The sequence below is a fragment of the Streptomyces sp. RK62 genome (assembly GCF_018070255.1).
Lineage (GTDB): Bacteria > Actinomycetota > Actinomycetes > Streptomycetales > Streptomycetaceae > Streptomyces > Streptomyces nigra.
Genome location: NZ_JAGPYD010000014.1, coordinates 1 through 115,343, shown reverse-complemented (window position 1 = coordinate 115,343; position 115,343 = coordinate 1). Strand labels below are relative to the sequence as shown.

The 115,343-nt window shown below is 71.5% G+C and carries 89 protein-coding genes, 1 tRNA gene, 1 rRNA gene and 1 riboswitch (1 of these 92 running past the window's edge); of the genes, 29 read left to right on the top strand and 62 right to left on the bottom strand.

Annotated features, from left to right (window positions below; all coding sequences use genetic code 11):
- The 4 genes from KBY32_RS26180 to KBY32_RS26165 form a co-directional block, all read right to left on the bottom strand.
- Positions 1 to 246, bottom strand: the beginning of a protein-coding gene (locus tag KBY32_RS26180; protein WP_115504865.1) for a GntR family transcriptional regulator. It extends 450 nt beyond the left edge of the window; the window shows 246 of its 696 coding nt (coding positions 1–246); it begins with the start codon at positions 244 to 246; its stop codon lies beyond the left edge, outside the window.
- Between the two features lie 193 nt (positions 247 to 439).
- The gene (locus tag KBY32_RS26175) at positions 440 to 1,225 is read right to left on the bottom strand and encodes a M23 family metallopeptidase (RefSeq protein ID WP_115504866.1); all 786 of its coding nucleotides are present in this window, start codon (positions 1,223 to 1,225) and stop codon (positions 440 to 442) included.
- 12 nt (positions 1,226 to 1,237) lie between these two features.
- Positions 1,238 to 1,400, bottom strand: a riboswitch (cyclic di-AMP (ydaO/yuaA leader).
- Positions 1,401 to 1,613: 213 nt separating this feature from the next.
- Positions 1,614 to 3,002 carry a pitrilysin family protein gene (locus KBY32_RS26170; RefSeq protein WP_108709067.1) on the bottom strand — a complete coding sequence of 463 codons (1,389 nt, stop codon included), beginning with the start codon at positions 3,000 to 3,002 and terminating at the stop codon, positions 1,614 to 1,616.
- The gene (locus KBY32_RS26165; RefSeq protein WP_055622098.1) at positions 2,999 to 4,342 is read right to left on the bottom strand and encodes a pitrilysin family protein; all 1,344 of its coding nucleotides are present in this window, start codon (positions 4,340 to 4,342) and stop codon (positions 2,999 to 3,001) included. Before KBY32_RS26165 ends, KBY32_RS26170 begins: the two co-directional genes overlap by 4 nt.
- 506 nt (positions 4,343 to 4,848) lie before the next feature.
- On the opposite strand from KBY32_RS26165, the gene KBY32_RS26160 reads away from it, so the two are divergent.
- A complete protein-coding gene (locus KBY32_RS26160; protein ID WP_210981858.1) occupies positions 4,849 to 7,305 on the top strand; it encodes a DNA topoisomerase (ATP-hydrolyzing) subunit A in 2,457 nt (818 codons plus the stop codon).
- Between the two features lie 19 nt (positions 7,306 to 7,324).
- Here the strand turns inward: KBY32_RS26160 and KBY32_RS26155 are convergent, their stop codons facing one another.
- Positions 7,325 to 8,380: a GTP-binding protein gene (locus tag KBY32_RS26155; RefSeq protein WP_210981857.1), complete on the bottom strand. Its 1,056-nt coding sequence runs from the start codon at positions 8,378 to 8,380 to the stop codon at positions 7,325 to 7,327.
- Positions 8,381 to 8,703: 323 nt separating this feature from the next.
- On the opposite strand from KBY32_RS26155, the gene KBY32_RS26150 reads away from it, so the two are divergent.
- Together KBY32_RS26150 and KBY32_RS26145 are read left to right on the top strand one after the other, a co-directional pair.
- Positions 8,704 to 9,264, top strand: coding sequence for a DUF6082 family protein (locus KBY32_RS26150; protein ID WP_210981856.1), 561 nt, complete (start codon positions 8,704 to 8,706; stop codon positions 9,262 to 9,264).
- 355 nt (positions 9,265 to 9,619) lie between these two features.
- Positions 9,620 to 9,859 carry a hypothetical protein gene (locus KBY32_RS26145; protein ID WP_308293796.1) on the top strand — a complete coding sequence of 80 codons (240 nt, stop codon included), beginning with the start codon at positions 9,620 to 9,622 and terminating at the stop codon, positions 9,857 to 9,859.
- 151 nt (positions 9,860 to 10,010) lie between these two features.
- Here the strand turns inward: KBY32_RS26145 and KBY32_RS26140 are convergent, their stop codons facing one another.
- Positions 10,011 to 11,186 (bottom strand): citrate synthase/methylcitrate synthase, encoded by a 1,176-nt coding sequence (locus KBY32_RS26140; RefSeq protein WP_210981932.1) that lies wholly within the window; start codon positions 11,184 to 11,186, stop codon positions 10,011 to 10,013.
- A gap of 110 nt (positions 11,187 to 11,296) precedes the next feature.
- On the opposite strand from KBY32_RS26140, the gene KBY32_RS26135 reads away from it, so the two are divergent.
- The 4 genes from KBY32_RS26135 to KBY32_RS26120 all read left to right on the top strand — a co-directional run bounded on the left by KBY32_RS26135 (position 11,297) and on the right by KBY32_RS26120 (position 16,053).
- On the top strand, positions 11,297 to 12,559 hold the full coding sequence (locus KBY32_RS26135) for a citrate synthase (RefSeq protein WP_210981855.1): 1,263 nt from the start codon (positions 11,297 to 11,299) through the stop codon (positions 12,557 to 12,559).
- A gap of 76 nt (positions 12,560 to 12,635) precedes the next feature.
- Complete coding sequence (locus KBY32_RS26130; RefSeq protein WP_210981854.1) at positions 12,636 to 13,589, top strand: sucrase ferredoxin; 954 nt, start codon at positions 12,636 to 12,638, stop codon at positions 13,587 to 13,589.
- A gap of 116 nt (positions 13,590 to 13,705) precedes the next feature.
- Positions 13,706 to 15,376: a sensor histidine kinase gene (locus KBY32_RS26125; RefSeq protein WP_210981853.1), complete on the top strand. Its 1,671-nt coding sequence runs from the start codon at positions 13,706 to 13,708 to the stop codon at positions 15,374 to 15,376.
- The gene (locus KBY32_RS26120; RefSeq protein ID WP_210981852.1) at positions 15,373 to 16,053 is read left to right on the top strand and encodes a response regulator; all 681 of its coding nucleotides are present in this window, start codon (positions 15,373 to 15,375) and stop codon (positions 16,051 to 16,053) included. Before KBY32_RS26125 ends, KBY32_RS26120 begins: the two co-directional genes overlap by 4 nt.
- Before the next feature lie 101 nt (positions 16,054 to 16,154).
- Here KBY32_RS26120 and KBY32_RS26115 read toward each other — a convergent pair whose 3' ends face one another.
- The 3 genes from KBY32_RS26115 to KBY32_RS26105 all read right to left on the bottom strand — a co-directional run bounded on the left by KBY32_RS26115 (position 16,155) and on the right by KBY32_RS26105 (position 20,530).
- Positions 16,155 to 17,753 carry a cation acetate symporter gene (locus KBY32_RS26115; RefSeq protein WP_210981851.1) on the bottom strand — a complete coding sequence of 533 codons (1,599 nt, stop codon included), beginning with the start codon at positions 17,751 to 17,753 and terminating at the stop codon, positions 16,155 to 16,157.
- On the bottom strand, positions 17,750 to 18,211 hold the full coding sequence (locus KBY32_RS26110; RefSeq protein ID WP_210981850.1) for a DUF485 domain-containing protein: 462 nt from the start codon (positions 18,209 to 18,211) through the stop codon (positions 17,750 to 17,752). The genes KBY32_RS26115 and KBY32_RS26110 overlap by 4 nt, the downstream gene beginning before the upstream one ends.
- A gap of 195 nt (positions 18,212 to 18,406) precedes the next feature.
- A complete protein-coding gene (locus tag KBY32_RS26105) occupies positions 18,407 to 20,530 on the bottom strand; it encodes a type IIA DNA topoisomerase subunit B (protein WP_210981849.1) in 2,124 nt (707 codons plus the stop codon).
- A 444-nt stretch (positions 20,531 to 20,974) separates the two neighbouring features.
- On the opposite strand from KBY32_RS26105, the gene KBY32_RS26100 reads away from it, so the two are divergent.
- The gene (locus KBY32_RS26100; RefSeq protein WP_055622107.1) at positions 20,975 to 21,205 is read left to right on the top strand and encodes a hypothetical protein; all 231 of its coding nucleotides are present in this window, start codon (positions 20,975 to 20,977) and stop codon (positions 21,203 to 21,205) included.
- Between the two features lie 99 nt (positions 21,206 to 21,304).
- Here the strand turns inward: KBY32_RS26100 and KBY32_RS26095 are convergent, their stop codons facing one another.
- The 7 genes from KBY32_RS26095 to KBY32_RS26065 form a co-directional block, all read right to left on the bottom strand.
- A complete protein-coding gene (locus KBY32_RS26095; RefSeq protein WP_210981848.1) occupies positions 21,305 to 22,162 on the bottom strand; it encodes a serine protease in 858 nt (285 codons plus the stop codon).
- Between the two features lie 130 nt (positions 22,163 to 22,292).
- Complete coding sequence (locus tag KBY32_RS26090) at positions 22,293 to 23,831, bottom strand: RNA polymerase sigma factor (protein WP_055622190.1); 1,539 nt, start codon at positions 23,829 to 23,831, stop codon at positions 22,293 to 22,295.
- 452 nt (positions 23,832 to 24,283) lie between these two features.
- Entirely contained in the window at positions 24,284 to 25,171 is an 888-nt protein-coding gene (locus KBY32_RS26085) for a FadR/GntR family transcriptional regulator (protein WP_079033647.1), read from the bottom strand.
- A 163-nt stretch (positions 25,172 to 25,334) separates the two neighbouring features.
- Positions 25,335 to 27,392 (bottom strand): ATP-binding cassette domain-containing protein, encoded by a 2,058-nt coding sequence (locus KBY32_RS26080; protein WP_210981847.1) that lies wholly within the window; start codon positions 27,390 to 27,392, stop codon positions 25,335 to 25,337.
- Between the two features lie 199 nt (positions 27,393 to 27,591).
- The gene (locus KBY32_RS26075; protein ID WP_055622110.1) at positions 27,592 to 28,350 is read right to left on the bottom strand and encodes an NUDIX domain-containing protein; all 759 of its coding nucleotides are present in this window, start codon (positions 28,348 to 28,350) and stop codon (positions 27,592 to 27,594) included.
- A 118-nt stretch (positions 28,351 to 28,468) separates the two neighbouring features.
- Positions 28,469 to 30,016: a DUF4192 domain-containing protein gene (locus KBY32_RS26070; protein ID WP_210981846.1), complete on the bottom strand. Its 1,548-nt coding sequence runs from the start codon at positions 30,014 to 30,016 to the stop codon at positions 28,469 to 28,471.
- 151 nt (positions 30,017 to 30,167) lie between these two features.
- A complete protein-coding gene (locus KBY32_RS26065; RefSeq protein ID WP_210981845.1) occupies positions 30,168 to 32,321 on the bottom strand; it encodes a RecQ family ATP-dependent DNA helicase in 2,154 nt (717 codons plus the stop codon).
- A gap of 337 nt (positions 32,322 to 32,658) precedes the next feature.
- Here KBY32_RS26065 and KBY32_RS26060 point away from each other — a divergent pair, with 337 nt between their 5' ends.
- Positions 32,659 to 33,294, top strand: a complete 636-nt coding sequence (locus KBY32_RS26060; protein ID WP_210981844.1) for a hypothetical protein — start codon at positions 32,659 to 32,661, stop codon at positions 33,292 to 33,294.
- A 237-nt stretch (positions 33,295 to 33,531) separates the two neighbouring features.
- On the opposite strand, the gene KBY32_RS26055 is transcribed toward KBY32_RS26060, so the two are convergent.
- From KBY32_RS26055 to KBY32_RS26045, 3 genes are all read right to left on the bottom strand, one after another.
- Complete coding sequence (locus KBY32_RS26055) at positions 33,532 to 34,173, bottom strand: hypothetical protein (protein WP_210981843.1); 642 nt, start codon at positions 34,171 to 34,173, stop codon at positions 33,532 to 33,534.
- A gap of 68 nt (positions 34,174 to 34,241) precedes the next feature.
- Positions 34,242 to 34,943, bottom strand: a complete 702-nt coding sequence (locus KBY32_RS26050; RefSeq protein ID WP_055622114.1) for a ribonuclease HII — start codon at positions 34,941 to 34,943, stop codon at positions 34,242 to 34,244.
- A gap of 81 nt (positions 34,944 to 35,024) precedes the next feature.
- Positions 35,025 to 35,648, bottom strand: a complete 624-nt coding sequence (locus KBY32_RS26045) for a TetR/AcrR family transcriptional regulator (RefSeq protein ID WP_210981842.1) — start codon at positions 35,646 to 35,648, stop codon at positions 35,025 to 35,027.
- Between the two features lie 304 nt (positions 35,649 to 35,952).
- On the opposite strand from KBY32_RS26045, the gene KBY32_RS26040 reads away from it, so the two are divergent.
- Positions 35,953 to 37,503 (top strand): DHA2 family efflux MFS transporter permease subunit, encoded by a 1,551-nt coding sequence (locus tag KBY32_RS26040; protein WP_055622192.1) that lies wholly within the window; start codon positions 35,953 to 35,955, stop codon positions 37,501 to 37,503.
- 90 nt (positions 37,504 to 37,593) lie between these two features.
- On the opposite strand, the gene KBY32_RS26035 is transcribed toward KBY32_RS26040, so the two are convergent.
- The 3 genes from KBY32_RS26035 to KBY32_RS26025 all read right to left on the bottom strand — a co-directional run bounded on the left by KBY32_RS26035 (position 37,594) and on the right by KBY32_RS26025 (position 39,893).
- Positions 37,594 to 38,499 (bottom strand): ADP-ribosylglycohydrolase family protein, encoded by a 906-nt coding sequence (locus tag KBY32_RS26035; protein WP_055622116.1) that lies wholly within the window; start codon positions 38,497 to 38,499, stop codon positions 37,594 to 37,596.
- A gap of 12 nt (positions 38,500 to 38,511) precedes the next feature.
- Positions 38,512 to 39,171 carry a histidine phosphatase family protein gene (locus KBY32_RS26030; protein ID WP_210981841.1) on the bottom strand — a complete coding sequence of 220 codons (660 nt, stop codon included), beginning with the start codon at positions 39,169 to 39,171 and terminating at the stop codon, positions 38,512 to 38,514.
- 116 nt (positions 39,172 to 39,287) lie between these two features.
- Positions 39,288 to 39,893, bottom strand: a complete 606-nt coding sequence (locus KBY32_RS26025; protein ID WP_055622118.1) for a YdbC family protein — start codon at positions 39,891 to 39,893, stop codon at positions 39,288 to 39,290.
- A gap of 155 nt (positions 39,894 to 40,048) precedes the next feature.
- Here KBY32_RS26025 and KBY32_RS26020 point away from each other — a divergent pair, with 155 nt between their 5' ends.
- On the top strand, positions 40,049 to 40,579 hold the full coding sequence (locus KBY32_RS26020; RefSeq protein ID WP_210981840.1) for a TerD family protein: 531 nt from the start codon (positions 40,049 to 40,051) through the stop codon (positions 40,577 to 40,579).
- Between the two features lie 75 nt (positions 40,580 to 40,654).
- Here the strand turns inward: KBY32_RS26020 and KBY32_RS26015 are convergent, their stop codons facing one another.
- Positions 40,655 to 43,549: a vitamin B12-dependent ribonucleotide reductase gene (locus KBY32_RS26015; RefSeq protein ID WP_210981839.1), complete on the bottom strand. Its 2,895-nt coding sequence runs from the start codon at positions 43,547 to 43,549 to the stop codon at positions 40,655 to 40,657.
- 164 nt (positions 43,550 to 43,713) lie between these two features.
- Positions 43,714 to 44,280 carry a transcriptional regulator NrdR gene (gene nrdR, locus KBY32_RS26010; RefSeq protein ID WP_210981838.1) on the bottom strand — a complete coding sequence of 189 codons (567 nt, stop codon included), beginning with the start codon at positions 44,278 to 44,280 and terminating at the stop codon, positions 43,714 to 43,716.
- A gap of 689 nt (positions 44,281 to 44,969) precedes the next feature.
- Between nrdR and lexA the strand changes: the two genes are divergently transcribed.
- Positions 44,970 to 45,749, top strand: coding sequence for a transcriptional repressor LexA (gene lexA, locus KBY32_RS26005; protein ID WP_055622122.1), 780 nt, complete (start codon positions 44,970 to 44,972; stop codon positions 45,747 to 45,749).
- A 182-nt stretch (positions 45,750 to 45,931) separates the two neighbouring features.
- Here the strand turns inward: lexA and KBY32_RS26000 are convergent, their stop codons facing one another.
- The 4 genes from KBY32_RS26000 to KBY32_RS25985 form a co-directional block, all read right to left on the bottom strand.
- Positions 45,932 to 47,959 carry an ATP-dependent DNA helicase gene (locus KBY32_RS26000; protein WP_115509242.1) on the bottom strand — a complete coding sequence of 676 codons (2,028 nt, stop codon included), beginning with the start codon at positions 47,957 to 47,959 and terminating at the stop codon, positions 45,932 to 45,934.
- A 185-nt stretch (positions 47,960 to 48,144) separates the two neighbouring features.
- Entirely contained in the window at positions 48,145 to 48,906 is a 762-nt protein-coding gene (locus KBY32_RS25995) for a GNAT family N-acetyltransferase (RefSeq protein ID WP_210981837.1), read from the bottom strand.
- A gap of 26 nt (positions 48,907 to 48,932) precedes the next feature.
- A complete protein-coding gene (locus KBY32_RS25990; protein ID WP_308293795.1) occupies positions 48,933 to 50,801 on the bottom strand; it encodes an IucA/IucC family protein in 1,869 nt (622 codons plus the stop codon).
- Between the two features lie 209 nt (positions 50,802 to 51,010).
- Positions 51,011 to 52,495: a diaminobutyrate--2-oxoglutarate transaminase family protein gene (locus KBY32_RS25985; RefSeq protein ID WP_210981836.1), complete on the bottom strand. Its 1,485-nt coding sequence runs from the start codon at positions 52,493 to 52,495 to the stop codon at positions 51,011 to 51,013.
- Positions 52,496 to 52,967: 472 nt separating this feature from the next.
- Here KBY32_RS25985 and KBY32_RS25980 point away from each other — a divergent pair, with 472 nt between their 5' ends.
- Positions 52,968 to 54,188, top strand: coding sequence for a serine protease (locus KBY32_RS25980; RefSeq protein ID WP_210981835.1), 1,221 nt, complete (start codon positions 52,968 to 52,970; stop codon positions 54,186 to 54,188).
- A gap of 76 nt (positions 54,189 to 54,264) precedes the next feature.
- Here KBY32_RS25980 and hflX read toward each other — a convergent pair whose 3' ends face one another.
- The 6 genes from hflX to miaA all read right to left on the bottom strand — a co-directional run bounded on the left by hflX (position 54,265) and on the right by miaA (position 62,654).
- The gene (gene hflX / locus KBY32_RS25975) at positions 54,265 to 55,758 is read right to left on the bottom strand and encodes a GTPase HflX (protein WP_108709037.1); all 1,494 of its coding nucleotides are present in this window, start codon (positions 55,756 to 55,758) and stop codon (positions 54,265 to 54,267) included.
- 187 nt (positions 55,759 to 55,945) lie between these two features.
- The gene (locus tag KBY32_RS25970) at positions 55,946 to 57,529 is read right to left on the bottom strand and encodes a M1 family metallopeptidase (protein ID WP_210981834.1); all 1,584 of its coding nucleotides are present in this window, start codon (positions 57,527 to 57,529) and stop codon (positions 55,946 to 55,948) included.
- Between the two features lie 155 nt (positions 57,530 to 57,684).
- Positions 57,685 to 59,868 carry a bifunctional (p)ppGpp synthetase/guanosine-3',5'-bis(diphosphate) 3'-pyrophosphohydrolase gene (locus KBY32_RS25965; protein WP_210981833.1) on the bottom strand — a complete coding sequence of 728 codons (2,184 nt, stop codon included), beginning with the start codon at positions 59,866 to 59,868 and terminating at the stop codon, positions 57,685 to 57,687.
- Between the two features lie 297 nt (positions 59,869 to 60,165).
- Complete coding sequence (gene dapF / locus KBY32_RS25960; protein WP_055622130.1) at positions 60,166 to 61,035, bottom strand: diaminopimelate epimerase; 870 nt, start codon at positions 61,033 to 61,035, stop codon at positions 60,166 to 60,168.
- Positions 61,036 to 61,103: 68 nt separating this feature from the next.
- A complete protein-coding gene (locus KBY32_RS25955; protein WP_055622131.1) occupies positions 61,104 to 61,607 on the bottom strand; it encodes a hypothetical protein in 504 nt (167 codons plus the stop codon).
- Between the two features lie 108 nt (positions 61,608 to 61,715).
- Complete coding sequence (gene miaA / locus KBY32_RS25950) at positions 61,716 to 62,654, bottom strand: tRNA (adenosine(37)-N6)-dimethylallyltransferase MiaA (protein WP_115509248.1); 939 nt, start codon at positions 62,652 to 62,654, stop codon at positions 61,716 to 61,718.
- A 181-nt stretch (positions 62,655 to 62,835) separates the two neighbouring features.
- On the opposite strand from miaA, the gene KBY32_RS25945 reads away from it, so the two are divergent.
- Complete coding sequence (locus KBY32_RS25945) at positions 62,836 to 63,129, top strand: hypothetical protein (RefSeq protein WP_210981832.1); 294 nt, start codon at positions 62,836 to 62,838, stop codon at positions 63,127 to 63,129.
- 25 nt (positions 63,130 to 63,154) lie between these two features.
- Positions 63,155 to 63,499 carry an antitoxin gene (locus KBY32_RS25940; RefSeq protein WP_210981831.1) on the top strand — a complete coding sequence of 115 codons (345 nt, stop codon included), beginning with the start codon at positions 63,155 to 63,157 and terminating at the stop codon, positions 63,497 to 63,499.
- An 89-nt stretch (positions 63,500 to 63,588) separates the two neighbouring features.
- Here the strand turns inward: KBY32_RS25940 and KBY32_RS25935 are convergent, their stop codons facing one another.
- From KBY32_RS25935 to KBY32_RS25925, 3 genes are read right to left on the bottom strand one after another with little or no spacing between them, the layout of a single operon-like run.
- Positions 63,589 to 64,305 carry a class III extradiol dioxygenase subunit B-like domain-containing protein gene (locus KBY32_RS25935; RefSeq protein WP_210981830.1) on the bottom strand — a complete coding sequence of 239 codons (717 nt, stop codon included), beginning with the start codon at positions 64,303 to 64,305 and terminating at the stop codon, positions 63,589 to 63,591.
- Between the two features lie 55 nt (positions 64,306 to 64,360).
- Positions 64,361 to 65,875, bottom strand: coding sequence for a tRNA (N6-isopentenyl adenosine(37)-C2)-methylthiotransferase MiaB (gene miaB, locus KBY32_RS25930; protein ID WP_055622136.1), 1,515 nt, complete (start codon positions 65,873 to 65,875; stop codon positions 64,361 to 64,363).
- A gap of 41 nt (positions 65,876 to 65,916) precedes the next feature.
- Complete coding sequence (locus tag KBY32_RS25925; RefSeq protein WP_055622137.1) at positions 65,917 to 66,321, bottom strand: MazG nucleotide pyrophosphohydrolase domain-containing protein; 405 nt, start codon at positions 66,319 to 66,321, stop codon at positions 65,917 to 65,919.
- 120 nt (positions 66,322 to 66,441) lie between these two features.
- On the opposite strand from KBY32_RS25925, the gene KBY32_RS25920 reads away from it, so the two are divergent.
- A complete protein-coding gene (locus tag KBY32_RS25920; RefSeq protein ID WP_115509253.1) occupies positions 66,442 to 67,437 on the top strand; it encodes a TAXI family TRAP transporter solute-binding subunit in 996 nt (331 codons plus the stop codon).
- Positions 67,438 to 67,454: 17 nt separating this feature from the next.
- Here the strand turns inward: KBY32_RS25920 and KBY32_RS25915 are convergent, their stop codons facing one another.
- On the bottom strand, positions 67,455 to 68,846 hold the full coding sequence (locus KBY32_RS25915) for a HAMP domain-containing sensor histidine kinase (RefSeq protein ID WP_210981829.1): 1,392 nt from the start codon (positions 68,844 to 68,846) through the stop codon (positions 67,455 to 67,457).
- Positions 68,847 to 68,849: 3 nt separating this feature from the next.
- Entirely contained in the window at positions 68,850 to 69,536 is a 687-nt protein-coding gene (locus tag KBY32_RS25910) for a response regulator transcription factor (protein ID WP_055622140.1), read from the bottom strand.
- A gap of 283 nt (positions 69,537 to 69,819) precedes the next feature.
- Between KBY32_RS25910 and KBY32_RS25905 the strand changes: the two genes are divergently transcribed.
- The 8 genes from KBY32_RS25905 (at position 69,820) to KBY32_RS25875 (ending at position 76,451) form a co-directional block, all read left to right on the top strand.
- On the top strand, positions 69,820 to 70,596 hold the full coding sequence (locus tag KBY32_RS25905; RefSeq protein WP_055622141.1) for an amino acid ABC transporter ATP-binding protein: 777 nt from the start codon (positions 69,820 to 69,822) through the stop codon (positions 70,594 to 70,596).
- An 88-nt stretch (positions 70,597 to 70,684) separates the two neighbouring features.
- The gene (locus KBY32_RS25900; RefSeq protein WP_210981828.1) at positions 70,685 to 71,527 is read left to right on the top strand and encodes a glutamate ABC transporter substrate-binding protein; all 843 of its coding nucleotides are present in this window, start codon (positions 70,685 to 70,687) and stop codon (positions 71,525 to 71,527) included.
- A gap of 96 nt (positions 71,528 to 71,623) precedes the next feature.
- Positions 71,624 to 72,298 carry an amino acid ABC transporter permease gene (locus KBY32_RS25895; protein WP_108709025.1) on the top strand — a complete coding sequence of 225 codons (675 nt, stop codon included), beginning with the start codon at positions 71,624 to 71,626 and terminating at the stop codon, positions 72,296 to 72,298.
- On the top strand, positions 72,295 to 73,221 hold the full coding sequence (locus tag KBY32_RS25890) for an amino acid ABC transporter permease (RefSeq protein ID WP_115509256.1): 927 nt from the start codon (positions 72,295 to 72,297) through the stop codon (positions 73,219 to 73,221). The genes KBY32_RS25895 and KBY32_RS25890 overlap by 4 nt, the downstream gene beginning before the upstream one ends.
- 247 nt (positions 73,222 to 73,468) lie before the next feature.
- Positions 73,469 to 75,118: an FAD-dependent monooxygenase gene (locus tag KBY32_RS25885; protein ID WP_210981827.1), complete on the top strand. Its 1,650-nt coding sequence runs from the start codon at positions 73,469 to 73,471 to the stop codon at positions 75,116 to 75,118.
- 152 nt (positions 75,119 to 75,270) lie between these two features.
- Positions 75,271 to 75,357: a putative leader peptide gene (locus tag KBY32_RS36005; RefSeq protein WP_313960178.1), complete on the top strand. Its 87-nt coding sequence runs from the start codon at positions 75,271 to 75,273 to the stop codon at positions 75,355 to 75,357.
- 100 nt (positions 75,358 to 75,457) lie between these two features.
- On the top strand, positions 75,458 to 76,003 hold the full coding sequence (locus KBY32_RS25880) for a cysteine dioxygenase family protein (protein WP_210981826.1): 546 nt from the start codon (positions 75,458 to 75,460) through the stop codon (positions 76,001 to 76,003).
- Between the two features lie 28 nt (positions 76,004 to 76,031).
- A complete protein-coding gene (locus KBY32_RS25875; RefSeq protein ID WP_210981825.1) occupies positions 76,032 to 76,451 on the top strand; it encodes a rhodanese-like domain-containing protein in 420 nt (139 codons plus the stop codon).
- 49 nt (positions 76,452 to 76,500) lie between these two features.
- On the opposite strand, the gene recX is transcribed toward KBY32_RS25875, so the two are convergent.
- The 8 genes from recX to KBY32_RS25835 all read right to left on the bottom strand — a co-directional run bounded on the left by recX (position 76,501) and on the right by KBY32_RS25835 (position 86,752).
- A complete protein-coding gene (gene recX / locus KBY32_RS25870) occupies positions 76,501 to 77,304 on the bottom strand; it encodes a recombination regulator RecX (RefSeq protein ID WP_210981824.1) in 804 nt (267 codons plus the stop codon).
- 3 nt (positions 77,305 to 77,307) lie between these two features.
- Positions 77,308 to 78,432 carry a recombinase RecA gene (recA, locus tag KBY32_RS25865; protein ID WP_055622148.1) on the bottom strand — a complete coding sequence of 375 codons (1,125 nt, stop codon included), beginning with the start codon at positions 78,430 to 78,432 and terminating at the stop codon, positions 77,308 to 77,310.
- Between the two features lie 218 nt (positions 78,433 to 78,650).
- A complete protein-coding gene (locus KBY32_RS25860) occupies positions 78,651 to 79,976 on the bottom strand; it encodes an AI-2E family transporter (protein ID WP_210981823.1) in 1,326 nt (441 codons plus the stop codon).
- Positions 79,977 to 80,036: 60 nt separating this feature from the next.
- Complete coding sequence (locus tag KBY32_RS25855; RefSeq protein WP_108709018.1) at positions 80,037 to 80,231, bottom strand: DUF3046 domain-containing protein; 195 nt, start codon at positions 80,229 to 80,231, stop codon at positions 80,037 to 80,039.
- 223 nt (positions 80,232 to 80,454) lie between these two features.
- The gene (locus KBY32_RS25850; protein WP_055622150.1) at positions 80,455 to 81,537 is read right to left on the bottom strand and encodes a lytic polysaccharide monooxygenase; all 1,083 of its coding nucleotides are present in this window, start codon (positions 81,535 to 81,537) and stop codon (positions 80,455 to 80,457) included.
- A gap of 101 nt (positions 81,538 to 81,638) precedes the next feature.
- Positions 81,639 to 83,852 (bottom strand): glycoside hydrolase family 6 protein, encoded by a 2,214-nt coding sequence (locus KBY32_RS25845; protein WP_210981822.1) that lies wholly within the window; start codon positions 83,850 to 83,852, stop codon positions 81,639 to 81,641.
- A 483-nt stretch (positions 83,853 to 84,335) separates the two neighbouring features.
- Complete coding sequence (locus KBY32_RS25840; RefSeq protein ID WP_210981821.1) at positions 84,336 to 85,469, bottom strand: cellulose binding domain-containing protein; 1,134 nt, start codon at positions 85,467 to 85,469, stop codon at positions 84,336 to 84,338.
- 269 nt (positions 85,470 to 85,738) lie between these two features.
- Positions 85,739 to 86,752, bottom strand: a complete 1,014-nt coding sequence (locus KBY32_RS25835) for a LacI family DNA-binding transcriptional regulator (protein ID WP_210981820.1) — start codon at positions 86,750 to 86,752, stop codon at positions 85,739 to 85,741.
- A 206-nt stretch (positions 86,753 to 86,958) separates the two neighbouring features.
- Here KBY32_RS25835 and KBY32_RS25830 point away from each other — a divergent pair, with 206 nt between their 5' ends.
- The gene (locus tag KBY32_RS25830; RefSeq protein ID WP_210981819.1) at positions 86,959 to 87,894 is read left to right on the top strand and encodes a hypothetical protein; all 936 of its coding nucleotides are present in this window, start codon (positions 86,959 to 86,961) and stop codon (positions 87,892 to 87,894) included.
- 28 nt (positions 87,895 to 87,922) lie between these two features.
- Here the strand turns inward: KBY32_RS25830 and KBY32_RS25825 are convergent, their stop codons facing one another.
- From KBY32_RS25825 to KBY32_RS25815, 3 genes are all read right to left on the bottom strand, one after another.
- Positions 87,923 to 88,231, bottom strand: coding sequence for an AzlD domain-containing protein (locus KBY32_RS25825; protein ID WP_055622156.1), 309 nt, complete (start codon positions 88,229 to 88,231; stop codon positions 87,923 to 87,925).
- Positions 88,228 to 88,965, bottom strand: a complete 738-nt coding sequence (locus tag KBY32_RS25820; protein ID WP_210981818.1) for an AzlC family ABC transporter permease — start codon at positions 88,963 to 88,965, stop codon at positions 88,228 to 88,230. Before KBY32_RS25820 ends, KBY32_RS25825 begins: the two co-directional genes overlap by 4 nt.
- 70 nt (positions 88,966 to 89,035) lie before the next feature.
- Entirely contained in the window at positions 89,036 to 89,887 is an 852-nt protein-coding gene (locus KBY32_RS25815) for an AraC family transcriptional regulator (RefSeq protein WP_210981817.1), read from the bottom strand.
- A 162-nt stretch (positions 89,888 to 90,049) separates the two neighbouring features.
- On the opposite strand from KBY32_RS25815, the gene KBY32_RS25810 reads away from it, so the two are divergent.
- The 3 genes from KBY32_RS25810 to KBY32_RS25800 all read left to right on the top strand — a co-directional run bounded on the left by KBY32_RS25810 (position 90,050) and on the right by KBY32_RS25800 (position 96,703).
- Positions 90,050 to 94,927, top strand: coding sequence for an ATP-dependent helicase (locus KBY32_RS25810; RefSeq protein ID WP_210981816.1), 4,878 nt, complete (start codon positions 90,050 to 90,052; stop codon positions 94,925 to 94,927).
- 106 nt (positions 94,928 to 95,033) lie between these two features.
- Positions 95,034 to 95,906 carry an Fpg/Nei family DNA glycosylase gene (locus tag KBY32_RS25805; RefSeq protein WP_210981815.1) on the top strand — a complete coding sequence of 291 codons (873 nt, stop codon included), beginning with the start codon at positions 95,034 to 95,036 and terminating at the stop codon, positions 95,904 to 95,906.
- Positions 95,907 to 95,938: 32 nt separating this feature from the next.
- Positions 95,939 to 96,703, top strand: coding sequence for an SDR family NAD(P)-dependent oxidoreductase (locus KBY32_RS25800; RefSeq protein ID WP_210981814.1), 765 nt, complete (start codon positions 95,939 to 95,941; stop codon positions 96,701 to 96,703).
- Between the two features lie 66 nt (positions 96,704 to 96,769).
- On the opposite strand, the gene KBY32_RS25795 is transcribed toward KBY32_RS25800, so the two are convergent.
- The 9 genes from KBY32_RS25795 to KBY32_RS25755 all read right to left on the bottom strand — a co-directional run bounded on the left by KBY32_RS25795 (position 96,770) and on the right by KBY32_RS25755 (position 111,109).
- Positions 96,770 to 97,039, bottom strand: a complete 270-nt coding sequence (locus KBY32_RS25795; RefSeq protein WP_210981813.1) for a hypothetical protein — start codon at positions 97,037 to 97,039, stop codon at positions 96,770 to 96,772.
- 276 nt (positions 97,040 to 97,315) lie between these two features.
- Positions 97,316 to 97,696, bottom strand: coding sequence for a helix-turn-helix domain-containing protein (locus KBY32_RS25790; protein WP_210981812.1), 381 nt, complete (start codon positions 97,694 to 97,696; stop codon positions 97,316 to 97,318).
- 109 nt (positions 97,697 to 97,805) lie between these two features.
- Positions 97,806 to 98,351, bottom strand: coding sequence for a CinA family protein (locus KBY32_RS25785; protein WP_210981811.1), 546 nt, complete (start codon positions 98,349 to 98,351; stop codon positions 97,806 to 97,808).
- Positions 98,348 to 99,139, bottom strand: coding sequence for a CDP-diacylglycerol--glycerol-3-phosphate 3-phosphatidyltransferase (pgsA, locus tag KBY32_RS25780; protein WP_115509273.1), 792 nt, complete (start codon positions 99,137 to 99,139; stop codon positions 98,348 to 98,350). Before pgsA ends, KBY32_RS25785 begins: the two co-directional genes overlap by 4 nt.
- Positions 99,136 to 100,605 (bottom strand): 30S ribosomal protein S12 methylthiotransferase RimO, encoded by a 1,470-nt coding sequence (gene rimO / locus KBY32_RS25775; protein ID WP_210981810.1) that lies wholly within the window; start codon positions 100,603 to 100,605, stop codon positions 99,136 to 99,138. Before rimO ends, pgsA begins: the two co-directional genes overlap by 4 nt.
- Before the next feature lie 93 nt (positions 100,606 to 100,698).
- Entirely contained in the window at positions 100,699 to 101,535 is an 837-nt protein-coding gene (locus KBY32_RS25770) for a RodZ domain-containing protein (RefSeq protein WP_210981809.1), read from the bottom strand.
- Positions 101,536 to 101,811: 276 nt separating this feature from the next.
- Positions 101,812 to 104,559, bottom strand: coding sequence for a DNA translocase FtsK (locus KBY32_RS25765; protein ID WP_247690014.1), 2,748 nt, complete (start codon positions 104,557 to 104,559; stop codon positions 101,812 to 101,814).
- Positions 104,560 to 104,706: 147 nt separating this feature from the next.
- The gene (locus KBY32_RS25760; RefSeq protein WP_055622167.1) at positions 104,707 to 105,390 is read right to left on the bottom strand and encodes a two-component system response regulator; all 684 of its coding nucleotides are present in this window, start codon (positions 105,388 to 105,390) and stop codon (positions 104,707 to 104,709) included.
- 244 nt (positions 105,391 to 105,634) lie between these two features.
- Positions 105,635 to 111,109, bottom strand: coding sequence for a HAMP domain-containing protein (locus tag KBY32_RS25755; RefSeq protein WP_210981807.1), 5,475 nt, complete (start codon positions 111,107 to 111,109; stop codon positions 105,635 to 105,637).
- A gap of 377 nt (positions 111,110 to 111,486) precedes the next feature.
- On the opposite strand from KBY32_RS25755, the gene KBY32_RS25750 reads away from it, so the two are divergent.
- Positions 111,487 to 114,231, top strand: a complete 2,745-nt coding sequence (locus KBY32_RS25750; protein WP_115509277.1) for a SpoIIE family protein phosphatase — start codon at positions 111,487 to 111,489, stop codon at positions 114,229 to 114,231.
- A 58-nt stretch (positions 114,232 to 114,289) separates the two neighbouring features.
- On the opposite strand, the gene KBY32_RS25745 is transcribed toward KBY32_RS25750, so the two are convergent.
- The 3 genes from KBY32_RS25745 to rrf form a co-directional block, all read right to left on the bottom strand.
- A tRNA-Thr gene (locus KBY32_RS25745) sits at positions 114,290 to 114,365 on the bottom strand.
- A 75-nt stretch (positions 114,366 to 114,440) separates the two neighbouring features.
- The gene (locus KBY32_RS25740) at positions 114,441 to 115,103 is read right to left on the bottom strand and encodes a DegT/DnrJ/EryC1/StrS family aminotransferase (RefSeq protein ID WP_210981930.1); all 663 of its coding nucleotides are present in this window, start codon (positions 115,101 to 115,103) and stop codon (positions 114,441 to 114,443) included.
- Positions 115,104 to 115,216: 113 nt separating this feature from the next.
- A 5S ribosomal RNA gene (gene rrf / locus KBY32_RS25735) occupies positions 115,217 to 115,333 on the bottom strand.
- Between the last annotated feature and the right edge of the window lie 10 nt (positions 115,334 to 115,343).

Sequence of the window (115,343 nt, the reverse complement as noted above, 5' to 3'; positions counted from 1 at the left end):
GGTGCGCATCTCCAGCACGTCCGCGGCCTCCTGCTCGGTCGGCTCCGCCACGCACGCGCCCGCGTGCCGGCGGGTCACCACGAAGCCCTCCGCCTCCAGGGTGCGCAGCGCCTCGCGCACGGGGACGCGGGAGACGCCGTAGCGGCGGGCGAGGACTTCCTCCGTGAGACGGCCGCCGCGCTCCAGGACACCGGCGACGATGTCGTCCCGGATCGCGGTGCACACCGAGTGCGCCGGAATTCGCATGCCGACCTCCGCCTTAATCCCCGTGAAACGTCGACGAATGACGTGTGTTCAGCGACTCTATGGCAAGGAGCGTGAATTTCCGACGGCAGGCCGGAATCCATGGATATTTTTTGGACAGTCATTGTCCAGAAAGACCGAAAGCCCCGGCTCGGGAGCCGGGGCTGCGGTAAGGCGGTCGGAGACGCCGGAGGTCTCAGATGTCGACGCCGTGCGAGCGGAGGTAGGCGACGGGGTCGATGTCGGAGCCGTACTCGGCGGTGGTGCGCGCCTCGAAGTGCAGATGCGCCCCGGTGACGTTGCCGGTGGCGCCGGACAGGCCGATCTGCTGGCCGGGGGTCACCGTCTGGCCGACCGAGACGCCGATCGACGACAGGTGGCCGTACTGGGTGTAGGTGCCGTCGTTCATCTTGATCACGACGTTGTTGCCGTAGGCGCCGCCCCAGCCGGCCTCCACGACGGTGCCGGCGCCGACCGCGTGCACGGAGGTGCCGCTCGCGGCGTGGAAGTCGATACCGGTGTGGCTGCCGGAGGACCAGACGGCCCCGCCGGACTGGTACGAGGTGGACACGTACGACCCGGCGATCGGGGAGACGTAGGACAGCAGGCGCTTGCGCTCGGCCTCCCGGGCGGCTCGCTCCTTGGCCTCGCGCTCCTCCTTGGCCTTCTCGGCGGCCAGGTGGCGCGCGGCCTCCTCGGCGGCCTGCTTACGGGCCGCGGCCTCGGCGGCGGCCCGCTCCTGGGCGGCGGCCTGCGCGTCGATCTGGAGGGCGATCGTGTCCTCGACGGCGACGACCGGCATGAGACCGGTCTGCTCCGCGGCGGGCTCGGCGGCCAGCGCGGGGGCCGCGAGGGTGCCCACGACGCCGGTGGCGGTGAGGGCGGCGACACCGGCCGCGCGGGCCGTGGTGCGCTCGAACCGGCCGGGCTTGCGGTGCTTCCCGGAGGGGCGGTTCTTCCCCGAGGCGCAACTGAACGCCATGTGGTGGCTGATCCTTTCCTTCCCTCTCGCCTACCGGGTTAGCTGACGGGTTCGGAGCAGGAAGGTCTCCTACGGACCCCCTCGCGGCTGCGCGGGCGTCCGATTCACCCCAGGGACTGCGTGGGTCCCCGGCTCCCCTGGCTCGCGCCGTACGGGGACTCGGCGATGACTGTCCGGTGCCGCGGACGCGGCGCACTGCTGGACGAACAGCCCGGAAGACGCTAAGCGGGGCGGCTTTCAATTCCCAAACGGATCGGGGCTTTTGTAGCGCATCCCACAGGGCAGACAGGCAACCTCCGCATCAATTCGGGCATAAGGGAGCCCCGGTGACACAGCCGTCACCGGGGCTCGCCTCGCGCGCCGGTCCGCAGCGGGGCCGGCGAATCCTCTACTCGGCCGTCACGACGGTGACTTCACCGATGCCGAGGGCCTCCACGGGCTCCCGGATCGCCGAGGCGTCCCCGACGAGGACCGTGACGAGGCGGTCGGCCGGGAAGGCGCTCACGACCGCGGCCGTGGCCTCGACGGTGCCGGTGGCGGCGAGCTGCTGGTACAGCTTCGCCTGGTAGTCGTCGGGCAGATGCTGCTCGACCTGGTCGGCCAGGGTGCCCGCCACGGCGGCGGCCGTCTCGTACTTCAGCGGCGCCACCCCGACGAGGTTCTGCACGGCGAAGTCCCGCTCGGCGTCGGTGAGTCCCTCGGCGGCGATCCCGCGCAGGACGGTCCACAGGTCGTCCAGGGCGGGGCCCGTGTTCGGGGTGTCGACGGAGCCGGTGATGGCGAGCATCGAGGCGCCGGTGCCGTCCGGCGCGGAGCGCAGGACCTGCCCGAAGGCGCGCACGCCGTACGTGTAGCCCTTCTCCTCGCGCAGGACCTTGTCCAGCCGGGAGGTGAGGGTGCCGCCGAGGCAGTACGTGCCGAGCACCTGCGCGGGCCACACACGGTCGTGCCGGTCGGGTCCGATCCGGCCGATCAGCAGCTGCGTCTGGACGGCGCCCGGGCGGTCCACGATGACGACCCGCCCGGTGTCGTCCGCGGTGACCGGCGGGACGGGACGCGGCTCGGCCTGCGAACCGGTCCAGGCACCCAGGCTGTCGCCCAGCAGGGCGTCCAGGTCGACGCCGGTCAGGTCGCCGACGACCACGACGGTGGAGGTGGCGGGGCGGACATGCCGCTCGAAGAAGGCGCGTACGGCCGCGGAGTCGATGCCGGCGACGGTCTCCTCGGTGCCCTGGCGCGGGCGCGACATGCGCGAGGACGCCGGGAAGAGCTGCCGGGACAGCTCCTTGGCCGCCCGGCGCGACGGGTTCGCCAGCTCGTGCGGGATCTCGTCGAGGCGGTTGCGCACCAGGCGCTCCACCTCGGCGTCGGCGAACAGCGGCGCCCTGAGCGCGTCGGCGAGCAGGTCCAGCGCCTTCGGGAGCCGGGAGACCGGCACCTCCAGGCTGACGCGCACACCCGGGTGGTCGGCGTAGGCGTCGAGGGTGGCGCCGCAGCGCTCCAGCTCGGCGGCGTACTCCTCGGCGGTGTGCTTGTCGGTGCCCTCGGACAGGGCCCGCGCCATGATCGTGGCGATGCCGTCGAGGCCCTTGGGCTCGGCGTCGAGCGGGGTGTCGAGGAGGACCTCGACCGCGACGACCTGCTGGCCGGGGCGGTGGCAGCGCAGCACCGTCAGGCCGTTGTCCAGCGTGCCGCGCTCGGGGGCCGGGAACGCCCAGGGGCGGGGCGCGCCGGCCTGGGGCTGCGGGTGGAACTCCATGCTGGCGAGCTCGGTCACTGCGCCGACTCCTCGTTCTCGTCGGTGGTCTCGTCGGCCTCGGCGGCGGTCGGCTCGTAGACGAGCACCGCGCGGTTGTCGGGGCGCAGCCGGGCCTGGGCGACCGCCTGCACCTCCTCGGCGGTGACCTCGAGGACGCGTCCGACGGCGGTGAAGGCGAGCTGCGGGTCGCCGAACAGGACGGCGTACCGGCACAGTTCGTCGGCGCGGCCGGCGCAGGTGCCGAGCCGGTCCAGCCACTCGCGCTCCAGCTGGGCCTGCGCGCGCTCCATCTCCTCGGCGGTGGGGCCCTCCGCGGCGAAGCGGGCGAGCTCCTCGTCGACGGCCGCCTCGATCACGGGCACCTCGACGTCGCCGGAGGTCTTCACGTCCAGCCAGCCCAGGGACGGCGCGCCGGCCAGGCGCAGCAGGCCGAAGCCGGCCGCCACGGCCGTACGGTCGCGTCGCACGAGCCGGTTGTAGAGCCGGGAGGACTCGCCGCCGCCGAGGACGGTGAGCGCCAGGTCGGCGGCGTCGCACTCGCGCGTGCCGTCGCTCGGCAGCCGGTAGGCGGCCATCATCGCGCGCGCCGGGACGTTCTCCTCGACGACCTCGCGCAGCTCCTTGCCGATCACGTCGGGCAGTGAGCCGTCGCGCGGGGCGGGCTTGCCGTCGTGGGCCGGGATGGAGCCGAAGTACTTCTCGACCCAGGCGAGCGTCTGCTCGGGGTCGATGTCGCCGACGATCGACAGCACGGCGTTGTTCGGCGCGTAGTAGGTGCGGAAGAACGCGCGCGCGTCCTCCAGGCTCGCCGCGTCCAGGTCGGCCATCGAGCCGATCGGCGTGTGGTGGTAGGGGTGCCCGTCGGGGTACGACATCGCGGTCAGGCGCTCGAACGCGGTGCCGTACGGGACGTTGTCGTAGCGCTGGCGGCGCTCGTTCTTCACGACGTCCCGCTGGTTCTCCAGGCCCTCCTCGTCGAGCGCGACCAGGAGGCTGCCCATGCGGTCGGCCTCCAGCCACAGCGCGAGCTCCAGCTGGTGGGCGGGCATGGTTTCGAAGTAGTTGGTGCGCTCGAAGCTGGTGGTGCCGTTCGGCGAGCCGCCCGCGCCCTGGACGAGCTCGAAGTGACCCGTGCCCTTCACGCTGTTCGAGCCCTGGAACATCAGGTGCTCGAAGAGGTGGGCGAGTCCGGTACGGCCCTTGACCTCGTGGCGGGAGCCGACGTCGTACCAGAGGCAGACCGCGGCGACCGGTGCGAGGTGGTCCTCGGAGAGCACCACGCGCAGGCCGTTGGCCAGGCGGTGCTCTGTCGCGGTGAGGCCGCCGGATTGTGCCTCCGGTGTGGCCGTGTGACCCATGGGCAAGATGTCCTTCCGGTCGCGTGCGCTGCGTTGTGTCGAGCGGATCCTGCTCAGCTCCTGCCACTGTATGCAGCGTGCGAAGGCTCGGCGAAGTTCCCGGTGGGAACGTTGTGCCGGTCAGGTGGGGACCGCGGCCTCCTTCGTTGCCTGGATGGACCCGCCGGACCCCTCGGCCGGGCCTCACCGGGCCGGTACGGCGGAGCCGGGCGGTCCGGGCCCCGGGCCGACGCCCGGCGGCTCGACCTGGCATGCTTCCCGTCGATCACCCCTGAGGGTGAACGGTCGCGCGGCACCGGCTTGCCGCCGGCGCCGTGCGCGGTCCGGCCGGTGTCCCGTGCGCCACCGCGGTCGCGGGAGGAGACCGGCGTCGGCCACACTCGTCCTCGCCGGGCGGGAGCCCAACATCGGGTCCTGGTCGGTGGTTGTCAGTGCCGCGGTCCACAATGGTCCGCGTCAGACCCGTCACACGCTTGCGCCACAGCACACAGAAGGAGCCGGCAGCGATGGCCCGCCGCAGCACGAAGACCCCGCCGCCCGACGACTCGTTCGAGGAGCGGATCCTCGACATCGACGTCGTCGACGAGATGCAGGGCTCCTTCCTCGAGTACGCCTACTCGGTCATCTACTCGCGTGCCCTCCCGGACGCCCGCGACGGCCTGAAGCCGGTGCACCGGCGCATCGTCTACCAGATGAACGAGATGGGCCTGCGCCCCGACCGCGGCTATGTGAAGTGCGCCCGTGTCGTCGGCGAGGTCATGGGCAAGCTGCACCCGCACGGCGACGCGTCGATCTACGACGCCCTGGTGCGCATGGCCCAGCCCTTCTCGATGCGTGTGCCGCTGGTGGACGGCCACGGCAACTTCGGCTCGCTGGGCAACGACGACCCGCCGGCCGCCATGCGGTACACCGAGTGCCGGCAGGCGCAGGCGACGAGCCTGATGACGGAGTCCATCGACGAGGACACGGTCGACTTCGCCCCGAACTACGACGGCCAGGAGCAGGAGCCGGTCGCCCTGCCGGCCGCCTTCCCGAACCTCCTGGTCAACGGCGCGTCCGGCATCGCCGTCGGCATGGCCACGAACATGCCGCCGCACAACCTCTCCGAGGTCATCGCCGCCGCCCGGCATCTGATCCGCCACCCCAACGCGGATCTCGACACCCTGATGAAGCACGTCCCCGGCCCCGACCTGCCCACCGGCGGCCGGATCGTCGGCCTCTCCGGCATCCGGGACGCCTACGAGACGGGCCGCGGCACCTTCAAGATCCGCGCGACGGTCGAGATCGAGACGGTCACCGCCCGCCGCAAGGGCCTGGTCGTGACCGAGCTGCCCTTCACGGTCGGCCCCGAGAAGGTCATCGCCAAGATCAAGGATCTGGTCGGCTCGAAGAAGCTCCAGGGCATCGCCGACGTCAAGGACCTCACCGACCGCGAGCACGGACTGCGCCTGGTCATCGAGATCAAGAACGGCTTCGTGCCCGAGGCCGTCCTGGAGCAGCTGTACAAGCTGACGCCGATGGAGGAGTCCTTCGGCATCAACAATGTGGCGCTGGTCGACGGGCAGCCCCTCACCCTGGGCCTGAAGGAGCTGCTGGAGGTCTACCTCGACCACCGCTTCGAGGTCGTACGGCGCCGCAGCGAGTTCCGGCGCGGCAAGCGGCGGGACCGGCTGCACCTGGTCGAGGGCCTGCTCACGGCGCTCATCGACATCGACGAGGTCATCCGTCTGATCCGCTCCAGCGAGAACAGCGCGCAGGCCAAGGAGCGTCTGATCGGTCGCTTCTCGCTGTCCGACGTGCAGACGCAGTACATCCTCGACACCCCGCTGCGCCGCCTCACCAAGTTCGACCGCATCGAGCTGGAGGCGGAGAATGAGCGGCTGGGCCAGGAGATCGACGAGCTGACCCGGATCCTGGAGTCGGACGCGGAGCTGCGCAAGCTGGTCTCGGCCGAACTGGCGGCGGTGGCGAAGAAGTTCGGCACCGAGCGGCGTACGGTCCTGCTGGAGTCGGCCGGCACCCAGGTGTCCGCCGTGCCGCTGCAGGTCGCGGACGACCCGTGCCGGGTGCTGCTGTCCTCGACGGGTCTGCTGGCCCGTACGGCGAACGGCGACCCGTTCGCGGACGACGGCGACGCCAAGCGGTCCAAGCACGACGTGATCGTCTCGGCGGTGCCGGCCACGGCCCGCGGCGAGGTCGGCGCGGTGACGTCGACGGGCCGGCTGCTGCGGATCAGCGTGGTCGACCTGCCGCAGCTCCCGGAGACCGCGACGCGGCCCAACCTCGCGGGCGGCGCGCCGCTGACGGAGTTCCTCTCCCTGACGGAGGGCGAGCGGGTGGTCTGTCTGACGACGCTCGACGAGTCCTCCCCCGGTCTGGCGCTCGGCACCGAGCAGGGCGTGGTCAAGCGGGTGGTCCCCGACTACCCGTCCAACAAGGAGGAGCTGGAGGTCATCACCTTGAAGGAGGGTGACCGGATCGTCGGCGCGGTCGAGCTGCGCACCGGCGAGGAGGACCTCGTGTTCATCACGGACGACGCCCAGCTGCTGCGCTACCAGGCCTCCCTGGTGCGCCCGCAGGGCCGTCCGGCGGGCGGTGTGACCGGCATCAAGCTGGCGGAGGGCGCGAAGGTCATCTCCTTCACGGCGGTGGACCCGGCGTCCGACGCGGTGGTGTTCACGGTCGCCGGCTCGCGCGGCACCCTGGACGACTCGGTGCAGACGACGGCGAAGATGACGCCGTTCGACCAGTACCCGCGCAAGGGCCGGGCCACGGGTGGCGTGCGCTGCCAGCGGTTCCTGAAGGGCGAGGACTGCCTCTCCCTGGCCTGGGCGGGTCCCGCCCCGGCGCGGGCCGCCCAGAAGAACGGCACACCGGCCGAGCTGCCCGAGATGGACCCGCGCCGCGACGGCTCGGGTGTGTCCCTGCCGAAGACGGTAGCGGTGGTGGCGGGACCGTTCTGATCCCCGAGGCAGGGCCGCGTCAGGCGGCCTCCTCCGGCTCCCGCACATAGCGAAGGACGCCCCACATGCCGTGCTCGTCCGCGGTGTGCGGGGCGTCGCTCGTACAGGCCCGCAGGTCCTTCTCCAGGGCGGCCGCGTCGATGCCGGAGCCGATGAGGACGAGCTGCGTACGGCGGGCCTCGTCGCCGGGCCACGGCTCCGGGTAGAAGCGCAGGAACGGCCCTACGGCGTGCACGGCGTAGCGGTTCACCGTGTCGTACGCCCCGAAGTCCACGTACCCCTTGATCCGGTACAGCCCGTCGGGCCGCCCGTCGAGAAACGCGATGACCCGCCGCGGATCGAGCGGAACGTCGGAGGCGAAGGACAGGCTGTCGTACCGGGTGTGCAGATGCCCCTCATGATCGCCAAGGTCCCGATCCCGATCGTGCAGATCGTCGAAGGACAACTGCCCGACGCGCTCCTCGCTGGGCCGGCAGTCGAAGAGGAACCCGGGGTCGATCCGGCCGTAGGTGGCGGGGACGACGGCGGCGTGGTCCGTCAGCCCGCGGACGGTTCCGAGCACGCGCTCGGCGTCGGCGGCCCGGTCCAGCTTGTTGACGACGACGAGGTCGGCGAGGGCGAGATGCCGGTCGATCTCGGGGTGCCGGGCGCGGGTGGCGTCGAACTCGGCGGCGTCCACCACCTCGACGAGGCCGCCGTACACGATGCCGGGGTGCTCGCTGGCGAGCAGCATCCGGACGAGTTCCTGCGGCTCGGCGAGCCCGCTGGCCTCGATGACGATGACGTCGATCCCGGCGTCCGGCCGGGCGAGCCGCTCCAGATAGGCGTCCAGCTCGCTGGAGTCGACGGCACAGCAGAGACAGCCGTTGCCCAGGGACACGGTGGAGTCGCCGAGCGCGCCCGCGACGGCGAGCGCGTCGATCTCGATGGCGCCGAAGTCGTTGACGATCGCGCCGATACGGGTGCCTCCGCTGCGGTGGAGGAGGTGGTTGAGCAGAGTCGTCTTGCCGGAACCGAGGAATCCGGCAAGGACGACGACCGGAATCTGCTGCGGACCCTTGCTCGGTTGACGCACCGTGCGACCTCTCTCACGCCGACGGGTGCACCGGCTCGTGGCCCGGCGCACGTACGAGGATTGAATGCCGGACCAGGATACGAGTGGGAAGAATCGCCGCGAAGTGAACGATTGTTAGCAGCACTTGCCGGGCAGACGTCTGGCATGGCGCTGGAGTGTGCGACCCTCGCTTCCCTCTGTGCGCCTCCTCTCCGCCTCCCCGCCGATCAGAGCCGCTCGGCACTCTGGGAGACGGCAAGCGCCGCCCACCGCTCGCCGGTCCCCTCCAGTCGACCCACATCCCGACGACCGGCGGACGGCCGCCGCCTGATTCGGGGGTTGACATGGCCACAAAGATGAACGGGGTACGCGGGCTGAGTACTGCCGTGGCCGCAGGCTTGGGCCTGGTGACAGGAGCCCTTGCCGGCCTGACAGTGCAGCGCCGTGCGCTCGACTTGCTGCGCGTCCGGCTTGAGCAACTGGAAGAACAGGTGGCGCACACGGACCATCACAGCAATCTGGCCAGTCAGCAGCATCTCCACTGGGAACTGCTCAGCAAGGCGATCGACAGCCCGGAACTGGCCGAGGTGTTGGACATCTTCGAGGTCCCGGCATCCCAGCAGAAACGGCGCCAGTACCTGTTCGCCAACGCCCTGTACACGAACCTGCTCTTCTACTACCGCATCGGGAATCTGAGCCGGGAGGAGTTCTTCGGACGCGTCCGAGGGCTGTTGCAGAACCCTGTGGTCAAGGAGTACTGGTTCGCCACCCAGGGCCAGCGTGCCACTCTTCCGGAGGACTCCGACGAGGCGGACTTGGGTCGCATGGTCGACGCGCTGCTTCGACAACTTGACGAGGCCGACGTCGAGGAGTGGTGGGTGGTCGGAGAACCACCGGTCGAGTAGGAGACTCTGCTCCCGTTCCACCGGCGGGATCAACCGTCCGTAGTTCGGGCTCCGGTGACCGCGAGTGCCGCGGGGGCGCTCGCGTTCGCGGCTGGCGCGCGTTACACCCCCGCGGCCGTCGCCGCGCAACCGCTCAGCGCAGCGCGCGCCGAGAATCACACCGGCGGGCGATAACAAACAGGTCAACTGCTCCGTTGACTCAGACGCCACTGGGGTTGACTCACGCACGACCGTGTTGAGCGACTCCACAAGAGCAATAGTCATGCCGCCGGATGACGAGTGCACCCCACAGGGCAGCCTCCAGCCTGCAGCCACCGCGCGCCAGTTCTTAGCCGTGAATCAGAGGTAAGCAACAGTGAGTCAGATCATCCGTCGGATCGGCGTACCCCCCAGCCATCGGGGGAGCACAGGAGGAGGCAATTGTCCGGACATTTTTGAGCTGGCCGATGGGAACTTCGCGGTCATCGGCAGAGAAGCCACAGATGCGCTGGACTCCGACCTTCCCGCCGACGCCTCGCGTGCCGACTACGAACGCATCGTCGTCATCACACGCGAGACCCTGATCCGCGCCAAGGCGGACATTCCAGATGCTTGAGTGACGTATTGCACCGGGTCGACTCCATAGCAGCACCCCACCCAGCATTGCGGGAGCGGCCGGTCGACGCCGCCGCAGGAGTCCCGGCTACTCAACCATGACGGGACGCCTCCAGGTCCGGCGCCCTTCGGCGCCGGACTGTGCACACGGCTCAGGGTGCTTCGGGAACCGGGACCGGGGGTACCGCACCCACATACCGGGCCGACGGCCGGATGATTTTCGAGTCCTCCGCCTGTTCGAGGATGTTGGCGCTCCAGCCGACCACGCGGGCCGCCGCGAAGGTCGGGGTGAACATCTCGCGGGGCAGGCCGCACAGTTCCATGACCACGCCCGCGTAGAACTCGACGTTCGTATGCAGTTCACGGCCCGGCTTCAGTTCCGCCAGGATCGCCTCCACGCGCCGTTCGACCTCCACGGCGAAGTCGACGCGCGGCCCGCCGAAGGACTCGGCGATCTCCCGGAGCATCCGGGACCGGGGGTCCTCGGTCCGGTAGACCGGGTGACCGAAGCCCATGATGCGGTCACCGGCGAGGACGCGTTCACGGATCCAGGAATCGATGCGATCCGGGGTGCCGATCGCGTCCAGCGTGTCCAGCGCCCGGCTGGGAGCACCCCCGTGCAGCGGTCCGGACAGCGCGCCCACCGCGCCCACCGCGCCCACCAGGCAGGCCGCCACATCCGCCCCCGTGGAGGCGATGACCCGCGCCGTAAAGGTTGACGCATTGAACCCATGGTCAATGGTAGAGATCAAGTATTGCTCGACTGCCCGCGCCCGCCGCGCCTCCGGCTCCACCCCCGTCACCATGTACAGATAGTTCGCCGCGTAGGAGAGGTCGTCCCGCGGCTCCACGGGGTCGAGCCCCTCCCCCAGCCGGTACAGCGCGGCCAGCAGCGTGGGTACGGCCGCCGCGGCGACCAGCGTGTCCCGGCGGCGCCGCTCCGCGTCGATGTCGTACACCGGCCGGAACCCCTTCGCCGCCCCCAGCAGGGACAACGCGCTGCGCAGACCGGCCGGCGGACCGGAGCGTCCGCTCGCCGCGGCGATCGCCGGCAGGACGGCCCGCACCTCATCGGGCAGCCGCCTCAGCGCGGCGGTCTCGGCGGCGAAGGCGGCGGCCCGTGCGGCGTCCGGCAGTTCCCCATGGACGAGGAGGTGCCAGACGTCCTCGAAGGGCCGGGTCCGCGCCAGTTCGACGGCCGAGTACTGACGGTAGTGATAGAAGCCCTCACGCCCCCGGACGTCCCCGACCTCGGTGTCGGTCACGACGACCCCCGCGAGCCCGCGCGGCACGTCGACGAGTGTGGCTGCTGACCTGTTGACGGACATGGTTTCCTCCCTGGACATGATTCGACTGTCCATGCTTGACTGATTTCCTGTCAACATTGATTCAATCAATACGGCTGTCCATGTACCGACCGGCTGGATACGGTGACCCCATGCGCGATCAAGAACCCGGCCCGGAGGGCAGGCGGCTGACCACCCGCGAGGCCGCCGAGCTGCTCGGCGTGAAGCCCGAGACCGTGTACGCGTACGTCAGCCGCGGTCACCTCAGCAGCCGCCGCGCGCCCGGCGGCCGGGGCAGCACCTTCGACGTCCGGGAGGTCGAGACGCTCGCCCGCCGCAACAGACGGGAGAGCGCGCCCGGTTCGGGTTCCGGCGCCGAGCTGTCGGTACGGACGGCCCTCACCCTCATCGAGGGCGACCGCTACTACTTCCGGGGCGTGGACGCGACCGAGCTGGCCGCACGGCGCTCCTACGAGGAGGTCGCCGAGTGGCTGTGGACGGGCAGGCTGCGCCCCGGCGTCACCTTCACCGCGCCCGCCGCCTCCGTCGCCGCCGCCCGCCGCGCCGCAGGCGCCCTGCCCGAGCACGCCGGTCCCGTCGACCGCCTGCGGGTCGCGGCGGTCGCCGCCGCGGCCGCCGACCCGCTGCGCTTCGACCTGGCCGAGAAGTCCGTGCTCGCCACCGCGCGCACCCTGATCCCGACGCTCGTCGCCGCCCTCGGCCCCGCCGACCCCACCGACCGTGACGAGGGCCCGCTCGCCCGCCGCCTGTGGGGACGGCTCAGCGGACGCCCCGCCGACGACAAGACGCTGCGGGTGCTGGACACGGCGCTCGCCCTGCTCGTCGATCACGACCTGGCCGCCTCCACCCTCGCCGTACGCGTCGCGGCGTCGGCCCGCGCGCACGCCTACGCGGCCGTCTCGGCGGGTCTGGGCGTGCTCGAGGGCCCCCTGCACGGCGCGGCCAGCGGACTGGCGCACAAGCTGATCGTGGAGGTGCTCGACCGGGGTGACGCCAGCCCCGTCATCGCCGAGGAACTTCGGGCGGGCCGCCGCATCCCGGGGCTCGGCCACCGGCTCTACACCGGCGAGGACCCCCGCGCGCGTCTGCTGTTCACCCTGCTGCGGGAGCTGCCGCAGTGCGAGCCCGCCCTCGCCGCCGTCCACGACATCGTCGCGACGGCCGCCCGCCACACCCCGCTGCACGCCAACGTCGACCTGGCGCTCGCCGTGTTCACCGCGTCGTTCACGATGCCCGCGACGGCAGGCGAGACGATCTTCGCGGTGGGCCGTACGGCGGGCTGGATCGCCCACGCCCTGGAGGAGTACGGCGAACGCCCGCTGCGCATGCGGCCGTCGGGGATGTACGTCGGCTCCAAGCCGCCCCAGCCGCTGCCGCGCCCCCTGCCCGAGTAGCCCGCAAAGCCGCACCCGCACCGTGTCGTACGGGGCTGAAGAGTCGCCCGGCGTGGCTCAGGTTAGGCTCACCTCTGTGAGTACGTGCACGACCGTCTCGCAGGACCTCGATGAGCCCATCGCGGGGACCGCGGCGACCGCGACGACCTGGCTGCTGCTGGAGCAGCCCGGGCCGTGGGGTGCCAAGGCACTCACCCAGAGCCATCTCGATCCCGCGCTGGGCCGCGCGCTGGAAGCCGCCGCGCAGGGCACCGGCGTGCGGATCGCGCTGATCCGCCGGCCCGGCCGGCACGCCGACTACAAACGCCCGTCCGAGCGCCGCGTCTACGCCGCCCACACCGTGCCGGGCGGTGTATGGCTGCGTACCGCCACGGTCCGGGACCCGCGTCAGCTGCTCGAGCTGGATCTCGCCGCCCTCGGCCGGGGCGAGCACCACACCTTCGACTCGGTGCTGGGGGGCCACGCCCACACCGGTGATCCGCTCGCGCTGGTGTGCACCAACGGCAAGCGCGACCGCTGCTGCGCCCTGCTCGGCCGGCCGCTCGCCGCCGAGCTGGCAGCCTCCGGCGTGGACGGTGTCTGGGAGGTCACGCATCTGGGCGGCCACCGTTTCTCGCCGACGCTGCTGGTGCTGCCGTACGGCTATGCCTATGGGCGCGCCGAGGCGGATGTCGTGCGGAGGGTGCTGGACGGGGTCCGGGAGGGCCGGATCGTCGGCGAGGGCTGCCGGGGGAACTCCGCTTGGGAGCGGCCCGGCCAGGCCGCCGAGCTCGCGGTGCGCAGGACGACGGGTGAGTCCGCCGCCGAGGCGCTGAGCGTCGTACGGACGGAGGGTGCCGCTCCGCTGTGGGAGGTGACCGTGGCCCATGTGGACGGGCGGCGCTGGCGGGTCGACGTGGCCCAGGGTGCCGCGCAGCCGCCGCGCCCCGAGAAGTGCGGCACCTCGGTGCTGGGCTCGCCCGCGCGCATGGACGTCGTCGCCGTACGGGAGCTCAGGACGACGGCGACGGCCACAGCCCTCGCCGGCTGACCCTGCGGGCGGATGCCCGGCGTGCCGTAGGCGTACGAACCAAGCGCAGGCTCCCGTACGAGATCCCCGCCACATCCCCCTACGGCCCGCCCCGCACCCCCGCGTACGGTCAGGGCATGAGCCCCACCTCCCTCGTCCGCCGGCTGCGCCTGCGCCTGGGTCTGCCCCGGCGCATGTTCGCGCAGGTGCTGCTGATGCAGGTGGCGATCGCGGCGGGCGTGGCGGTGCTGGCGACCGGCTTGTTCCTGGCGCCGCTCAGCGACCAGCTGGACGACCAGGCGATGCGCCGTGCGCTGTCCATCGCCCAGACCACGGCGGCCCAGCCGCAGATCGCCACCGATCTGACGACGACCCCGGCGACGGCCGGTGGTCCGGTGCAGCGGGAGGCGGAGCGGATCCGCGCGGCGACCCGGGCCGAGTACGTCGTCGTGATGGACCGGCGGGGCGTGCGCTGGTCCCACCCGACCGCGGGCGAGATCGGCCGGCTCGTCTCGACCGACCCAGGGCGGGCGCTGGCCGGGCACGAGGTCATGCAGATCGACGACGGCACGCTGGGCCGCACCGCGCGCGGCAAGGTGCCGTTGCGCGACGAGGAGGGCCGGATCGTCGGCGCGGTCTCGGTCGGGATCGCGTACGACAGTGTGCGGGCGAGGCTGCTGCACACGATCCCGGGGCTGTTCGCGTACGCGGGCGGCGCTCTGGCGGTCGGGGCGTTGGCCGCCTGGCTGATCTCCCGGCGGCTCCAGCGGCAGACCCGTGACCTGGCCTTCTCCGACATCTCGGCGCTGCTGGCGGAGCGCGAGGCGATGCTGCACGGCATCCGGGAGGGCGTCGTCGCACTGGATCGCACGGGCCGTATCCGGCTCCTCAACGACGAGGCCCGGCGGCTGCTCGGCCTCGGCGACGAGGCGGTGGGCCGCTCCCTCGATGAGGCGCTCGGCACCGGCCGTACCGCCGATGTGCTGGCCGGACGGGTCACCGGCACCGATCTGCTCACGGTACGCGGGCAGCGCGTCCTGGTCGCCAACCGCATGCCCACCGACGACGGCGGTGCCGTGGCCACCCTGCGCGACCGCACGGAGCTGGAGCAGCTCGGCCGGGAGCTCGACTCGACACGCGGCCTGATCGACGCCCTGCGCGCCCAGGACCACGAGCACGCCAACCGGATGCACACCCTCCTGGGCCTGCTGGAGCTGGAGATGTACGACGACGCCGTGGAGTTCGTCGGGGAGGTCGTCGGCGACCACCGGGCCACCTCGGAGGAGGTCGCCGAGAAGATCCAGGACCCGCTGCTCGCCGCACTGCTGGTCGGCAAGGCGACCGTGGCGGCCGAGCGGGGCGTCGCGCTGCGCCTGTCGGAGCGCACCGGGCTCCCGGACCGCCTGGTCGACCCGCAAGGGCTGGTGACCGTCGTGGGGAACCTCGTGGACAACGCCCTGGACGCCGTCGCCGCCACCCCGCACGCGCGCGTGGAGGTCGAACTGCGCGCCGAGGGCCGCGTGGTGACCCTCGTCGTCCGGGACACCGGGCCGGGAATCCCGGTGGCACAGCGTGAGTTGATCTTCACCGAGGGCTGGTCCACCAAACAGCGCCCGGCCCACCGTGAGCGCGGGATCGGGTTGTCGCTCGTACGGCGTCTGACCGAACGGCAGGGTGGCACGGCCCGTGTGGACGAGGCGGCGGGCGGCGGCGCCGAGTTCACGGTGGTCCTGCCCGAGGCACTGACCGAGTCGGTCGCTGAAGAGCCCGTGGCCGCGCACACCGTCGCCGAGGAGGAGTCGCGATGATCGAGGTCCTGGTCGTGGACGACGACACGCGCGTGGCGCGGGTCAACGCCGCGTACGTCGAGAAGGTGCCGGGCTTCCGTGTGGCCGGCGAGGCGCACACGGCGGCCGAGGCCCTGCGGCAGGTGACGGAGCTGCCGCGGCTGGACCTGGTGCTCATGGACCACTATCTGCCCGACGACACCGGTCTCGCGGTGGTCGGGGAGATGCGGCGGCTCGGCCACCAGACCGACGTGATCATGGTGACGGCGGCGCGTGACGTGTCGACCGTGCAGGCGGCGATGCGGCTCGGCGCGCTCCAGTACCTGGTGAAGCCGTTCGCCTTCGCGGGGCTGCGCGCCAAGCTGGAGGCGTACGCGGAGCTGCGCCGCACCCTCGACGGCGGCGGCGAGGCGGAACAGGCCGAGGTGGACCGGATCTTCGGCGCCCTGTCCGCGCCGTCGGAGCCGAACCTGCCCAAGGGCCACTCCCCCACCACCGCCGAGTCGGTGCGCCGGGCCCTGATGAACGCCACGGGGCCGCTGTCGGCCCAGGAGATCGCCGAGCGGACGGGCGTGAGCCGGCAGACCGCACAGCGCTATCTCAAGCTTCTGGAGCGGACCGGGCGGGCCCGCCTCACCCTCAGGTACGGGGACGCGGGCCGCCCTGAGCACCGGTATGTGTGGGCGACCCGCGCCTGAGGCACGGCCCGTGGGGGCGGGGGAAGGAACCGTGCCGCCCTTTCATACGGACGCCGGCGGCCGAAACGTCACCGGTGCGCGGTGATTCCCCACCCCGGGGACTAGACGGCGCCCGCCCCGGTCAGCGAGCGCACCTCCGTCTCGGCGTGCTTGGCCTCGTCGGGGGCCTCGGTCGAGGTGACCGTGCCCAGCCAGCCTGCGAGGAAGCCGAGCGGGATCGAGACGATGCCGGGGTTGTCCAGCGGGAAGAACTGGAAGTCGACGCCGGGGAACAGCGATTGGGGACCGCCCGACACCACGGGTGAGAGGACCACGAGCACGACGGCCGGGATCAGACCGCCGTACACGGACCAGACGGCGCCCCGGGTGGTGAAGTCGCGCCAGAACAGGGAGTACAGCAGCACGGGCAGGTTTGCCGAGGCGGCGACGGCGAAGGCGAGGCCCACGAGGAAGGCGACGTTCAGGTCGCGGGCCAGCAGTCCCAGGCCGATCGCCACGACGCCGACGCCGACGGCGGCGAAGCGCGCCACCGTCACCTCGCTACGGGCGGCCTTGCCGCCGCGCCGGCGCCGCAGGGACGCGTACAGGTCGTGGGCGACCGAGGCCGACGAGGCGAGCGTGATGCCGGCGACGACGGCCAGGATCGTGGCGAACGCGACGGCCGCGACGACCGCGAAGAGCACGGTGCCCGCGGTGGAGCCCGCGCCGCCGCCCAGGTCGAGCGCGAGCAGCGGTACGGCCGTGTTGCCCGCGGCGTTCGAGGCGCGCACCTCCGCGGTCCCCACGATCGCGGCCGCGCCGAACCCCAGGACGATGGTCATCAGGTAGAAGCCGCCGATGAGGCCGATCGCCCAGACCACCGAGCGGCGGGCGGCGCGCGCGGTGGGCACGGTGTAGAAGCGGGACAGGATGTGCGGCAGACCGGCGGTGCCGAGGACGAGCGCGAGGCCGAGGCTGATGAAGTCGAACCGGGACGTCCAGTCACCGCCGTAGCGGAGCCCAGGCGCCAGGAACGCCTGTCCATGGCCGCTGTGCTCGGCCGCGCTGAGCAGCAGCCGGTCGATGTCGCCGTGGAAGCGCAGCAGGACGAGCACCGTCAACGCGATGGTGCCGCCGAGCAGCAGGACCGATTTGACGATCTGGATCCAGGTGGTGGCCCGCATCCCTCCGAACGACACGTAGATGACCATGAGCGCGCCGACGCCGATGACGGTCCAGGTCTGGGCCGCCCCGCCGTCGCCTCCGAGCAGCAGCGCGACGAGGGTCCCCGCGCCCACCATCTGCGCCACCAGATACAGAACGGACACGGTGACCGAGGAAGTTCCCACCGCGATCCGTACGGGGCGTTCCCGCATCCGCGCGGCGACGACGTCGGCGAGGGTGAACCGCCCGCAGTTGCGGACCAGTTCCGCGACGAGGAAGAGCACGACCAGCCAGGCCACGAGGAAGCCCACCGAGTACAGCATGCCGTCGTAGCCGAACAGGGCGATCAGGCCGGAGATCCCGAGGAAGGACGCGGCCGACATGTAGTCGCCCGCGATGGCAAAACCATTCTCCATGGGCGAGAAGAGACGGCCGCCGGCGTAGAACTCCTCCGCGCTGCCACGGCGGTTGCGGCCCGCCCAGGTGGTGATCGCCAGCGTGACCGCGACGAACACGCTGAACAGCAGCAGCGCCAGGGTGCGGTGATCCTCCGTCATGCCATGCCCCCCTTGGTGCCCCGCGTCAGTTCCTGGGTGTCCCAGCGCAGTTCGAGCGCGGCCCGGTCCCTGCGCAGGCGCGCGTGACGGGTGTACGCCCAGGTGAGCAGGAAGGTGGTGAGGAACTGCCCGAGTCCCGCGAGCATCGCGATGTTCACGGCGCCCGCCACCGGCCGGGCCATCAGCCCGGGCGCGGTGGTGGCGGTGACGACGTAGGCGACGTACCAGGTCAGGAACGCGGCGGCGGTCGGCAGCGCGAACCTCCGGTAGCGGCTGCGCACTTCCTGGAAGGCGGCGCTCCGCTGCACCTCGAGGTACACGTCGGCGGCGGCCGGTGGGGCGGTGTCAGGGGCCACCGTGACGTCCGACTCGCCCCATCCGGAGGCGAGGGCGTCGTACCAGGGATCGTCGTACCGCGGGGGCCTGGCGTCGCGGGGACGACCGTCGCTTGAGCACATGCCCAAGCATGGACAGAAGGGAAAGACCGCCGACCGGGCTTCTCAGGCCGTTTCACCCCATCAGGTGATTCAGCAGGCAAAGCGGCATACCGGTCAGGCGCGACAAGAGTCGAGTTCACCTTGTGATGGACCCCGGAACGGCAGAACCGGCCGGGGCCCACGCCCCGGCCGGTCCTCCGTACGTTCGGTCTCGTCCTAGGTGTCGATGCGCGAGCGGTCCAGCGTCGCGGCCGAGCTGGAGATGAACTCCTTGCGCGGCGCCACGTCGTTGCCCATCAGGAGGTCGAAGACCCGCTCGGCCGCCTCGAGGTCGGTGAGGCTGATCCGCCGCAGGGTGCGGTGGCGCGGGTCCATGGTCGTCTCCGCCAGCTGGTCGGCGTCCATCTCGCCGAGACCCTTGTAGCGCTGGATGGAGTCCTTGTAGCGCACGCCCTTGCTCTCGAACTCCATGAGCTTGTCGCGCAGCTCGCGGTCCGAGTACGTGTACACGTATTTGTCCTGACCCTTCTTGGGCTGGACGAGCTCGATCCGGTGCAGCGGGGGCACGGCGGCGAACACCCGGCCCGCCTCGATCATCGGGCGCATGTACCGCTGGAACAGGGTCAGCAGCAGGGTGCGGATGTGCGAGCCGTCGACATCGGCGTCGGTCATCATGATGATCTTGCCGTAGCGCGCCGCGTCGATGTCGAAGGTGCGGCCCGACCCCGCCCCTATGACCTGGATGATCGCTCCGCACTCGGCGTTCTTGAGCATGTCGGTCACGGACGACTTCTGGACGTTGAGGATCTTGCCGCGGATGGGCAGCAGCGCCTGGAACTCGGAGTTCCGGGCGAGCTTGGCGGTGCCCAGCGCGGAGTCTCCCTCGACGATGAAGAGCTCGCTGCGGTCGACGTCGTCGCTGCGGCAGTCGGCCAGCTTGGCGGGCAGCGAGGAGGACTCCAGGGCCGTCTTGCGGCGCTGCGCGTCCTTGTGCTGGCGGGCCGCGATCCGGGTGCGGGCGGCGGCGAGGGTCTTCTCCAGGACCGAGCGCGCCTGTGCCGCCGCGTCCCGCTTGGTGGACGTCAGGAACGCCTTGAGCTCCTTGGCGATCACGCCGTTCACGATGCGGCGGGCCGCCGAGGTGCCGAGGACCTCCTTGGTCTGCCCCTCGAACTGCGGCTCGGCGAGCCGGACGGTGACGACGGCGGTCAGGCCCTCCAGGGCGTCGTCCTTGACGATGTCGTCCTCGGCGACGCGAAGCATCTTCTTGGCGCGCAGCACTTCGTTCATGGTGCTGGTCACGGCGGTCTCGAAGCCCGCGACATGGGTGCCGCCCTTGGGGGTGGCGATGATGTTCACGAACGACTTCAGGGTCGTGTCGTAGCCGGTGCCCCAGCGCAGGGCGACGTCGACGCCCAGCTCGCGGGTGACCTGGGTCGGGGTCATCTGGCCGTGCTCGTCCAGGACCGGGACGGTCTCCCTGAAGGTGCCCTGCCCGGTGAAGCGGAGCACGTCGCAGACCGGCTTGTCAGTGGCCAGGTACTCGCAGAACTCGCTGATGCCGCCGTCGAAGCGGAAGGACTCCTCGCCCTTGCTTCCGCCGGCGCCGAGACCGACCTCGTCCCGGACGACGATGGTCAGGCCGGGCACCAGGAAGGCGGTCTGGCGGGCGCGCTGGTGCAGCGTCTCCAGGTCGAGCTTGGCGTCCTTCAGGAAGATCTGCCGGTCGGCCCAGTAGCGCACGCGCGTGCCCTCACGCGCCTTGGGGATCTTCTTCGTCTTGCGCAGGCCGCTCTTGGCCTCGAACTTCGCCGCCGGGCCTTCACCGGCGAAGACGCCGGGGACCCCGCGCCGGAAGCTGATCGCGTGGGTGTGGCCGCCGCGGTCGACCTCGACGTCGAGACGGGCGGACAGGGCGTTCACCACGGAGGCGCCCACGCCGTGCAGACCGCCGGAGGCCGCGTAGGAGCCGCCGCCGAACTTTCCGCCGGCGTGCAGCTTGGTCATGACGACCTCGACGCCGGAGAGGCCGGTCTTGGGCTCGACGTCGACCGGGATGCCGCGGCCGTTGTCGCGGACCTCGACGGAGCCGTCGTCGTGGAGGATCACCTCGATGTGGTCGCAGTAGCCGCCGAGGGCCTCGTCCACGGAGTTGTCGATGATCTCCCACAGGCAGTGCATGAGACCGCGGCTGTCGGTCGACCCGATGTACATGCCGGGGCGTTTGCGCACGGCTTCGAGGCCCTCGAGGACGAGCAGGTGCCGCGCGGTGTAGTTGGAACCGTCCCGGTCTGCTCCTGCCAGCAGCGCTGTGGACGGCACGGACGTATCGGCGGTCACGCGGTTCGCTCCTCGCTGAATTTCACTGGGCGCCCTAGTGGGTACGGGCTTGGCTTCGGTCGCCGCTCAGAGGGTACCGAGGCCTGGTAGAGCCGTTGTAACGCCACCCTCGTCGGAAGTCACCCTAGTCCAGACTCGTATGGATGTTCGATCCCTCGGAGGAGTGAAGCACATATCACGTTCCCTTCGGGGCATGAACCATTTAGGCTCCGGGCACGTCCTCATGAACAAACCGGCAACCCGGCCGGGGAGGACCGACCATGACCAAGAGCGCGAAACCGTAAGCACGACAGCACGCAATACGGCACATTCGCCGCCACACCGGCAGCAGCCCACCACCTCCGAAAAAATTTCTCTCTGGGAGAAGCCACGAGCGGGAACGTTTTCGGGCTGGTTGGATGTTGACCCTGGTACGACAGCTCGTCGAGCTAGAGAAGAGGCGACGTGACTACTGTTCTGACCCCCGCGAGCCCCCTGACGGCCGCTGACCGCTGCGACCGTTGCGGCGCGCAGGCGTACGTGCGCGTCGTCCTGCTCAGCGGCGGAGAGCTGCTCTTCTGCGCCCACCACGGTCGCAAGTTCGAGCCGGAACTCAAGAAGATCGCCGCTGAGATACAGGATGAGACGGAGCGGCTGACGACCGTTCCCGCGACGGCGACCGAAGACGAGCGCTGACACCTCGCATCACGACGAGCCAGCACCGGCACAGGCCGGTAGACGGGCGGTCCCCCATGAGACCACAGGGGGGACCGCCCGCACTCGTCTCAGGCACGCTCAGCCGCTCCCCGCGCCCTCCCGCACAGCGGAGCGCCATCCCGCGATCCGGATGATGTCGGACACCCGGGTGTAGACACCGGGGCTTCCCGCACGTCCGCAGCCATTGCCCCAGGACACCAGTCCGATCAGTTTCCCCTGCGCGACCAGGGGCCCTCCGCTGTCCCCCTGACAGGCGTCCCGGCCACCTTCGCGCTCCCCCGCGCACACCATGCTGTCGGCCAGATACCGGCCCTCACCACCGCCGGGATACGCCTCCTCGCACAGCGTGTCCGGCAGTACCCGCACCCGCGCGGCCCGCAGCCCCCGCGGATAGTCCCCCGCGCCCGTGACATCGCCCCACCCGTAGACCAGCGCCCGGGTGCCCGACGCATAGGCCGGGTCGCCTGCGCCTGCCATCCCGATGACCGCCGAGGCGGGCAGGGCCTGGGCCAGCGACAGCACGGCGAAGTCCCCGTCGTTGGTGTCACCGTCGTAGTCCGGATTCACCCAGGCCCCGCTGACGGCGATCTCACGGCCGTGCGACGACGTCAGATCGGTGCGCCCCGCGATCACACTGAGGTCGCTCACCTGGTCCGGCGTGGACCCCAGGACCTCCGGACTGAGACAGTGGGCCGCCGTGAGCACCGTGGAGCGCCCCACGACGGCACCCACGCAGAACTGCCCCGCCCGGGTACCCCCGAACCGGTCACGACTGGACACCGCCACGGTCCAGGGACTCTGCGACACATCGACGGGGAACCCGCCCACGACGACTCGGTCGGCGGCCGCCGGCGCGGCCGTGACCAGCGGTATGGCGGCCGCCGCAGCCGCCAGAACCAGCGGCCGGGCCAGCGCCCGGACAAAGGTACGACGCATGACGCTCCTCACTCTCGGGTGGTCATGGCACACCCAGAGTGATTCAGCGGCCCCGGCCCCGCACCCGCGCACACACGAAGACCCGGCACCCACGAGGGGTACCGGGCCTTTCGCGTGCTGCCGGTGCGGCCTAGTCGAGGTAGTCGCGCAGGACCTGCGAGCGCGACGGGTGGCGCAGCTTCGACATCGTCTTCGACTCGATCTGGCGGATGCGCTCACGCGTCACGCCGTAGACCTTGCCGATCTCGTCGAGGGTCTTCGGCTGACCGTCGGTGAGACCGAAGCGCATGGAGACCACGCCGGCCTCGCGCTCGGACAGGGTGTCGAGCACGGAGTGCAGCTGCTCCTGCAGGAGCGTGAAGCTGACCGCGTCGGCCGGGACGACGGCCTCGGAGTCCTCGATGAGGTCACCGAACTCGCTGTCGCCGTCCTCGCCCAGCGGGGTGTGCAGGGAGATGGGCTCGCGGCCGTACTTCTGGACCTCGATGACCTTCTCGGGGGTCATGTCGAGTTCCTTGGCCAGCTCCTCCGGGGTGGGCTCGCGGCCCAGGTCCTGGAGCATCTGGCGCTGCACGCGCGCGAGCTTGTTGATGACCTCGACCATGTGCACCGGGATACGGATGGTGCGGGCCTGGTCGGCCATGGCGCGGGTGATCGCCTGGCGGATCCACCAGGTGGCGTACGTGGAGAACTTGTAGCCCTTGGTGTAGTCGAACTTCTCGACCGCGCGGATCAGACCGAGGTTGCCCTCCTGGATCAGGTCCAGGAAGAGCATGCCGCGGCCGGTGTAGCGCTTGGCCAGGGAGACCACGAGGCGGAGGTTGGCCTCCAGCAGGTGGTTCTTGGCTCGGCGGCCGTCCTCGGCGATGATCTCCAGCTCGCGCTTGAGCTTGGGGGCGAGCTTGTCGGCGTTCGCCAGCTTGTCCTCGGCGAACAGACCGGCCTCGATGCGCTTGGCGAGCTCGACCTCCTGCTCGGCGTTGAGCAGGGGGACCTTGCCGATCTGCTTGAGGTAGTCCTTGACCGGGTCGGCGGTGGCACCGGCGGCCGCGACCTGCTGCGCGGGCGCGTCGTCCTCGTCCTCGTCGGACAGGACGAAACCGGCGCTCTCGGTGCCCTCGGGCTCGTCGCCCTTGGGGGCGTCCTCGAGGACCTCTTCCTCGACGAGCTCGGCGTCGTCCTTCTTGCCGGAGGTCTTCTTGGCCGCCGTCTTCTTCGTGGCGGCGGTCGTCTTCTTCGCGGCAGCCTTCTTGGCCGTCGTCTTCTTTGCGGCCGCCTTCTTCGCGGGGGCGGCCTCGTCCTCGACGGCGGGTTCCGCGGAGGGCGCCGCGGGCGTGGCGGTGGCGGTGGCCTTCTTGGCGGTCACCGTCTTCGCCGCGACGGTCTTGGTGGCGGTGCGCTTGGCCGGACTCTTCGCTGCGACGCTCTTTCGGGTGCGCTTGGGCTCCGCGGCACTGACCATCAGCGTCACACCCTCTTCCTCGAGGATCTGGTTGAGGCTGCGCAGTACGTTCTTCCACTGAGTGGCCGGAATCTGGTCAGCTTCGAAGGCCCGACGCACATCGTCGCCGGCGATCTGCCCCTCAGCCTTTCCCCGCTCGATGAGAGCCATGACAGAGACGGACTCGGCGATCTCCGGCGGGAGCGTACGGGATGTGCTGGCCGACACGAACAACCTCTCGGAACGTTGGAAAGCGGCTTCCGGCCCCGTCCGGTGCGGACAGGAGCCGACCACCGGCCTGGGGATTGGACCGACGGTGCGGGCAGGGGCCGGGAAGACATACAGCGCCTCGAACGGCGTCCGTATTCCCTTCCTCGGCTGTCACCTCTTAGGTCATCGCGCTGTTCCCCCGAGCGTTACGCCCATTCTGCGTGGCCCGAGTCACATCCCGTAACCGACCAAAAGCAGACATAGGGCAACAAAAGAGGTCAGCTCCCGGCGCTTACCCGATGTCCTTCACGATGTCACGCCCGGCACGGTACGGCTGTCGAGTCCCCTCTTCGCGCCGTCGGACCCGCAGGATCCGTCGTGGATCCTGCGGGTCCGACGGGGAGGGTGCGCGTACGGGGGATGCCCAGGAGGGGGAGGCATCGCCCGGGCGCGGCACCCGGGGGGTGGAATCAGTGCTCGCGGGGTGCGGGCACCACACGCTCCACCTCGGGGTGGACGGTGAGCAGCTGGCGCATGGCCGCCTCGGCGGCCGCGCCGTCGCCGGCCGCGAGGGCGTCGACGATCCTGCCGTGCTGCCCGAGGGACGTCTCGTTCGGCCGGTCACAGCCGGTCACCGGGCCGCCGGAGACCTGGAGAGCGGCCGAGACGATGCCGGAGAGGTGCTCGAGCATGCGGTTGCCCGCCATCTGGATGAGCAGCGAGTGGAACTCGGCGTCGGCACGGGAGAAGGTCAGGACGTCGCCCTGCCCCATCGCGTGCCCCATGATCTCGACCATGTCGGAGAGGCGCTGCTGAACGTCGTCGCGCCCGTGCCCGGCGGCAAGACGGGCGGCGAGCGGCTCGATCGTCCAGCGCAGCTCGCTGAGCTCCCGGCGCTGGTCGTCGCGCTGTGGCCCGAAGGCCCGCCACTCGATGATGTCCGGGTCGAGGAGGTTCCAGTCACTGACGGGGCGCACCCGCGTGCCGACGTTCGGACGGGCACTGACCAGGCCCTTCGCCTCCAGGACGCGGAGCGACTCCCGCACGACGGTCCGGGAGACCTCGAAGCGCTGGCCGATCTCCTCGGGCACGAGCGGACGGTCGGCGCCCAGATCCCCGGAGACGATCATCTGTCCGAGCTGCTGAACGAGTTGGCCGTGCAGCCCGCGTCCGCGGCTGCCCGCCGTACGGCGGCCGACGCGGCCGAGTTCGGGGTCCGCGCCCTCCCAGGTGGGGGTCCCGACGCGGTCGGCGACGGAGGCCTCGGCGTAGGGGTAGCGGTCGAGTTCGCCCGGGCCGACGAGTCCGGAGTCGGCGGCGCGGGCGGCGGTCATCATGGTGTGCGCAAGGGTACTCACGCATCCTTTGTCGGCGCCGTTTCCAACTCCCTTGAGGTCTTTGGTGAAAAGCACACGAAAGGGTGATCGCTCACCCCGTCGCAATTGACGCCTTATCGGAAAGAAATGAGCTATCCCCGGGGAGTTGCGCGCAAGGCCATTCAATAAAGGGCGGGAACAGTCGTCATCGGACCTTTCCGCGTAGGGTCGTGAAGAGGAAGGCGCCGAGCAGAGCGGCGAGGGACAACGTCAGTGCCCCACCCACGGGTTGGGCGATCAGACGGGCCGCGGCCTCCACGTACCGCTCCCCGCCGAACGGCCACTGGTTCAGCAGCAGCTCCCGGATCCGCAGCGGAAACCCGGCCGCGGTGCGCACGGACGGCCCCTCGACGATCTTGTGCACGACGGGTACGACGGCGACGGGCACCGCGACCACGGCCGCCAGCCCGGCCGTCGTGGACCGGAAAAGCCCGGCCGCGAGCACCCCGGCCCACGCGCAGCCCACCACGAGCCCGAACCAACTGGCGGTCAGCGAAAGCCAGTCCGAGGGAACTTCCGCGAGCTCCCGGCCGTATACGAGATAGAGCATCTCGATGTCGCAGCCCAGGGTGAGCACCGCGAGCAGCAGCGCGGTGGCGGTGGTGACGAGGAGTTTCGCGGCCAGCAGCCCCAGCCGGCGGGGGACGGTGCCGCGATCCGCCGCCAGCGCGGGATGGCGGAACTCGTCGCCGAAGGCGAGCGCCCCGAGCAGTCCGGCCCCGAGCGCCGCGGGCGGCAGCGGCAGCTGCTGGGGCCACCCGGCCATCAGCCGGGGCCGGGGCGTGTGGCCGACGCGCGCCAGCAGGACGGCGGTGACGGCGGACACGAGGAGGACGGCCCCGCAGGTGACGAACCCGGTGCCGACCCCGGCGGCGCGCCGCAACTCGTAGCGCAGGGGGCGGAGGGGGCTGGGGGCGGGGCGGACGGAGATGGGGGGCGGGAGCTCGGGCAGCGCGTCGAGTTCGGCGGAGGGGGCCTCGGCGGCCCGCCGACGGGGTGTGGTGTCGGACGCCTCGGTCTCCGGCTCGGTCCGCTGCCGGTCGCCCGAGCGTGCCTGCGGGGTGCGCGCCTCGGTGCCCGGCGCCGTGGCGGACCGTTGACGCCGCTTGCGTACCGGGGTGGACGCGGTGGACGACGTGGCGGACTCCGTCGCGGAGGAGGTCGCGGTGCCGGTGCCGGTGCCGGTGGTGCGGGTGGGGCCGCCGCTGCGGGCGCGTGTCGCCGCCTGCTCGCGGGACCCCTCGGGCCGCGATACGGCTGCCTTGCGCTGCGGTGCCACATCGGCCCGCGCCTCATCGGCGGACCGGTCGGCCGTGGTCGACACCCTCGGACCCATGTCCCCCACCTCATCGGCGAGTTGATGGACCGGGATGCCGTTGCGGAACGCCGTCTCCCCCACGTCGGCGCATGTACTGCCGTACACCGACAGCCGGTTGCCGCTCTCGCGTACGACCTCGACCGAGCGGTGCGTGGCGCGGGCCTCCTTGGTGAGCAGGGTGGCGAGGCGGGGGGCATGGGGGGTGCGGACGGCGACGCGGGGACGCAGCCGGGTGCGGGCGAAGTCGGCCGCCTCCTGGTCGGCGACGACACGTCCCCGCTCCAGGGTGACGACCTGGTCGGCGGTGCGCGCGGCCTCCTTGGGGTCCGGCGTGGTGAGCAGGACGGTGCCGCCGTGCGCGACGTGTGCCCGCAGCATGCCGTGCATCCAGCGCTTCTCCCGTGTCGAGAGCCCGCTGGTGGGGTCGTCGAGCACAAGGGTGTGCGGGTCGGTCAGCAGGGCGCAGGCCAGCCCGAGACGGCGGTCCATGCCGCGCGAGAGCGTGGAGAGCCGTTCGTCGCGCAGGCTGACCAGGCCGACGACCTCCAGCACCTCGTCGGCGCGCCGGGCGGGAACACCGGCTGCCGCACAGAGCATGCGCAGATGACCGCGGACCGTGCGGGCCGGGTGACCGGGCACGTCCCCGAGGAGTACGCCCACCTCGCGCGAGGGGTGGGCGATGCGGTGGAGGGGGCGGCCCCTGAAGTAGGTGACGCCACGGCCCCGTTGGAGTTCGAGCATGAGTCTGAGCACCGTGGTCTTGCCCGCACCCGGCCCCCCGAGCAACGCGGTGACGCGCCCCGCGCGCGCCTCGAACGACACGTCGTCGACGGCGGGGGGAAGGTCCTTGCGAGGGTCGCTGGTCAATCCGATGGCCTGGATCACCCGCAGCAAGATAGCGCGCTATGTCCGTTTTTTCGGGTAGGGCAAGGCCCGCTGTACAGACGCCGAACGGGGCGTCGTGTGACGGGCCGCCGGGCAGGGCGTGCGGCGGCCGCCGTGCGGGGCGTGGTGCGGAGCGTAGTGCAGGGCGTGGTGCGGGCCGCCTTACGGGCGTCGCGCAGGCGGCCGTGCAGGCCGCGGGTCAGACCTCGGGGCGCAGCATCGGAGGGTTGAGCAGTGTCGCTCCGCCGGCCCGGAACAGCTGGGCCGGGCGCCCGCCCTGGCGGGTGGTGGTGCCGCCGGTCGGGACGAGGAACCCGGGCGTGCCCGTCACCTTGCGATGGAAGTTGCGCGGGTCCAGCGCCACGCCCCACACCGCCTCGTACACGCGGCGCAGCTCGCCCACCGTGAACTCGGCGGGGCAGAACGCCGTGGCCAGCGACGAGTACTCGATCTTCGACCGGGCGCGCTCCACCCCGTCCGAGAGGATCTGTGCGTGGTCGAAGGCGAGCGGCGCGACGGGCTCGCCGTCCCGGCCGTAACCGCCCTGCTGCAGCAGCTCGTCGACCGGGGCCCATCGTGCGTTGCTCGCGTCGCCGCCCGCCTTGGGCGCGGGCAGGTCGGGGGCGAGCGCCAGGTGGGCAACGCTGACCACGCGCATCCGGGGGTCCCGGTCCGGGTCGCCGTAGGTCGCGAGCTGCTCCAGGTGAGCGCCGTAGTCCTGGGCCGGGGCGCCCGGGTCGTGCGCCTGCAGCCCGGTCTCCTCGGCCAACTCGCGCGCCGCCGCCTGCGCCAGGTCTTCGTCGGCCCGCACGAACCCGCCCGGGAGCGCCCAGCGCCCCTGGAACGGGGGCTCACCCCTGCGGATCGCCAGCGCACACAAGGCGTGACGGCGCACGGTCAGCACGACCAGGTCCACGGTGACGGCGAAGGGCGGAAAGGCTGACGGGTCGTAGGGCATGCGGCGATCATAGTCGTCTGCCTGACGATAAGCACTCCCTTCTGTGGGTGGGGATCATCCGGGGTGGGCGGTCCGGGGAACCGTCGGTCTGGAGGCCTCTCGTCCTCGATCCGGTCGGTCACATCGCCGTACCCCCGGTCCCGTCGCACCCGCCGTCCGGACGGGCGGTGCTCCGGTCTTCCGGACGCTTCCTCGGTGTGCGGCGGTCAGCCGTCCTCTTGGTGGCACGGGAGGCGGTGGTACCGGGTCGTGCGGGGCCGGGGTGCGTCCCGGCGGACGTACGCGGGCGGGGGATCTTGGGCCGTCGCTCGCGTACGGGGGTCTTGGCCGCCGAGTGCGAGTCGTCCGGGGAGGTGGCCGAGGGGTGCCCGGTGTGCATGCCGTCCCCCGGCGCTGCATCCACCATTCCCGGCGCTTCGGCGATCTTCCGTCGCCGCCCGGTGCGTTCCGCCCGCAGGCAGCGGCGGATCGACTCCGGGTCGAGTCCCTCGTTGCAGGCCTGGTGCAGCAGGCGGGCGAAGAGGTAGTCGGGGTCCGCCGCGAGGGCCATGGCGAAGGCTTCCCGGGCCTCCAGTTCGTCGCCGCTGGACCAGGCGACCCAGCCCGCCAGCGTCAGGGGCGCCGCCGCGTGCTCGTGGTACGGCCGTACGCACCGGCGGGACAGCGCGCGCCACAGACGGAGGGCGGGAGGGGCCTCGCCGTCCTCCATCCACTCGGCCACCCGGTCACGGGTCGCACGGTCCTGGAGGCCCAGAATCAGTCGCGCGGCCTCGTCGTGTCCGAGCAGCTCGTCGTCGCGGAGGTCCGAGAGGAGCGCTTCCGACATGACCGGGGACTCGGCGAACCGGCGCAGCATCCGCTCGGCGAGTTCCAGCGTCTCGGCCGCGACGCCCGCCCGTGTCGATTCGTCGAGGACCCGAGGGACCAGTTCCATGCCGACCGTGTCGAGGGCGACCTCCTGCTCCAGCGCCGCCCCGGTCTCCAAGGGCTGCAGCCGCGCCCTCAGCTGACGGAGGGTGCCGCGCACCTGGACTCCCGCGTAGGCGGCCGCCGCCGCCAGGACGGACGTACCCGGCATGCCCATGGGGCGGCCTTCGGGAGGGCAGCACTCGCCGCGGTCGCAGCAGTACGACCAGAAGCGGCCGTCCGAGATGCACAGGGCCTCGACGACGGGGACGTCCAGGCTGCCGCAGGCCAGGCGGATCTTCTGGGCCAGCGGGCGGAGCCGCTCCATGACCTGCCGGCCGGTCTCGCCCTTCGCCGGTTCCTGGCACAGGAAGGCGACCATCTGCTCCGGCTTGGCGCCCCTGCGCTCGCTGCCCGTCACGAGGCCGTGGGCGAGCTGCCCGGCGGCGGAGTCCCAGTCGTCGGCGCTCGCCGGAATGCCGAGCCGCGCCCGGCCGCCGAAGCGGCCCCGGCCGTCCGCGTCGTGCAGCGCGACCAGCACGATGCTGTCCTCCGGGCGGTACCCCAGCAGATACGGCAGGGCGTCGGCCAGCTCCTCGGGGGTGCGGAGGGTGACCTGGTGCTCGGGCAGGGGGCGCTCCTGCACCGCCGGGACGCGGTCGAGGTCGGTGGCCCGCCGGGCGCGCTGCCGCTCGCCGCCCACGGTGTCGTCGTTGTCGGGAGATCCGGGAGATCCAGTCGTTCCGCTGTGGTTCGTCATGCGCCGACGATCTCGCGGAACTCAGAACTCCGCTTGGGCCTGTGGATAAGTCCGACCAGGGACACGACAACCACCCACGTCCACGCCCTCGCCCCCCCACCCACGTGCGCCCCCTCTACACCGACACCCCCTCAACCACCGAGGCCCCGCATCACCCCGTCGCCGCCAGCACCAGCGGCAGCACCTCCCCGCTCCCCGACCTGCGCAGCAGCCGGGCGGCGACCGCGAGCGTCCAGCCGGTGTCCGTGTAGTCGTCCACCAGCAGCACGGGGCCGGGCGTGGCCGCCAGCGCGTCGGCCAGCTCCCCGGAGACGGTGAACGCCTGGGACAGCCCCTTCAGCCGCTGGGCGGAGTTGCTGCGCCGGGCCGCGTGCGCGCCGTCCTCCGCGACGTACGTCAGCGCGCCCAGGAACGGCATGCGGCCGATGGACGCGACCCCGCGCGCGAGGGAGCCCACCAGCTCGGGGCGGGTCAGCGAGGGGACGGCGACCACGCCCACGGGCCGCTGCACGGCGTCGGGGACGTCCGGCGCCCAGCCGCCCGGGGAGCGCGCCCAGTCGGCGAGGACGGCCACCACGGCCTTCAGCACGTCGTCGGGGACGGGTCCGTCGGGTGCGTTCTCGGCGAGCAGGGGGCGCAGCCGGTTGCCCCAGCCGATGTCCGAGAGCCGTCCCAGGGCGCGCCCCGTGGAGCACTGCTCGCCCGCCGGGATGCGGCCCTTGAGCTCGATGCCCAGCGCGGGCATCCCGGTGGGCCACATCCGGCGCGGTTCGATCTCCACGCCGGGGCGGTCCAGTTCCTTGGCCGCGCCGGTCAGCGTCTCCGATGACACGGAGGCGTCGGCCCAGGCGCCGGCGCAGTTGTCGCAGCGGCCGCAGGGGGAGGCCCCCTCGTCGTCGAGCTGCCGGCGCAGGAACTCCATCCGGCACTGGGTCGTACCAACGTAGTCGCGCATCGCCTGCTGCTCTGCCGCCCGCTGACGCGCCACGCGCGCGTAGCGCTCGGCGTCGTACACCCACTCGGCGCCCGTCGCCGTCCAGCCGCCCTTGACCCGCTTGACCGCGCCGTCGACGTCCAGCACCTTCAGCATCGTCTCCAGCCTGCTGCGGCGCAGGTCCACCGACGCCTCCAGGGCGGGCACGGACAGCGGCCGTCCCGCGTCGGCGAGCGCGGCGAGGGTCTGGCGGACCTGCGACTCGGGCGGGAAGGCCGTGTCGGCGAAGTAGCGCCAGATCGCCTCGTCCTCCTGGCCCGGCAGGAGCAGTACGTCGGCGTGCTCGACGCCGCGTCCGGCCCGTCCGACCTGCTGGTAGTAGGCGATCGGCGAGGAGGGCGAGCCGAGGTGCACGACGAAGCCCAGGTCCGGCTTGTCGAAGCCCATGCCGAGGGCGGAGGTCGCCACCAGCGCCTTGACCCGGTTGGCCAGCAGGTCGTTCTCGGCCTGTAGCCGGTCGGCGTTCTCCGTGCGGCCCGTGTAGGACGCGACGGGGAAGCCCCGCTGCCGCAGGAACGCGGTGGCCTCCTCGGCGGCGGCGACCGTCAGCGTGTAGATGATGCCCGAGCCCTGCAGCTCCTCCAGGTGCTCCGCGAGCCATGCGAGGCGGTGCGCGGCGTCCGGCAGCCGGACCACGCCCAGCCGCAGGCTCTCCCGCTCCAGCGGTCCACGCAGCACCAGGGCCTCTCCGGCGCCGGTGCCCAACTGCTCGGCCACGTCGGCCGTCACGCGCGCGTTGGCCGTCGCCGTCGTGGCCAGCACGGGGACGCCGGGCGACAGTTCGGCGAGCATGGCGCGCAACCGGCGGTAGTCGGGGCGGAAGTCGTGGCCCCAGTCGGAGATGCAGTGCGCCTCGTCGACGACGAGCAGACCGGTGGTGGCCGCCAGCTTGGGCAGCATCTGGTCGCGGAAGTCGACGGAGTTGAGGCGCTCGGGGCTGACGAGGAGCACGTCGGTCTCACCGCGTTCGATCTCGCCGTGGATGGTCTCCCACTCCTCGGGGTTGGCCGAGTTGATGGTGCGGGCGCGGATGCCGGCCCGTGCCGCCGACTCGACCTGGTTGCGCATCAGCGCGAGCAGCGGCGAGACGATCACCGTCGGTCCCGCGCCCCGCCGTCGCAGCAGCGCGGTCGCGACGAAGTACACCGCCGACTTCCCCCAGCCGGTCCGCTGGACCACCAGGGCCCGCCGGCGCTCGCGCACCAGCGCCGCCACCGCCTGCCACTGGTCCTCCCGCAGTCGCGCCCCGGGGGTGCCGACGAGCTCGGCGAGGATGGCATCGGCTTCGGCGTTCAGCTCACGGTCGTCCATGTCTCCATGCAACCCGATGACCGGGGAGGTCAGCCACTCACAGCAGGTGACAGCCCTCTCACGTGCGGTTCTGGACGCCGTATCCGATCACTGCCTGTGACCGCCGCACGTCCGCCGAGGCGTCACGGACGGAATTTCCGGGTAGGGATATAACCCTCGCACCACCCGATATCGGTCGGCGACGCCAATTGCTCGTTGCCGCAAGCAGGTTCGCCAGGAAGAATTGAAGTCCGCTCCCCGCACGGCTCGTCCGTGGTCCGGTAGGGCTCTGCTGCGGTGCGCGCTCCCCCGAATCCGACCTCGCCCTCAGTGTGGGCGCGTAGCCGAAGGGAGGACCGTGACCTTCGGATTCGCTCCGTCCTCCGCGGCATCCACGTCGACGTCAGCCGACCTGTCCGCCGCAACCGCCAACCCTCTGGCCCGCATGCTCGAACCCGCCGAATGGGCTGCCGCGGGCATCCCGCTGCTGCGCAATCCGCGCGAGGTCGTCAGCGGACTCCACTCCCGGCATCGTCCCAAGCCGTCGACCGCGATCGTGGCCGTCCTCGATCCGGACGAACGGCTGCGGGCGAGCGCGTCGTTCGTCCGCCGGCCGGCACCCGCCGACGGGTGGATGTTCCGCAACGCCGTGCTCTCCCAGCTCCGTCGCGTCATCCCGCACGACCTGCGGCGCCGCACCCCGGTGCGGACCGCGGTCCTGCTGTACTGCCGTGACGGCGACGGGCGTTGGACGGAGGAGGACGGCGCCTGGATGTGGGGGCTGCGGGACGCCTGCACCCTGCACGGCCTGCGCTGCGGCGCGTACATCACGCTGACGCGTGACGGCTGGCAGGTCCTCGGTGAGGGCCGTGGCGGCCGTCGCCCGAACAGCGAATCGACCCCGGAGCCGTTCGCCACGTCCGAGGCCCCGCTGCCGATGCCGCGCACCGGCGGCGCGGCGTCGGAGGTCATGCGCCGCGCGGCGGCCCGCTGACACAGCCGACGATCCCGGTGCGTGGCTCCCGCCACCACCGGGCGCACGGACGGCCGATCGAACCCCTCGCCTGACGCGTGAAGGCCCGCGTACGACGCCTGCCGGGCACCCTCGTACGTACGCGCGCGCGAGCCCAGGTCTGCCCTGCCCTCCGCGGCCACGCCGCACGACCGGCGGGGGAGCCGAGGACGGCTCAGGCACCCACGTGCGGGACCCGGCGGCTGAGCCGAGGACGGCTCAGACCCCCGCGCCCAGCACCGAGTTGATGCGCTGCGGGTCGCCGCAGACGATCAGCAGGGCACCGGCACGGCCGAGCGCAAGCGGCAGCGTCGCGGCGGCCACCTCGTCGGATCCGCCGTTCAGCGCCACCACGACCACCTGACGCGCACCGGCACGGCCGGCGGCGGAGGCGTCGGCGTAGAACACGTCGTCCTTCGCGTCGTGCTGCGCCCAGTAGGACGTCTCGCCGAAGGACAGCTCGTGGGCGGCCCACGGGTGCTGCTCGCCGGTCGTGATCACCAGCACCTCGCCGGGGGCGCGCCCCGAGTCGAGGAGCAGGTCGACGGCTTCCTCGGCGGCGTCCAGCGCACCCTCGGGCGAGGCCGGGATCAGCTGGATCTGCGGGGCGGCCGGAGCGGCAGCAGGAGCGGCGGGAGCGGCCGGAGCCGACGGCTGCGGCTTGGCTGCGACCACGTCACGCGCGGTGCGTTGCGCCGGCGGCGTGGGCCGTAGGGGCCCGGGGCGGCCGGGACGCGGCGGTGCCGCCGGGCGAGGGCCGGGAACGGGGCGGGGGGTCGGCGCGGTACGGCCACTGGCCGGAGTGGGGCGGGGACCCTGGGCACTCTCGTGAATCTGAGGCTCCTCGGGAATGAGAGGCATGAGCTGATTTTTATCAAACGCTGGTCCGGCTGGCGCCGGCGGGTGGCACACAAGTGCGAGCGGAAACGTCAGAAATCGAAGCCGAGCTGGCCCTCGATCGCCGGAACGCTTTCCTCCACCCATGTGCGGACCTTCTTGAGGTGCCGCCACTGGGGCAGCGCATCAAGATACGCCCACGACAACCGGTGGTACGGGGTGGGTCCCCGCTCCGCCAGTGCGGCCTTGTGGACGGGCGACGGATACCCGGCGTTGTCCGCAAAACCGAAGTCTGCATGGTCGACACCCAGTTCGGCCATCATTTTGTCGCGCTGAACCTTGGCGATCACCGAGGCCGCGGCCACCGCCACGCACGACTGGTCGCCCTTGATCACCGTACGGACCCGCCAGGGGTTGCCGAGGTAGTCGTGCTTCCCGTCGAGGATCACGGCGTCGGGCCGGACCGGCAGGCTCTCCAGGGCGCGTACGGCGGCGAGCCGCAGCGCGGCCGTCATCCCGCGTTCGTCGATCTCCTCCGGGGAGGCGTGCCCGAGGGCGTACGACGTCACCCAGGTCCGCAGCGTCTCCGCGAGTTCATTGCGGCGCTTGACGGTGAGCAGCTTGGAGTCGGTGAGTCCCTCCGGCGGCCGGCGCAGTCCGGTGATCGCGGCACAGACGGTGACGGGACCGGCCCAGGCTCCCCGCCCGACCTCGTCGACACCGGCAATGATCTTCGCTCCGGTCGTGGCTCGGAGGGAGCGCTCGACGGTGTGGGTAGGCGGTTCGTACGGCATGGCGCCCTTAGCCTACGCCGCCCGGAACCCGCTTCGACACCCGGTTCGCCTCAGTCGTCACGCACCCGGAACGACGCCGGATCAAGCCTCGGACCTGCGCAGCAGCGGAACCATCAGCTGGTCGATCATCTCCTCGAGATCGCGGTCGCCCCATTCGCTGCCGCACACCTTCGACCGGTACATCATCATCGCCGGGATGGCGTCGCAGACGTAGCCGTTCACCGCGTCCTCACGCACCTCACCCCGCTCGATCCCACGGACGATGACCTCCCGCAGCAGCCGTATCGTCGGCTCGACCAGCCCTTCGAAGATCACGGTATGGAACCGCTCGGCCTGGATGTCTTCACACTCGTGAATGACTGCCCGAAGGGCGAACCCGGGCCGCGAGAACATCGCGTCACGCGCCAGCCGGCACAGCTCGAGCAGATCCTCGCGCACGGACCCGAGGTCGGGAGCCGAGTCGAGCGACGGCAGCCCGGCACGCAGCGCGTCGGCGACGAGATCCTCCTTGGAGGGCCAGCGGCGGTACACGGCGGCCTTCCCGGTCTGGGCGGACGCCGCGACACCCTCCATCGTGAGTCCGTTCCAGCCGACGGTGCTGAGCTGCTCCAACGCGGCGTCGAGGATCGCCCGTTCGAGCACCGCGCCGCGTCGGCGCGGGGACACCGCCCGAGCGGGGGCGGCCGTCCGGTGCGAGGTAACCATCTGAGCGTCTCCAACGAACAGCGAAGCGGGGATACGGGGACGAGGGAGCGGCACGCGGCGACCAAAGGGGGACGCGCCACGCGACCACGCCCTCCACCAGCATGTCAGGCCCGGGCCACTCTTTCGATGCCCCAGGCGCCTCGGCGGCATCCCGACAGCCCACGGCCAACCGCCTCACGCACGGCCACCAAGGAGCCGTTAGAGAACGCTTGTGTTCACTAAGTCGGACTCGCTATGGTCCCCACTAGTGAACGCGCACGTTCACTACTACGTCTTTGGGGGACGCTCTGTGACGCACGACCAGATACAGACCCACTCACCCACGCCCGCCCCACCGCCGGGCGGCCCTGCCTCCCGCCCGTCGCATCCGGGCATCGCCCTCGCGGTCATCGCGGCGTGCCAGCTAATGGTGGTGCTCGACGCCACGATCGTGAACATCGCCCTGCCCGACATCCAGAACGCGCTCAACTTCTCCACGACCAACCTGACCTGGGTGGTCAGCGCCTACACCCTCACCTTCGGCGGTCTGCTGCTGCTCGGCGGGCGGGCCGGCGACATCCTCGGGCGCCGCCGGGTCTTCATCGCCGGCATCCTGCTCTTCACCTTCGCCTCGCTCCTCGGCGGACTCGCCCAGGAACCCTGGCAGTTGCTGGCCGCGCGCGTCCTGCAGGGCATGGGCGGCGCCATCGCCTCACCCACATCGCTCGCGCTGATCACCACGACGTTCCCCGAAGGCCCCGAACGCAACAGGGCGTTCGGCATCTTCGCGGCCGTCTCCGCGGGCGGCGGCGCGATCGGGCTCCTGGCCGGCGGTCTGCTCACCGACTGGCTCGACTGGCGGTGGGTCCTCTTCGTGAACGTGCCCATCGGCGTCCTCATCGCCGCCGTCGCGCCGCGCTACATCAACGAGTCCGAGCGCCACCCCGGCCGCTTCGACCTGACCGGCGCGCTCACCTCGACGCTCGGCATGGTCGCGCTGGTCTACGGCTTCATCCGGGCCGCGTCCGACGGCTGGCGGGACTCCCTGACGCTCGGCGCGTTCGGCGCCGCCGTCGTCCTGCTCGTCGCGTTCCTGTACGTCGAGAGCCGCGCCAAGGAACCGATCACCCCGCTACGCATGTTCGCCGACCGCAACCGCTCGGGCACGTACCTGATCATGATCAGCCTCGCGGCGGCGATGTTCGGCATGTTCTTCTACATCGTGCTGTTCGTGCAGAACGTGCTGGGCTACTCCCCCATCCGCGCCGGCCTGGCCTTCCTGCCCGTCACCGTGGTCATCGCCGTGGGCGCCGGGATCTCGCAGCGGCTGCTGCCGGTGCTCGGCCCCAAGCCGTTCCTGCTGACCGGCACCACGCTCGCGGCCATCGGTCTGGCCTGGCAGTCCCTGGTCGACTCGGGCAGCTCCTACGTCAGCGGGGTGCTCGGCCCCATGCTGCTCTTCGGCCTCGGTATGGGACTGAACTTCGTCACGCTCACCGTGACCGCCGTGTCCGGTGTCGCCTCGCGCGAGGCGGGTGCGGCCTCCGCCCTCCTCAACACGACACAGCAGGTCGGCGGCGCGCTCGGGCTGTCCATCCTCACGACGGTCTTCGGCACCGCCAGCCGCGACGAGGCGACCGAGCAGGTCGCGTCGTTCATGGCCCAGGCCACGCCGGAACAGAAGGCGGCGTTCGCCGAGTCCGGGCAGCTGCCCGCCCCCTGGAGCCACGAGGTGCTGTCCCAGGGCATCTCCACGGCCTTCATCCCGGCCGCCGCGATGGCCGTCCTGGCGTTCGTGGTCGCCGCGGTCGTGGTGCGGGTCCGCAAGAGCGACCTGGAGGCTCTGTCCGGTACGGCGGGTCCGATGGCGGGCTGAGCACCCCGGCCCGGAACGGCCGGCCCACGGGGACCCCCGACGAACGGCGACCCCGGGCCGGCCACCCGGACAACCGACGAATCCCGGGCTCTACACCGCCGCCCGCACCCACCCCGGCAACGCCTCGGTCCGCCGCTCCCACTCGACCGGGACGGCCCCCGCCTTGCCGGAGCCGATCACGCCGCCCACGATCGCGCAGGTCGTGTCCATGTCGCCGCCGACCTGGGCGGTCGTCCAGAACGCCTCCTCGTAGTCACCGAGGGCACGCGCGGCCGACCACAGCGCGAAGGGCACCGTGTCATGGGCCGTCGTCCGCCGGCCGCAGCCCAGTACGGCCGCGACGGTGGCCGCGTCACCGTAGTCGAGCATGTCCCGGGCGCGGCGCAGGCCCGCGGCGACCGCGCTCTTCGGGACGAGGGCGACGACGTCGTCGAGGAGGGACTCGGGGCGGGGCGGCCCGCCCGGCGCGGCGGCGAGGGCCGCGGCGGCGGCGACCGCCATGGCCCCGACGACCGCTTCACGGTGCTGATGCGTGGGGTAGGCCGAGATCTCGGCCTGGTGGGTGGCCTGCTCGGGGTCGTCGGCGTACCAGGCGCCCAGCGGGGCGATCCGCATCGCCGCGCCGTTGCCCCAGGAGCCCTGCCCGTTGAACAGCGCGGCGGCCAGCTCGCGCCAGTCGCCGCCCTCCCTGATCAGGCGCAGCAGCCGGTTGACGGCGGGCCCGTAGCCCCGGTCGAAGTCATGGTGCTCGGCGAAGGAGCGGGCAAGGGCGTCCTGGTCGATGCGGTGGTGTGTGCTGAGCACGGCGACGACCGAACCGGCCATCTCCGTGTCGTCCGTCCACTGCCAGGGGCCGGGAGGCAGCTCGCGGCGCTTGAGCAGCGGATAGTTCGCCGGGACGAAGAACTGCGAACCCAGCGCGTCCCCGACCGCCAGTCCGCGCAGACTGGCGAGCGCGCGCTCCAAGCGCCCGTCGGAGGAGGAATCAGCGGTCATCGCACTGCCACTCTATCCGGTGATCCCGTACGGCTCCGGGTCACGCCAGCGGTCAAATGGCCGGTCCAACGTGTAACGGCCGTCCTCCCCCAGAACGAGCATCCGTATCTCCGCGTTCCCCGGATTGGACAGGGACTCGAATTCGGCGACCGTCCAGTGGAACCAGCGCATGCAGAACAGCCGCATGGCCAGACCGTGGGTCACGAGCAGCACGTTCGGCGGGTGGTCGGGCGCCTCGAAGCTGCGGAAGAGGCTCTCCAGGAAGCCGCCGACCCGGTCGTAGACGTCGGCGCCGGACTCGCCCTGCGCGAAGCGGTAGAAGAAGTGGCCGTAGGCGTCCCGGTACGCCTTCTGGAGGCGGACGTCGTCGCAGTCCTGCCAGTTCCCCCAGTCCTGTTCCCGCAGGCGGGGCTCCTCGCGGACGCGTATCAGCTCGGGGTCTAGGTGGAAGGCCCGCAGGGTCTCGTGCGTGCGGCGATAGGGGGAGACGTAGACGCTGACGCGTTCGCGGCCGAAGACCTCGCGCAGCCGTTTGCCGGTCTCCTCCGCCTGCCTCCAGCCCCGCTCGGTGAGGGCGAGAGCATGGTCGGGTTCACGTTCGTAAACGGTGTCATCAACATTGCCGGTTGACTCGCCGTGCCGGACAAGGACGATGCGCCGTGGTCGTGCCATGCCAAAACCCTAGATCGGGTGACGGCTGATCGAGCACTTCTGGGGGCTCCATACGGCGTAGGTCACACATTTCCTGCCCCACGGGTCACATCGGGACGGCCGTACGGGGTGGGACGTCACACCGTCCAGGTGGGCTCCAGTTCCACGATGTCGCCGGTGAGGGCGGCCACGTCGGCCTCCGTCTGGGCCCGCAGGGCGAGCCGCTCCACCCGCTCGGTGCGGTATTTTCCGTGCTCGGCGGCCGACCGCCACATGGACAGCACCAGGAACTCGGGGCCCGGCGCCTCACCGAACAGCCCGCGGATCATGCCCGGGGACCCGGCCATCGCGGGGTTCCAGACCTTCTCCTGCATGAGCATGAAGTGCTCGGCCCGTTCCTCGTGGACCCGGCAGTGGGCCACCCGGACCAGGTCGGCGTCGGTGAAGCGCGGCTCGAAGCCGGTCTTCACGTCGAAGCGGTAGTCGAACAGCTTGACCTGCGCGTCCTTGAACGTGCCGGACTGGGTCGCGGCCAGCCGGTCGTGGGACCGGGCCATGAACGAGTCGTAGAAGGAGCGGCTCTCCCAGAACGAGAAGACATGCGCCACGCCCTGCCGCCCCCGGCTCCATCCACCGCCTTGCCCCCTGAACCCCGGCTCCCCCAGAAGCCCCGCCCATTTCCGCTGCCCCCGCTCGAAACCGCGGCGGTCCACCACGGTGCAGCGAATCCACTTGACCAGCACCGCGCCATCGTAAGGCCAGGGGACGTGGCGCCGGTCACGGTCGGCGGGAGTGCTTCACGGCACGCGCTCCGCTTCACGTGGCAGGATGGACAATCGGCCTTGTCTGTCGGGCAGTTCAGGTCGACGCACTCGCGGCACGGGGAAGGGGAAACCTGGTGAACGCCATCAGCAAGAGCTTCCGGAAGGTCGAGATCTCGGTGAAATGGGATCCGAGTCCGGCCGGGCAGCCGCCCACCGACCTGGACATAGTGGCCGCGACCTATCCGGCGAGCGACCCGTACGGCGATCCCGCCTATGTGGTCCACTTCGACAGCCGCTCGCCCGACGGCACGATCCATCTGAACCGGGACAGCAAGGACGGCCAGGGTTTCGGCTGGGACGAGGTGCTGACCGTGGAGCTCGACCGGCTCGACAGCCGGTACGCGCGCGTGGTGGTCGGTGTGGTGATCCAGCAGCACCCGGCGCACCGGACCTTCGTCAGCGTCGTGAAGCCGGCCCTCCGCATCCGCGAGGCCTACACAGTCCTCGCCGAGGACGACTTCGGCGGCGTCCTCGGCGCCACGGCGGCGACGGTCGCGGAGTTCGTCCGCGAGGGCCCCACGACCTGGGACTTCCGTCCCGGCGTACACGGCTTCGAGGACGACCCGGCGACCTTCACCCAGACGATGGGCCACCGCCGCACCTAACGCGCGCCGGACACGCAGGAGGGGCGCCGGCACGATCGCCGGCGCCCCTCTTGTCACGCGTCACGCATCAGCGGGTCAGCTGCAGCCGCTCGTCGAGCCGCAGCCCTCGCAGATGTAGCAGGAACCGGCCCGCTGCATCTTCGTACCGCAGGAGAAGCAGAGCGGGGCGTCGGCCTGGATGCCCAGCTGCATCTCCACCAGCTCGGCGCTCGTGTGCGCCTCCTTCGGGGCGGGCTTGGCCGCCTCGGCCTCGACCTTCGGCGTGGCGACGGCCTTCAGCTCCTGGGCGCGCGGCGCCGACTGGGCCAGGCCCTCGACGTCGACCTCGTCCTCGGAGGGCTCGTACGAGCCGGTCTCCAGGTGGCGCTGACGCTCCTCGGCGGAGTGGATGCCGAGCGCGGAGCGCGTCTCGAAGGGCAGGAAGTCCAGCGCCAGGCGGCGGAAGATGTAGTCGACGATCGACTGCGCCATCCGCACGTCCGGGTCGTCCGTCATACCGGCCGGCTCGAAGCGCATGTTGGTGAACTTCGAGACGTACGTCTCCAGCGGCACGCCGTACTGGAGGCCGACGGAGACCGCGATGGAGAAGGCGTCCATCATGCCCGCGAGGGTGGAGCCCTGCTTGGACATCTTCAGGAAGACCTCGCCGAGACCGTCGTCCGGGTAGGAGTTGGCGGTCATGTAGCCCTCGGCGCCGCCGACGGTGAAGGACGTCGTGATCCCGGGACGGCCCTTGGGGAGGCGCTTGCGGACCGGGCGGTACTCGACGACCTTCTCGACCGTCTCACGGATGGTGGCCTCGGCCTTCTCCGTGATCTCGGTCTTCTCCTTCTCCTTGGTCTTGGCGGAGAGGGGCTGGCCGACCTTGCAGTTGTCGCGGTAGATGGCGAGCGCCTTGACGCCCATCTTCCAGGCCTCGAAGTAGACCTCCTCGACGTCCTCGACCGTCGCCGTCTCCGGCAGGTTGACGGTCTTGGAGAGGGCTCCGGAGATCCAGGGCTGGATCGCGGCCATCATCCGGACGTGGCCCATCGCGGAGATGGAACGCTCGCCCATGGCGCAGTCGAACACCTCGTAGTGCTCGTGCTTGAGGCCGGGGGCGTCGATCACATTGCCGTGCTCGGCGATGTGGGCGACGATCGCCTCGATCTGCTCCTCCTGGTAGCCCAGGCGGCGCAGGGCCTGCGGGACGGTGCCGTTGACGATCTGCATCGAGCCGCCGCCGACCAGCTTCTTGAACTTGACCAGCGCGAGGTCGGGCTCAAGACCGGTGGTGTCGCAGGACATCGCGAGACCGATGGTGCCGGTCGGGGCGATGACGGACGCCTGCGAGTTACGGAAACCGTTCTTCTCGCCGAGGCGCTGCACGTCCTGCCAGGCCTCCGTGGCGGCGGCCCAGATCGGCGTGTCCAGGTCGTCCACGCGGACGGCCACGGCGTTGGCGTCGGCGTGCTGCTTCATGACGCGCAGGTGCGGCTGGGCGTTGCGGGCGTAGCCGTCGTACGGGCCGACGACCGCGGCGAGCTCGGCGGAGCGGCGGTAGGAGGTGCCGGTCATCAGCGAGGTGATGGCACCGGCGAGGGCGCGGCCGCCGTCCGAGTCGTAGGCGTGGCCGGTCGCCATCAGCAGGGCGCCGAGGTTGGCGTAGCCGATGCCGAGCTGGCGGAACGCGCGCGTGTTCTCACCGATCTTCTGCGTCGGGAAGTCCGCGAAGCAGATGGAGATGTCCATCGCGGTGATGACGAGCTCGACGACCTTGGCGAAGCGCTCGATCTCGAACGACTGGTTGCCCTTGCCGTCGTCCTTGAGGAACTTCATCAGGTTCAGCGAGGCGAGGTTGCAGGACGTGTTGTCCAGGTGCATGTACTCGCTGCAGGGGTTCGAGCCGTTGATCCGGCCGGACTCCGGGCAGGTGTGCCAGTGGTTGATGGTGTCGTCGTACTGGATGCCGGGGTCGGCGCAGGCCCAGGCGGCCTCGGCCATCTTGCGGAAGAGCGACTTGGCGTCGACCTCCTCGATGACCTCGCCGGTCATACGGGCGCGCAGGCCGAACTTGCCGCCCTGCTCGACCGCCTTCATGAACTCGTCGTTCACACGGACCGAGTTGTTGGCGTTCTGGTACTGGACGGACGTGATGTCGTCGCCGCCCAGGTCCATGTCGAAGCCCGCGTCGCGCAGGGCGCGGATCTTCTCCTCCTCCTTCACCTTGGTCTCGATGAAGTCCTCGATGTCGGGGTGGTCGACGTCGAGGATGACCATCTTGGCGGCGCGGCGGGTGGCGCCGCCCGACTTGATGGTGCCCGCGGAGGCGTCGGCGCCACGCATGAAGGAGACGGGACCCGAGGCGTTGCCACCGGAGGACAGCAGTTCCTTGGAGGAGCGGATGCGGGAGAGGTTCAGGCCGGCGCCGGAACCGCCCTTGAAGATCATGCCCTCTTCCTTGTACCAGTCGAGGATCGACTCCATGGAGTCGTCGACGGACAGGATGAAGCAGGCGGAGACCTGCTGGGGCTGCGGCGTGCCCACGTTGAACCAGACCGGGCTGTTGAAGCTGAAGATCTGGTGCAGCAGGGCGTAGGCGAGCTCGTGCTCGAAGATCTCGGCGTCGGCGGGCGAGGCGAAGTACTTGTAGTCCTCGCCGGCCTTCCGGTACGTCTTCACGATGCGGTCGATCAGCTGCTTGAGGCTGACCTCGCGCTGCGGGGTGCCGACGGCGCCCCGGAAGTACTTGCTGGTGACGATGTTGACCGCGTTCACCGACCAGAAGTCGGGGAACTCGACGCCACGCTGCTCGAAGTTGACCGAGCCGTCGCGCCAGTTGGTCATGACGACGTCACGGCGCTCCCAGGCCACCTCGTCGTACGGGTGCACGCCGGGGGTGGTGTGGATGCGCTCGATACGCAGCCCCTTGGCCGTCTTGCCGCCCTTGGCGCGGGAACTCCGTGCCGGACCGCTCGCCGTCTCTGTCATGCCGCCTCCCTGTACGGGCGAAAACGCCCTGAAGTGCCCCGATGTTCCCCGTGGCACATGTTCTGTCCTTCGCTGCGGGCACCTCTGTCGCCGCCCGCAGCACGTCTTTGTCGCGCCGCTCGCTCGGCCGGATCCGGGTCTGTCGACACCGGGCCGGCCCGCCCTCAGTCGGCGGCTTCGGCGGGCACGGGCACCGGTACGGCTTCCGCGGCCCCGCCGTCGTCCTTCTGGCCCCCCGTGTCCGCGCGCGCCGCGCCGGCGCGGTCGTCGTCCGCGGCCCGGCGCCCCGTCGCCTCCCTCAGTTCCACGATCGCGGCCTCGAAATCCTCGAGCGAGTCGAACGCCCGGTACACGGAGGCGAATCGCAGATAGGCGACGAGGTCCAGCTCCTGCAGCGGGCCGAGTATGGCCAGCCCCACGTCGTGGGTGGTCAGCTCGGCGCTCCCGGTGGCCCGCACCGCCTCCTCGACCCGCTGGCCGAGCTGGGCGAGGGCGTCCTCGGTGACAGGCCGCCCCTGGCATGCCTTGCGCACGCCATTGATGACCTTGGTACGGCTGAACGGTTCCGTGACTCCGGACCGCTTGATCACCATCAGTGAGCACGTCTCCACCGTCGTGAAACGACGGGAGCAGTCGGGACACTGACGGCGCCTGCGGATCGACGTGCCGTCGTCCGTCGTACGGCTGTCGACGACGCGGCTGTCGGGGTGCCTGCAGAAGGGACAGTGCATGGCTCCGAACCCTCCTCACAGCAGACTCAATAGCCTCGTTGGGCCACATGGGCCCCGCCGAAGCAGCCTCAAGCATAGGCGATCTCCGAGCGTTCGAAGACCCGGGTCACCACAACTTCTGGGCCGCTTCCGCAATCCAACCACTAGATGTGGGGATTGGCCCATACATCCACGCCATAGCGCGTGTCGTGCGGGAGCGAGCACCGAGGCAGGCGCCGGGCAGGCGCCGGGCCAGGGCCGGCGAGGCCCGGAGCGGCTTCCGAGAGGCCTCAAAGGGCGCCGCCGGGGGGCCTCGGAGGGCGCCCCGGGAGGGCCGCGCCTACGCCGTATGCCCCGCGAACGGGTCGTCACGCCCGACATTCGGGTGCACGCCCGTATCGCCACGGCACATACGGAGATAGCGTGAGCGCCGCACGGAGGGCAGGTGGGACTCCCGCGCAGATGGGGGTCGATCCACGAGTGGACCGGCCCCGGATGGCAGACTGGGGCAACCACCTACGAGGCCGTGGCCCCGGCGGTGAAGAGTACAACAACGGGCCCCTTCGCCCGCCGGGAAAGCTTGCCAGCCATACACCTCGCCCTGTGATCACGTAAGACGATTCGCGATTTTTCACTCGAACGTGTGTTTGGCGCAACCTTTCGAAAGCAACTACCGTTGTGCAGCAGGGAGACCATCGAGAGGGGCCGACGTGACCACCACCGCAGACAGCGCCACCATCACTGCCCAGGACCGCTCCCAGGGCCGACTCGAGCCGGTGCATGCGATGAACGAAACCGTGAATCCCGAGGCGCAGAAGCGCTCGCTCCCGGGCCGACCTCCAGGCATCCGGGCCGACAGCTCGGGGCTCACGGACCGCCAGCGCCGAGTGATCGAGGTCATCAGGGATTCCGTGCAGCGGCGGGGGTACCCACCGTCGATGCGGGAGATCGGTCAGGCGGTCGGCCTGTCGAGCACGTCCTCGGTCGCCCATCAGCTGATGGCGCTGGAGCGCAAGGGCTTCCTGCGCCGCGACCCGCACCGCCCGCGCGCCTACGAGGTCCGCGGCTCCGACCAGGCGGCGTCGGTGCAGGCCACCGACACCGCCGGCAAGCCCGCCGCCTCCTATGTCCCGCTGGTCGGGCGGATCGCCGCCGGTGGCCCGATCCTGGCCGAGGAGTCCGTCGAGGACGTCTTCCCCCTCCCCCGGCAGCTGGTCGGCGACGGCGAGCTGTTCGTCCTGAAGGTCGTCGGTGACTCGATGATCGAGGCCGCGATCTGCGACGGCGACTGGGTCACGGTCCGCCGCCAGCCCGTCGCCGAGAACGGCGACATCGTGGCCGCCATGCTGGACGGCGAGGCCACCGTCAAGCGCTTCAAGCGCGAGGACGGCCACGTCTGGCTTCTCCCGCACAACGCCGCGTACGAGCCGATCCCCGGCGACGACGCGACCATCCTGGGCAAGGTGGTGGCGGTGCTGCGGCGCGTGTGACGGCCGCGGCGGGCGACGCTGAAGGCGCGTCGGCCCTCTGACCGGGCCCCGGAACCTCTGCGCCGGTTCCGGGGCCCTGTGCTGTCCGGCTCCAGGCCACTGGGACCCCGGTGTCGGCCCGCTCCCGATCAGTGGTTAGCCTGTCGCGGTCCCGCGACAGGCTAACCACGATCAAGCACGGCTCACTCCGACTCCTCGGCCTCCACCGGCTCCGCGACGGCCGCCTCGTTCGCCTCAGCGGCCTCCGTCTCCCGGGCCTTCGCGTCGATCGCCGACAGCGACCGGCGGACCTGGTTGCGGTCCGTCGTGTACCAGAAGTCCGGCAGGGACGCCTTCAGATAGCTCCCGTAGCGCGCGGTCGCCAGCCGCGGGTCCAGCACCGCGACGACACCGCGGTCCCCCGTGGCCCGTACGAGACGACCGGCGCCCTGCGCCATGAGCAGCGCGGCGTGGGTGGCGGCGACCGCCATGAAGCCGTTGCCCCCGGCGTCCTCCACCGCCTTCTGGCGAGCGCTCATCAGCGGGTCGTCCGGGCGCGGGAACGGGATCTTGTCCATCACGACCAGCTGGCAGCTCGGCCCGGGGACGTCGACGCCCTGCCAGAGCGACAGCGTGCCGAACAGACAGGTCTTCGGGTCGGCCGCGAAGTTCTTGATCAGCTCGCCGAGCGTCTCCTCGCCCTGAAGGAGGATCGGGTACTCGGGGATACGGGAGCGCAGCTCCTCGGCGGCCAGCTGTGCGGCCCTCATGGAGGAGAAGAGCCCGAGCGTGCGCCCGCCGGCCGCCTGGATCAGTTCCGTCAGCTCGTCCAGCATGTCCCCGCGGTCACCGTCCCGCGCCGGGCGCGACAGATGCTTGGCGACGTAGAGGATGCCCTGCTTGCGGTAGTCGAACGGGGAGCCGACGTCCACGCCCTTCCACTCCGGCACGTCGTCGCCCTTGGTGCCCTCGGGCGCGAGGCCCAGGGAGGCGCCGACGCCGTTGAAGTCCCCGCCCAGCTTCAGCGTGGCCGACGTCAGGACGACCGAGCGGTCGGTGAAGAGCTTCTCGCGCAGCAGACCGGACACCGACATGGGGGCCACCCGCAGCGAGGCGCCGAAGCGGTCGTGGCGCTCGTACCAGACGACGTCCCACTCGGAGCCGTTCGTGATCCGCTCGGCCACGTCGTGCACGGACTCCACCGAGGCCAGCGCCTGCTTGCGGACCGCGTCCTCGTCCTGGACGGACTTGTCGCGGGTGGCGCCGATGGCCGAGATGACCGTACGGCAGGCGTCGCGCAGGGCCATGAGGGCGTACCCGAGGTCCTCGGGGATCTCCTCCAGGCGGCCCGGCAGAGCGAGCTCCATCAGCCGCTCGAAGCCCTCGGCGGCAGTCTGGAGCTGGTCGGCGGCCTTCTCGTTGACGAGCTTCGCCGCGCGGCGCACCGCCCGGTTGACCTGCCCCGGGGTGAGCTCGCCTGTCGCCACGCCCGTGACCCGGGAGACGAGCTCGTGCGCCTCGTCGACGATCAGCACCTCGTGCTGCGGAAGCACGGGGGCGCCTTCGATGGCGTCGATCGCCAGCAACGCGTGGTTGGTGACGACGACCTCGGCGAGCTTGGCCCGCTCGCGGGCCATCTCGGCGAAGCACTCGGCGCCGTACGCGCACTTGGTCGCGCCCAGGCACTCCCGCGACGACACCGACACCTGCGCCCAGGCACGGTCCGACACACCCGGCGTCAGATCGTCCCGGTCGCCCGTCTCGGTGTCGTCCGACCAGTCGCGCAGGCGCAGGAGGTCCTGCCCGAGCTTGCTGGTGGGCGCCGCCGCCTCGAACTGGTCGAACAGGCCCTCCTCCTCGTCCTGCGGGACGCCCTCGTGCAGGCGGTGCAGACAGAGGTAGTTCGACCGGCCCTTGAGCATGGCGAACTCGGGGCGCCGGCGCAGCAACGGGTGCAGCGCGTCCACCGTGCGCGGAAGGTCCCGCTCCACGAGCTGGCGCTGCAGGGCCAGGGTGGCCGTGGCCACCACGACCCGCTCCCCGTGGGCGAGCGCGGGCACCAGATAGCCGAGCGACTTACCGGTGCCGGTGCCGGCCTGGACCAGCAGATGGGAATTGCCGTCGATGGCCTCCGCGACGGATTCGGCCATGGTCACCTGGCCGGGGCGCTCCGTGCCGCCGACGGCGGTGACGGCGGCATGCAGGAGTTCGGGGAGTGAGGGCTTCGTCATAGCGCGACCACCCTACGGCCCGGCACTGACAATCGGGCGTTCACGGTCGGGGGGTGGGACGGGATCAGGGCCGGGGCGATCTTCGCTCGGGATCGGTCGGGATCAGCTGGGATCGGGAGGGTTCGGTTCGCGTTCCCCCGGGTCCAGAGGATGATCGCTCTTGGGTGGGAGAACCGTGATGGCCGTCACAAGAGATGGCGCAGATTCCGGTCCCTGACCATGAGCGCCGCCCGCTTGCCCGGCAGGTCGATCTCCGAGGAGAAGCGGAACCCGGCACCGAGGAAGGCCGCGACGGACGGGGTGTTGCGCAGATCGGGTTCCGCCACGACCCTGCCGCACGCCGGCCGTCTGCCGAACGCGAGGTCGGCGACCGCCCGCAGCAGCGTCCGGCCCAGGCCCCGCCCCCGGTCGGCCGGCCCGCCGATGAGGAGGTGGACACCGATGTCGTGGGGCCGGGCGGGGTAGTGGCGGGCGAGCGGGTCGAGGTCGGCCCGGTAGATCTCCCAGTAGCTCATCGGCTTGCCGCCCAGCAGGCCCACGCACGGGACGCTCCGCCCGTCGCCGGAGAGCTGGGCCCGCAGATGCCTCTCCGTCGTCTCCTCGGGCCCGGCGAGCTCCCAGAACTCCGCGACGACCGGATCGTTCATCCAGCGGGTGAGGAGCGGAAGATCTCGTTCGATGCGGACCGGCACCAGGTGGAACACCCCGGCGGGGGTGCTGACCGGCCCCCAGTCGGCGACATGGCCGAGGAGGTCGGACATCTCCGCGAGCAGGTCGCCGGGGCTCGTGTCCCCGGCGTCGTCCGACTCCGGGCTCGAGGCGATGAGGGTGACGAGTTCGTCCGGGAGTTCCAGGTCCAGGGTGTCCTCGCCGTCGGTGTCGGGCGGCGGGACGGGACCGGGGCCAGGGCCGGGACCGGTGGTGGCGCTGGTGTCGGTGGGGGGCACGACGAGGTCCTCTCGGAAGTGCTGGATCAGGGGTGCAGGGGGTTGGGGATGCCGACGTACACGGACTGGGTGTCGACCGGGCCGACGAGTTCGTCCAGGCCGTGCAGGCGGGTCAGCAGGTTGGCCTTGCAGCGCAGCACCGGGGAGTCGAGCAGCCGTGCCGGGAACGAGGTGCGCAGCCGGGCGGGACCGGTGGCCACGTCGCCGAGGAAACGGCGGAGCGCGGCGAGCAGCAGCCGTTCGTCGGCGAGGCCCTGGGATCCGAACGCGCCGATGAGCCCGAGGATGTTGTTGATGCCGAGGTAGTAGGCGAACCGTTCGTCGGTGACCTCGTCGGAGACGAACGTGTCGCTGAGTTCGCCGATGCCGGGGAGTTGTGCGTCGAGTTCCGCGCGGCGGGAGGCACGGAAGTAGTAGCCCTGGTTGTCGCGGTAGCGGGCGCCCACGGGCCAGCCGTCGGCGTCGAGGAGGAGCAGCGTGTTCTGCTGGTGGGCCTCCAGGGCGATCCCGGCCTCGGAGTCCAGCCAGAGCACGGGCCGTACGACCTGTTCGAGGTAGCGCAGGAACCACTCGGCGGCGACCGCGCCGGGCGGCCGTCCGGTCCGGGCGGCGAGCCGCGTGACGACCTCGGCCAGCCGGGACGGTGCCGGTGGCGCGTCCGGGGCGGCCGCCGGGCTGTGCGGGCGGGGCGACACCAGGCCCGCCACGCAGGACACGTCGTCCGAGGGCGTGAAGGGGTTGTGCCGGATCATCACGTCGAGCCCGCTCACCGGTGAGCCGTCCGGTCCGTCGACGGCGAGCCAGGCCGGGTCGCGCACGATGTCGAAGCCCGGGTGCGCGGCCTGCCACCGCGTCCCGAGCCCGCCGCGCAGGAGCCGGTGCACCTCGACGCCCCGGTGCAGTTCCTTGCGGAGGTTCTCGCGGCGGGAGTTGGTGATGCGCAGGCCGAGGGAGAGCTTGAGCATGGCCGGGGCGCCGGGGCGGTGGACCGTGCGGACCGACGAGGTGGGGTGCCAGGACGGCCCGTGGGTGCCGAGGTCGCGGAGCAGACCGGCGTCGAGGAGGGCCGCGGTGCCGGGGCGCTGCCGGACCTCCCGCAGCTGCCAGGGGTGCAGCGGCAGAGCGGCGTAACCGTCCGGGAGCGGCAGTCCGGGGCCGGCGAGCCGGGCCGTGAGCTGGGGGGCGGTGACGACCCGCCCGCCCTCGGTCCACGCCGAGTCGGTGGCGAGGAGGTCCGGCGCGACGGCCAGCCACGCGAGCGGGAAGGAGCCGCGCGTCTCCGGCGAGTAGTCCCGCGTCTCCGCCTCGGACAGTCCTTCGCGGCTCTTGGGCGTGGGGTGGAACGGGTGCCCGAGGACGAGGGCCTGCTCGGCGGCGAGGAAGCGGTCGGTGCCGTCGGCCGGGTGGGCACGCCGGTCCTGGATGAAGACGGCCGTCCGGCGCACGGAGTCGGCGACACGCGCGACGAGGTCGGTCGTGCACTCAGCCGCCGAGCCGGTGCTGCGCTCGCCCCCCGACTCAGTCGTGCAGTCGCTGTTGGCCGCCGAGGAGCGCGCGGCCGCCGCTTCCCGGGTCAGGAGTGCGGCGAGGGTGACGGCGTCGAGCGGCGGGGTGCCCTCGGGGGTGCCGGCCGGGCGCGGAAGCCCGAACCGGTGCCATCCCGTGGGCGACCAGTGGTGGACCGGCACGAGCAGCGTCGTGCCGATGGTGGGCAGCGGGAGACGCAGGACGCCGTCGGACGGCGCCGGCAGCCGGGTCTCGCGGACATAGCAGCGGAGCAGGTTCTCCACGGCGGCCGTCTGGGCCGCCTGCCACGGGTCGGGGTGGTCCAGGAGGTCGGGGGCGCGCAAGGAGCTCGACTCGATGGCGCGGTCGGGCGCGGGAGTGATCGTCACGGTGGGTCCTCTGCGGGGACGGGGGCTCAGGGGGTGCGTGGGTGGCGCCTTGGGGTGAGGCCCGGGCGCGGAATGCGCCCGCGGTGGTGCGGGAGGCGGGGTGAGCCGTGCCGCGTGACGTGGCTGCGGTGGCCCCGGTGGTGTGGGGCCGCCTCAGGTGGTGAGGTGATGTGCCAGTGGCCTTGGAGCGCGGGCCGGGAAGCGTGCGCCTAGTCGGTGTGCGGGGCCCGGTCGCCCTGCCGTCCGGGCCCCGGGGGCCGCTGAGGTGCGGAGGTGGACCCGGCCTGGCCGCCCGACACGGCGTCCACCGCGTCGGCGAGCCGGTCCAGCACCGCGGCCGCCTGCTCGTCGGTGATGGTCAGGGGCGGCAGCAGCCGTACGACGCTGGAGTGGCGGCCGCCGAGCTCGACGATCAGGCCCCGGCGCAGGCACTCCCGCTGGATGGCGGCCGCCAGCCGGGGAGCGGCGGGCCGGGGCTGTTCGTCCGCCGGCCGGGCCGTCTCCGCGAGGGTGACGATCGGCTCCCCGGCGCTCACGGCCGGGGCCTCCGGATCCACCACCTCGACCCCCAGCATCAGCCCCCTCCCCCGCACATCGCCGATGCAGGCGTGCTCGCCCGCGAGCCGGCGCAACTGCCGCAGCATGTGCGCGCCCAGGTCGGCGGCCCGTTCGGCGAGCCGGTTCTCACGGACGTGGGCGAGGGTGGCGGTGCCGGCGGCCATGGCGAGCTGGTTGCCGCGGAAGGTGCCGGCGTGGGCGCCCGGTTGCCAGGCGTCCAGCTCCTCCCGGTAGACGATCACCGCCAACGGCAGGCTGCCACCGATGGCTTTGGACAGGACCATGACGTCGGGGGTGACCCCGCTGTGCTCCACGGCCCAGAACGCGCCGGTGCGTCCGACGCCGGTCTGCACCTCGTCGGCGATCAGGGGCACGGAGCGGTCGGCGGTGATCCGCCGCATGCGCCGCAGCCAGGCGTCCGGCGCGGGCAGCACCCCGCCCTCCCCCTGGACGGGTTCGAGGATCATCCCGGCCGGTTCGGGCACACCCGACTTGGGGTCGTCGAGGACGGACTCGGTCCAGCGGGCGGCGAGTTCGGCGCCGCGTTCACCGCCGACCCCGAAGGGGCAGCGGTAGTCCTGCGGGTACGGCAGACGCGCGACCCGTACATCGCGGGCGCCCCCGGAGGCGGCGAGCGCCCCGCTGGTCATGCCGTGGTAGGCGCCGCTGAAGGCGAGGATGCCGTCCCGTCCGGTGGCGGCCCGGACGAGCGTGAACGCGGCCTCGACGGCGTCGGTGCCGGCCGGTCCGCAGAACTGCACGCGCGCGTGGTCGGCGAGTCCGGCCGGCAGCGTCCCGAACAGCTCGGTGACGAAGGCGTCCTTGACGGGGGTGGCGAGGTCCAGGACGTGCAGGGGTGCCCCGGAGTCGAGGACCGCGCGGATGGCCTCCAGCACCACGGGGTGGTTGTGGCCGAGGGCGAGGGTGCCGGCGCCGGACAGGCAGTCGAGGTAACGGCGGCCGTCCGCACCCTCGATGGTCATGCCCCGGGCCCGGACCGGCACGATCGGCAGGGCACGGGCGTAGGTGCGGGCCGCGGACTCGCGGGCCGACTGCCGCCGCAGGATCCCCTCGTGCGCGCTGCGCGCGTCCTCGGTCCCGGGCACTGTCCCGCGTACGGATTCGGTTACGGCCATGGCTCCCTGTCCTCCCGCTGTCCAGGGGCGAGCGGGTCTTGCGTGTCCTCGCCCGTCCCGACATACGCAGCCCCGCGAGCGTCCACTCGAAACTGCGGGGAACCGGGGACCGGGGACCGCGCACGCACGGCCGGCCCCCACCGCTAAAAAGAGCGGGACGCGCGCCGGGTTACGGGTAACCCCACAATCTCTGCGCGGGGAGAGGGCACAAGGGCGGTCGCGGCGATGGCAGGACGCCGTCACGGCGCGCTGACCTGCCCGGCTCGGCGGGCTGTGGCTGAACCGTTGCCGTTCCGTCGGAACTCCCCCACAGCCACCGCATAGTGTGTGGTGCCGTTCCACCGGGCCGCTTGCCGTACGCGCACGCCGCAGGGCGGACGATCGGCCCGCCGGCCGGACAAGTGATCGAACGGCGGCCGGCGTACGTATGCGAGAGCGGCACAAGTACCGTCACCTCAGGGGGAGTCACACCATGCGATCCATACGGCCGTCGTTCACCGCCCGCAGGGAGAAGAGCGCGCGCCGCGGTATCTCCCCGCTGCCGGTGGTCGCGCTCGCCGCCGCCCTCGTCCTCACCGCCACCGCCTGTGAGTCCAGGGAGGCCGACGCCGGGGGCGGAGGCAAGGCCACCGCGTCCGCCGCGGCCGGCGGCGAAGGCAAGATCACGATCCCGGACGACATCAAGGACAAGCTCCGCGAGCACGGGATCGACATCGACAAGTGGCGGGACGGCGACTGGAAGAACTGGGACCGCGACGACTGGCTGCGTGAGGCCAAGGACTACATCAACCCGATCATCGAGGACCTCTGGGACCCGGACCGGATGCGGGAAGCCGAGGACCCGGACCGGGGTATCGACGAGAGCGACCTGTCGGGCGACCAGGGCGTGACCGATCCGACGCCGGACCCGGTGGACGCGCAGGCCGTGCCGCCGAGTTACCACGCGAGCGTGCCCGAGGCGGGCAAGGTGTTCTTCGACGCGCCCGAGGGCACGATGGTCTGCTCGGCGACCGTCGTGAAGGACCCCGCGCACCCCGGCAAGTCCAACATGGTGTGGACGGCGGGCCATTGTGTGCACGCGGGCAAGAGCGGCGGCTGGTACCGGAACATCGCGTTCGTGCCGTCGTACAACGACGCCGGGCGCAGCGCGGCCGAGTTGGAGGGTGTCGCCCAGGAGGAGGCCGCTCCGTACGGCGTCTGGTGGGCCGACTGGGCGCAGACCTCGGACCAGTGGATCGCGCAGGGCGGTCCGACCGGCGGTGCCGGTGCCCCGTACGACTTCGCGGTGCTGCATGTGAAGCCGGAGAACGGGGGCGGCAAGTCCCTGGAGGAGACCGTGGGTTCCGCGCTTCCGGTGGAGTTCGCCGCCCCGGCGGTGCCCAAGGTGAAGAGCATCAAGGCGATCGGCTACCCGGCCGCGGCGCCCTACGACGGGCAGAAGCTGTACCAGTGCCAGGACCGGCCGGGCCGGCTGTCGCTGCGCGCGTCGGACCCGACGATGTACCGCATCGGGTGCACGATGACGGGCGGTTCGTCGGGTGGTGGCTGGGTCGCCACCGGTAACGACGGCAAGCCGGCGCTGGTGTCGAACACGTCGATCGGTCCGGTCGAGTCGGGCTGGCTGGCCGGTCCGCGGCTGGGCAAGGAGGCCAAGACCGTCTTCGACGGGGTCAGCGACAAGTTCGCCCGCTGATCCACGGCATGCGGAAGGCCCGCTCCCCCGAGGGTGAGCGGGCCTTTCGCGTTGCGGTGTCCGGTGCCGGGACGGCTCAGCCGGCCGGCGTGGGTACGTACGGCGCGAGATCCGCCGCCAGCTCCTCGTGCACCCGGACCTTGAGCAGGGTGCCCTCCGGGGTGTGCTCCTCGGAGATCACCTCGCCCTCGGTGTGGGCGCGGGCGACGAGCTTGCCGTGGGTGTACGGCACGAGCGCCTCGACCTCGACGGACGGGCGCGGCAGCTCGTTGTCGATCAGGGCGAGCAGCTCGGTGATGCCCTGGCCGGTACGGGCCGAGACCGCGATGGAGCGCTTCTCGATCCGCAGCAGCCGCTGGAGCGTCAGCGGGTCGGCGGCGTCCGCCTTGTTGATCACGACGATCTCCGGTACGCCGGTGGCGCCGACGTCCCTGATCACCTCGCGCACGGCGGCCAGCTGCTCCTCCGGGTCGGGGTGCGAACCGTCGACCACGTGCAGGATCAGGTCGGAGTCGCCGACCTCCTCCATCGTGGAGCGGAACGCCTCGACCAGGTGGTGCGGCAGGTGCCGGACGAAGCCGACCGTGTCGGCCAGCGTGTACAGCCGTCCGCTCGGCGTCTCGGCCCGGCGCACGGTCGGGTCCAGGGTCGCGAACAGGGCGTTCTCGACCAGGACGCCCGCGCCGGTGAGGCGGTTGAGCAGGGAGGACTTGCCGGCGTTGGTGTAGCCGGCGATGGCGACCGACGGCACCTTGTTGCGCCGGCGCGACTGGCGCTGGATGTCGCGGCCCGTCTTCATCTCCGCGATCTCCCGGCGCATCTTCGCCATCTTCTCGCGGATCCGGCGACGGTCCGTCTCGATCTTGGTCTCACCGGGACCACGGGTGGCGAGACCGCCGCCCTTGCCGCCGCCCATCTGACGGGACAGCGACTGACCCCAGCCGCGCAGCCTCGGCAGCATGTACTGCATCTGCGCGAGCGCGACCTGCGCCTTGCCCTCCCGGGACTTGGCGTGCTGGGCGAAGATGTCGAGGATCAGGGCCGTACGGTCGATGACCTTGACCTTGACGACGTCTTCGAGGGCGATGAGCTGGCCGGGGCTGAGCTCACCGTCACAGATGACGGTGTCCGCGCCCGACTCCACGACGATGTCGCGCAGCTCCAGGGCCTTGCCGGAACCGATGAAGGTGGCCGCGTCGGGCTTGTCGCGGCGCTGGATCACGCCGTCGAGCACAAGGGCGCCGGCGGTCTCCGCGAGGGCGGCGAGCTCGGCGAGGGAGTTCTCCGCGTCCCGCACGGTCCCCGAGGTCCAGACGCCCACGAGGACGACCCGCTCCAGACGGAGCTGTCGGTACTCGACCTCGGTGACGTCCTCGAGCTCGGTGGAGAGGCCTGCCACACGGCGCAGGGCCGCACGGTCGGAGCGGTCGAACTGGTCGCCGTCCCGGTCTCCGTCGATCTCGTGGCTCCAGGCGACGTCCTCTTCCATCAGGGCATCGGCCCGAAGACCGTCGGGGTAGGTGTGCGCGAGGCGCTTCGACTCCTGGGAAAAGGAAGAAGAGGAGGTCATTGGGTCCTTACGTCGTTGGGGATTCCGTGGTGCGGCGACGAGGCAGCGGCCGGACGTCACGCTCGGTGGTGCGTCGGAGAGCTGTTCCGTCACTGGTCACAACGCACGGGTACCCCGGGAGATTCCCGTGGCCCGTGCCGCGCCGACCGGACGATGGTCGCACGGCACGGGCCGTCTCGTCACCGGCTTATCGCCCGGCCGGTTTCCCGGCCTTCGCATGGCCGCCCGGCTTCCGGGTGGCGGGCTTGCCCTTGGCCGCCGTCTTCGCGGGGTCGGCGGCCTTCCAGTCGGGCCGGCCGGGCATCGGCGGGGTCTTCTTCCCGTACAGCCAGGCGTGCAGGAAGCCCTCCAAGTGCCGTCCGGAGACGTCCTCGGCGAGGGCGACGAAGTCCGCCGTGGAGGCCGAGCCGTCCCGGTTGCGGCTCACCCAGGCGCGCTCCAGACGGTCGAACGCCGTGGCGCCGATCTCCTCCCGGAGGGCGAACAGGACGAGGGCCGCGCCGTCGTACACGTTGGGCCGGAAGATGCTGGTCTTCTTCCCCGGCTGGGGCGCCTTCGGGGCCGCGGGCGGGCCGCCGGCCGCGCGCCAGCGGTCGGAGGCGGCGTAGGCGGCCTTCATCCGCGCCTCCATCGGCCGGTCCGCCTTCTCGGCCGCGTACAGGGCCTCGTACCAGGTGGCGTGGCCCTCGCTGAGCCACAGGTCGGACCAGCTGCGCGGGCTGACGCTGTCGCCGAACCACTGGTGCGCCAGCTCGTGCACCATGATCGACTCGACGTACCACTTGGGGAACGCGGGCTGGGTGAACAGGTCCCGTTCGAAGAGGGACAGCGTCTGTGTCTCCAGTTCGAAACCGGTGGTGGCGTGCGCCATGAGCAGGCCGTACGTCTCGAACGGGTAGCGCCCGACCTTGCCCTCCATCCAGGCGATCTGGCCGGGTGTCTTCTTCAGCCAGGGTTCGAGCAGCTTCACGTCCTTGGCGGGCACGACGTCCCGGACGGGCAGACCGTGCGGCCCGGTGCGGTGCAGGACCTTGGAGCGGCCGATGGAGACCTGGGCGAGCTCGGTGGCCATGGGGTGCCGGGTGCGGTACGTCCAGGTGGTCGACTTCGCCGAGCGCTCCACGTCGGTCCGCAGACCGTTGGCCACGGCGGTGTAGCCGGTCGGCGCGGTGACCCGGATGGTGAAGATCGCCTTGTCGGAGGGGTGGTCGTTGCACGGGAAGACGACGTGCGCGGCGTCGGCCTGATTGGCCATGGCGAGGCCGTCGGCGGTGCGCACCCAGCCGCCCTCGCGCTTGCTCCCGTAGACGGGGTCGCTGGTGTGCCGCACGGTGATGCGTGTCCAGCTGCCCTCGGACAGCTCCTCGGCAGGGGTGACGACGAGGTCCTCGCCCGCCTTCGAGAAGGTGGCGGGCTCGCCGTCGACCACGACCGAGTCGACCTTGCCGTGCGCGAAGTCGAGGTTGAGGCGCTTCAGGTCGGCGGTCGTCCGGGCGTCGATGGTGGTGACGGCCTTGAGGGGCTTGTCGTTGGCGCCGGAGTAGGTGAAGGAGAGGTCGTACGCGGCCACGTCGTAGCCGGGGTTGCCCAGGTGGGGGTAGAGCCGGTCGCCGACGCCGAGGGGGGTGGCGGGGGCGCTCGCGGCGAGCAGGCAGAGGGAGACGACGGGGGTGAGCAGGGCGGGCACCTTCAGGCGCCTGCGGGGTGCGGATCGGGGGCGAGGAGCGCCAGGGGCCGGTCGCTGAGCCTCGCTGCGGGAGGAGAGCAGCATGGACCACGGCTATCAGCGCACGGCGACGGGACGTGGACGGCGCGCGATCGCCCCACCCGAACGGGTGGCCCGCCGTCTCTTCACCGTCCGGTCAGGCGCGCTGTCCCGTCAGGCACCGTCCGGTCAGGCGCGCTGTCTCGTCAGGCACCGTCCGGTCAGGCGCGCTGTGCCGGGGCGTGGGCCCGGCTGACGTCGTACACGCCCGCGACGTTGCGCATGGCGCGCATCAGGCCGGGGAGCCGGCCGGCGTCGGGCAGCTCGACGGTGTAGGTGTGGCGCACGCGCTGCTGGGTCGGGGGTTCCACGGTCGCCGAGACGATCTCGGCGCCCTCCTGCGCCATCGCCTCGGTGAGGTCCGCCAGCAGATGCGGCCGGACGAACGATTCGGCGACGAGGGTGACCCGGCACTCCGTGGTGTCCCCCCAGCGCACGCCGACCTCCGCGCGCCCGGCGCCGCGCATACGCGCCACCGCCGTGCACCCGGCGCGGTGGACGGTGACCGCTCCCCCGCGTACGGCGAACCCGGTGATCTCGTCGGGCGGTACGGGCGTACAGCAGCCGGCGAGGCGGACGGCGGCGCCGGGCCGGTCGGCCAGGACACCGGAGGCGGGACGGCCGCCCGCGCCCTCGGCGCCGGGGCGGAACGCCGGTTGCTCCTTGCCGCCGGGGGCGTTCTCGGCGGGCTGCCGGAACGGGGCGCCGTCCTCGCTCTGGTCGGCTCCGGTCTCGCCCGGCGCGGGATGGGAGGCGATCCAGCGCTGGATGGCGATACGGGCGCCGGGGGTGTGCGCGTGCTCCAGCCACTCCCGGGAGGGCTCGGAGGCCGGGTCCTGCCCCATGAGGAGCTGCACGCTGTCGCCGTCGCGCAGGACGGTGCTGAGGGTGGCCAGCCGGCCGTTGACCCGGGCGCCGATGCACGCGTGCGCGTCCTCGCCGTACTGGGCGTAGGCGGCGTCCACGCAGGTGGCGCCCTCGGGCAGGCCCAGGGTGCCGCCGTCGGGCCGGAAGACGGTGATCTCGCGGTCCTGGGCGAGGTCCTCGCGCAGGGTCGACCAGAAGGTGTCGGGGTCGGGCGCGGCCTCCTGCCACTCCAGGAGGCGGGAGAGCCAGCCGGGGCGGGTGGGGTCGGCGCGCTCGCCGTCGCCGGCGGCGGCCTGCTCGTCGGCGGGCCCGGTGTAGGGGTTGCCGAGCGCGACCACTCCGGCCTCGGCGACCTTGTGCATCTGGTGGGTGCGGATGAGGACCTCGGCGACCTGGCCGTCCTCGCGGGCCACGGCGGTGTGCAGCGACTGGTACAGGTTGAACTTGGGGACGGCGATGAAGTCCTTGAACTCCGAGACGACCGGCGTCATACAGGTGTGCAGTTCGCCGAGGACGCCGTAGCAGTCCGCGTCCTCGTTCACCAGCACCAGCAGCCGTCCGAAGTCGGCGCCGCGCAGCCGGCCGCGTTTTCGGGAGACGCGGTGCACGGACACGAAGTGCCGGGGCCGGATGAGGACTTCGGCCTGGATGCCGGCCTCGCGCAGGACGGTGCGCATCTCGTCGGCCATCTCGGTGAGCGGGTCGTCGGCGCGGGCGGCGTTCTCGGCGATCAGCCCGCGGGTGTGCTCGTACTCCTCGGGGTGCAGGATCGCGAAGACCAGGTCCTCCAGCTCGGTCTTCAGCGCCTGGACGCCGAGCCGCTCGGCGAGCGGGATGAGGACGTCGCGGGTGACCTTGGCGATGCGGGCCTGTTTCTCGGGGCGCATCACGCCGAGGGTGCGCATGTTGTGCAGCCGGTCGGCGAGTTTGATCGACATGACGCGCACGTCGTTGCCGGTGGCGACGAGCATCTTGCGGAAGGTCTCGGGCTCGGCGGCGGCGCCGTAGTCGACCTTCTCCAGTTTGGTGACGCCGTCGACGAGGAAGCGGACCTCCTCGCCGAACTGCTCGCCGACCTGATCCAGCGTCACGTCGGTGTCCTCGACGGTGTCGTGGAGGAGGGAGGCGGTCAACGTCGTGGTCTCGGCGCCGAGTTCGGCGAGGATGAGGGTCACGGCGAGCGGGTGGGTGATGTACGGCTCGCCGCTCTTGCGCATCTGGCCGCGGTGCGAGGACTCGGCCAGCACATAGGCGCGGCGAAGGGGTTCGAGGTCGGCGTCGGGGTGATGGGCCCGGTGCGCGTCGACGACATGGCTGATGGCGTCGGGGAGCCGGCCGCGTGCGGTGGGGCCGAGGAGCGCGGCCCGTCCGAGGCGGCGCAGATCGATGCGGGCGCGGGACTTCCTGCGGGGCACGGCAGGCGTCACGGCGCCTGATACCGGGCCGGGCGTCGCGGAATTCGTGGCCTCCGCACTCATGGGCACCTCCGGCTGCGTGGACCGGCGGACGGGGTTCCCCATGACGGACTCGGCACAGGGGATGGCGACTTCTCCCCGTCCGGGCCGGTGCTTGATGCTACCGAGCCCACCACGCGCTTCCGACCGCCTCCCGCCGAGCGTGAAACGGATCACCCATTCGAGCGAGGCTTTGCGGGTTTACGGTTTGCGCCATCCGGACGGGCCCGGTCCACGCCGTCGAACGCGCCGGGGCCGTGAGGACCCCGAAACGCCGGGCCCGGAGGCCGTCCGTCCCGTACACGGGATCGACGGCGGGCCTCAGCGGACGAATGATTCCAGCCATTCCGCATCCAGCTCTCCCTCGGCCACGATCACGGCGGGGCCGGTCATCTCGATCTCGCCGTCCGGCCGCTCGGTGATGACGAGGGTGCCACCGGGGACGTCCACGGTGTACGTGGCCGGGGCGCCGGTGGCGGTGGGGTCGGCGCCGTCCCGGCGGGCGGTGGCGACGGCGACCGCGCAGGCGCCGGTGCCGCAGGAGCGGGTCTCGCCGGAGCCCCGCTCGTGGACGCGCATCGCGACGTGCCGGGGGCCGCGGTCCACGACGAACTCGACGTTGACGCCGTCCGGGTAGGCGGAGGCCGGGCTGAACGGCGGCGCCTCGTTCAGCGACCCGGCGTCCGCGAGGTCGTCGACGAAGGCCACGGCGTGCGGGTTGCCCATGTTGACGTTGCGGGCGGGCCAGCTGTGGTCGCCGACGCTGACGGTGACATCGCCCTCGGGGAGGCGGGCCCGGCCCATACCGACGGTGACGCCGCCGTCCTTGTCGATGTGCACGGTCTTCACGCCGCCGCGGGTGGCCACCGTGAGATCGCCCTCGCCGGTGTGCCCGGCGCGCTGGAGGTAGCGCGCGAAGACCCGTACGCCGTTGCCGCACATCTCCGCGATCGAGCCGTCGGCGTTGCGGTAGTCCATGAACCACTCGGCCTCGGCCGCCAGGTGGCGGGCCTCGGGGTGCGCCTCCGACCGCACGACGTGCAGCAGGCCGTCGCCGCCGATGCCCGCGCGGCGGTCGCACAGGGCGGCGACGGCGGCCGGGGGCAGCTCGATGACGTTCTCCGGGTCGGGGACGATCACGAAGTCGTTCTCGGTGCCGTGACCCTTGAGGAAGGCGATCCGCGTGCTCATCCCTCGATCGTACGGTGCGGGTCGGACACCCCGTGCGGGGAGGAGGGGGGAGCCCCCGGGGGCCCGGCTCAGCGCAGGCGGGCCACGCGCCACACGGCCAGCGCGACGATCGCCGCGACCAGCAGGCAGTACGCCCCGACGACGCGCCAGTCCGGCCGGCGGCCTGAGCCGCGCGGAGGCAGACCGGGCCAGGTGTAGCCCACGCGGCGGGCGGCCATCATGCCCCAGCCGGCCGCGCACAGGCAGATCAGCAGCCCCAGCATGGCGATCACGGCGCCGCTGTCGCCGAAGTCGAAGGCGAGGGGGAAGGCGAACATCAGGGAGCCGACCGCGCCCAGGCCCACGATGGGCGCGAGCTGCCACAGGCGCAGACGGCGCTGCGGGCGGAGCTCGACCTCGACCTCGGGACCGCCGGTGTACATCTCCTCCGGCGTGGGACCGTCATCGGTCACGCCGCCGTCGGTGTCGTCGGGTCCGTCCGGGCTCAGACGCTCGCCGTCGGGTTCCCGGTCACCGGTGTCGGTGGTCAGGTTCTCCGTGCCTTGTGCGGTGTCGCGAGGGCCGGCCTCCATCGCCACGCGCCCTCCCAACTCGGACTCCACTTGGTCGATCGAAGCTCGATGATGGCACGGTGGCGCAGGCCCGGATGACGACCGGAGCGTCCCGATGCCATCACGTGATCAGGCTGTAACCGGTCGTTCGACCAACGCCAGGGCGAGATGCGGAAGTTCTGTGAGATCTGCCGCAGCCCCACTCAACCAGTGCACCCGCGGGTCGCGCCTGAACCATGAATCCTGACGGCGCGCGAAGCGTTTGGTGGCACGGACGGTCTCGGCGCGGGCCTCGTCGAGGGTGCACTCCCCGGCGAGCGCCGCGAGCACCTGCTGGTAGCCGAGCGCGCGCGACGCCGTACGCCCCTCTCGCAACCCCTTCGCCTCCAGTGCGCGTACTTCGTCCACGAGCCCGGCGTCCCACATCCGGTCGACGCGGCGCGCGATGCGCTCGTCGAGCTCGGGGCGGCCCACGTCGACGCCGATCTGGACGGTGTCGTACACGGAGTCATGACCGGGGAGGTTGGCGGTGAAGGGCTGTCCGGTGATCTCGATGACCTCCAGGGCCCGGACGATCCGGCGGCCGTTGCCGGGCAGGATCGCCTGCGCGGCGGCGGGGTCGGCGGCCGCCAGGCGCGCGTGCAGCGCCCCGGAGCCGCGCAGCGCCAGCTCCTCCTCCAGCCGGGCCCGGACCTCGGGGTCGGTGCCGGGGAACTCGAGGTTGTCGACGGCGCCCCGGACGTACAGCCCAGAGCCGCCGACGAGGACGGGCCAGCGGCCCTCGGCGAGCAGGGCGTCGATCCGCGCGCGGGCGAGGCGCTGGTACTCGGCGACGGAGGCGGTGACCGTGACGTCCCAGATGTCCAGCAGGTGGTGCGGGACGCCCTGGCGCTCCTGCGGCGTCAGCTTGGCGGTGCCGATGTCCATCCCGCGGTAGAGCTGCATGGAGTCGGCGTTGACGACCTCGCCGCCGAGTCGCTGCGCCAGGAAGACGCCCAGATCGGACTTTCCGGCCGCGGTGGGTCCGACGACGGCGATGACGCGCGGGGAGGGGGGTGCACTGCTCACCGCCCCAGTCTCGCAAACCTCAGGGGATGGTCTCGAACGAGTTACGTGACGGGCCGTGCGCGGGGTCGTTGCCTGTTGCGAGGTTTCGCCGCCCTTTCGGAGCGCGCGGCGACCCGGGGGCGCAAACGGACGCACCGGACGACGCGGGATTTCGCCCGCACGAGTACCGTATGGAGTGGATATGGGCGTTTTCGCTCGGATTTTTGGCAGGTCGAAGGCGTCGGAGGAGGCGTCGCCCGCCGAGGCCGAGGCCTCCACGGTGACGGTCGATTCCGAGGCCGAGGCGGAGGAGGCTGCGGAGCCGACGGCTCCGTCCGAAGCGGAGGCGGAGGAGACGGCCCCCGCAGCGGCCGCTGAGACCGACGGGACGGACAAGGCCGACGGGACCGGCACCGACGAGGGTGTCGAGATCCCCAAGCAGCAGTCCGCCGACGAGGCCGCCGACAGTGAGGCCGGTGAGGGCGCCCGCAGGTGACTGCCCCGCGCGGGAAGGGTGAAGCATGGGTCTGATGGACAATCTGAAGGCGAAGATCGGTCCGGCCAAGGACAAGGTCTCCGACTTCGCACAGCGGCACGAGGACAAGGTGCACCACGGCCTCGACAAGGCCGCCAAGGTCGTCGACGAGCGGACCAAGGGCAAGTACAGCGACAAGATCCATTCGGGCACGGGCAAGGCGCACGGGGCCATGGAGCGGATCACCCACAAGGGCGACGACCCTTCCGCGGGCGGCCCCTCCGCAGGTGGCCCTTCCGCGGGTGGCCCTTCCGCGGGCGGCCCCTCCACGGGTGGCCCCTCCACGGGTGGTGGCACGCCACCGCCGGACGTACCGCCGCCGACCACCTGACCCTCGCCTGACCGGCGCATAGGGCGGACGGCCGCGCAGCCCCCGGAGACGTTTCGGGGCGCGCGGCCGTCCGCCGTCTGCGGGGGAGGTCAGGACCAGGTGGCGACCAGGTATCCGACGCCGTACGGCGCGTCCTCGTAGAGCAGGGCGCCCGCCAGGTCCGCCTCCTCGGCGGCACCCGCCAGGATCTGCCACGGGGCCCGGCCCGCCGCCTGCAGCTCGCGGGCCAGCTCGATGTCGAGCGCCTTGAGGGCGGACACGTCCGCCGAGCCGAGCGCACGGGCGACGGACGCGTCGAAGGGCTCGGCCCGCTCGTCCAGATAGCCGGGCGCCTTGAGCGTGCGGCAGGCGCTGGCGTCGCCCATCACCAGCAGCGCCACCCGGCCGGCCCGGGCGGCGATCTCCCTCCCCATCCGGATACACCGCTCGGCGCTCGTCGGTTCCGCCACGGCGAGTCCCTCGATCGGGGCGTCCGCCCAGCCGGTGCGCTCAAGGAGCCAGGCGGCGACGGCGAGGGACGGCGGCAGCGCGCCCTCCGGCGGCGCGTCCGCGGTCGCCGTACCCAGGCGTACGCCGACGTCCACACCGAAGCCCCGGAAGGAGCCCGGTGTGCCCTCCGCGTAGGTCCCGGCCCCGCTCTCCTCGGTGGGTCCGACGACCAGCAGCAGGTCGGGCCGGGCGGCGGCGAGCACCCCGAGCGCGTCGGCGCACGCGGCACGCGCGGCGTCCAGCTCGGGGGCGGCGCCCGCCGCGACCTCGGGCACGAGAAGCGGCGGGCACGGGCAGACTGCGGCGGCGACAAGCATGATCGGCAGCCTACTGCGGCGCCTCACGGCCGCCGGGGACGGCTCCCGGGTGCCGTCAGTCGATCGCGCAGCCCCCGGTGACCACCGGCAGCGGCTCGGGCACGCCCACCTTGGGCAGGCCCAGCAGCACACCGGCCGGCTCGGCCTGCTCGGCGGCGTTGCGCTTCTCCCAGGCGTCGCCCGCGCGCGTGCGGCGCACGTCGAGGACGGGGCCCTCGGCGAGGAGGTGGTGCGGGGCGGCGTAGGTGATCTCGACGGTCACCACGTCACCGGGGCGGACCTCCTGGTCCGGCTTGGTGAAGTGCACCAGGCGGTTGTCGGGGGCCCGGCCGGACAGCCGGTGCCTGGCGTCGTCCTTACGGCCCTCGCCCTCGGCGACCATCAGCTCCAGGGTGCGGCCGACCTGCTTCTTGTTCTCCTCCCAGGAGATCTCCTCCTGGAGGGCGACGAGACGCTCGTAGCGCTCCTGGACGACCTTCTTGGGGATCTGGCCGTCCATGGTCGCGGCGGGGGTGCCGGGGCGCTTGGAGTACTGGAACGTGAACGCCTGCGCGAAGCGGGCCTCGCGCACGACGTGCAGGGTCTGCTCGAAGTCCTCCTCGGTCTCGCCGGGGAAGCCCACGATGATGTCGGTGGTGATCGCGGCGTGCGGGATGGCGGCGCGGACCTTCTCGATGATCCCGAGGTAGCGGTCCTGGCGGTAGGAGCGGCGCATCGCCTTCAGGACGGTGTCCGAGCCGGACTGGAGCGGCATGTGCAGCTGCGGCATCACGTTCGGCGTCTCGGCCATGGCGGCGATCACGTCGTCGGTGAAGTCGCGCGGGTGCGGTGAGGTGAAGCGGACGCGCTCCAGGCCGTCGATCTTCCCGCAGGCCCGCAGCAGCTTGCTGAACGCCTCGCGGTCGCCGATGTCCGAGCCGTACGCGTTGACGTTCTGCCCGAGCAGGGTGATCTCGCTGACGCCCTCGGCGACCAGCGCCTCGACCTCGGCGAGGATGTCGCCGGGGCGGCGGTCCTTCTCCTTGCCGCGCAGGGCCGGGACGATGCAGAAGGTGCACGTGTTGTTGCAGCCGACGGAGATCGAGACCCAGGCCGCGTAGGCGCTCTCGCGCCGGGTGGGCAGCGTGGAGGGGAACTCCTCCAGCGACTCGGCGATCTCGACCTGCGCCTCCTCCTGCACACGCGCGCGTTCCAGCAGGACGGGCAGCTTGCCGATGTTGTGCGTGCCGAAGACGACGTCCACCCAGGGGGCGCGCTTGACGATGGTGTCGCGGTCCTTCTGGGCGAGGCAGCCGCCGACGGCGATCTGCATGCCGGGCCGGCTCGCCTTCTTCGGGGCGAGGTGGCCGAGGTTGCCGTACAGCTTGTTGTCGGCGTTCTCCCGGACCGCGCAGGTGTTGAAGACGACGACGTCGGCGTCGCCGTCGGAGCCCTCGGGGGCACGCACGTACCCGGCGTCCTCCAGCAGACCGGACAATCGCTCGGAATCATGGACGTTCATCTGGCACCCGTAGGTGCGCACCTCATACGTCCTGACGTCCACGGCCTGGCTCCGGTCACTGCTGCTCATGGGACAAGGGTATGCGGTCCCACCGACACCCCATTCACCCGTCAGGAGGGGCCCGGCGCCCAGCCCTGGCGGCGCAGGACGGCACCGACGTCCGGGGCCTCGTAGTGGTCGCCCTTGAGGACCTTGCCGTCGGCCCGGCGCGTGACCCGGCCGTCCGGACCGAGCTTGGTCATGTTGGAGCGGTGGATCTCGGCCAGCACGGCGTCGAGGTCGATGCCGTGGACGAGGGCGGTGCCGTAGGCGACGTACACGACGTCCGCCAGCTCGTGCGCGAGCCGGTCGAGCGGCCCGGTCACGGCGACCTCGGCGACCTCCGCCGCCTCCTCGGCGAGCAGCTCTCCCCGGTGGGCGGCGAGCTCCGGCGCCACCTCCGTCGGGGTGGTGCGGGCGTCGAGCCCGAAGGCCAGGTGGAACTCACGGACCAGGTCGGCGGGAGAGGAACTCATGCGGCCGACTGTAGCGAGCGGGCCGGACCCGGTCCGGGCTGTGCCTGAGGCAAGTGGCCCGGGCTGTGCCTGTGACCTCGGCCCTGGTCAGGGCGTGCCCCGGCTGGCAGGATCGCGGCCATGTCCACCGCACTCTCCCGCATCAGCCGGCGCCGGGCCCTTCAGGGCGGGGCCGTCGGCCTGGTGACCCTCGGACTGCTGCTGTGGTGGGTGCTGCCACTGGGCGAGGACCCGCCGAGCGGGACGATCACCTTCAGCACGGGCACGCGCGCGGGGGTGTACCAGGAGTACGGCGAGCTGCTGCGCGAGGAGCTGGCCAAGGACATGCCCCAGCTGAAGGTGCGACTGCTGACGAGCGACGGTTCGCAGGAGAACGTCCAGCGGGTCGCGACCGGCCGGGCCGACTTCACGATCGCCGCCGCCGACGCGGTCGACACCTTCAAGGTCGGCGGCAAGCCTGTCGCCGGCCGGTTGCGCGGGGTGGCCCGCCTCTACGACGACTACGTGCAGCTCGTGGTGCCGCCGGACTCGGACATCCGGTCCGTCGCCGACCTCAAGGGCAAGCGGGTGGCCATAGGGCTGCCGGACTCCGGGGTGCGGCTGATCGCCACCCGGGTGCTGGAGGCGGCGGGCATCGACCCGGTCAAGGACATCACGCCCCGCTCGGACGGCATCGACACCGGGCCCGCACGGCTCGGCAAGGAACTCGACGCGTTCTTCTGGTCGAGCGGGGTGCCGACGGACGGCCTGGAGAAGATCGCGGAGACGTCGTCCTTCCGCTTCGTGCCGATCGACGCCGGTCTCGTCGCCAAGGTGCACGCCCAGGGCGACGCGGCCCACTTCTACCGCGCGACGAACATGCCGGAGTCGGCCTACCCCACCGTCCAGAACGGCAGCACGGTGCCGACCATCGCCGTCTCCAACCTGCTGATCACCCGCAAGGACATGGACCCGCGGCTCACCGAGTGGCTGACCCGGACGGTCATCAAGAGCCGGGACGGCATCGGCGCCCATGTGCACTCCGCGCAGCTCGTGGACCTGCGGACGGCGATCTACACGGACCCCCTGGGCCTCCACGAGGGCGCCCGGCGGTACTACCGGTCGGTGAAGCCCTAGCGCGACGCCGACGCGCTCTACACGGTCGGGCCGGTCCTCGGCACCGTCACCGTCACCCGCAGGCCGTGCGGCTCGTGATGGGCGTACGCGATGGTGCCGCCGCCCGCCGCGAGCAGGGCCCGCGAGATCGACAGGCCGAGACCGGAGCCCTTCACGTTCTGGTGGCGTCCGCTGCGCCAGAAGCGGTCGCCGATCCGGGCCAGCTCCTCGTCGGTGAGGCCGGGGCCGCGGTCGGCCACCTCGATCGTCGACGTGTCGCCGTCGGCCGCGACGGTCACCTCGACGCTCTCGTCGGGCGGGGTGAACTTGACGGCGTTGTCGATGACGGCGTCCAGCGCGCTGGACAGGGCCACCGGGTCGGCCCAGCCCGTGGTGGCCGGACAGGTCCCCCGCAGCCGTACACCCTTCGCCTCGGCGGTCGGCGCCCAGGCCGCGACCCGCTCGGCGGTCAGCGCGCCGATGTCGGTCAGCCGGACGTCGGCCTCGGTGTGCTCGGCGAGCGCCAGGTCGAGCAGGTCGTCCAGGACCTGGGCCAGCCGCCGCCCTTCGGCCTGGACGGAGGCGATCTCCTCGTTGCCCTCCGGCAGCTCGAAGGCGAGCAGCTCGATCCGCAGCAGCAGGGCGGCGAGCGGATTGCGCAGCTGGTGGGAGGCGTCGGCGACGAAGGCGCGCTGCTGCTCCAGGACGTCCTCGACGTTGTCGGCCATCTCGTTGAACGACCGGGCGAGCCGGCGCAGCTCGGGCGGTCCGCTGGCCACCGCGACCCGGGATTTCAGCCGTCCGCTGGCGATCTCGTGCGTGGTGACGTCGAGGACCCGGACCGGTCGGAGGACCCAGCCGGTGAGCCGGAGCGCGGCGCCGACGGCCACCAGCATGGCGGCGGTCAGACCGGCGCCGATGATCAGCCAGCCGTGCAGGATCCGGGACCGCATGGGCCCGGTGGGCGAGTCGGTGACGACGACGGCGACGACGTCACCGTCCCGGATCACCGGTGAGGCGATGACGAGCCGGCCCCGCTGCCAGGGCCACACCTGCTGCGGATCGTGGCTGCGCCGGCTGAGCAGCGACTCCTCGAAGGCGTCGCGCACCTCGCCGGAGCCGGGCAGGAACCAGGTGCTCGGCCCGCTGGCCAGCGGGGTGTCGTTGGGCAGGAAGACTCCGGCTCGGATGCCGTAGACCTCGTGGTAGTTCTCCAGCTCCCGGCTGAGGACGCGCAGGACGTCACGGGAGCCGGCGGCGGCGTCGGTGGCGGGGCGGGCGATGGCCGCGAAGTACGCCGTGTCGTCGATCCGGTCGACGACTACCTTCTGCTGCTGGGCGGCGGCCAGACTCACCGCGAGGGGCACGCCGAGCGCGAGCAGCACGGCCGCCATCAGCACGATGAGCAGCGGGAGCAGCCGAGTGCGCACCCGCTACGCCGCCGGGGCCACGAGCCGGTAGCCGACCCCGCGCACGGTCTCGATCAGCGCCGGCATCCGCAGCTTGGCCCGCAGGGACGCCACATGCACCTCGAGGGTGCGCCCGGTCCCCTCCCAGCTCGTTCGCCACACCTCGCTGATGATCTGCTCCCGGCGGAAGACCACGCCGGGGCGCTGCGCGAGCAGGGCGAGCAGGTCGAACTCCTTGCGGGTGAGCTGGACGACCGAGCCGTCCACGCTGACCTGGCGGGTGGGCAGCTCGATGTGGACGGCGCCGAGACGCAGCACGCCCTCGCCGCCCGTCGCCGCGTCCTCCGGCACGCTGCGCCGGCTGACCGCGTGGATCCGGGCGAGCAGCTCCCCGGTGTCGTACGGCTTCACGACGTAGTCGTCGGCGCCGAGGTTCAGCCCGTGGATGCGGGAGCGGACGTCGGAACGCGCGGTCACCATGATCACGGGGGTGCTGGTGCGCTTGCGGATCTTGCCGCAGACCTCGTAGCCGTCCTGGTCGGGCAGGCCGAGGTCGAGGAGGACGACACCGAAGCCGTTGCCCTCCGGGACCAGCGCCTGAAGGGCCTCCTCGCCGCTGCGCGCGTGGGTGACGTCGAAACCGTGCCGGGCCAGGACCGCGGACAGCGCGGCGGCGACGTGGTTGTCGTCCTCGACGAGAAGCAGTCTCATCCGTGCCTCCTTCGGTTCACCGGGCGTACGGTTACGACAGATACGGATCGGGGGACCCGCGCGTGCACATGGCAGTCACGCTGATGGACGAGGACGGCGTCAAGAGGGTTCCGGTTGCTCGCTGTTTCCGTTATGCAGCCGGTACGCGCCCGTTCGCCGGTACTACGACACGTGTCCGATTGCTATCGGATCGTGATGCTCAGATTCACCTCAGAACTAATGACGCAGGTCGGGAACGGTCACTACTGTCCTGCGAAACCGAGGAGGACGGAGCCTGAGAGCGATGACCGAAGTATCGGTGGCCAAGGACGACGTTGCCGCGTCCGGCGACCTTGTAGTCCTGAAAGATGTGAACAAGCACTTCGGCGCGTTGCACGTGCTCCAGGACATCGATCTGACGATCGCCCGCGGCGAGGTCGTCGTCGTCATCGGGCCCTCCGGGTCCGGCAAGTCCACCCTGTGCCGCACCATCAACCGCCTCGAGACGATCGACTCCGGGTCGATCACCATCGACGGCAAGCCGCTGCCCCAGGAAGGCAAGGAGCTGGCCCGGCTGCGCGCCGACGTCGGCATGGTCTTCCAGAGCTTCAACCTCTTCGCGCACAAGACCGTGCTCGAGAACGTGATGCTGGGGCAGATCAAGGTCCGCAAGGCGGACAAGAAGAAGGCCGAGGAGAAGGCCCGGCAGCTGCTGGACCGCGTGGGCGTGGGGACCCAGGCGGACAAGTACCCGGCACAGCTCTCCGGCGGCCAGCAGCAGCGTGTCGCCATCGCCCGGGCCCTGGCCATGGACCCGAAGGTCATGCTCTTCGACGAGCCCACGTCGGCGCTCGACCCGGAGATGATCAACGAGGTCCTCGAGGTCATGCAGCAGCTGGCCCGTGACGGCATGACCATGATCGTGGTCACCCACGAGATGGGCTTCGCACGGTCGGCCGCCAACCGGGTGGTCTTCATGGCCGACGGCAAGATCGTCGAGGAGGCCGTGCCCGACCAGTTCTTCAGCGCCCCGCGCAGCGACCGCGCGAAGGACTTCCTGTCCAAGATCCTGCACCACTGACGGACTGCGCCTCGCAGCCGACGCCCTGCGTCACCCGCCGGCCCGTCTTCAGGGCACGTGTCTCTTCATCACACAAAGGATGTTCACCATGAAGCTCCGCAAGGTCTCCGCCGCGGCCGCCACGGCACTCGTCCTCGCCCTCACCGCCACCGCGTGCGGCGGCGACGGGGACAGCGAGGGCGGGTCGGGTTCCGGTGGGGGCGACAAGATCAAGATCGGCATCAAGTACGACCAGCCTGGTCTGGGGCTGAAGGAGCCCGACGGTTCCTTCTCCGGCTTCGACGTGGACGTGGCGACGTACGTCGCCAAGGAGCTCGGTTACGAGCCCGACCAGATCGAGTTCGTCGAGACGAAGAGCGCCGACCGCGAGAACGCGCTCGCCCGTGGCGACGTGAAGCTCATCGCCGCCACATACTCGATCACCGACGAGCGCAAGGAGAAGGTCGACTTCGCCGGCCCGTACCTGCTGGCCCACCAGGACCTGCTCGTCAAGACGGACTCGGACATCAGCGAGGCCACCGACCTCAACGGCAAGAACCTGTGCTCGGTGACCGGCTCCACCTCGGCCCAGAACGTCAAGAACGACTTCGCCCCCAAGGCCAACCTCAAGGAGACCGGCGGCTACTCCGAGTGCCTCGCCGGCCTCCAGAGCGGCTCCGTGGACGCTCTCACCACGGACGACTCGATCCTCGCCGGCTACGCCGCGCAGGCGCAATACAAGGGCAAGTTCAAGCTCGCCGGCCTCAAGCTGAGCAACGAGAACTACGGCATCGGCGTGAAGAAGGGTGACACCGAGACCGTGAACAAGGTCAACGCCGCCCTGGAGAAGATGGTCAAGGACGGCGCCTGGGAGAAGGCCGTCAAGGACAACTTCGGTCCGGCCAACTACGAGTACGAGCCCGCGCCGAAGATCGGCAACATCGTCAAGTAGCGCACGGGTCCACCGGCGCGCCGCCGTCCACCGCGATCAGGGCGGCGGCGCGCCGCGCTATCCACACACGCCACCCACCCGGAAGCGCGGGAGATCGTGTTCGATTTTCTTTCTGATTACAACGACCCGACCCTGTTGGGTGCCTTCTGGATGACGGTGAAGCTCACGTTCTTCTCCGCCATCGGCTCGATGATCCTGGGTACTGTCCTGGCCGCCATGCGGGTCAGCCCTGTCCCGCTCATGCGCGGGTTCGGCACGGCCTACGTGAACATCGTCCGGAACATCCCCCTGACGGTCATCATCATCTTCACCTCGCTCGGTCTCGCCGACATCTTCGGCGTGACGATGGGCGCCTCCGACTTCGGCGTCCGGGGCTTCCGTCTGGCGATCCTCGGATTCGTCGCGTACACCGCGGCCTTCGTCTGCGAGGCGATCCGTTCCGGCATCAACACCGTGCCGATGGGACAGGCCGAGGCGGCTCGCGCCATCGGGCTGACGTTCACTCAGACGCTTCGGCTCATCATCCTGCCGCAGGCCCTCCGCTCGGTCATCGGCCCGCTGGCCAACGTGCTGATCGCCCTGACGAAGAACACCACGGTCGCGGCCGCGATCGGCGTGGCCGAGGCCGCGTACCTGATGAAGACGATGATCGAGAACGAGGCCGAGACGGTGCTCATCGGCGCGGTCTTCGCCTTCGGTTTCGTGGTACTGACCCTGCCCACCGGCCTGTTCCTCGGCTGGCTGAGCAAGCGACTGGCGGTGAAGCGATGAGCTCCGTTCTCTACGACGCTCCGGGCCCCCGCGCCAAGCGGCGTAATGTGATCGTCTCGGTGATCTTCTTCGTCCTGCTGGCGCTGCTCGTGTGGTTCGTGTGGCGCACCATGGACGAGAAGGGCCAGCTGGAGTGGGCCCTGTGGAAGCCGTTCACCGAGTCGCCGGCGTGGACGACCTATCTGCTGCCCGGTCTCGCCGACACACTGACGGCCGCCGCGCTGGCCATGGTGATCGCCCTTCCGCTGGGCGCGTTCTTCGGTATCGCGCGCCTCTCCGACCACCGGTGGGTGCGGCTTCCGGCCGCTTGGGTGGTCGAGTTCTTCCGGGCCATCCCGGTCCTGCTGCTCATGCTGTTCGCCAACGAGTTCTACAACCGCTGGACTGACGTCAGCAGCGAGCAGCGACCGCTGTACGCGGTCGTCACCGGTCTCGTGCTCTACAACGCGTCCGTCCTCGCCGAGGTCGTACGGGCCGGCATCCTCTCCCTGCCCAAGGGGCAGTCGGAGGCCGCCATGGCGATCGGCCTGCGCAAGAGCCAGACGATGCGGACCATCCTGCTGCCGCAGGCCGTCACGGCCATGCTGCCGGCCATCGTCAGCCAGCTCGTGGTCATCGTGAAGGACACCGCGCTGGGCGGCGTGATGATCGGGTTCACGGAACTGCTCAACGCGCGGGCGACGCTGGCGGCGTTCTACGCCAACGTCATCCCCAGCTTCGTCGTCGTGGCGGTCATCTACATCGTCCTCAACTTCATCCTCACCAGCTTCGCCAGCTGGCTGGAGAAGCGGCTGCGGCGCAGCAAGCGAGGTACGGGTGCGGTGCTGAGCGCCGAGGACATGGAGGAGCTGAACCCGGCGGCTACGGGTGGCACCTTCGGGACCGGCGCCGGCGGCGGCGCGCCAGGCACGAGCGGTCTTTGATCGCACGTCAAGTGGTGTGAGTGACGCGGAGGGCAGTGGCTTGATGGCCACTGCCCTCTCTCCTTCCCGGCCCCCTCCGGGCCCACCCGCCCCGCCCCATGTCCGATGACATGATCGCCACTGCCTTCCGTCACTTGACGCAAACACTGGCAATGGGTTGCATACGTTCTGTGATCGTGCACCCTGCTCCATCTTCTTGTTCACTCGCGTCCCTCGGGACACCGTTGCGGGCAGGGGGCGCCGCGCCGTGGACCCGGTGATCATCGTCGGCGCGGGGCCCGTCGGGCTCACCCTCGCCCTGGCACTGGCCCGTCAGGACGTGCCCTGCGTCGTGCTCGACGAGGGCCCCGGCAAGGACGAACCCCGTCTCGCCCGCACCGTCGTCCTGCGCGAGGACACCACCGCCCTCGTGGAACGCCTCACCGGCGCCCCCCTCGGCGCCCTCGGCACGCGCTGGGCCGGATGGCGGGCGATGCGGCGCAAGCAGGTGACACGCGAGGTCTCGTTCGAGGACGCCGCCGGGCCCGAGGGCCACCCGAACCCCGCCCCGCTGCACATCGCCCAGCATGCCCTCACCGGCGCCCTCCGCACCGCCCTCGCGAACGAACCGCTCGTCAAACTCGCCGTGGACAGCCGCCTGGACTCGATGGAGCAGGAGCCCTCCGGAGTCACCGTGCACACCCGCGGCCCCCAGGGCACCTGGTGGCGCGGCAGTTACGTCGTCGGCTGCGACGGCCCCCGCTCGACCGTCCGCAAGCTCCAGGACATCCGCTTCCCCGGCCGCACCGCCGTGGAACGCCACGCCGTGGCCGCACTCCGCGTGGAACTCCCCTGGAAGGGCCACGGGTTGCTCCACCGGATGCCGCCCTGGCGGACGACCGCCCCCTCGGCCGGCGAGATCACCGGCCGTCCGCTCCCCGACGGCGTGTGGCGCCTGGACTGGCTGCTGCCGCCCGGCAAGGACCTCGTCACCCCCGAGCTGCTCGTGACGCACATCCGGGAGACGCTCGCCGGCTGGTGCGAGGGCACGACACCGCCGTACGACCTGCTCGACACCGGTGTGCACACGGTCCACCACCGGCTCGCCCGCCGTTGGCGCGCGGGCCGTGTGTTCCTCGCGGGCGACGCCGCGCACTGTCTCGGCACCCTCGGCACCCACGGTCTGGACGAGGGGCTGCGCGACGCCGACAACCTCGCCTGGAAACTGGCGTCCGCCTGGCACCACGGCTCGCACGAGGCACTGCTCGACTCCTACCAGACCGAGCGGCGCGCCGCCGTCGCCGCCCGGCTGCGGGCCGCCGACCAGGCGCTGCCGTTGCTGCGCTCCGGCGGCGGGCTGCGGACGCTCGTACCGGGCTCGGCCCGGGGCCACGAGGCCCTGCTCATGGACGGGCACCTGGGCCAGGGCGTCATCGGCGCGCCCGGCACCTACGCCGATTCCCCGCTCGCCCCGGGCGAACTGGAGGGCGAGGTCCCCGTCGACACACCGCGCGGCGCTCCCGTCGCGGACGTGCGGGTCACGGCGGAGGACGGTTCGTTCGCCCAGCTCCGGGACCGGCTCGGGCACGGCGCGCTGCTGGTCGTCCTGATCGCGCCGGGCACCGGCGTGTGGGACCGCAAGCACTGGGCGACCGCAGGCATCATGCCGCGACTGGCGGCAGCGGTGACGGCCCTGCCGTACCCCGCGGAACTGCTGGTCACCGAGAGCTATCCGGGAGCAGCCGCACACTCGGTCCTGCTGGTGCGCCCCGACGGGCATCTCGTGACGGCCCTCGGCGGTGTACGGCCCGCGGACCTCTACGCGGCGGCCGAGACCGCCCTGGGCGGACCGGTCGCGGCGCAGGCACAGGCCGGGGCGGGGGCAGGGGCGGAACGGGCGGGCGCCGGTTCCCGCTGACCCCAGCTCCCAGCTCCCAGCTCCCAGCTCCCAGCCCACTCTCGCTTCCGTCATGCCGACTTCGTACAAGGGAGCGACACTCACCGTCACTGTCCGGTCCGCATAGTGACGGTGAGTTGACCGGCCCCGACCGGCGTGGTGTACTCCCGATCGTGACCGACACCTGTGTGCGCCTGTGGCGGAGGGTCCATATGGACCTCGTCCGCTATGCGGGCTGCGTGTGTCGTCCGTCCTGCTGAATTCGCCTTTCCCTTTCCGCGCGCGCCGCGCTTCTCAGCGCTCCTCGCATGCCTTTCGCTGCCGCGCGCTCTTCGCGAACTCCCCTCAGGACGGTGTCCCTTGTCTGTCTCCCCTGCCGCCGTTGTCCCCTTCCAGCACACCTCCCCGGCCTCCGCGCCGACGCAGGCCGACCTGCTCGACTTCGTACGGCGTGCCGCGGCCGACACCGAGTTGATCGCCTCGCTCCCGCTCGACCCGGAGGGCCGCACCTGGGTACGGCTCGAAGGACCCGGTGGCAGTGAGGCCTGGCTGATCGGCTGGCCTCCCGGCACCGGCACCGGCTGGCACGACCACGCCGAGTCGGTCGGCGCCTTCGTCACCGCGTCCGGCGAACTCACCGAACACTCGCTGGCCGTCCGGCTGCCGTCCGGCGGCTGGAAGACCCTGGAGCTGGCGGACGACGTGGACCGCTCACGCCGGCTCCCGGCCGGCAAGGGCCGCGCCTTCGGTCGTCACCATGTGCACGAGGTCCTCAACGCCTCGACCGAGCAGCACGCCATCTCCGTGCACGCCTACTACCCGCCCCTCCCGCTGATCCGCCGGTTCAGCCGCACCGGTCCCGTCCTGCGTCTGGAACAGGTCGAGCAGCCGGAAGACTGGCAGTGACGGGGTCGGCGAGCGGAGGGGAGCGACGGTGAGCGCTACGGAGAACACAGGTGTACGGCCCGTCGGCATCGACGCGTTGCTTGAGCGCGTGCGCGCCGGCTACCAGCGGATCGAACCGCGGGATGCCTACGAGGCCTTCGAGGGCGGCGAGGCCCTGCTGGTCGACATCCGGTACGCGGCCCTGCGCGAACGGGACGGCCTGATCCCCGGCGCGCTGGTCGTCGAGCGCAACGAACTGGAGTGGCGGCTCGACCCCCAGGGCAGCCATCGTGTCCCCGAGGCGACAAGCCATGACCTGCTGGTCGTGGTGCTCTGCAACGAGGGCTACGCGTCGAGCCTGGCCGCCGAATCGCTCCACCGCCTGGGCCTGCACCGGGCGACGGATCTGGTCGGAGGCTTCCAGGCATGGCGCGCGGCGGGCCTACCGGTGACGCCGGGCCACTCCTAGGCGCCCCGTCGGCTTACACCCGAACCGCTTCCTCGATCCCCCACCCGTCTCAGACCCCCTCGTCCCCCAGAAACTCCGTGTCCTCGCCCTCCTCCTCCAGGGCCTGCCGGACCACCCGCAGGGCCATCCCCTCGGGGTAGCCCTTGCGGGCCAGCATGCCCGCGAGGCGGCGCAGTCGCTTGTCGCGGTCGAGCCCCCGTGTGGAGCGCAGCTTGCGGGCCACGAGTTCGCGGGCGGTCGCCTCCTCCTGCTCGGAGTCGAGCTGGGAGACGGCCTCGTCGATCAGCGCGGAGTCGACGCCCTTGGTGCGCAGTTCCCGCGCGAGCGCCCGTCGGGCGAGCCCCCGGCCGTGGTGCCGGGACTCCACCCAGGCGTCCGCGAACGCGCTGTCGTTGATGAGTCCGACCTCCTCGAACCGCGACAGCACCTCCTCGGCGGCGTCGTCCGGGATCTCCCGCTTGCGCAGGGCGTCGGCGAGTTGCTTGCGCGTGCGCGGGGTCCCGGTGAGCAGGCGCAGGCAGATCCCCCGTGCCCGCTCGACCGGGTCCCCCGGGGGCGTCCCCTCCTCGGCCCTCGACGAGGGTGAGGCGCCACCGTCCTCACCGGACGGCTCCGTACGTCCGCGCCGGCGTCGCCCGCGCGGGCCTTCCGGGCCGTCCGATCCCCATGCCCCGCCTGCCCCGCCGCGGTTGCGGCCGCGGCGGGCGCCACGGGGGGCAGCGGTGCCGTCGTACGCCGTGCCGTCCTCCGGCCAGGCTCCGCTGTCGATCCCCCCGTCCGTGTCATGGGCCGTGTCCCCGCCCGGGGCCGCCGGGGGGTCGGTGTACTCGGCCCAGTCCGTTCGCCGTGTCACGGATCAGCTCTTGGCAGCCGCGGCCTTGGTCTTGGCCGTCTTGGCCGTCGCCGGGGCGGGCACCGACTTCGCGGCGTCGTCCGAGGCGGTGGCGGCAGCATCCGCGCCGGTCTCGGCCGCGGGCTCCTCCGGACGTACGCCGACGCCCAGCTTCTCCTTGATCTTCCGCTCGATCTCGTTCGCGAGGTCGGGGTTGTCCTTCAGGAAGTTGCGCGCGTTCTCCTTGCCCTGGCCGAGCTGGTCGCCCTCGTACGTGTACCAGGCGCCGGCCTTGCGGACGAAGCCGTGCTCCACGCCCATGTCGATCAGGCCGCCCTCGCGGGAGATGCCGTGGCCGTAGAGGATGTCGAACTCGGCCTGCTTGAAGGGCGGCGCCACCTTGTTCTTCACGACCTTGCAGCGGGTGCGGTTGCCGACCGCGTCCGTGCCGTCCTTCAGGGTCTCGATGCGACGGATGTCGATGCGCACCGAGGCGTAGAACTTCAGCGCCCGGCCACCGGTCGTGGTCTCCGGGGAGCCGAACATCACGCCGATCTTCTCGCGGAGCTGGTTGATGAAGATCGCCGTCGTCTTGGACTGGTTGAGCGCGCTGGTGATCTTCCGCAGGGCCTGGCTCATCAGACGGGCCTGCAGACCGACGTGGCTGTCGCCCATCTCGCCCTCGATCTCCGCGCGCGGGACGAGCGCGGCGACGGAGTCGATGACGATGAGGTCGAGGGCGCCGGAGCGGACCAGCATGTCCACGATCTCGAGGGCCTGCTCGCCGTTGTCCGGCTGGGACAGGATCAGGTTGTCGATGTCGACGCCGAGCTTCTTCGCGTACTCGGGGTCGAGCGCGTGCTCCGCGTCCACGAACGCGACCTGGCCGCCGGCCTTCTGCGCGTTGGCCACGGCGTGCAGGGTCAGGGTCGTCTTACCGGAGGATTCCGGTCCGTAGATCTCCACCACACGGCCGCGCGGCAGGCCGCCGACGCCGAGGGCGACGTCGAGGGCGGTCGATCCGGTCGGGATGACCTCGATCGGCTCCTTCGACCGCTCGCCCATGCGCATGACCGCGCCCTTGCCGAATTGCCGTTCAATCTGTGCGAGAGCGGCATCCAGGGCCTTCTCGCGGTCGGTTCCTGCCATGGGTTCCACCCGGTTTGCTTGAGTCGATCGCTTCACGTCAAAGACGCTAACGCCTGCCACTGACAACGCGCCCCGACGCCCGTCCAGCCTGTGGATAACTCGGGAACATCTCCCTCGAAACCGTGGCGAAACGCCCACCGAGTGGCCTGCCGGAGCCTCCATAAGAATGGATGTTCGATTTTCGTGTCAAGCGCGCCACGCCCGCCCGGGCAGCCCCCTCAGGACGACCCCGCGCCGGACTCCCCCGAGCCTCCGGATTCCCCGGACGCTCCCCCAGAACCCCCGGATTCCCCCGAAGCCCCACGTTCCGTCCCCCCGCCCCCCGACTGCCGGCCCCACGCGTCCCGCATCCGTCCGAGCAGCCCGCGCCCGGCACCCCGGTCCCGGTGTCCGTGGACGCGCGGGTCGTCCGTGACGTCGTACCGCTTGACGTAGGCACCGAGGAACGCCTGCAGCGTGGCGACCGCCGGGATGGCGATCAGGGCGCCCACCGCACCCAGCAGGGCGGTGCCGGCGATGACCGACCCGAACGCGACGGCGGGATGGATGTCGACCGTCTTGGAGGTCAGCTTGGGCTGCAGGACGTAGTTCTCGAACTGCTGGTAGACCACGACGAAGATCAGCACCCACAGCGCGTACCAGGGGTCGACCGTGAACGCGATCAGCATGGGCAGGGCGCCCGCGAGATAGGTGCCGATGGTCGGGATGAACTGCGAGACCAGCCCCACCCACACGGCGAGCACGGGCGCGTAGGGCACGTCCAGACCGGCCAGCAGGATGTAGTGGGCTATGCCCGAGATCAGCGCCATCAGACCGCGCGAGTACAGGTAGCCGCCGGTCTTGTTGACGGCGATCTCCCAGGCCCGCAGCACCTCGGCCTGCCGGGCCGGCGGCAGCACGGAGCACAGGGCACGCCGCAGGCGCGGCCCGTCCGCGGCGAAGTAGAACGAGAACAGCGTGATCGTCAGCAGCTGGAAGAGACCGCCGAGCACCTGCGCGGAGACGTCCAGGACGCCGGTGGCGCTGTTCTGAACGTAGTTGCGGAGCCAGTCGGAGCGGAGCAGGCCCTCCTGGACGTCCACCCGCCGCAGCTCGGTGTTGAAGTGCGTGTTGACCCAGTTGATGACGGAGTCGAGGTACTCCGGGAAGTCCTCGACGATCTTGATGATCTGCCCCGCGAGCATCGATCCCAGCAGGGTCACGAACCCGGCGGACGCGATGATCACGCCGAGGAAGACGATGCCGGTGGCCAGTCCCCGGCGCATACCGCGGGAGGCCATCCAGCTCACCGCGGGCTCGATGGCGAGGGCCAGGAAGAACGCGATGAGGATGTTGATCAGCAGCCCGGTGAGCTGGTGGAAGGCCCAGCTGCCCAGCTGGAACACACCGACGAGGGCCAGCGTCAGCACCAGGGCGCGCGGCAGCCAGCGCGGCATGCGCGCGTCCGGCCCGGCACCGCCCTCACCCGGGGGCGGGGTGGGAGGTGTCGTGCCGAACGGGGAGTCCTGCCGGGGGAGCCGCCCGGTCTCGTCAGTGCGTGCCACGGAGCAAGTCTCGCCCACGGCGGTGACAATCGGACCCACCCCTGCGATCTCTGTGACCGGTCAGCGCTTCTCCCCCGGGACGTTCATGACCTCGCAGACCACGCGCCACACGTCCTTGGCGTCCCAGCCGGAGCCCAGCGCCTCGTGCACGGTGCGTCCGCCGAGTTCCGTCATGACATGGTCGCGCGCGAACGTCTCGGCGTATCCCGCGCCGAAGTGCTCCGCCATCCGCTCCCAGAAGACCGTCAACCGCATGCGTCCCGCTCCATACCCGCCGTCATCTGCACGTTTCCCATTCTCCACGCCCCCGCTCGTACGCGGAGCCCCCGCATGTACGCAGGGTAGAGCCTGGACCTCATCGGCACTCCGCCGCCGGTGAACGGTCGCCGGCGCCCTGGCCGCGCCCGCCGGCCGACCGCCCGCGCACACGAGGGCGCCGGCCCCCGGAGGACGGGAGCCGGCGCCGAGGAAGGGCCCGTTACGGGGTGACGCAGCCGATCGAGCCGACGGGCAGGTCGTTGCCGGTGGAGGTGGCGGTGAAGCCGAAGGTGACGCTGCCGTCCGGTGGGATGCTCCGGTTGTGGTCGACGTTCCTGACCGTGACCGTGCCGTCGCTTCCGGTGCTCAGCGTGCCGTTCCACACACTGCTCAGCCGCGTCCCATTGCCCGGCTGCCAGCGCACGGCCCAGCCGGTGAGCGCGGCCGTGTTGTGGTTCATCACCTCGACGGAGCCCTGGAAGCCACCGCTCCAGGAGTTCGTCACGGAGTAGACGGCCATGCAGCCGGTGTGCGGGTCGGTCGGGGTGGGAGTCGGCGTGGGCGTAGGAGTCGGCGTTTCGCCCGAGCCGCGGATGCCCGTCACCTCTCCGTTGCCGCCGTCGAAGACGATGTCGGAGCAGGAGAAGAAGTTCTCCTGGCTGTCCGAGCGCACCCACTGGATGAACAGCACCGCGTCACCGGAGCGGCCCGCGGGGAGGTTCAGGTTCCAGTAGTAGTGCCCGGACTCGCTGCCCGGCGAGCCCGACTGGGCGGGATTGGTGACGGTCTGGATGAGTTCCAGGTCGTCCCAGCCCAGCTCGGTGCTGGGCGAGTAGCCGGGCTTGGACAGGTAGACCCGGAAGTCGCCCGGGTGCGCCGCCCAGTTGCTGTACCGGACCTGCATGCTCTTCCCGGAGGTCAGATGCGTGCGGGGCCAGTCGGAGCGGGCGGCGTTGTAGCCCGTGAAGTTGTACGGGGAGCGGTCACCGGCGCTGCACAGCTTGCCGTCCGGCACGTAACCCGCGCCGCGCCCGCCCGCGTTGGAGTCGAGCACGGCGAACCAGTTGTAGAGCGCCGTCGATCCGCTCTCCGCCAGCGCCGCCTTGCACGCCGGGTTCGTCGGGTCCAGGGCGCCGGTACCGGTCTTGGCGTCCAGATAGCAGAGATACGTCCGCGATCCGGGCATCATCGCCACCCCGTGCGCCTGCGCGCTGCCCTGCCCGAGCAGGGCCAGGCCGAGCCCGCCGAGCAGGGTGGCGAGCACCGCCGCCCAGGAGAAGAGCCGGTTTCTGCGTCGAACCATGGTGCCTCCTGTCGTTCTGTGGCTGTCCGCTGTGGGGCCCCCGCCCGCCCGGGGTCGTGGTCGCTCCGGGCGGGCGGGGGAGCGTGGGGGAGGTACGCGGATCAGGCGGGGGGTGCGCCCCAGGCCAGGGCGCTGCCGAGGTAGCCGGGGATCGCCGGGGCGTCGGTGTAGGTCGTGGCGGTGCCGCGGCTGTGGTCGTCGGTCTCGTCGAACGCGGACCAGTCGGACTTGGCCATCCGGACCTGGATGTCACCGGTGTCGCGGCCCGCGGCGAGGGAGCCGGCCGAGAAGCCGACCTCCAGGTAGGCGTCCGCGCCCGCGACCGGGGAGCTCAGCGGGACGACCCTGAGCTTGACGGTGGAGCAGCCGACCGCGGCGTAGTCGCACCAGGCGCTCACCGTGGACGAGCCGCCGTCCCGGGTGAAGTAGTAGCGGGCGGTCACCCCGGTCAGGTCGAGGGCGGTGGTGCCGGTGTTGGTGATCCGCAGGCCGGGCCGGATGGCGTTGTCGGTGGCCGAGGAGTCGTTGTTCTTGTAGGCGACCTTCAGCCCGCCGGACGGGTCGGGGCCGCCGCCGCCCGCCTCCGTGGTGACGCTCAGCGCGGTGGAGACGGTGGAGACGTTCCCCGCCGCGTCGCGGGCCCGCACGGTGTAGCCGTAGGCCGTGGCGGCGCTCAGCCCGGTGTCCGTGTACGTGGTGCCGGCGGTCGTCGAACCCACCCGGGTGCCGTCGCGGTACACGTCGTATCCGGTCACGCCCACGTCGTCGGTGGCCGCGGTCCAGGCCAGGGAGACGCTGCTCGCGGTCTTGGCGGTGGCCCGCAGTCCGGTCGGGGCGGTCGGGGCACTGGTGTCACCCGGGTCGGTGCCGCCCGTCGGCACGGCGGGGTGGGCGTTGCGCACCAGCATCAGGAACTGGTTGTGGAACCAGTGGCCGGCCAGCGGTGCGTCGGGCAGCGCCCCGGTCTTGTTGTTTCCGGCGTTGGACGCGGTGTAGTCGGGGTCGCACATCGGGTCCGCGCGCTTGCCCTCCTCGTTGGGGATGTCCTTGCTGGCCCCGTCGGACTCCCCCGGCGGCTTGACCCACAGGAAGGCGTCGAGGTACGAGTCGGGGTGACCCGAGGGCGCGGCCTGCGGCGGCTGTCCGAGTCCGGCTCCGCTCGTGTTGCACCACAGTCCGCGGTGGGCGCGGCGGTCGACCTTCGACTCGTTGACGTAGGTGTCGAGGCTGGTGCTGGTGCTCTCCGCGGTGGGCCGCGCGGCGCCGCCCCAGCCGTTGCGGGAGGTGTCGATCACCAGGCCGGTGGAGGCGGGCCAGCCCGCCGAGACCAGCGCCCGGTGCACGTTCCTCGTGAAGTCCACCTCGTCGAAGTTCGGGTTCCACTCGTAGTACTTGCCGGACTTGACCGGGTTGCCGCCGACCGACTTGTCGGGGTCGGTCAGGAACGGCTCCTCCAGCGGCGTGTAGTTGGCGACGTTCGTGATCAGCCCGTCGACGCTGCTCAGCCCGGCCGCGGTGCCCCTCGCCACCTCGGTGTACTGCTGCACCGTCTGGGTGAGGTTGTTGTCCCAGCCGAGCCAGCCGGAGTGCGCGTAGTCCAGGTACGTGTACACGTTCGGGATCGCGTGCAGCTTGTCCAGGGCGTACTGGACGCCCTTGACGTACAGGCCGCTGCTCTTGGCCTGGGCGCACTCGGGGTCGGAGGTGTTGGTGACCAGGTTGGGCAGGCTGTCGGGCTCGATGACCGTGGTGATGCGGATGTCCTGGTACTTGGGGTCCTTCATGACGTTCGCGATGACGTCGATGTACTCGCTCTTGTAGCGGTCCAGACCCGCCTGCGTGAGCGGGAGTTCGCCGCTGGAGGCGAGGGCGGCGCAGTCCCGTCCCGGCAGGTCGTACACCACGAAGGTGGCGGTGATCGGCTGTCCGGGCTTCTTCTGGGCGAGCGCCAGGTCGAGGTGGTCGGCCAGGCCCTTGCGTCCCGCGTTGTCCTCACCGCCGTGGACGGCCGCGATCCGGTCCATCCAGACGGCGGTCGGATAGCTCTTGACCTTCTCCATCTTCGCCTTGAGCGTGGCGTCGGAGGTCTGCGCGATGGATGTGTCCACGAGCTCGGCGTAGTCGGGGTTGACGTAGAAGGTCACCCCCGCGAAGGGGTTGTCGACATGGGCTTCCGCCGCTGCCGCGGGCTGTCCCGCGATCTGGCCCGCCGCCCCGAGCATCAGGCTGGCCAGGGCGGTGGCCAGGGCTGCCGACCTTCGTCGGCGCCTGCGCGGTAACGACGAGGTGCCGTCGGCTCTGGTCGGATCGGTCATCGTGCCCTCCTCAGTGGTAGGTGCGGGTGCGGGTGTGCCGGTCGTGCGTCAGGACCCGGCGCACCGCGGAGCGGGGGGCGCCCCCGGTACCGCTCGCGGTGCGGCCGGACGAGGTGTGGCGACAGGAGCTGGGGTGCTCACGGTCCGTTCGCGGTGCGGCCGGACAAGGTGGTGGCGCCCGGCGACAGGGCGTCCCGGGCGACGGGGTCATGACAGGTTCGGCCCGGCCGACCGGGTCCCGGCAGGCAGGGGCGGCGGCCGTCGGGGCCTCACCGGTCGGGGCGAGGGCCGTGGCGCGCGGCACTGCGGCGGTCCGGGGCCGCGTAACGGCAGGACCGGGCCGCGTAACGGCAGGACGGGGCTCGAGCTCATGGGGGGGTGGGCCTTTCCGGGCGCGGGCCGGAGGGGGAGAGGGCCTGCCCCCGTCGGTGCGGGAAGGCGGGGCAGGCCCCGGAGCAGGCCGGTGCGGCGCACCGGCGCCGGTCACGCGCTGGTGCAGGCGGTGCCGTTCAGGCTGAATCCGGTGGGCTTGCCGAACGTGCCGCTGTAAGTGCCCTGGAAGCCGAAGGTCTGGCTGCCGCCGGCGGCGATCCGTGCGTTGTGCGCCGCGGGGCTCGCCATCACCGCGCCGGAGGAGCCGGACAGGTCGGCGTTCCAGGAGCTGGTGACGCGTTGTCCGGAGGGCAGGGTGAAGCCGAGCCGCCAGTTGTCCACGGCGGCGGAACCGGTGTTCTTTACCGTGACGTCCGCGGTGAAGCCGCCCTGCCAGACGTTGGCCGCGTAGGTCACCTGGCAGGCCGTGGCGGGCTGGCCGGGGCCGCCCGGGTCACCGCCGCCGAGTTCGACGGTGGAGGAGAAGGAGTTCACGGCCAGACCCGCGCCGTTCTGCCAGGGCTCGAACCCGGCCTGGACGCTGGTCAGGTACCAGTTGTTCTGCGCCAGGCCCCGGGCGACGGTCTGGTCGACGAAGTCCATGACGTCGAAGCTCCAGGCGCCGATCGCCGAAGGGGCGACGAAGGAGATCACGTCGTTGGAGCCGTTGCTCCCGGTCCACACCTCCCAGGAGCGCCCGCCCACGGAGGCGGTGCCGACCGGAGAGCCGATCGGCTGGATCGACCCGACGCGGTTGAACCAGATCATGATCTCGGTCCGGTTGACGCCGTCCGTGCGGGGCGTCGGGTCCAGCCAGATGTCGTACGAGGCGTTGTAGACGGCGTTCGACACATAGCCGTACGAGATGCTGCTGGGCGCGCTGGAGATGGCGCTGACCTGCGCCGGGAGGGTGGTCCCCGGCGAACAGTTCGTGTAGTGACAGCCGTTGAAGACCGACGGGTACGACTTCGGCGCGCCGTTGGTCGGGACCGAGCCGTCCGCCTGGGTCACCCGGAAGCCGGTGTCGGTGGCGGTGACGCACTGGGCGGCGCTGGTGCCCCAGCGGTTGTTCTGGACGACGTAGCGCCCCTGGATGACGGCCGATCCGAACTGCTCGCAGATCACGGTGTCGGCGGCCTGGGCCGGCGGTGTCGCCACGAGGAGCGCCGCTACGGCGGCGAGAGCGGAGAGCAGCGCGGATAACAGGCCGCGCACGGTGCGAAAGCTGTGCGGTGACGGTCGCATGCGGGTGCCTCTCGGAAGAAGATCCGGACAGGTCGCGTCTCACGGAGGGATCCGGACGGTCCTTTTCGGGAGCGCTCCCACCCACGAGAGGTGGGAGCGCTCCCACTGGCCATCCGAGTCCGGACTGTAGGAGCCTCACATGTCCCTGACAACCCCATGCGCAAGGACTGTGGCGACGGATTTCCGAAGCCGCACGTCAGCCCGAGGGCGCGTCTGAGACCGCCCGGAGTTTTGGGAGCGCTCCCGAAATGTTGCGGAACAAATCGGGCTCAGGCGGAGCCGCGCACCACCAGTCGCGTGCGCAGGATGACGTGCCGCCACGCCACCTCGGGCTGCTCCATCTCCTCCAGCAGCAGCCGCACCATGGTCCGCCCGATCTCCTCCATCGGCTGGCGAACCGTCGTCAGTGGCGGGTCGGTGTGCTGGGCGAGCGGGAAGTCGTCGAAGCCGATCACCGCGACGTCCTCGGGCACCCGGCGCCCGGCGGCCCGCAGCACGCCCAGCGCTCCGGCGGCCATGGTGTCCGAGGCGGCGAACACGGCGTCGACGTCCGGGTGCCGCTCCAGGAGTTCGGCCGTCGCCCGGCGCCCGCTGCCCTCGCTGAAGTCGCCCTCGACGACCAGCGGCTCCAGACCCGCGTCGGCCAGGGCTTCGCGGTAGCCGCGCAGCCGGCACTGGGTGACGTACATGTCGAGCGGACCGGTGACCGCGCCGATCCTCGTCCGCCCCTCACGCACCAGGTGCTTCACGGCGTCACGGGCACCGCCCACGTTGTCCGCGTCGACGTAGGTGACGTTCTCGTCGCCCGAGCGGCGCCCGAGCAGCACCGTGGGCAGTCCGGCCTCGGCCAGCATGTCCGGCAGCCGGTCGTCGCTGCGTACGGACATCAGCAGGACCCCGTCCACCCGTCCGCCGCGCGCGTACTCCACGAGGCGCCGCCGCTCGGCGCCGGTACGGACCAGGGTGAGCAGCAGCTGGACCGAAGCGTCGGCGAGGGCGTCGCCGACCGACTGGACGATCTCCGCGAAGAAGGGTTCCCCGAACATCCGCCAGTCCCGCTCGGTCATGACCAGCGTCACGGCGTCCGCGCGACGGCCGGCCAGGGAGCGGGCCGCCAGGTTGGGGACATAGCCCAGTTCGGCGATGGCCCGCTCGACGGTCCGGCGCGTCGAATCCTTCACGCCCGCCGCGTTGTTGATGACCCGCGAGACGGTCCCTCGCCCGACACCGGCCAGGGCCGCGACCTCTTCCAGTGTCGGCGAGCCAGGGCGCTGCCTCCCCATAACCACCCCCAAGGGCACCCGATCCTACGGGCCGTGCGCGCGCATGATCGAGGCCCGAGTGACCTGTGAATCCGGGCGAGGGGTCACGGTCCGCGGGCAGGCACCCGTGGCGACCGTCAACCGGACGGGTCCGGTATCACGCCCCTGAGAGTGGGCCTTCGCCGCTCCCCCTTGCCGGAACCGCTTTCCGCCCTACGGTCTGACGCATGCCCGAACCAGGAGCCACCCCTGTCCGCCAGGCGCCTCCCCCGGCGCGCTCCGCGCTGTTCCACGCAGAGCAGTTCGTCTGGCTGACCGCGCGCGTGCTGGAACAGCGCCTCTTCGCGTACGACTTCCTGAACGGCCCGGCCGACCCGGTGGAGACCGCGCTGGACGCCTACCGCAACGACGACGGCGGGTACGGCCACGGTCTGGAGCCGGATCTGCGGGGACCGGTCAGCCAGCCGCTGCACACCGGCCGCGCGCTCCAGGTGCTGGACGTGATCGGGCGGTGCGGCGGACAGCGCGTGGACCGCGTCTGCCGCTATCTCACGGCGGTCTCGGCACCGGACGGCGCTCTTCCCACGGTCCATCCCAGCCTGCGGGGCTATCCGGCGGCGCCGTCGCTCCCGGTCGTGGAGCCGCCGCCCAGCTCGCTGCTGGCGACGGGGCCGGTGGTCGGTCTGCTGCACCGCAACGAGGTCTGGCACGCGTGGCTGTTCCGGGCGACGGACTTCTGCTGGCAGGCGGTCGAGTCCCTGGAGAAGTCCCATCCGTACGAGGTCGAGGCGGCGGTGGCCTTCCTGGACGCGGCTCCCGACCGCCCGCGCGCGGAGGCGGCTGCCGACCGGCTCGGCCGTCTGGTGCGCGAGCAGCGCCTGGTGGACCCGGACCCGGGCGGCGCCGCCGGTTCCCCGCTCGTGGAGGGCGCGACGCACTTCCCGCACGAGTACGCACGACGTCCGGACTCCCTCGCGCGCGCGTGGTTCACGGACGACGAGATGGACCGCTCCCTCGACCGGCTCGCCCACGATCAGCGGGGGGACGGCGGCTGGCCGACCCGCCGCCACCCGTGGGCGCCCGGAATCGCCCTGGAGACGCGCCCCATGGCGACGATCGAGGCGCTGCGCACCCTCAGGGCGTACGGCCGCCACATCGGCTGACCGCCGCCTCTGTCGAAGACATTCGGGGTCAGCCCCCGATGGCCCGTACCCCCGCCGTCACCAGGACGGCCGCCGCGACGACGAGCAGGAAGGGCGCCCGCAGGATCAGCATGACGGCGGCCGCGGCGAGCCCCGCCACGCGCGCGTCCAGGACGAGTTCCCGCCCGTCGGCGAAGGTCTGCTGGGCGGTGAGCGCGGCCAGGAGGGCGACCGGCAGCAGCGCCGCGAGACGCCGTACGAGAGGCCGCTCCAGGGCGCCCGCGGGCACGAGGAGCCCGATGAGCTTCACCGCGTAGCAGCCGAGGGCGGTGGCGGCGATCGCGATCCAGACGTTCATCGTCCCTCCTCCTGGGCGTCGCGCCGCTCCTCTACGTCGCCCCGGCGGCGGCCTCGCGCCCACAGCACGACCGGCGCCGCCAGCGCGGCCACGAGGACCGGCACTCCGGCAGGCAGCACGGGCAGCAGTCCCAGCCCCAGCACCACGGCCAGCCCCGCCACGGCACGCTCGGTCGTGGACGTGAGCATCGGCGCGAGCAGGGCGAGGAACACGGCGGGCCCGGCCGCGTCGAGCCCCCAGGCGTCCGTGTCGCCGATGGCCTCGGCCCCGAGGGCGCCGAGCAGGGTCGTGAGGTTCCACAGCACGTACAGGCTGAGCCCGGTCACCAGGAAGCCGATCCGGGCGCTGCGCCGCGTCGGCTGTGCCAGGGTGACGGCGGTCGTCTCGTCGATCACCCACTGCGCGGCGAACGGCCGCACCGCGCGCGTGAGGCGCAGCACCTGGGACAGGCGCAGCCCGTAGAACGCGTTGCGCACGCCGAGGAAGAAGGCGCCGGCGGCCGCGGTCAGTGGGCTGCCGCCCGCCGCGAGCGCCCCGACGAGCGCGAACTGGGAGGCGCCCGTGAAGACCAGGAGGCTGAGCGCGCAGGTCTGGGCGAGGGTGAGGCCGCTGCCCGCGGACGTCACCCCGAAGGCGAAGCCGGAGAGCCCGACGGCGACGCCCACGCCGAGGGCGTCCCGCACCACGGCGGCGTCGGGCTTGCCCCGGCCGCCGTCGGGGTCCCCGTCCCGCACGGGGCTCGGGTTCGGGACCGGATCTGCACCGGGTTCTGCGATGAGTTTCCGTTCTGACACGTCCGCAACGCTAGGACGGCTCCCGCCAGGCGTCTTGTACGTTCTTGCGCTCGCGCTGGTAGGCGCCGGGCGGTACGCCGACGATTCGGCTGAAGTGCCGGTTCAGGTGGGGCTGGTCCGTGAAGCCGACGGCGAGCGCGGCCTCGGCGGGTGAGACGCCGGCGTCCAGCATCCGGCGGGCGCGCCGCACGCGCGCGTCGGTCAGCCAGGTGTGCGGCGGCATCCCGTAGGTGTCCCGGAACGCCCGCAGCAGGGCGAACGGGCCGGTGCCCAGGTCGCCGGCGAGCTTCTCCAGGCTGGGCGGCTCGGCCATGCGCAGTTCGAGCACCTCACGCGCGCGTGCCGCGACGCGGGCGCCCGCCGACCGCACCTCGCGCTGCGGCAGCGGACCTCCGTTCGAGCGCAGCAGCCGCGTCACGGCGACCCGCAGCAGGGTGTCGGCGGCCAGCGCGTTGCCCTCGTCGGCGGCCCGCAGCACCTGGTGCACCAGGGACACCGCGTACGGATCGTCCAGCACGGGCCGTACGAACCCGGGTGTGCCCTTGATCGCGGTCGTCTCGGCGGCGATCTCGGCGACGACCTGCGGGGAGGGGTAGACGGCCCCGTACCGCCAGCCCTCGGGGACGCCCGCCCGTCCGGTGTGCGGGGTGTCCGGGTTGACCAGGGCGAGGGTGCCGGCCCCGGCGTACTGGTCGGCGCCCCGGTGGTGGAAGACCTCCACGCCGTCGGCGATGGCGGCGATCACGAAGTGCTCGTGGGTGTGCCGGACGAACGCCTTGCGGATGTAGTGGGCGCGCAGCAGGTCGACGTCGGGCAGCTCGGCGTACCGCCAGTGTCGCGCCCTCTCTCCCTGCCCCGCCATGTCTCCATTGTCCGTGACCTGCGGTGCTCCCTCGCCCGCACCCCGGCCGACGCACCCTCCGCCCCGCACGCCCGTGGGACAAAACGGACCGCCCGCGGTCCCGGCTCGGCGGCGTTCGCCCAGGTCAGGCGTATTGTCAGTGCCCGGGTGCAGGATGGATGCATGGTCAGCGATCCGCAGCGAGCCCTCGACGGCTTCTCCCCCGCGACCCGTGGCTGGTTCACGGGTGCCTTCTCCGCGCCCACCGCGGCGCAGGCGGGCGCGTGGCAGGCCATCCACGAGGGCTCGGACGTGCTGGTCGTGGCCCCCACCGGTTCCGGCAAGACCCTGGCCGCGTTCCTCGCCGCCCTGGACCAGCTGGCCTCCACTCCCCCTCCGGCCGATCCGAAGAAGCGCTGCCGGGTCCTGTACGTCTCACCGCTGAAGGCCCTCGCCGTCGACGTGGAGCGCAATCTGCGCAGCCCGCTGACCGGCATCCGCCAGGAGTCCGTCCGCCTCGGCCTGCCCGAGCCGGAGATCAAGGTCGGCATCCGCTCCGGCGACACCCCGGCTGCCGAGCGGCGGGCCCTGTCGACCCGGCCCCCGGACATCCTGATCACCACGCCCGAGTCCCTGTTCCTCATGCTGACGTCGGCGGCCCGTGACGCGCTGACCGGCATCGACACGGTGATCCTGGACGAGGTGCACGCCGTGGCCGGCACCAAGCGCGGCGCCCATCTCGCGCTCAGCCTGGAGCGCCTGGACGAGCTCCTGCCGAAGCCGGCGCGGCGGATCGGCCTGTCCGCGACCGTCCGCCCCGTCGACGAGATCGCGCGCTATCTCTCCCCGCAGCGCAAGGTGGAGATCGTCCAGCCGGCGTCGGGCAAGGAGTTCGACCTGTCGGTCGTCGTCCCCGTCGAGGACCTGGGCGAGCTGGGCGGCTCCCCGGTGGCCGACGGCTCCGAGGGCAAGGAGCGCCCCTCGATCTGGCCGCATGTCGAGGAGCGGATCACCGACCTCGTCCAGTCGCACCGCTCCACGATCGTCTTCGCCAACTCCCGCCGGCTCGCGGAGCGCCTGTGCAACCGCCTGAACGAGATCGCCTACGAGCGGGCCACCGGCGAGACCCTGGACGAGCACCACTCCCCGGCGGAGCTGATGGGCGGCTCCGGCGCCGCCCATGGCGCGCCCGCGGTCATCGCCCGCGCGCACCACGGCTCGGTCTCCAAGGAGCAGCGCGCCCTGGTGGAGGAGGACCTCAAGGCGGGCCGTCTGCCCGCGGTCGTCGCCACTTCCAGCCTCGAGCTGGGCATCGACATGGGCGCGGTGGACCTCGTCGTCCAGGTCGAGTCGCCGCCGTCCGTGGCCTCCGGCCTGCAGCGCGTGGGCCGCGCGGGGCACCAGGTCGGTGCCGTCTCCACCGGCGTGGTCTTCCCGAAGTACCGGGGCGACCTCGTCCAGGCCGCCGTGGTCACCGAGCGCATGCGCACCGGCGCCATCGAGTCCCTGCGCGTCCCGGCGAACCCGCTGGACGTCCTCGCGCAGCAACTGGTCGCCATGACGGCCATGGACACCTGGCAGGTCGACGACCTCCTCGCGCTGGTCCGCCGGGCCGCCCCCTTCGCGTCGTTGCCCGAGTCGGCGTTCACGGCGGTCCTCGACATGCTCGCGGGCCGCTATCCGTCCGACGCCTTCGCGGAGCTGCGCCCGCGGGTGGTGTGGGACCGGGTCGCCGGCACCATCACCGGCCGTCCTGGCGCCCAGCGCCTCGCCGTCACCTCCGGCGGCACCATCCCCGACCGGGGCCTGTTCGGGGTGTTCCTCGCCGGGTCCGACCCGAAGAAGGGCGGCGGCCGGGTCGGCGAGCTGGACGAGGAGATGGTCTACGAGTCCCGTGTCGGCGACGTCTTCACGCTCGGCACCAGCTCGTGGCGGATCGAGGACATCACACGGGACCGCGTCCTGGTCTCCCCCGCTCCGGGCGTGCCGGGCCGGCTGCCGTTCTGGAAGGGCGACCAGCTGGGCCGCCCGCTGGAGCTGGGCCGCGCGGTGGGCGCGTTCCTGCGCGAGGTCGGTTCGCTGTCCAAGGAGGACGCCCGGCTGCGCCTGGTCACCGCCGGCCTGGACGCCTGGGCCGCGGACAACGTGCTGTCGTACCTGGACGAGCAGCGCGAGGCGTGCGGTCACATCCCCGACGACCGCACGATCGTCGTCGAGCGTTTCCGTGACGAGCTGGGCGACTGGCGTGTGGTCGTGCACTCCCCGTTCGGCGCGCAGGTCCACGCCCCCTGGGCCCTGGCCCTCGGCGCGAAGCTGTCCGAGCGCTACGGCATGGACGCGCAGGTCATGCACGCCGACGACGGCATCGTGCTGCGGCTGCCGGACGCCGACCTGATGGGCCTGGACCTCCTGGACCAGGAGCCCGGGAAGGCCGGGCGGGAGTACGACTCCGACCAGGCGCCGGTGGGTGCGGCGGACGTCGTCTTCGACAAGGGCGACGTCGACCAGGTCGTCACCGACCAGGTGGGCGGCTCGGCGCTGTTCGCGTCCCGCTTCCGCGAGTGCGCGGCGCGCGCCCTGCTGCTGCCGCGCCGCAACCCCGGCAGGCGCACCCCCCTGTGGCAGCAGCGTCAGCGCGCCGCGCAACTGCTGGAGGTGGCGAGCGAGTTCGGTTCGTTCCCGATCGTCCTGGAGGCCGTCCGCGAGTGCCTCCAGGACGTCTTCGACGTCCCCGGGCTCGTGGAGCTGATGGGCGACCTGGAGGCCCGCAAGGTGCGGCTGGTCGAGGTCACGACCCCCGAGCCGTCCCCCTTCGCCCGCTCCCTCCTCTTCGGGTACGTCGCCCAGTTCCTCTACGAGGGGGACTCGCCGCTCGCCGAGCGCCGCGCCGCCGCCCTGTCGCTCGACTCACGGCTGCTGGCCGAGCTGCTCGGACAGGCGGAGCTGCGCGAGCTGCTGGACGCCGAGGTGCTGACCGAGCTGGAGCGCGAGCTGCAGTGGCTCACCGAGGACCGCCGGATCAAGGACGTCGAGGGCGTCGCGGACCTCCTGCGCCTCCTCGGACCGCTCACGGACGCCGAGCTGGCCGAGCGGGGCGCGGAGCCGGCCTGGGCGCAGGAGCTGGCCGGCGCCCGCAGGGCCATCAAGGTGCGGATCGGCGGCGCCGACCACTGGGCGGCGATCGAGGACGCGGGCCGGCTGCGCGACGCGCTGGGCACGGCCCTGCCCGTCGGCGTCCCGGAGGCCTTCACCGAGCCGGTCAAGGATCCGCTCGGCGACCTCCTCGCGCGCTACGCCCGCACCCACGGCCCGTTCACATCGGCCACGGCGGCGGCCCGGTTCGGCCTGGGCGTGGCGATCACCGACGGCGCGCTGCAGCGGCTGGCCGCGAGCGGGCGTGTGGTGCAGGGGGAGTTCCATCCGGCCGGCATCGGTCAGGAGTGGTGCGACGCCACGGTGCTGCGCCGGTTGCGCCGCCGCTCCCTCGCGGCGCTCCGGCATGAGCTGGAGCCGGTGCCGCCGGGCGCCCTCGCCCAGTTCCTGCCGCAGTGGCAGCACATCGGCAAGGGGCACGGCCTGCGCGGTATCGACGGACTGGTCCGCGCCATCGAGCAGTTGCAGGGCGCGTCCGTGCCCGCGTCAGCGCTGGAGAAGCTCGTCCTGCCGTCCCGGGTCGCCGGCTACCAGCCCGCCATGCTCGACGAACTCACCGCCGCCGGCGAGGTCGTATGGGCCGGGGCGGGCTCACTGCCGGGCAAGGACGGCTGGGTCTCCCTCTACATGGCGGACACGGCCCCGCTGCTGCTGCCGCAGCCCCATCCCCTGGAGCTGACGGCGCTCCACCAGTCGATTCTGGACACCCTGTCCGGCGGCTACGGCCTGTTCTTCCGTCAGATCGCCGACCAGATCCGCGCCACCACCCACCCGGAGGCCACGGATCCGCAGCTCGCCGACGCCCTCTGGGACCTGGCCTGGTCGGGCCGGCTGACGAACGACACGCTCGCGCCTCTGCGCTCCCTGCTGGGCTCGGGCCGCACCGCCGGGTCCACGGCCCATCGCGCCAAGCGCACCGTCCCGCGCGGCCGTTACGGCTCACTGACCGCCGCCGCCCGCACCGCGTCCCGCACCGGCCCGCCGACCGTCGCCGGCCGCTGGTCCCTGCTGCCGGAGCCCGAACCGGATGCGACCGTGCGGGCGCACGCCCTGGCCCGCACCCTCCTGGACCGGCACGGCGTGGTGACGCGTGGCGCGGTCGCCGCCGAGGGCGTCGAGGGCGGCTTCTCGGCGACGTACCGCGTCCTGGCCGCCTTCGAGGAGAGCGGCCAGGCCCGCCGCGGCTATGTCGTGGAGGGGCTGGGCGCCGCGCAGTTCGCGATGGACGGCGCGGTGGACCGGCTGCGCGCGGTGTCCAACGCCCGCGACCGCGGCGAGGACCTGCCCGGCCCGCCCACCCCGGGCACGGACGGCTCCGGCGGCACCCCGGGGGACACGGACGGCGCCCTGTCCTACGACATCCCCGACCTCGACCACGACTTCCTCGACGCGCACCTGGACCGGCTCAAGCCGGACGAGTACGTCTCACCCCTGGACCGCGCGGCCGACAACCGCCGCCCGCCCGGCGGCCCGTGGCAGAACGGCGCTCCGGCCCGCCGCAACCGCCCCGCCCCGGGCAGCCGGGCCGTCGTCCTCGCCGCCGCCGACCCGGCGAACGCGTACGGCGCCGCCCTCCCCTGGCCCGAGCCGCCCACCGGCGCCGGGCACAAGCCGGGCCGCAAGGCGGGCTCCCTCGTGGTCCTCGTGGACGGTGAGCTCACCCTCTACATGGAGCGCGGTGGTAAGACCCTGCTCGCCTGGCCGTCCTCCCCGGACACCGAGCCCGCCGACGACCCCCGTCTGCGGGCCGCCGCCGAAGCCCTGGCGACCGCCGCCCAGGCGGGTTCGCTCGGCACGGTCACGGTGGAGCGGGTGAACGGCGAACAGGCCCTGACGTCCCCCGTGGGCACGCTCCTGGAGGCGGCGGGCTTCATCGCGACCCCGAGAGGCCTCCGCCTCCGTGCCTGAGCCCAGCCGTGCCCCCAGGAAGACTCCGCCTCCGTGCCTGACCCCGCCCTCTCCCCCGCCCCAGCTCACCGCCGAGCTCCCCGCCCCCTCATGTCACCCTTGAGACATGCCCGAAGGTGACACGGTCTGGCAATCCGCGAAGCGGCTCCACACCGCCCTCGCGGGCCGTGTGCTGGCCCTGAGCGACTTCCGGGTGCCGAAGTTCGCCCTGGTCGACCTGGCGGGCCGTACCGTCCTGGACGTCACCGCCCGAGGCAAGCACCTCCTCACCCGGGTCGAGGGCGGGGTCACGATCCACTCGCACCTCGGCATGGAGGGCTCCTGGCGGATCTTCGCCGACGAACAGCGCTGGACGGGCGGCCCCGTCCACCAGATCCGAGCCGTCCTGACCACCACCCCCGACCCGGCCGCGTCCGCCCCCGAGGCGCGCCCGGCCCGTACGGCCGTCGGGTACCGCCTCCCCGTCCTGGAGGTCCTGCGCACCACGGAGGAGGACACCGTGGTCGGGCACCTCGGCCCCGACCTCCTGGGCCCCGACTGGGACCCGGACCGCGCCCTGGCCAACCTGCTCGCCGACCCCGACCGCGCGCTCGGCGAGGCCCTGCTGGACCAGCGCAATCTCGCCGGCGTCGGCAACGTCTACAAGAGCGAGATCTGCTTCCTGCTGCGCGTCACCCCCTGGCTGCCGGTCGGCGCGCTCCCCGCCGAGCACACCGCCCAACTGCCCCTGCTCACCAAGAAGCTCCTGGAGGCCAACCGCGACCGCCCGGTCCGCAAGACCACGGGCCTGCGCGGCCAGGACCTCTTCGTGTACGGCCGCGCGAGACGCCCCTGCACGCGCTGCGGCACCCGGATCCGCGTGGCGCAGCAGGGCGACGGCTCCCGCGAACGCCCCACGTACTGGTGCCCCAACTGCCAGGCGGGCCCCGCTCCTACCGGCACGACCCGCCTTGGAGACCAGGCCCGCCCAAGCAGTTGACGGCCCGTCAGAAACGCCCCTACGGTCCCCTCATGCCCGTCACGGCGTACGACCTCACCGGACGCACCGCCTTCGTCACCGGCGCCGCAGGAGGCATCGGCCGCGCCTCGGCCGTCCTGCTCGCGCAAGCAGGCGCCACCGTGCACTGCGCCGACCGCGACGCAAAGGGCCTGCACGAGACGGCGGACCTGATCAAAGCCGACGGGGGCATCGCCCGCACCCATCACCTCGACGTCACGGACCGCACTGCCCTCCACCAGGCCGTCGCCTCTTGCGAACGGCTGGACGTGATGGCCGCGATCGCGGGGATCATGCACAGCAGCCCCGTCCTGGAGACCCGTGACGAGGACCTGGACCGCGTGCTGAGCGTCAACTTCAAGGGCGTTCTGTACGCCTGTCAGGAGGCGGCCCGCGCCATGCTCGACCGGCGGATCGCCGGCAGCATCGTCACGATGGCCTCGGGCGCCGTGGACACCGGAGCACCCGGCCTGCTCTGCTACGGCGTCGCCAAGGCGGCGGTGGTCCAGCTGACGAGGACCCTCGCGACGGAGCTGGGCCCGCACGGCATCCGTGTGAACGCGGTCGCTCCGGGCTGGATCCGCACCCCGATGACCGAACGGCACGACGACGCCGTACAGGCGCGGACGGAGTCGTCCATGGCCCGTATGTCACCGCTGGGCCGGGTCGGCGAACCGGAGGACGTCGCCCACACGGCGCTCCATCTGGCGTCCGACGCCTCGTCGTTCACCACGGGACAGATCCTGCGCCCGAACGGCGGCGTAGCGATGCCGTGGTAGCGCACACCCCGCGCACCTCGCATTGCGCCGCGCCCCGCGCACCCCCGTACGCCTCCCTCACACGCCCTACGCCCTCTCCACAGGCCCCGCAGACCCCGCGCGCCGCCCCACCCTCCCCGCCCGCCAAGCCCGCACCCACTGCCGCGCATCCACGGTCCCGTCCGCCTGCTCCTTCGACTCGCAGTGCACCGGCAGCAGGCTCAGCCCCCAGCCGCCGGCGGCGACGGCCGCCTCCAGCGCTCCCGCGCCCGGCGCGCACACGAGCCGCACGACGGCCCACCACCACAGCGCCCCGCCCGCGAGGGCCACCCCCCAGCGCGCCATGGGCCGTGCCATGCGCTCACCTCCAGCCCGGCGCCGGATCCAGCCCCGACAGAGGCACACCGACGGCCCGAGCGCACGGCGCCGGCGACCTGGTCACCGCGCGTCATGCGCCGTCACACATCCACCCTGACCGGCGCGGAGCACCTCGGCAAGCGCACCCCGACGGCTCACGGGAGCCCGGACAGCACGAAACCCCGACCCGCACTCTCCAGATCCGACTGGAGGAGCCCTGGCCGGGGCCTCACACACACCTAGCGCATGGTCAGTTCACACGCACGGGTGGCACCGTCACGCGGCGACGACGTCGACCGCTTCGGACGGCGCCTTGATGGTCACCCGTTCCGGTGGCACACCGGTCACCGATACGGAACCCAGCATCGGACGCACCGACGTGGGTACAGGCTCGTTGGGGGTGGCCGCAGCAGACTGGGCCAGCTCGGCGAGGGCGAGCTCATCGCTCACTTCCCGCATGAGCTCGGACATCCGTACGTCCAGCGCGTCGCAGATCGCGGCGAGCAGCTCGGAGGAAGCCTCCTTCTGCCCCCGCTCCACCTCGGAGAGATAGCCGAGTGAGACTCGGGCGGACGAGGAGACTTCGCGCAGAGTACGGCCCTGGCGCTGGCGCTGCCGACGCAGCACGTCACCCAGCAGGCGACGGAGCAGAATCATCGGTGGCTCCCTCCTCGGACCGCGTAGCCGCATCCTTCTCGCCCCACCGTACCGCCTTGCGCCGCGGCCGTGCGGGGAGCGATGTCGTGTTCACTCAGGGCTGCAAACATCAAAACCCCCCGTTCCGTTCCGTATCCTGTGCCCGCTCATTCCCACTGTCTTCGCCCGCCAGCTCCCTCAGAAGCAGTGCGAGCACGCTCCGTACACTCTCCATACGAATTTCCGCCCGGCCGCCGTTCAACCGCAGGGCCTCCACTTTTCCGCCACCGGCGGAACCGGAATCCGGGCGGACCGGCCCGTCGACGGCCACGAAGACGGTGCCCACGGGCTGTCCGTCCTGCGGGTCCGGCCCGGCCACACCGGTCGTGGCGATGCCCCAGTCGGCTCCCAGCGCCTTGCGCACACCGGCCGCCATCTGGGCAGCGACCTGCGGATCCACCGCTCCGCGCTGCTCCAGCAACGTGGCGTCCACGCCGAGCAGCCGGTGCTTGAGCTCGGTGGCGTAGGCCGTCACCGATCCGCGGAAGACCTTCGACGCTCCCGGAACGCCGGTGATGTCCGCCGCGACCAGGCCGCCGGTCAGCGACTCGGCGACGGCAAGGGTCTCGCCCTTCACCGTGAGTAGTCGCACGACGTCCTCGGCGCGAGAGTTCACGCTTCGGTCTCCTCCAACGCTGCCCTGCGCTCCGCGATTCCCTGCCGCCGCAGCACAATGGCCTGTCTCACATAGTCCAGCCCGGTCACCACCGTCAGCACGACGGCGGCGGCCATCACCCACCAGCGCAGCGTCGCCAGCCAGCCCGTCAGCGCCAGGATGTACATGCCGACGGCCACGCCCTGCGTGAGCGTCTTCAGCTTGCCGCCGCGGCTCGCCGGGATGACGCCGTACCGGATGACGATGAAACGCAGCAGGGTGATCCCGAGTTCCCGGCCGAGGATCACACCCGTGACCCACCAGGGCAGGTCGCCGAGGGCGGACAGGCAGATGAGGGCCGCCCCCATGATCGCCTTGTCGGCGATGGGATCCGCGATCTTGCCGAAGTCGGTGACCAGGTCGTACGCCCGCGCGAGATGCCCGTCGAACAGGTCGGTGATCATGGCGATGGCGAAGGCGGCCCAGGCGAACGAGCGCCAGGCGGGGTCGTAACCGCCGTCGGCCAGCATCAGCATGACGAACGCCGGCACCAGGAGCAGCCGGAGCATGGTCAGCAGATTGGCGATGTTCCAGACGCTGGCCTGGTTGACGGCCGCGGCCGCGATCTTGCCACCGCGCACGGGCCGGGCGTCGCCCTCGGCACCCTGGTCGGCACCCGCGGGCCGGGCCGCACCGGCCTTGGACGCACCCGTCGGGTTCGCCTTCCCCGTCGTACCCACCGCGCTCACCTTGCCCGTCGCACCCGCCGGGGAGGGGCCGCCCGCGGCGGACGCCGGAACTCCGGTCATCTGCCCGCCTCCTCACTACACGACAACGCGCCGTCGAGAGGTTCGGCCACCAGGTCGACGCCTTCGGTGCCGACCACCTTCGCCTCGACCATACGACCGATGCTCAGGCCCGCGCCGCTCGTGAGCAGCACCTGGCCGTCCGTCTCCGGCGCCTGGTGCGCGCCCCGCCCGTACACGCCGTCCTCGTCGATGGACTCGACCAGCACATGCACGGTCTCGCCGAGACGGTCCTCGGCGCGCTGCGAGACCAGCTCCTCGGCCAGCCGGGACACCCGGGCCAGCCGCTCGGCGACGACGTCCTCGGGCAGCTTGCGGTCGTAGCCGGCGGCCTCGGTGCCCTCCTCGTCGGAGTAGCCGAAGACGCCGATCGCGTCGAGCCGGGCGCCGTTCAGGAAGCGCTCCAGCTCGGCGAGGTCGGCCTCGGTCTCGCCGGGGAAGCCCACGATGAAGTTGGAGCGCACACCGGCCTGGGGCGCCTTGGCGCGGATGGTGTCCAGCAGCTCCAGGAAGCGGTCGGTGTCGCCGAAGCGGCGCATCGCGCGCAGCACGTCGGGCGCGGAGTGCTGGAAGGAGAGGTCGAAGTAGGGGGCGACCTTCGGCGTCGACGTGAGGACGTCGATCAGACCGGGCCGCATCTCGGCCGGCTGCAGATAGCTGACGCGGACCCGCTCGAGGCCGTCGACCTCGGCGAGCTCGGGCAGCAGGGACTCCAGCAGACGGATGTCACCGAGGTCCTTGCCGTACGAGGTGTTGTTCTCGGAGACCAGCATGATCTCCTTGACGCCCTGCTCGGCGAGCCACCGCGTCTCGTTCAGCACGTCGCTCGGGCGGCGCGAGATGAAGGAGCCGCGGAAGGACGGGATGGCGCAGAAGGAGCAGCGCCGGTCGCAGCCGGATGCGAGCTTCACCGAGGCGACGGGGGCGCCGTCGAGGCGGCGGCGCAGGGGCGCGCGCGGCCCGGAGGCCGGGGCGAGCCCGTCCGGAAGGTCGACGGGGGCGTGTCCGGGCAGTGCGACACCGGCCGCGGACTCCTGCCGCTCGGCCGGGCTGATCGGCAGCAGCTTGCGCCGGTCGCGCGGGGTGTGGGCGGCGTGGATGCCGCCGGACAGGATGGTCTGCAGGCGGTCGGAGATGTCGGCGTAGTCGTCGAAGCCAAGCACGCCGTCGGCCTCGGGAAGGGCCTCGGCGAGGTCCTTGCCGTACCGCTCGGCCATGCAGCCCACCGCCACGACGGCCTGGGTTCTCCCGTGGCCCTTGAGATCGTTGGCCTCCAGGAGGGCGTCGACGGAGTCCTTCTTGGCGGCGTCGACGAAGCCGCAGGTGTTGACGACGGCGACGTCCGCGTCGGCGGCGTCCTCCACGAGGTCCCAGCCGTCCGCCTCCAAGCGGCCTGCGAGCTCCTCCGAGTCCACCTCGTTGCGGGCGCAGCCAAGAGTGACCAGTGCGACGGTACGGCGTTCAGGCATGGGCTCAAGACTACTTTGTCTCAGTGACAGCCCACGTCGACGGGGTTGGCCGATCCCGGCCGCCCCCGTCCGCGGCGCTCCCGCCGGTCCGACCTAGCCGGCCTGCGGGTCGCCCTTCGTGTAGGTCAGGCGCTCCACGGCGCCCGGCTGCCAGTCGTCCTCGATCTTCTTGCCGTTGACGTACAGGTCGATCGCGCCGGCGTCGCCGAGGACCAGGTTGATCTTCTCGCTGTCCTGGAAGGTCTTGGTGGCGCCCTGCTTGAGCAGGCCGTCGAAGAGCAGCCGGCCGTTGTGGTCCTTGGCGGCGACCCAGCTGCGTCCGTCCGCGGCGCTGACCTGCACGGTCACCTTGTCCTGCGGGACGGCGGCGATGGCGCTGTCGGACGGCTCGGGCTTGGTGTCCTTCGGCTTGTCGGTCTTGGGCGTCGGGGTGCCCTTGTCGGCCGACGGCGTGGAGCCGCCCTCGGCGACGGGGGTCTTGCCGCCCTCGTCCTCCCCCTTGAAGGCGGTGAAGCCGACGAACCCGATCACGGCGACGATCGCGGCGACCATGGCCGCGGTCCAGTTCGGCCCACGCCGCTCCGGACGGATGCGCTCCGCCTCGAACAGGGGGGCCGCCGGGGTCGGCGCGGGGCGCCCGCCGTGGGAGGCGTCGTACTGGGCGAGCAGCGGGGCGGGATCGAGGTGGACGGCCTTGGCCAGGGTCCGGATGTGGCCACGGGCGTACACGTCGCCACCACAGGGGGCGAAGTTGTCCGCCTCGATGGCCTGCACGATGGCGATGCGGACCCGGGTGGCGGTACTGACGTCGTCGACGGTCAACCCGGCGTCGAGACGGGCCTGCCGCAGGGCATGGCCGATCGAGGGTCGGGAGTCGTCGGACTCGTCGTCGAACGGACGCTCGTCTTCAGGGGAGTTGCCGATGGACACGGGGGCGCCTTTCGAGCGTTGAGCCACCTGTGCTGGAGGTTCAGTCTAGGGGGGCGACAAAAGGGTGAGGCAAGCGGGCGGTGGGACTTTGTACGCCATCGGTAGGGCCCGACACGCCGATGGCGGCCAAGAGTTTGTCGTTTCGCTCAACTTGACGTACGCCGAAGGGAAACGGTTGCTCAATGATCCCCTACGGGTGAGTCACGATCAGGCATCGACTCATCGCCTACCCGACCCGCTCCCCGCCAAGGGTTCGCTTTCCCGTGGGGGACACATTCAAGCCTCCCCGCGGATCACCGCGAGCACGCCGTCCAGCTCGTCGGCCTTCACGAGGACGTCACGCGCCTTCGACCCCTCGCTCGGGCCCACAATGCCCCGCGACTCCATGAGGTCCATCAGGCGCCCCGCCTTGGCGAACCCGACCCGCAGCTTGCGCTGGAGCATGGACGTCGAGCCGAACTGCGTGGACACCACGAGTTCCGCCGCCTGGCACAGCAGGTCGAGGTCGTCGCCGATCTCCTCGTCGATCTCCTTCTTCTGCTTGGTCCCGACGACCACGTCGTCCCGGAAGACGGGTGCCATCTGGTCCTTGCAGTGCCGGACGACCGCCGCGACCTCCTCCTCGGTCACGAAGGCGCCCTGCATACGGGTCGGCTTGTTCGCGCCCATCGGCAGGAACAGGCCGTCGCCCTTGCCGATGAGCTTCTCGGCGCCCGGCTGGTCGAGGATCACGCGGGAGTCGGCGAGGGAGGACGTGGCGAAGGCGAGCCGCGAGGGCACGTTCGCCTTGATCAGACCGGTGACGACGTCGACGGACGGCCGCTGCGTGGCGAGCACCAGGTGGATGCCGGCCGCGCGCGCGAGCTGCGTGATGCGGACGATGGCGTCCTCCACGTCCCGCGGCGCGACCATCATCAGGTCGGCGAGCTCGTCCACGATGACCAGCAGATACGGGTAGGGCTGCAGCTCGCGCTCGCTGCCCTCCGGGGCCTTCACCTTGCCGGCGCGGACGGCCTCGTTGAAGTCGTCGATGTGCCGGTAGCCGTACGCCGCCAGGTCGTCGTACCGCAGGTCCATCTCGCGGACGACCCACTGCAGCGCCTCGGCGGCCCGCTTCGGGTTGGTGATGATCGGCGTGATCAGGTGCGGGATGCCCTCGTACGCGGTCAGCTCGACGCGCTTGGGGTCGACGAGGACCATGCGGACGTCCTCGGGGGTCGCGCGGACCATGATCGACGTGATCAGACAGTTGATGCACGAGGACTTGCCGGAACCGGTGGCTCCGGCGACCAGGACGTGCGGCATTTTCGCAAGGTTGGCCATCACGTAGCCGCCCTCGACGTCCTTGCCGAGCGCGACCAGCATCGGGTGGTCGTCCTCGGCGGCGGCCGCGAGCCGCAGCACGTCACCGAGGTTGACCATCTCGCGGTCGGTGTTGGGGATCTCGATGCCGACCGCCGACTTGCCGGGGATCGGGCTGATGATCCGCACGTCCGGGCTGGCGACGGCGTACGCGATGTTCTTTGTCAGCGCGGTGATGCGCTCGACCTTGACGGCCGGGCCCAGCTCGACCTCGTAGCGCGTGACCGTCGGCCCGCGCGTGAAGCCGGTGACACGGGCGTCGACCTTGAACTCGGTGAAGACGGTGGTGAGCGACGCGACGACGGCGTCGTTCGCGGCGCTGCGCGACTTGCCGGGGCCGCCGCGTTCGAGCAGGTCGAGCGACGGCAGCGCGTAGGTGATGTCGCCGGACAGCTGCAGCTGCTCCGCGCGCGGGGGCAGATCACGCACCTCGTCGGGGACGGACACGGCCTTGGTGAGGTCGGGGACCTCGCTCTTGGTGAGATCGGCGGCCTTCGGCTTGGGCAGCCGGTCCTGCTGGGGCCGCGCCGCCGGGACCGGCGTCGGCACGGGCGTGGTCTCCTCGCGGTCACCCACGCTGACGCCCTGGGTGAGGTCGGCGACGATCGGCGAGGGCGGCATCCCGTGCATCACGGCGCCGTCGAGCGCGGCCGCCGCGGCGGCGGCGACGTCCACGGCGTCCATGGGACGGTCCATCTCGGGCTGGGGCACCGCGGAGCGCCTGGGACGCCCGCGGCGCCGCGAGAGGGCCTCCTGCTCGGCGTCCTCGGGGTCGTACGGCTCCCGGGCCCGGCCCCGCTTGCGCCCGCGCGCGGCGGGCAGCGCCTCGCGCCACTGCTCGTCGTAGCGCTCGTCGTCCTCGGTGAAGTCCTCGTCGTCCTCCGGGTCGGGCAGCAGCCCCAGCTTCACCCCGAGCAGCCGCAGCCGCTGCGGGATCGCGTTGACGGGCGTCGCCGTGACCACCAGCAGGCCGAAGATCGTGAGCAGCACGAGCAGCGGGACGGCGAGGACGTCGCCCATGGTGTACGTCAGCGGTGTCGCCGCGCCCCAGCCGATGAGCCCGCCGGCGTCCCTTATGGCCTGCATGCCGGCGCTGCGGGCCGGCGATCCGACGGCGATGTGGACCTGCCCGAGCACGCCGATGAGGAGCGCGGATAGGCCGATGACGATCCGGCCGTTGGCCTCGGGCTTCTCGGGGTGCCGGATGAACCGCACGGCGACGACCGCGAGCAGGATCGGCACCAGCAGGTCGAGCCGGCCGAAGGCGCCGGTCACGATGATCTCGACGAGGTCCCCGACGGGGCCGCGCAGATTGGACCAGGTCCCGGCGGCGACGATCAGGGAGAGGCCGAGCAGCAGCAGGGCGACGCCGTCCTTGCGGTGGGCGGGGTCGAGGTTCTTCGCGCCCTGCCCTATGCCGCGGAACACCGCGCCGACGGCATGCGCGAGCCCGAGCCAGACGGCGCGCACGAGCCGGTACACGCCCCCGGTGGGGCTGGGCGCCGGCTTGGGCGGGGGCGCGGCTTTCCTGGCCGCGGCCTTCTTCGCCGGCGCCTTCTTCGCGGGGGCTTTCCTGGCGGCGGCCTTCTTCGCCGGAGCCTTCGCCGAAGCGGCCGCCTTCTTCGCGGGCGGCTTCTTGGCTGCGGAGGAACGTGAGGCCATGGAGGTGAGGTTACCGGTGGAGGAGACAGTGGACACGTGTGCCCACTGCTTCACCCGTTCGTGTCGCCCGTGCGGAGGCGGTGAACTGACGCCGGCTCACACATCGGGACATAGTGCCACCGGACACCAACGGGGCCCGTCTCGCGGTCAGTTCTGCGACGACACCGACGACGCGCTGCCGGCGCCCGGCTCCAACGCGTCCAGCGCCCGCCGCAGTCCCGTGAGTTTGCGTTCGAGATGGGCCGCGGTGGCCACCGCGGCCGCGTCGGCCGAGTCGTCGTCGAGTTGCTTCGAGAGCGCCTCGGCCTGCTCCTCGACGGCGGCCAGACGCGCGGACAGCTCGGCGAGCAGCCCGGCGGGCTCCTTGGACTCGGCACCGGCGGCCTTGCCGCCGCCGCCCTCCAACTGCAGTCGCAGGAGTGCCGCCTGCTCGCGCAGCTGGCAGTTCTTCATGTAGAGCTCGACGAACACCGAGACCTTCGCCCGCAGCACCCACGGGTCGAACGGCTTCGAGATGTAGTCCACCGCGCCCGCCGCGTATCCACGGAAGGTGTGGTGCGGACCGTGGTTGATCGCGGTGAGGAAGATGATCGGGATGTCCCGGGTCCGTTCCCGTCGCTTGATGTGCGCCGCGGTTTCGAAACCGTCCATTCCCGGCATCTGGACGTCCAGCAGAATGACCGCGAAGTCGTCCGTCAGCAGTGCTTTGAGCGCTTCCTCCCCGGACGATGCCCGCACCAGGGTCTGATCGAGCGCAGAGAGGATCGCCTCCAGCGCCAGCAGATTCTCCGGCCGGTCATCGACCAGGAGGATCTTGGCCTTCTGCACCATGGCCCGCCCTCCTCGCCCCGGCAGTGCACCGGGCTCCGCCCCAGGGGACGGCTCCCTTACGCCGCCCGCCCTCGTGCCGGTCATGGTAGCCGCACCCCGCCTGTCGCCACACCCTGTCACCGCGATGTCACTGTGCACGTAGCAGAAACGTAGCGGGAGACCAGAAGGTTCCCCGAATCCCGCACTTCTACACAGCTTCGAGCACCCTGAGTCAACAAATCCACGGCACCCTGGTTCGTTCCTGTCACTGCTCCCTCATCCACTGGTTCATCACCGTGAGCAGATGATCGGGGTCCACCGGCTTGGTCACGTAGTCCGAGGCGCCCGACTCGATCGCCTTCTCCCGGTCGCCCTTCATGGCCTTCGCGGTGAGCGCGATGATCGGCAGCCCGGCGAACTGCGGCATCCGCCGGATCGCCGTGGTCGTCGCGTACCCGTCCATCTCGGGCATCATGATGTCCATCAGGACGACGGCCACGTCGTCGTGCTGCTCCAGGACCTCGATGCCCTCCCGGCCGTTCTCCGCGTACAGCACCGACAGCCCGTGCTGCTCCAGCACGCTGGTCAGCGCGAAGACGTTGCGGATGTCGTCGTCGACGATCAGGACCTTCTCCCCGCCGAAGCGGATGCCCCGGCGCGACCGGGCCGACGGGCCCTCCTCGGCGACCGCCGGCCGCAGCTCCGGCTGCGTCGGCCGCTGCTCCAGCTCCGCCGCCCGGCGCCGACGCCGGAAGAGCGCCGCGGCGCCGTTCTGGGTCTCCCGGTACGACCGCACCTCGGCCGGCGTCTCGATCTCGGCGTCGGACAGCTCCGACAGATCGGCCGCCGACGCCACCAGGTCACCCGGGTCCAGTGGCGGCAGCTGCTGCTGATACCCCTGCGGAGGCAGTTCGCTGGGGTGCAGAGGCAAATACAGCGTGAACGTCGAGCCGCGGCCCGGTTCGCTCTGCGCGTGGATCTCCCCGCCGAGCAGCTGGGCGATCTCCCGCGAGATCGACAGTCCCAGACCCGTACCGCCGTACTTGCGGCTCGTGGTGCCGTCGGCCTGCTTGAACGCCTCGAAGATCACCCGCATCTTGCTCGCCGCGATCCCGATACCGGTGTCGGTCACCGAGAACGCGATCAGCGGGGCGTCGGCCTCGGCCAGCGACCCCGCCTCCAGCAGCTGCTCCCGGATCGACGGCGGCACATCCGAGCCCGCGGGCCGGATGACCAGCTCGACCGACCCGGAGTCGGTGAACTTCACCGCGTTCGACAGCAGGTTCCGCAGCACCTGCAGCAGCCGCTGCTCGTCCGTGTGCAGCGTCGCCGGCAGCTCCGGCGACACCCGTACGGACAGGTCCAGGCCCTTCTCCGCGGTCAGCGGCCGGAACGTCGCCTCCACGTAGTCGACGAGCTGGACGAGCGCGATCCGCGTCGGCGAGACGTCCATCTTGCCCGCCTCGACCTTCGACAGGTCCAGGATGTCGTTGATCAGCTGGAGCAGGTCGGAACCGGCCCCGTGGATCGTCTCCGCGAACTCGACCTGCTTCGGCGAGAGGTTCCCCTCGGCGTTGTCGGCGAGCAGCTTCGCCAGGATCAGCAGCGAGTTGAGCGGCGTACGCAGCTCGTGCGACATGTTGGCGAGGAACTCGCTCTTGTAGCGCATCGACACCGCGAGCTGCTCGGCGCGCTCCTCCAGGACCTGCCGCGCCTCCTCGATCTCGGTGTTCTTCACCTCGATGTCCCGGTTCTGCTGGGCCAGCAGCTCGGCCTTCTCCTCCAGTTCGGCGTTGGACGCCTGGAGGGCCTTCTGCCGGTTCTCCAACTCCTCCGACCGCTCCCGCAGTTGCTCGGTCAGCTCCTGCGACTGCCGCAGCAGCACCTCGGTCTTGGTGTTGACCGAGATGGTGTTGACGCTCGTCGCGATCATCTCGGCGATCTGGTTGAGGAAGTCCTTCTGGATCTGCGTGAACGGTGTGAACGAGGCCAGCTCGATCACACCGAGCACCTTGCCCTCGAACAGCACCGGCAGCACGATCACCTGCGCGGGCGGCGCCTCGCCGAGCCCGGAGGAGATCTTCAGATAGCCGCTGGGCGCGTTCTCCACCAGGATCGTGCGCTTCTCCAGGGCGGCCGTCCCGATCAGCCCCTCGCCCGGCCGGAACGACGTCGGCATGGACCCCATCGAGTAGGCGTACGACCCCAGCATCCGTAGCTCGTACTGGTCCTCGGCCTCGGCGCTGATGTCCTTGCCGTCCACCAGGGGCATCGCCAGGAAGAACGCGCCGTGCTGCGCGGACACCACCGGCGTCAGCTCGCTCATGATCAGCGAGGCCACGTCCTCCAGGTCCCGGCGGCCCTGCATCAGCGCCGAGATCCGGGCGAGGTTGCCCTTGAGCCAGTCCTGCTCCTTGTTGGCGATCGTGGTGTCGCGCAGGTTGGCGATCATCTTGTTGATGTAGTCCTGCAGCTCCTGGATCTCGCCGGACGCGTCGACGTCGATCTTCAGGTTCAGGTCGCCGCGGGTCACCGCGGTCGCCACGCGCGCGATGGCGCGCACCTGCCGGGTCAGGTTCCCGGCCATCTCGTTCACGGACTCGGTGAGGTCCCGCCAGGTGCCGTCCACGTCACGCACGCGTGCCTGGCCGCCGAGCTGCCCCTCCGTGCCCACCTCGCGGGCGACGCGGGTGACCTCCTCGGCGAACGACGACAGCTGGTCGACCATCGTGTTGATCGTGGTCTTCAGCTCCAGGATCTCGCCCCGGGCGTCGATGTCGATCTTCTTCGTCAGATCGCCCTTGGCGATGGCGGTCGTAACCATGGCGATGTTGCGGACCTGACCGGTCAGGTTCGACGCCATCTGGTTCACGGACTCGGTGAGGTCCTTCCAGGTGCCGGCCACGCCCGGGACGTGCGCCTGCCCGCCCAGGATGCCGTCCGTGCCCACCTCACGGGCCACCTTGGTGACCTGGTCGGCGAACGAACTCAGCGTCTTCACCATCGTGTTGAAGGTGTCCGCGAGCTGCGCGACCTCGCCGCGCGCCTCGATCGTCACCGTCCGCGTCAGATCACCGTTGGCGACGGCGGCCGCGACCTGCGAGATGTTCCGCACCTGCATGGTGAGGTTCTTCGCCATCAGGTTCACATTGCCGCTGAGGTCCTTCCAGATGCCCGTGACACCCGGGACGTGCGCCTGGCCGCCCAGGATGCCCTCGGTGCCCACCTCACGGGCGACCCGGGTCACCTGCTCGGCGAAGGACGACAGCTGGTCCACCATCGTGTTCACCGTCGTCACCAGTTCGAGGATCTCGCCCTTGGCGTCGACAGTGATCTTCTTCGACAGATCGCCCTTGGCGACCGCCGTCGTCACCTCGGCGATCTGGCGCACCTGGATCGTCAGGTTGTTCGCCATGAAGTTCACGGACTGCGTGAGGTCCTTCCAGGTGCCGGAGACACCCTGCACCTCGGCCTGACCGCCCAGCTCGCCCTCGGTGCCCACCTCGCGGGCGACCCTGGTGACCTCCTCCGCGAACGACGACAGCTGGTCCACCATCGTGTTCAGCGTGTTCTTCAGCTCGAGGATCTCCCCGCGCGCGTCCACGGTGATCTTCTGCGAGAGGTCACCGCGCGCCACCGCCGTCGCGACCTGCGCGATGTTGCGCACCTGGGCCGTCAGGTTGCCGGCCATGCCGTTCACGGAGTCCGTGAGGTCCCGCCACACACCGGCGACACCGGGCACCTGCGCCTGACCGCCCAGCCGGCCCTCGGTGCCCACCTCACGGGCCACCCGGGTCACCTGGTCGGCGAAGCCGGAGAGCTGGTCGACCATCGTGTTGATGGTGTTCTTCAGCTCCAGGATCTCGCCGCGCGCGTCGACGTCGATCTTCTGCGAGAGGTCACCGCGCGCCACCGCCGTCGTCACCTGGGCGATCTGCCGCACCTGCGACGTCAGATTCCCGGCCATGAAGTTGACGGAGTCCGTGAGCTCCTTCCAGGTGCCCGACACCCCCGGTACGACGGCCTGACCGCCGAGGCGGCCCTCCGTACCCACGTCACGGGCCATCCGCGTCACCTGGTCGGCGAACGACGACAGCTGGTCCACCATCGTGTTCACGGTGTTCTTCAGCTGGAGCATCTCACCGGAGACGTCCACCGTGACCTTCTGCGACAGATCACCGTTGGCGACCGCCGTCGTCACCTGCGCGATGTTCCTCACCTGTCCGGTGAGGTTGCGGAACGCCGTGTTGACGGAGTCCGTCAGGTCCTTCCACGTCCCCGCGGCCCCCGGCACCTGCGCCTGGCCGCCCAGCTCACCCTCGACACCGACCTCACGGGCGACCCTCGTCACCTCGCTGCCGAACGACGACAGCTGGTCCACCATCCCGTTGACGGTGTTCTTCAGCTCCAGCATCTCGCCGGCCACGTCGACCGTGACCTTCTGCGAGAGGTCACCACTGGCCACCGCGGTCGTGACGGCCGCGATGTCCCTCACCTGAATGGTCAAATTCCGGAACACCGTGTTGACGGAGTCCGTCAGGTCCTTCCACGTGCCGGCCGCGCCCGGCACATTCGCCTGACCGCCGAGCTGCCCCTCCGCGCCGACCTCGTTGGCCACGCGCGTGACCTCGTCCGCGAAGATCCGCAGCGTCTCGGTCATCTGGTTGATCGTGTCCGCGAGCTGGGCGACCTCGCCCCGCGCCGACACCGTCACCTTCTGCGACAGATCACCGTTGGCGACCGCCGTCGTCACCTGTGAGATACCCCGCACCTGGGCCGTCAGGTTCCCGGCCATCAGGTTCACCGAATCGGTGAGGTCCTTCCACACACCCGCCACACCGGGCACCTGCGCCTGCCCGCCGAGCTCACCCTCGGTGCCCACCTCGCGGGCGACGCGCGTCACCTCGGACGAGAACGACGACAGCTGGTCCACCATCGTGTTGACGGTGTTCTTCAGCTCCAGCATCTCGCCGGCCACATGCACCGTGACCTTGCGCGACAGATCGCCCTTGGCCACCGCCGTCGTCACCAGCGCGATGTCCCGCACCTGCGCGGTCAGCCGGTACGCCATGGTGTTCACGGAGTCCGTCAGGTCCTTCCAGGACCCGGACATGCCCCGCACCCGCGCCTGCCCGCCGAGCTTGCCCTCCGTGCCCACCTCGCTGGCCACACGCGTGACCTCGTCGGTGAACGTCGACAGCTGGTCGACCAGATTGTTGACGGTACGGCCGACCTTCAGGAACTCGCCCCGCAGCGGATGCCCCGTGCCGTCCGGCGTCTGCGTCCGCAGCTCCATCCGCGGCGACAGATCACCCTCGGCCACCGCCGACAGCACCCGCCCGACCTCGGAGACCGGCCTGACCAGGTCGTCCACCAGGGCGTTCGAGTTGTCGATCGCGGCCGCCCAGGAGCCCTCACAGGCCCCGGTCTCCAGCCGCTCGGTCAGCTTGCCCTCGCGGCCGACCATCCGGCGCACCCGCGCCAGCTCACCCGTGAGGTGGAGGTTCCGGTCGGCCACCTCGTTGAAGACGGCCGCGATCTCCGACATAACGCCGTCGCCGGACACCGTGAGCCGCTTGCGGAAGTTCCCGTCGCGCATCGACACCAAGGCCGCCAGCAGGCGGTTCAGGGCCGCCGTGTCCACGGCGGTGGTGCCGCCGTGGCTCTTGCGTTCGTTCCTCAGGGACTGTCCGCCTTTCGCGCGCGTCTTAGTGCCCCGCGTCGCTGCGCCAGACTCCACTGTGTCCCTCCCGCAGGGGTCGACCATCACTGTCGTGCTCGGTGCTGCTGCTTCCGCGTACCCGTTGTCCACCGGGTGGCCCGCCCGGACCGACCGGGCCGCCCACGGGCTGCTGCCCACCGGACGCGCCTCGCACTCGGCCTGCCCGGACCTTCATCAGAAGCCTGCCCAGTGTTTCACCCCGGCTGAACCCGGCCATAACAGTTCGGCAGCTTCGCACATCGTCCGCACACCCTCCGGACGGAAACACTGCAGACCGGCATCCGCAGGGACCGCGAAGGTAAGTAACCTTGCATGCGGCTGTCCAGCCGCGCCGGTCCGTCCGGCCTGGGCGGTGGCAGGAGGAGCACGAGCGGGCAACGGAGGGGCAGCCGGACATGACCACCGGACTGATTCCGGGGGCACCGACCCCGGACGGGCCGACGGGCGGACAGATGCCGCACCAGCGGCACGGCCCGGCCCGCCGCGAAGCCCTGCACGTCGACGACCCGACGAGGAGTTCTGTGATCACCGCGCGCGCGGCAGCCAGCTTCGAGCCTGTCGGGCGGTCCGTCGCGAGCGCCCGCTCCTTCGTCCGCGACACCCTCCAGGGCTGGGGCTTCGCCGACATCGTCGACGACGCCGTGGTCCTCACCAGCGAACTGGTGACCAACGCCGTCGTCCACGCGGGCACCTCGGCGGACGTCCTGTGCCTGCGCAGTGAGGACGGCGTACGGATCGAGGTGGCCGACCGCTACCCGGAGCGCGAGATCCCGCTCCAGGGCTCCCCCGTCAACATGGGCAGCCCCGACCGCGAGGGAGGCCGCGGCCTCCAGCTGTGCGCGGCGCTCGCCGGCCACTGGGGCGTCGACTACTCCCCCACGCACAAGCAGGTCTGGTTCCAGCTCGACCTGCCCGAGCGCCCCGTCGGCACCCGCGCCGCCGGACCGTCGCTCCCCCTCGACCTCCTCCCGCTCGCCGACGGCCGCGTCCGCGTCGCCGTGGTCCAGATCGACCGCACCGGCGCCATCTCCTCGTGGAACGAGGACGCCGAGGACCTCTTCGGCTACGCGGCCGAGCAGGTCGTCGGCAAGCCCCTCACCGACTTCGCGGCCTGGCCGCACACCCCGGGCACCAGCACCGGCATCGCCGAGGCCCTCCAGCTCTCCCGCTGGGAGGGCAGCTACGGCATAAGGGGCGCCGACGGCCGCGTCACCCCCGTGTACGCCTCCCACCTCCGCGTCCGCGACGCCGAAGGCGAGCCCTCCACGGTCTGCCTCCTGGTCCGCAACCACGAGCGTGCCGTCCTCCAGACGCCCCTGCGCATGCCGGCCGGCGACGCCGCCTCCGAGTCCTCGAGCACCGACCCGTTCGAGGTGTTCATCGGCTCCCCCGCCCCGGACGACCTCGACGGCCTCCTCCAGCGCACCGTGGAGCGCGCCCGCGACATGCTCGACGGCGACTCCGCCTTCCTGCTGCTCGCCACCGACGACGAGACGGAACTGGAGGTCCGCGCCTCCACCGGCCTGCCCTCCGCCCGTCAGCGCTTCGCCCGCGTCCCGGTCGAGGCCGGCCCCGGCCGCTACGGCTCCGCCCGGATGCCCGCCGTCCACGAGGACCTCACGATGGTGCCCGGCGCCGTCCCCCTGCTGCGCGGCACCGGCATGCGCTCCGTCGTCACGGTCCCCCTCAAGGTCGAGGGCCGCCTCACCGGCTCCCTCGGCGTCGCCGCGGAGGCACCCGGCCGCTACTCCAACGAGGAGGCCCTGCGTCTCCAGTTCGCCGCCGACCGCATCGCCCTGGCCGTCGAGTCCGCACGCCTCGGCGAGCTCGAACGCCTGCGCAGAGGCTCCCTCAGCTTCCTCGTCGAGGCGTCCGACCTGCTCGCCGGCACCCTGGACCGCGACCAGACCTTGGCGCTCATGGCCCAGATGACGGTCCCGACCCTCGCCACCTGGTGCGCGGTCTACACGATCGCCGACCAGGCTTCCGAGCCGTACCTGTCGTACGTCCTGCACGAGGACGAGGAACTCATCGACGGCATCAAGTCGTTGCTGTCGAAGATCCCCCCGCCGGACCCGGTGCCCACCCCCGGCGCCCGCGTCTGGTCCGCCCCCGCCGAGTCGGCGCACCAGGCCGCCCTGCGCACGTCCATGCGCAGCCTCGGCCTCGGCGAACCCGTCGGCCGCGTCAGCGCGGGCATCGGCCCGACCCTCGCCACGGCCTCCGCCGTCGGCGGCGAGACGGTGGTCCTGCCCCTGGTCGCCCGCAACCGCGTCATCGGCATGCTGACGCTGGGCAAGCCGACCGACGAGCACTTCCGCCAGGAGATCCTCGAACTCGCCGAGGACCTGAGCCGACGGGCCGCCCTCGCCCTGGACAACGCCCGCCTCTACTCCGAGCGCACGGCCATCAGCCAGTCCCTCCAGCGCAGCCTCCTGCCGCCGGAGCTCCCGCAGATCGACGGCGTCGAGGTCGAGGTCATCTACCGCGCGGCCGGCGAGGGCAACGAGGTCGGCGGCGACTTCTACGACCTCTTCCCCATCAGCGACGGCGCCTACGGTTTCGCCATCGGCGACGTCTGCGGCACCGGCCCCAACGCCGCCGCGGTCACCGGCCTCGCCCGGCACGCCCTGCGCCTGCTCGCCCGCGAGGGCCTCAGCGGCCCCGCGGTACTGGAGCGCCTGAACTCCGCGATCCTCGACGAGGGCGCCCGCAGCCGCTTCCTGACCCTCCTCTACGGCGAGATGCGGCCGCAGGAGGACGGCAGCGCGGAGCTGAAGGTGGTCTGCGCCGGCCACCCGCTCCCGCTCCGCCTGCGCCAGGACGGCACCGTCGAACCGGCCGCCGAACCCCAGCCGCTCCTGGGCGTCATGGAGGACCTGGAGCTTTACGAGCAGACGGTCACCCTCGACCCGGGCGACGTCCTGTTGTGCGTCACCGACGGCGTCACCGAACGCCGCGAGGGCACCCGCATGCTGGGCGACGACGGCCTCGCCGACGTCCTCACCACCTGCACGGGCCTGACGGCCGGCGCGGTCGCGGCCCGCATCATGCGCGCGGTCGAACGCTTCGCCTCCGACGCCCCGTCCGACGACATGGCGATCCTGGCGATGCGCGTTCCCGGAATCCACCAGGACTGAGGGAGCAGGAAAGAAGGGCATGAAAAAGGCCCCGCCCGAAGGGGCGGGGCCTTTCCAGTGGAGCCCCCAAACGGAATCGAACCGTTGACCTTCTCCTTACCATGGAGACGCTCTACCGACTGAGCTATAGGGGCCGGCTGCCTTGCGGGGTTTCCCTCGCGGCAACGAAAGAGATCGTACCCCGAACGCGCCCGTGCTCCCAAATTCCGTCAGAAGGCCGGCTGAAGCAGTCCACCGAGCGCATTGCAGGCCGCCACCACACGCTGCAGGTCCCGCTTGGTGAGGGCGACGTCGACCGGCAGCGCCAAGGTCTCGTCGGCCGCCCGCTCGGTCTCGGGCAGGGCTACACACCGCCGGTACGCGGGCAGCCGATGCACCGGCGTCTTCACCGGCACCCAGCACCCAACTCCCTTGTGCTGCAAGGCCCGTGAGAACGCGTCCCGATCAGGCCGCCCGTTCCCCGGCACCCGCACCACATACTGCTGATACGTGTGCCCGTCACCCCCGTCGGGCGTCAGCACACCCTTCAACTTGGCGTCCAGATAAGCCGCCCGCTCCCGGCGCCGCGCGACCTCATCGTACGGCACCTCGGACTCCCCTTGCTCCAGGACCAGCAGCCCACGCCGCTGCCCAACTCCCCGCAACCGCGCGACATCTGCAAGGCGCCCGAAGCGGTGTACGACGACGACAGCGGCCGTCCGCGGCCCGACCACGGCGTCCACGGCAGCGGCGTCCAGGCAGTACGTCACCGGATCGATGTCGGCGAACACCGGCAGCGCACCCGTCAGTACGACGGCCTCGGCGACCTCGACGTTCCCGAAGGCCGGTACGACGACCTCGTCACCGACACCTATGCCAGCGGCCCGGAGCATTGCGGCAATACCCATGCCTTGAATGCTGCGCGCGGCACGTGAACGCCAGATGAAGGGCAACAAAAAAGGGCTGGACCCGAAACCTAAGTTTCGAATCCAGCCCTCTAATAATTGTTCGGCGGTGTCCTACTCTCCCACAGGGTCCCCCCTGCAGTACCATCGGCGCTGTAAGGCTTAGCTTCCGGGTTCGGAATGTAACCGGGCGTTTCCCTCACGCTATGACCACCGAAACACTATGAA

What these genes read in the sequence shown, in the direction of transcription:
- KBY32_RS25825 (WP_055622156.1), bottom strand. Translation starts at nt 88,231, where the DNA reads ATGAACGTCTGGATCGCGATCGCCGCCACCGCCCTCGGCTGCTACGCG.
- KBY32_RS26120 (WP_210981852.1), top strand. Translation starts at nt 15,373, where the DNA reads ATGATCGAGGTCCTGGTCGTGGACGACGACACGCGCGTGGCGCGGGTC.
- KBY32_RS25760 (WP_055622167.1), bottom strand. Translation starts at nt 105,390, where the DNA reads ATGGTGCAGAAGGCCAAGATCCTCCTGGTCGATGACCGGCCGGAGAAT.
- KBY32_RS25900 (WP_210981828.1), top strand. Translation starts at nt 70,685, where the DNA reads ATGAAGCTCCGCAAGGTCTCCGCCGCGGCCGCCACGGCACTCGTCCTC.
- KBY32_RS25935 (WP_210981830.1), bottom strand. Translation starts at nt 64,305, where the DNA reads ATGCTTGTCGCCGCCGCAGTCTGCCCGTGCCCGCCGCTTCTCGTGCCC.
- KBY32_RS25910 (WP_055622140.1), bottom strand. Translation starts at nt 69,536, where the DNA reads ATGAGACTGCTTCTCGTCGAGGACGACAACCACGTCGCCGCCGCGCTG.
- dapF (WP_055622130.1), bottom strand. Translation starts at nt 61,035, where the DNA reads ATGAGCACGCGGATCGCCTTCCTCAAGGGTCACGGCACCGAGAACGAC.
- miaB (WP_055622136.1), bottom strand. Translation starts at nt 65,875, where the DNA reads ATGAGCAGCAGTGACCGGAGCCAGGCCGTGGACGTCAGGACGTATGAG.
- KBY32_RS25850 (WP_055622150.1), bottom strand. Translation starts at nt 81,537, where the DNA reads ATGGTTCGACGCAGAAACCGGCTCTTCTCCTGGGCGGCGGTGCTCGCC.
- KBY32_RS25890 (WP_115509256.1), top strand. Translation starts at nt 72,295, where the DNA reads ATGAGCTCCGTTCTCTACGACGCTCCGGGCCCCCGCGCCAAGCGGCGT.
- KBY32_RS25810 (WP_210981816.1), top strand. Translation starts at nt 90,050, where the DNA reads ATGGTCAGCGATCCGCAGCGAGCCCTCGACGGCTTCTCCCCCGCGACC.
- KBY32_RS26065 (WP_210981845.1), bottom strand. Translation starts at nt 32,321, where the DNA reads ATGGACGACCGTGAGCTGAACGCCGAAGCCGATGCCATCCTCGCCGAG.
- KBY32_RS25955 (WP_055622131.1), bottom strand. Translation starts at nt 61,607, where the DNA reads ATGGAGGCCGGCCCTCGCGACACCGCACAAGGCACGGAGAACCTGACC.
- KBY32_RS26050 (WP_055622114.1), bottom strand. Translation starts at nt 34,943, where the DNA reads ATGCCGTACGAACCGCCTACCCACACCGTCGAGCGCTCCCTCCGAGCC.
- KBY32_RS25925 (WP_055622137.1), bottom strand. Translation starts at nt 66,321, where the DNA reads ATGAGTTCCTCTCCCGCCGACCTGGTCCGTGAGTTCCACCTGGCCTTC.
- KBY32_RS25985 (WP_210981836.1), bottom strand. Translation starts at nt 52,495, where the DNA reads ATGGCCGTAACCGAATCCGTACGCGGGACAGTGCCCGGGACCGAGGAC.
- KBY32_RS25980 (WP_210981835.1), top strand. Translation starts at nt 52,968, where the DNA reads ATGCGATCCATACGGCCGTCGTTCACCGCCCGCAGGGAGAAGAGCGCG.
- KBY32_RS25905 (WP_055622141.1), top strand. Translation starts at nt 69,820, where the DNA reads ATGACCGAAGTATCGGTGGCCAAGGACGACGTTGCCGCGTCCGGCGAC.
- KBY32_RS25940 (WP_210981831.1), top strand. Translation starts at nt 63,155, where the DNA reads ATGGGTCTGATGGACAATCTGAAGGCGAAGATCGGTCCGGCCAAGGAC.
- KBY32_RS26135 (WP_210981855.1), top strand. Translation starts at nt 11,297, where the DNA reads ATGCGCGATCAAGAACCCGGCCCGGAGGGCAGGCGGCTGACCACCCGC.
- KBY32_RS25970 (WP_210981834.1), bottom strand. Translation starts at nt 57,529, where the DNA reads ATGCTGCTCTCCTCCCGCAGCGAGGCTCAGCGACCGGCCCCTGGCGCT.
- KBY32_RS26160 (WP_210981858.1), top strand. Translation starts at nt 4,849, where the DNA reads ATGGCCCGCCGCAGCACGAAGACCCCGCCGCCCGACGACTCGTTCGAG.
- KBY32_RS25845 (WP_210981822.1), bottom strand. Translation starts at nt 83,852, where the DNA reads ATGACCGATCCGACCAGAGCCGACGGCACCTCGTCGTTACCGCGCAGG.
- KBY32_RS25920 (WP_115509253.1), top strand. Translation starts at nt 66,442, where the DNA reads ATGTCCACCGCACTCTCCCGCATCAGCCGGCGCCGGGCCCTTCAGGGC.
- KBY32_RS26055 (WP_210981843.1), bottom strand. Translation starts at nt 34,173, where the DNA reads ATGCCTCTCATTCCCGAGGAGCCTCAGATTCACGAGAGTGCCCAGGGT.
- KBY32_RS25805 (WP_210981815.1), top strand. Translation starts at nt 95,034, where the DNA reads ATGCCCGAAGGTGACACGGTCTGGCAATCCGCGAAGCGGCTCCACACC.
- KBY32_RS25945 (WP_210981832.1), top strand. Translation starts at nt 62,836, where the DNA reads ATGGGCGTTTTCGCTCGGATTTTTGGCAGGTCGAAGGCGTCGGAGGAG.
- KBY32_RS26095 (WP_210981848.1), bottom strand. Translation starts at nt 22,162, where the DNA reads ATGCGTCGTACCTTTGTCCGGGCGCTGGCCCGGCCGCTGGTTCTGGCG.
- KBY32_RS26115 (WP_210981851.1), bottom strand. Translation starts at nt 17,753, where the DNA reads ATGACGGAGGATCACCGCACCCTGGCGCTGCTGCTGTTCAGCGTGTTC.
- KBY32_RS25790 (WP_210981812.1), bottom strand. Translation starts at nt 97,696, where the DNA reads ATGATTCTGCTCCGTCGCCTGCTGGGTGACGTGCTGCGTCGGCAGCGC.
- KBY32_RS26125 (WP_210981853.1), top strand. Translation starts at nt 13,706, where the DNA reads ATGAGCCCCACCTCCCTCGTCCGCCGGCTGCGCCTGCGCCTGGGTCTG.
- KBY32_RS26075 (WP_055622110.1), bottom strand. Translation starts at nt 28,350, where the DNA reads ATGCCCTACGACCCGTCAGCCTTTCCGCCCTTCGCCGTCACCGTGGAC.
- KBY32_RS25815 (WP_210981817.1), bottom strand. Translation starts at nt 89,887, where the DNA reads ATGGCGGGGCAGGGAGAGAGGGCGCGACACTGGCGGTACGCCGAGCTG.
- KBY32_RS25835 (WP_210981820.1), bottom strand. Translation starts at nt 86,752, where the DNA reads ATGGGGAGGCAGCGCCCTGGCTCGCCGACACTGGAAGAGGTCGCGGCC.
- KBY32_RS26175 (WP_115504866.1), bottom strand. Translation starts at nt 1,225, where the DNA reads ATGGCGTTCAGTTGCGCCTCGGGGAAGAACCGCCCCTCCGGGAAGCAC.
- KBY32_RS25800 (WP_210981814.1), top strand. Translation starts at nt 95,939, where the DNA reads ATGCCCGTCACGGCGTACGACCTCACCGGACGCACCGCCTTCGTCACC.
- KBY32_RS26035 (WP_055622116.1), bottom strand. Translation starts at nt 38,499, where the DNA reads ATGACCGCTGATTCCTCCTCCGACGGGCGCTTGGAGCGCGCGCTCGCC.
- KBY32_RS25965 (WP_210981833.1), bottom strand. Translation starts at nt 59,868, where the DNA reads ATGAGTGCGGAGGCCACGAATTCCGCGACGCCCGGCCCGGTATCAGGC.
- KBY32_RS25740 (WP_210981930.1), bottom strand. Translation starts at nt 115,103, where the DNA reads ATGCTCCGGGCCGCTGGCATAGGTGTCGGTGACGAGGTCGTCGTACCG.
- KBY32_RS26000 (WP_115509242.1), bottom strand. Translation starts at nt 47,959, where the DNA reads ATGACGAAGCCCTCACTCCCCGAACTCCTGCATGCCGCCGTCACCGCC.
- pgsA (WP_115509273.1), bottom strand. Translation starts at nt 99,139, where the DNA reads ATGACCGGAGTTCCGGCGTCCGCCGCGGGCGGCCCCTCCCCGGCGGGT.
- KBY32_RS26045 (WP_210981842.1), bottom strand. Translation starts at nt 35,648, where the DNA reads ATGGTTACCTCGCACCGGACGGCCGCCCCCGCTCGGGCGGTGTCCCCG.
- nrdR (WP_210981838.1), bottom strand. Translation starts at nt 44,280, where the DNA reads ATGCACTGTCCCTTCTGCAGGCACCCCGACAGCCGCGTCGTCGACAGC.
- KBY32_RS26030 (WP_210981841.1), bottom strand. Translation starts at nt 39,171, where the DNA reads ATGGCACGACCACGGCGCATCGTCCTTGTCCGGCACGGCGAGTCAACC.
- KBY32_RS25765 (WP_247690014.1), bottom strand. Translation starts at nt 104,559, where the DNA reads ATGGCCTCACGTTCCTCCGCAGCCAAGAAGCCGCCCGCGAAGAAGGCG.
- KBY32_RS26165 (WP_055622098.1), bottom strand. Translation starts at nt 4,342, where the DNA reads ATGGGTCACACGGCCACACCGGAGGCACAATCCGGCGGCCTCACCGCG.
- hflX (WP_108709037.1), bottom strand. Translation starts at nt 55,758, where the DNA reads ATGACCTCCTCTTCTTCCTTTTCCCAGGAGTCGAAGCGCCTCGCGCAC.
- KBY32_RS25830 (WP_210981819.1), top strand. Translation starts at nt 86,959, where the DNA reads ATGCCCGAACCAGGAGCCACCCCTGTCCGCCAGGCGCCTCCCCCGGCG.
- KBY32_RS26015 (WP_210981839.1), bottom strand. Translation starts at nt 43,549, where the DNA reads ATGACAGAGACGGCGAGCGGTCCGGCACGGAGTTCCCGCGCCAAGGGC.
- KBY32_RS26110 (WP_210981850.1), bottom strand. Translation starts at nt 18,211, where the DNA reads ATGTGCTCAAGCGACGGTCGTCCCCGCGACGCCAGGCCCCCGCGGTAC.
- KBY32_RS25855 (WP_108709018.1), bottom strand. Translation starts at nt 80,231, where the DNA reads ATGCGGTTGACGGTCTTCTGGGAGCGGATGGCGGAGCACTTCGGCGCG.
- KBY32_RS25840 (WP_210981821.1), bottom strand. Translation starts at nt 85,469, where the DNA reads ATGCGACCGTCACCGCACAGCTTTCGCACCGTGCGCGGCCTGTTATCC.
- KBY32_RS26150 (WP_210981856.1), top strand. Translation starts at nt 8,704, where the DNA reads ATGGCCACAAAGATGAACGGGGTACGCGGGCTGAGTACTGCCGTGGCC.
- recA (WP_055622148.1), bottom strand. Translation starts at nt 78,432, where the DNA reads ATGGCAGGAACCGACCGCGAGAAGGCCCTGGATGCCGCTCTCGCACAG.
- KBY32_RS25750 (WP_115509277.1), top strand. Translation starts at nt 111,487, where the DNA reads ATGACCACCGGACTGATTCCGGGGGCACCGACCCCGGACGGGCCGACG.
- rimO (WP_210981810.1), bottom strand. Translation starts at nt 100,605, where the DNA reads ATGCCTGAACGCCGTACCGTCGCACTGGTCACTCTTGGCTGCGCCCGC.
- KBY32_RS25795 (WP_210981813.1), bottom strand. Translation starts at nt 97,039, where the DNA reads ATGGCACGGCCCATGGCGCGCTGGGGGGTGGCCCTCGCGGGCGGGGCG.
- KBY32_RS26140 (WP_210981932.1), bottom strand. Translation starts at nt 11,186, where the DNA reads ATGTCCGTCAACAGGTCAGCAGCCACACTCGTCGACGTGCCGCGCGGG.
- KBY32_RS26070 (WP_210981846.1), bottom strand. Translation starts at nt 30,016, where the DNA reads ATGACGAACCACAGCGGAACGACTGGATCTCCCGGATCTCCCGACAAC.